Consider the following 114,026-nt stretch of genomic DNA (forward strand, 5'->3'; position numbering starts at 1 on the left):
GCCGAGCGCACATCGCGGACCATATGCGCTCGGCGACGGGATGTGCGCTCGGCCATGGGGCGACGGGCGATGTGCGCGGGATGGCCCGGGCTCGACGAGATGGGATGCGCGGGGTGGGGAATTTGTGGGGGACTTGCGCGACACGCCCACGACGGTCCCCGGTCGCGAGGATGCTCCGCATAACTTCGGTTAAGGAATTGCATACCGGGTAATTCTTTAAACTTCCACCTGAAGTTTAAGGTTCACCCCGGTAGGGACATGGTTCGGGACGAGACGGAGGCCGGCATGAGCCAGAACCAGAACTACCTCGCGGTGATCAAGGTGGTTGGAGTGGGTGGTGGCGGTGTCAACGCCGTCAACCGCATGATCGAACTGGGTCTGCGCGGTGTCGAGTTCATCGCGGTGAACACCGACGCGCAGGCGCTGCTGATGAGCGACGCGGACGTCAAGCTCGACGTCGGACGCGAACTGACACGGGGACTCGGCGCAGGCGCCGACCCCGAGGTCGGTCGCCGCGCCGCCGAGGACCACGCCGAGGAGATCGAGGAGGCGCTCGCGGGCGCCGACATGGTCTTCGTCACGGCGGGTGAGGGCGGCGGAACAGGTACCGGTGCCGCGCCCGTGGTGGCGCGGATCGCGAAGTCGATCGGCGCGCTCACCATCGGCGTCGTGACGAAGCCCTTCTCGTTCGAGGGGCGTCGCCGCCAGAGCCAGGCCGAAGCGGGCGTCGCCAAGCTGAAGGAAGAGGTCGACACCCTCATCGTGGTGCCGAACGACCGCCTTCTGGAGATCAGCGACCGCGGCATCTCGATGATCGAGGCCTTCGCGACCGCCGACCAGGTGCTGCTCGCCGGTGTGCAGGGCATCACCGACCTCATCACGACGCCGGGTCTGATCAACCTCGACTTCGCCGACGTCAAGTCGGTCATGCAGGGGGCGGGTTCCGCCCTCATGGGCATCGGCTCGGCCCGCGGCGCGGACCGGGCGATCAAGGCCGCCGAGCTGGCCGTCGAGTCTCCGCTGCTGGAGGCCTCCATCGAGGGCGCCCACGGCGTGCTCCTGTCGGTGCAGGGCGGGTCGAACCTCGGCATCTTCGAGATCAACGATGCGGCGCAGCTGGTGAAGGAGGCCGCGCACCCCGAGGCCAACATCATCTTCGGTACGGTCATCGACGACACCCTCGGCGACGAGGTGCGCGTGACGGTCATCGCCGCCGGCTTCGACGGCGGAGAGCCGAGCCCGCGGCTCGAGCCCGTGACCATCGCCCGCCCCGCGGTCAACCCGCTCACCACGCCCGAGGCTCCCGCCGCGGCTCGTGAAGAGGAGAGCGCGCCCGCGCCGGTCACCCCCGCTCCGGCGCCGGTCGCCGTGCCGGTCGCCGCCGGGGTCTCCGAGCCGTCGGCGTACGACTCGGCGTTCGGCGACGACGACCTCGACATTCCGGACTTCCTGAAGTAGGACGTCCGCACGCACAATCGCCGATCGGGCGGGTCACGGCAGGATCGTGACCCGCCCGATCTCCACGCCGAGGGGACCGATGGACACCGCGCTGAGCACCCGGTTGCACGACATCGACGCGCGCATCGCGGACGCGGCGCGCGCCGCCGGGCGCGATGCATCCGAGATCACACGGATCGTCGTGACCAAGTTCCATCCGGCGAGCCTCGTCCGCGAACTCCACGACCTCGGCGTGCGGGATGTCGGGGAGAACCGGCAGCAGGAGTTCGCCGCGAAGAGCACGGAGCTCGCGGAGCTGGACGATCTGCGCTGGCACTTCATCGGTCAGGCACAGACCAACAAGGCGCGCAGCATCCGCGCCGCCGCGGCCGTCGTCCACACGGTCGATCGCGACCGCCTCGCCGATGCGCTCGAGCGAGCCGGCACGCCCGAGGCGCCGCCGCTCGACGTGCTGCTGCAGATCAACCTGACCGACGACGCCGGTCGGGGAGGGGTCGCGCCCGAGGGGCTCGCACCGCTCGCCGAGCACGTGCTGACGTCGTGCCCGAGCCTGCGGCTGCGCGGGCTCATGGGCGTCGCGCCCCTCGACGAGGAGCCCGCGTCCGCGTTCGCGCGCCTGGCCGACCATGCGGCGCGGCTGCGCGCCATCGCTCCCGATGCCCGCTGGCTGTCAGCCGGGATGACGGGAGATTTCACCGAGGCGATATCCGCGGGCGCGACACACCTGCGGATCGGCTCGGCAATCACGGGTCCGCGCCCGGTGCGCGGTTAGCCTCGAAGAGACGAGCAAACGGAGGATGCGATGTCGAACCCGCTGAAGAAGACCATGGTGTACCTGGGCCTCGCCGATGAGGAAGAGGTCTACGAGGAGCAGCCCGCTCCGGCCCGCGCGAGCCGCAAGAGTGAGCAGCAGGCCGTCGAGAAGGTCGCGGCTCCCGTCACCCCGCTGCACCGGCCCGCGGTCGTCCGCCAGCCCGCTGTCGGCGCGGTCACGGAGATCCTCACCGTGCACCCCAAGCAGTACCGCGACGCGCAGATCATCGCGGAGAACTTCCGCGACGGCGTCCCGGTGATCATCAACCTCTCGCAGATGAGTGACGCGGATGCGCGACGCCTCATCGACTTCGCGAGCGGCCTGTCGCTGGGCCTGTACGGCCGCATCGAACGCGTCACCAGCAAGGTCTTCCTGCTGTCCCCCGAGAACGTCGCCGTCTCCGGCGATGGTGCGGTGGCGCAGGCAGACCCCGAGGCGACGCCCTTCGCCGCGCAGCAGTAGTCGATCGTGGAGGTCGTCCGCCTCGTCGCGTCGATCGCGAACACCCTGCTGCTGATCTACCTGCTCGTGCTCCTCGCGCGATTGGTGCTGGAGTACATTCCGGTGTTCAATCGCGAGTGGCGCCCGAAAGGCGCGGGTCTGGTCGCCGCGGAACTCGTCTTCACGGTGACAGACCCACCCATCAAGCTGTTTCGTCGTTTTATCCCTCCGCTGCGCGTCGGGCCGGTGGCGATCGACTTCGCCTTCGCTCTGACGATGCTGCTCTGCTTCATCCTGCTATCGGTGACCCGCTCCCTCGCGAGCTGATTCGTCCCCGACTATGCTGTTCTGAAGCGGCCCGCTCCCGGGCATCGTCCCCCTGAAATCGGCAAGCCGCCACGCCCCGAAAGAGGAATCATCATGGCATTGACTCCGGATGACGTCGTCACCAAGCAGTTCCAGCACGTCCGGTTCAAGGAGGGTTTCGACCCGGATGAGGTCGACGACTTCCTGGACGAGATCGTCGTCGAGTGGCGTAAGGCCCTCGCCGAGAACGAAGAACTGAAGGCCAAGCTCGCGGCTCTCGAGTCCGGCGAGAGCGCCCCCGTGGCCGCTGTCGCCGAGCCCGTCACCGAGACGGTCGTCGAGGAGGAAGTGGCAGCTCCGGCTCCCGCCCCCACCCCGGCTCCCGCCGAGGGCGCCGCCGCCACCGCCGGCATCATCGAGCTGGCCCAGCGCCTGCACGACGAGCACGTCGCCGACGGCAAGGCCCAGCGCGACCAGCTCATCGCCGACGCGCAGTCGCAGGCCGCATCCATCGTCGCCGAGGCCGAGGCCAAGGGTCGCGATGAGATCGCTCGCCAGGAGAAGGAGCGCAAGGCTCTGGAGGCGCGTATCACCGAGCTCCGCCAGTTCGAGCGCGACTACCGCTCGGAGCTGCGCAGCTTCATCGAGGGCAAGCTCCGCGACCTCGAGACCAGCCCCGCCGGTACGGGTAGCACCCCGGTTTCGGCCATCGGTCTCTGAGTCGGCCGTTGTCGGTCCGACCACCCTTGCGTAAGGCGGCGGCCGGCATCACCATCGCGATTCTCGCGGTGGTGGTGCTGGCCGCCGACCAGTTTGCGAAGTACCTCGCGATCGAGCTGCTGCCGCCCGAGCAATCGGTTCCGGTGCTCGGCGATTTCCTGCAGTTCTACCTCGTGCGCAACCCCGGCGCCGCATTCTCGCTCGGCGAGGGCGTGACCTGGATCTTCACCATCGCGATGTCGGTCGTCGCCGTGGCGATCGTGGTGATCGCCGGCCGGATCGGTTCGCGTGCGTGGGCCGTGATCCTCGGCCTCCTGCTGGGCGGTGTGCTCGGCAACCTCACCGACCGGCTCTTCCGCGAGCCGGGATTCGCCGTCGGTCACGTGATCGACTACATCTCCACGCCGTGGATGATGCCGGCGATCTACAACATCGCGGACATCTTCATCGTGACGATGATGATCGGCGTCGCCCTGCTCGTGCTGATCGGTCTGCGCTTCGACGGCACGCGAGAGCGCCGCGACACAGCGGGCGCCGACGGCGATGGTGCCGAGACCGACGGTGCCGACACGGCGGGTGCCGACACGGCGCCGCAGGGCACCGGCGAGACCCGCGACGCGCTGTTCCCCGAGGCGGATCCGGAGGCGGGCGCCCCGCCGGCGACCGACCGCCCCCGCGGGAGCTGAGATGGAATCCCGTTCGATGCCCGTTCCCGACGGGCTCGAGGGTGTCCGCGTCGACGCCGCCCTCGCCAAGATGCTCGGCTTCTCGCGCACGTTCGCGGCGGAGATCGCGGATGCGGGTGGCGTCGAGCTCGACGGGCGTGCGCTCGGTCGCTCGGATCGCCTGCGCGCCGGGGGATGGCTGTCGGTGTCGTGGACGCCCAAGCGCGAGCCCGAGATCGTGCCGGTGGCGGTGCCGGATCTCGGCATCGTCTACGACGACGACGACATCGTCGTGGTCGACAAGCCCGCGGGCGTCGCGGCGCACCCGTCGCTCGGATGGGACGGGCCGACCGTGCTCGGCGCCCTCGCCGCCGGCGGCTATCGCATCGCCACCACGGGCGCGGCGGAGCGCCAGGGCGTCGTGCATCGCCTCGACGTCGGCACGAGCGGTCTGATGGTGGTCGCGAAGTCCGAGCACGCCTACGTCTTCCTCAAGCGCGCCTTCAAGGAGCGCGAGGTCGAGAAGATCTACCACACCGTGGTGCAGGGCCACCCCGATCCGCTCGTCGGCACGATCGACGCCCCGATCGGCCGTCACCCGTCGCACTCGTGGAAGTTCGCCGTGCGCCCCGAGGGCAAGGACTCGGTCACGCACTACGAGACGCTCGAGGCGTTCCCGGGGGCATCGCTGCTCGAGGTGCACCTCGAGACCGGACGCACGCATCAGATCCGCGTGCACATGGCGGCGCACCGTCATCCGTGCGTGGGCGACCCGCTCTACGGCGCCGATCCGACGATCGCCGCCCGTCTCGGCCTCACGCGGCAGTGGCTGCACGCGCACCAGCTGTCGTTCGCTCATCCGGCCACGGGGGAGCAGGTCGCGTTCCGCTCCGAGTACGCGCCGGATCTCGCCCATGCCCTGGCGATCCTCCGGGGCGACTGACCCGCACGAGGGCTGGCGGATGTCGGTGGATGCGGGCACGCTCTCCCCATGGACATCGCGGTACGACCGGCAAAGGAGTTCGACGACGTGCGGGCGCTCGTGGGGCCGAAACGCCCGGACGCGAACGTGTGCTGGTGTCTGAGCTACCGCATCCCCGGACGGGAGAACACGACCCTGCGCGGCACGGCGCGCGGTGACAAGGTGCGGGAGCTCCTCGCCCAGGGACCCCCGGGCGTCCTCGCCTATGCCGGCGACGAACCGGTCGGATGGGCGGCGGTCCACCCGCGCGCCGACACCTCGTTCGCCACCGCCCGCAGGATCCCGCACGTCGACGACGCGGCGGTCTGGAGCGTGTGGTGCATCCGCGTGCGTCCCGGCCATCGAGGGCAGGGGATCTCCCACGCGCTCCTCGCCGGTGCCGTCGCGTTCGCGCGCTCCGAGGGCGCGCCCGTCGTGGAGGGGTACCCCGTCGACAACCGCGGCGAGAAGGTCGATCAGACGATGGCGTACGTCGGGACGAAGAAGCTGTTCCTCGACGCCGGTTTCACGCAGGCGGCGACGACGGATTCCGTGCTGAGCGGCTTCCCACGGGTGCTGATGCGGCTCGACCTGCGCTGACGGTCAGCGACCCCCGCCGAACCGGGTCGGACCGTCGTCGAGAGCGGCGGCGATCCGCGCGCGCATCTCGGCGTCGACGTCCGCGAGGTCGGACAGCGCGTACCAGCCGACCTCGGTCATCTCGCCGTCGGCGGGGTAGGGCTCGCCCTCGAGCCAGGAGCAGCGGAAGGTGAGGTCGAGGTAGTCGGCCTGATCCCCGTTGGCGTAGACGATGCGAGGGATCTGGTGCACCCAGGCCAGCCGATCGACCCGGATGCGCACCCCCGCCTCCTCGGCGGCCTCCCGGCGCGCCGCGTCGGCGGGTTCCTCGTGCGGATCGACGATCCCGGTGATCGGCGTGAGCGACCCGTTGTCGGAGCGCCGCCCCAGCAGCACGTCGTCCCCGCGCACGACGACCGCGGTCACACCGGTGAGGGTGAGGGGGTGCGATCCGACCATGCGGCGCAGTTCGAGGATGAAGTCGGGCGTGGCCATGCCTCCACGCTAGCCGTCGGCGACGGTGTCGGCGGGCGAGCTTAGACTCGTCGGGTGGCAGCCGATTCTTTCGTTCATCTTCATGTCCACAGCGAGTACTCGATGCTCGACGGGGCCGCCAAGATCGGGGCGATGACCCAGGCCGCGGCCGACTACGGCATGCCGGCGATCGCGGTGACCGACCACGGCAACACCTTCGCGGCCTTCGAGTTCTACCGTGCGGCCAACGCCGCCGGCGTCAAACCGATCATCGGCCTCGAGGCCTATGTCACGCCCGGCACGCACCGCAGCGACAAGTCCCGCGTCGCGTGGGGCTCGCCCGATCAGAAGCGCGACGACGTGTCGGGTTCCGGCGCGTACACCCACATGACCATGTGGAGCGAGAGCACCGCGGGGATGCACAATCTCTTCCGTTTGAGCTCGCTCTCGAGCATGGAGGGCTACTACTTCAAGCCGCGCATGGACCGCGAGCTGCTGCAGACCTACGGCAAGGGTCTCATCGCGACCACCGGCTGCCCCTCGGGCGAGGTGCAGACCAGGCTGCGGCTCGGGCAGTACGACGCGGCCCGCGCAGCGGCGGCGGAGTTCCAGGACATCTTCGGCAAGGAGAACTACTTCGCCGAGATCATGGATCACGGGCTCTCGATCGAGCGCCGCGTGATGAGCGACCTCATCCGCCTGGCAAAGGATCTCGACATCCCACTCGTGGGGACCAACGACTCGCACTACACCCACCAGCACGAGGCGGATGCGCACGAGGCGCTACTGTGCGTGCAGTCGGGATCGACCCTCGATGACCCCAACCGGTTCAAGTTCGACGGCGACGGCTACTACATCAAGACGGCGCAGGAGATGCGTCAGCTCTTCCGCGACCACCCCGAGGCGTGCGACAACACGCTCCTGATCGCCGAGCGGTGCGAGGTCGAGTTCAACACCTCCGCCAACTACATGCCCCGCTTCCCGGTGCCCGACGGTGAGACCGAGGACAGCTGGCTCATCAAAGAGGTGGAGCAGGGGCTGCAGTACCGCTACCCCCAGGGCATCCCCGACAAGGTACGGAAGCAGGCCGAGTACGAGACCGGCATCATCCTGCAGATGGGGTTCCCCGGCTACTTCCTCGTCGTCGCCGACTTCATCAACTGGGCGAAGGATCACGGGATCCGCGTCGGTCCCGGTCGTGGCTCGGGTGCCGGTTCGATGGTCGCCTACGCGATGAAGATCACCGACCTCGACCCCCTCGAGCACGGCCTCATCTTCGAGCGCTTCCTCAACCCCGACCGCGTCTCGATGCCCGACTTCGACGTCGACTTCGACGATCGTCGCCGCGGCGAGGTCATCGACTACGTCACCCAGAAGTACGGCTCGGAGCGCGTGGCGCAGATCGTCACCTACGGCACGATCAAGTCCAAGCAGGCGCTCAAGGATGCGGGCCGCGTGCTGGGGTTCCCGTTCAGCATGGGCGACCGGCTCACCAAGGCGATGCCGCCGGCCGTCATGGGCAAGGACATGGCGCTCGACGGCATGTTCAACAAGGAGCACCCGCGCTACAAGGAGGCGAGCGAGTTCCGCACGCTCATCGAGACCGACCCCGAAGCGAAGACGGTGTTCGACCGCGCGCTGGGGCTCGAGGGGCTCAAGCGGCAGTGGGGCGTGCACGCCGCCGGTGTGATCATGTCGTCCGAGCCGCTGCTCGACATCATCCCGATCATGCGCCGCGAGCAGGACGGCCAGATCGTCACGCAGTTCGACTACCCGTCGTGCGAGACCCTGGGTCTGATCAAGATGGACTTCCTGGGGCTTCGCAACCTCACGATCATCTCGGACGCGCTCGACAACATCCGGCTCAACCGCGGCGAGGAGCTGGATCTCGAGCACCTCGCGCTCGACGACCGGCCCGCCTACGACCTGCTGACCCGCGGCGACACGCTCGGCGTCTTCCAACTCGACGGCGGCCCGATGCGCTCGCTCCTGCGGCTGCTCAAGCCCGACAACTTCGAGGACATCTCGGCCGTCATCGCGCTCTACCGTCCGGGCCCCATGGGCGCGAACTCCCACACCAACTACGCGCTGCGAAAGAACGGCCTCCAGCCGATCACGCCCATCCACCCCCAGCTCGAAGAGCCGCTGCGGGAGATCCTCGACACGACCTACGGCCTGATCATCTATCAGGAGCAGGTCATGGCGATCGCGCAGAAGGTCGCCGGCTTCAGCCTCGGCCAGGCCGACATCCTGCGCCGCGCGATGGGTAAGAAGAAGAAGTCCGAGCTCGACAAGCAGTACGAGGGCTTCTCGGCCGGCATGCACGAACGCGGCTTCGGCGACGACGCGGTCAAGGCGCTGTGGGACATCCTGCTGCCGTTCTCCGACTACGCCTTCAACAAGGCCCACTCCGCCGCCTACGGCCTGGTCTCGTACTGGACCGCGTACCTCAAGGCGCACTATCCCGCCGAGTACATGGCGGCGCTGCTGACGAGCGTCGGCGACTCCAAAGACAAGATGGCCATCTACCTGAACGAATGCCGCCGCATGGGCATCCGCGTGATGCCGCCGGATGTGGGGGAGTCGATCAACTACTTCGCCGCCGTCGGGGAGGACATCCGCTTCGGCCTCGGTGCGGTGCGCAACGTCGGCACCAACGTGGTCGACGCGATCGTGCAGGCACGTCAGGAGACCCCGTTCGCGTCGTTCCACGACTACCTCGACAAGGTGCCCGTGCACGCGGCCAACAAGCGCACGGTCGAGTCGCTCATCAAGGCGGGGGCGTTCGACTCGATGGGGCACACGCGCCGCGCGCTGCTCGAGATCCACGAGGACGCGGTCGAGGCCGCGGTCGACGTGAAGCGCAAAGAGGCCACCGGAGCGATCGGCTTCGACTTCGACAGCCTGTACGACCAGGCCGAGGAGGTCATGCCGCCCAAGGTGCCGGATCGCCCCGAGTGGACCAAGAAGGACAAGCTGGCGTTCGAGCGCGAGATGCTCGGGCTGTACGTGTCGGACCATCCCTTGGCGGGCCTGGAGATCCCGCTCGCCAAGCACGCGTCGATCGGCATCCACGACCTGCTGGCCTCGGAGGACCTGGGCGACGGCGACCAGGTGACGGTGGCGGGTCTGGTCACGAGCGTGCAGCACCGGGTGGCGAAGGCCAGCGGCAACCCCTACGGCATGATCACCGTCGAGGACTTCAACGGCGAGATCACGGTCATGTTCATGGGCAAGACCTACCTCGAGTTCCAGTCCGTCCTGCAGGCCGACTCGATCCTCGTGGTACGGGGCCGGGTGTCGCGCCGCGACGACGGCATGAACCTGCACGCGCAGAGCTGCTTCAGCCCGGATCTCGGCTCACTCGAGGCCTCGGGCCCGCTCGTGCTGGTCGTGCCCGAACAGCGGGCGACGCAGGCCGTGGTGGAGGATCTGGCGGCCGTGCTGGAGCGTCACCGCGGTGACACCGAGGTGACGCTCAAGCTGCACCGCGACGGCATGGCGAAGGTCTTCGAGATCCCCCATCCGGTCTCGGTGAGCGCCGATCTCTTCGGCGATCTCAAGGGGCTCCTGGGCCCCGCGTGCCTCGGCTGACGCGCCGAACGACTCAAAGGACGCGCCACTATGATGTTGACGATTTCCCTCCCCCCGCGCACGCGTCGAAAGGATGCGGTATGACCGAGGACACGCAGAACCTCACTCCCGACGAGGAGTACGACGTCGATGACGCCTACGACGTCGACGAGTTCGAGGACGAAGAAGAGGATGTTCCGCCGCAGTACGGGGTCTGGCCGTTCTCGATCCGCGAGATCGTGCTCATCGGCATCTGGGTCGTGGCGTTCGTCTTCTCGTTCTTCTCCCTCTACTCGTTCGGCTTCCAGTCGGTGTGGACCGCGGGTCTCACCTGGGTGCTGACGATCGGCGCGCCCACGGTCGCCGTGTTCCTCCTCGTGCTGCGCCGCCTGTCGCCTCAGGGGATCCGCCGCTTCGGCTCGCTCGGCATCGACCAGTTCGCGTCCGTCGCCTTCTCGGTCTCGGCCCTGCTGTGGCTGCAGTTCGTCTGGGACGGGATCGCGGCCGCCGTGGCCCGCGGCGCATACGGCCACAGCTGGGTGCCGTGGGCGGAGCTCGTGCTCATGCTCGGCGGTGTCGTCTTCACCGTCGTCTCCCCCTTCATCCCCACGATCCGTGAGGACTTCGCGTACCGCGAGGAGGTCGTCGCGCACCCGAACGCCAGCCCGATGCGCCCGGTCGCGCCGCGCCCGGCCCCGGAGCCGCGCCCCGCGGCCCCCGTGTCGTACGCCCCCGACGCCGCCTACGGCGCCGCCGTCCAGGCCCCGCAGGGCGCGACCTCGGGCTACCCGGTGGCCGACGCCGGATGGAACGCGCCCTCGCAGGGCGCGGCCGCGCCGGCTGCCGCGACCGACACGGGCGCGTACGGCGACCCCGCCGCGGCGGAGACGACCGACGCCAACGACTCGGGCGTGATCCCCTCGTCCTGGTACGACCAGCAGGCATCGCCCACGGAGGTCTTCGAGACCTCCGGGTACACGGCTGCCGCGGCCGAGCAGGAGTCCGTGGCGCCCGAAGCGGCCGAGCAGCGCGCCACCACCGCCTTCTGGGCACTCGCCCCCGAGGAGCGGGACGTGCTCGATGACAGCGGCGCCCCGTTGTTCCGCATCGGACCCACCGCCTGGGCGCTCGTGATCGAGGATCGGGGCGAGGCGTTCGTCGTGCGTCACGAGGACGGCCGCATCGGCTACCTGCACGACGTCAGCGGGGTCACCCGGGGCTGACCGTCGGGCGCGGTCTCGAGGCTGCCAGCCGGTAGCCTGGAGGGATGCTTCAGACGATCGATCTGCGCGGACGCACGCTGTCCGCCGCGGAGCTGTTGGCCGCTGTTCCCCGCGCCGCGATCGCGCGCGACGCCGCCCTCGCGGCGGGCGCGCAGATCGTGTCCGACGTCGCCGCCGACGGCGAGACGGCGCTGCGCGCGCAGGCCGAGCTCTTCGACGGCGTCACCGATCACGCGATCCGTGTTCCCGCCGCCCACCTCGACGAGGCGATCGCCGGGCTGGACGACGGGGTGCGCGCCGCGCTCGACGAGGCCATCACGCGGGTGCGCGCCGCATCCGCCGCGCAGATCCCCGCGCCCGTCACGACCGAGCTGGCCCCGGGAGCGCGCGTCGTGCAGCGGTGGCAGCCGGTGCGCCGCGTCGGGGTGTACGTGCCCGGCGGCAAGGCGGTGTACCCGTCGAGCGTCGTCATGAACGTCGTCCCGGCCCAGGTCGCGGGCGTGCAGGTCGTCGCCCTGGCGTCTCCGCCGCAGCGGGAGCACGGCGGCCGGGTCCACCCCGTCATCCTGGCCGCGGCGCGCCTGCTCGGCATCGACGAGGTGTACGCCATGGGCGGAGCAGGCGCCATCGGCGCCTTCGCCTACGGCGTCGCCGAGATCGGACTCGATCCGGTCGATGTCGTCACGGGCCCGGGCAACAACTTCGTCGCGGCCGCCAAGCGCGCCGTCGCCGGTCTCGTCGGAACCGACTCCGAGGCGGGGGCGACCGAGATCCTCGTCGTCGCCGACGACACCGCCGACCCGCGCCTCGTGGCCGCCGACCTCATCAGCCAGGCCGAGCACGACGAACAGGCCTCGGCCGTGCTGGTGACCCCGTCGGTCGCGCTCGCGGACGCGGTCCTGGCCGAGCTGGACGCTCGGGCGCCCCGCACCCGTCACGCGGAGCGCGTGAGCGCGGCGCTCGACGGACCGCAGTCCGCCATCGTCCTGGTCGACGACGTGGATCAGGCCATCGCGTTCAGCAACGCCTACGCGCCCGAGCACCTCGAACTGCAGCTGGCCGATCCGCGCGTCGACGATTTCGTCAACGCCGGCGCCGTGTTCGTGGGCGAGAACGCCCCGGTGAGCCTCGGCGACTACCTCGCGGGGAGCAACCACGTGCTGCCGACCGGCGGACAGGCCCGCTACGCGGCCGGACTCTCCGCCGCCACGTTCCTTCGTCCCCAGCAGGTGATCGACTACGACCGCGCCGCCCTGTCGGCGGTGCGCGACGCGATCGTCACCCTCGCGCAGGCGGAGGCGCTGCCCGCGCACGGCGAAGCGGTCGAAGCCCGCTTCGAGGACTAACCTGGCCTGGACATGCATTGCCCGTTCTGCCGCCATCCCGACTCCCGCGTCATCGACTCCCGCACGAGCGATGACGGGCTGAGTATTCGTCGACGCCGCCAGTGCCCCGAGTGCGGCGGTCGTTTCTCGACGCTCGAGACCGCGAGCCTCCACGTCATCAAACGCTCCGGCGTCACCGAGCCGTTCAGCCGCGACAAGGTGATCTCCGGTGTGCGCAAGGCGTGCCAGGGGCGTCCCGTCACCGAGGGCGACCTGGCGCTGCTCGCCCAGCAGGTCGAGGAGTCCATCCGGCAGACCGGCACGTCGCAGATCGACGCGAACGAGATCGGTCTGTCGATCCTCGAGCCGCTGCGCGATCTGGACGAGGTGGCCTACCTGCGCTTCGCCAGCGTCTATCAGGCGTTCGACTCGCTCGAGGACTTCGAATCCTCCATCGCGCGGCTCCGCGCCGACCACGTCGCCCGCGACGCCGACGCCGACATCGACCGCTGACGTCGCGGCGGGCGCACGGTGCCCGTCAGCGATACGCTGGCTGACGATGTATCCGCTGCTGTTCCGCCATGTCCTGTCCCGGATGGACCCTGAAACGGCCCATCACGCTGCGATGCTCGTCATCCGAGCGCTCGGGATCCCGCCCCTCTCCGCCGCGGCGCGCGCGGTGACGCGGCCGGACCCGTCGTTGCGCGTGCGCGCTCTCGGGCTCGAGTTCTCGTCGCCGTTCGGTGTCGCCGCCGGGTTCGACAAGAACGCCCTCGGCGCCGCCGGACTCGGTGCGCTCGGCTTCGGCCACGTCGAGATCGGCACGGTCACCGCGATCGCGCAGGACGGCAACCCGCGGCCGCGGCTGTTCCGCCTGGTTCCGGACCGCGCCGTCATCAACCGGATGGGCTTCAACAACCGCGGCGCGCAGGCTGCCGCGGCGCGCCTGCGCCGGTTGCGGCGCCGGGCGCAGCGTCCCGTGCTCGGCGTCAACATCGGCAAGAGCCGCGTCGTGGATGTCGACAGTGCGACCGCCGACTACGTCACGAGCGCGCGTCTGCTGGCGCCCCTGGCCGACTACCTCGTGGTCAACGTCTCGTCGCCCAACACCCCGGGATTGCGTGGCCTGCAGGCCATCGAGACCCTCCGGCCGCTGCTCGTGGCGGTCCGCGAGGCGTCGGGCGCCACGCCGCTGCTCGTGAAGTTCGCCCCGGACCTTCCGGACGACGAGATCCGGGCAGTCGCGACCCTCGCGGTGGAGCTCGGACTCGACGGGGTGATCGCGACCAACACGACGATCTCCCGCGACGGCCTCCGTACCGCGCCCGACGTCGTCGAGGCGGCCGGCGCCGGCGGGCTCTCCGGCGCACCGCTCGCCGCGCGCGCGCTCGAGGCCCTCCGGCTCGTCCGCGAGGTCGTCCCGCCGGACTTCTGCGTCATCTCGGCGGGCGGGATCGAGACCGCGACGGACGTGCAGGAACGACTGGATGCCGGGGCCACCCTCACCCAGGGCTACACCGCCTTCCTCTACCGCGGTCCTCTCTGGGCGCGCCAGATCAACCGCGCGCTCGTGCGAGCGACGCCCTCGCGCGTGCGCTGACCGCGCCCGCGAACGACGAAGGCCGACCCCGAGGGGTCGGCCTTCGTCATGCGACGGGGGATCAGACGGGGCGCTGACCGCGCTTGACCTGGGGCTTGGGCAGGCGCATGAAGCGCATCTGCACGGTGCGCATCGCGCCGTACCAGCCGAGGCCCTTCTCGATGCGGTCCTCGCCGAACTTCGCCCGCGCGGCCTTCTTGATGCGGATCGAGGTGATGACCATGTCGAGCACCGCGAGCAGGATGAACGCCCACAGCACGATGTACGAGTAGAGCTGGATGAAGGGGACGTTGATGAACATCGTGAGCAGCACGATGACCATCACCGGCATCACGAGCTCCGAGACGTGCCACGTCGCGTCGACCCAGTCGCGCACGAAGCGGCGCTGCGGCCCCTTGTCGCGCACCTGCAGGTAGCGCTCGTCGCCGTTGGCCATCCCGACGCGGGCCTTCTCGCGCTGCACGTTGAGCTCCGCGCGGGCACGCGCCTTCGCCTCCTTGGTGTCGGCGACGAGGGGGCGCTTGCGTGCGGCCTCCTGCTCGGCGCGCGACGGAGTGGCGCGCCCCTTGCCGGTGGTGGGCAGGCTCTCGGCGTCGTGCGGAGCGGAATCGGCGGTCTTTGCCACGGGTCGTCCTCGAGGGTGGGAATGGGGGTGCGACTTAAGATTACTCGCATGACCTCCGAAAACCCCCCGAGCAGCACTCTTTCCGAGGCCGTCGCCACGGGCATCCCCACCGCTCTCGCCGACCTGGGCGCCCTCGTGCGCATCCCGTCCGTCGCGTGGCCCGCGTTCGATCAGACCCAGCTGCAGCGCAGCGCCGAGGCGATCGCCGCCCTCGCCGAGGGCACCGGCGTCTTCGACTCCGTCCAGATCGCCCGCTCCGCGATCCCCGGCACGGACGAGCTCGGCCAGCCCGCCGTCCTCGCCACCCGGGCGGCGCGCGGGGGAGCGCCGACGGTGCTCCTCTACGCGCACCACGACGTGCAGCCGGCCGGCGACGAGGCGCTCTGGGAGACGCCCCCGTTCGAGCCGACCGTCCGCGACGGCCGCCTCTACGGCCGCGGCGCCGCCGATGACAAGGCCGGTGTCATGGTGCACATCGCGGCCCTCCGCGCCCTGCGAGAGGCCCGCGGCGACGATCTCGACCTCGGCGTCGCGCTGTTCATCGAGGGGGAGGAGGAGTACGGCTCCCGCTCCTTCGGGCAGTTCCTCGCCGACCACGCCGACGCGCTCCGCAGCGACGTCATCGTGGTGGCGGATTCGGGCAACTGGGATGCCGAGACGCCCGGACTGACGGTGTCGCTCCGTGGCAACGCGCGCTTCACCCTGACCGTCCGCACGCTCGACCACGCCTCGCACTCCGGCATGTTCGGCGGCGCGGTCCCCGACGCCTTCATGGCCACCGTGCGCCTGCTGGCGACGCTGTGGGACGAGGACGGCGCCGTGGCGGTGGCCGGGCTCGAGGAGCGCGACGCGCCGACCCCCGCCTACTCGGAGCAGACGCTCCGCGACGAGGCGGGGCTCCCCGACGGCGTCGCGCCGATCGGACGCGGCGACATCCTCTCGCGCATCTGGAACAAGCCGTCGATCACGGTGACGGGCATCGACGCCACCAGCGTCGCCGCCGCCTCGAACACCCTCGCGCCGGAGATCACCGTCGTCATCAGCGCGCGCGTCGCGCCGGGACAGCGCGCAGAGGACGCCTACGCGGCGATCGAGGCGCACCTGCGGGCCCACGCGCCCTTCGGCGCCGAGCTGGCGTTCACGGATGTGGACTGCGGCGACGCCTTCCTGGTCGACACGAGCGGCTGGGCCGTCGACCTCGCCCGCACGGCCCTCTCCGAGGGCTACGGCGTCGACCCCGTCGAGGTGGGCGTCGGGGGATCCATCCCGTTCATCGCGGACCTCGTGACGCAGTTCCCGGGCGCCCAGATCCTGGTGACCGGGGTCGAGGATCCGCACACCCGCGCGCACAGCCCCAACGAGTCGCTCCACCTCGACACCTTCCGCCACGCGGTGCTGTCGGAGGCACTGCTGCTCGAGAAGCTCGACGCGCATCGTTGAACACCCGCCCGCCCGGCCGTCGGGCGGCGTAGAATCTGTCTCGACCCGTGGAGCGACGCGGGCCTGCAGCCAAGGAGAGTCATGACCGACACCGCACTGTCGAACGACCAGGACACCCGCGCGCACGGCGTGGGCCTCACCGACGCCGCCGCCGTGAAGGTGAAGAACCTGCTCGAGCAGGAGGGACGCGACGACCTTCGTCTGCGCGTCGCCGTCCAGCCGGGCGGATGCAGCGGCCTCATCTACCAGCTCTACTTCGACGAGCGTTTCCTCGATGGCGACAAGGCCGTCGATTTCGACGGCGTCGAGGTCATCATCGACGACATGAGCGTCCCGTATCTCGATGGCGCGACCATCGATTTCAAGGACACCATCTCGGAGCAGGGCTTCACGATCGACAACCCGAATGCCGCGGGCTCGTGTGCGTGCGGCGACAGTTTCCACTGACATCCCGCTTCCGCGAAACGGCGCGGTCGGACCGGCTTTCACGCCGTCCGGCCGCGCCGACGCGTATGCGCCCGGCTGGGTGCATGGCCTGAATCAGGTGTGAGCTTGCTCTAGACTGAAGGAAGCTTCATCCATGACAAGGAAAGGTGCGTCGTGCCTTCGAAACGTCGAATCCGTTGGGCCGCTCTCCCGGTAGGGATCGCGTCGGCCGCCATCCTCGCAGGATGCAGCCCGACCCAGCTCAACGGCTTCCTCCCGGGATTCGTCGAAGACGGCACCCCCGCCACCAACCACACCGAGATGGTCTCCGGCCTCTGGGTCAACTCGTGGATCGTGCTGCTGGTCGTCGGCATCATCACCTGGGGCCTCATGCTCTGGGCGATGGTCGCGTATCGCCGCCGCAAGGGCCAGACCGGCCTTCCGGTGCAGCTGCGCTACAACATGCCGATCGAGATCTTCTACACGGTCGTGCCGATGATCCTCGTGCTCGGCTTCTTCGCCTTCACGGCGCGCGATCAGATGGTGCTCGAGACGCAGACCGAGGACCCCGACGTCTCGATCGTCGCGATCGGCAAGCAGTGGGCCTGGGACTTCCAGTACGACGGCGAGCAGGAGTCCGGCGATGACGCCGTGTGGTCGATGGGCATCCAGGCCCAGTACGACGGCGCCGGCAACGTCGACGAGGCGCAGCTCCCCACGCTGTACCTGCCCGTCGACAAGTCGGTCAAGATCAAGCTCCAGTCGCGTGACGTGATCCACTCGTTCTGGGTCATCGACTTCCTGTACAAGAAGGACATGTACATCGGGCGCGACAACTACTGGTCGTTCACCCCGACCCGCGAGGGCACGTACGCCGGCAAGTGCGCCGAGCTCTGCGGCGAGTACCACTCCGCCATGCTGTTCAACGTCAAGGTCGTGAGCGAGGCGGAGTACGAGGACTACCTCGAGACGCTGCGCGACAAGGGCCAGACCGGCGACATCCAAGACGCCTACGACCGACTGGGCAACCTGCCGGGCACGGGCGCGACCGTCGAGGGAGGCGAGTGAACATGACGTCGACCGTGCCCCCCGAGGCCCCGTCCCGCCCCACCACCCTGCCGCCGCGTCAGGCCGCTCTGCTGAGCTCCTCGCGCGTCGAGCAAAAGGGCAACATCATCGTCAAGTGGATCACCTCCACTGACCACAAGACCATCGGGTACATGTACCTGATCGCCTCGTTCCTCTTCTTCCTGCTCGGCGGCGTCATGGCGCTGATCATCCGTGCAGAGCTGTTCGAGCCGGGGATGCAGATCGTCCCGACCAAAGAGCAGTACAACCAGCTGTTCACGATGCACGGCACGATCATGCTGCTCATGTTCGCGACGCCGCTGTTCGCCGGCTTCGCCAACGCGATCCTGCCGCTGCAGATCGGTGCGCCCGACGTCGCGTTCCCGCGTCTGAACGCGTTCGCGTTCTGGCTGTTCCTGTTCGGCTCCACGATCGCCGTCGCCGGCTTCCTGACGCCGGCCGGTGCCGCGTCCTTCGGCTGGTTCGCCTATCAACCCCTGGCGAGTGCGACGTTCACCCCAGGCGCCGGAGGAAACCTCTGGATGCTGGGGCTCGGTATCTCCGGGTTCGGAACGATCCTCGGCGCGGTGAACTTCATCACCACGATCATCACCATGCGCGCCCCGGGTATGACGATGTGGCGCATGCCGATCTTCTCGTGGAACACGCTCGTCACGAGCATCCTGATCCTGCTCGCGTTCCCGATCCTCGCCGCGGCCATCTTCGCCGCCGCCGCCGACCGCGTGCTCGGCGCGCACATCTACGACCCGCAGAACGGCGGTGTGCTGCTCTGGCAGCACCTGTTCTGGTTCTTCGGTCACCCCGAGGTGTACATCATCGCGCTGCCGTTCTTCGGCATCGTCTCCGAGATCTTCCCGGTGTTCAGCCGCAAGCCGATCTTCGGGTACAAGACGCTGATCTACGCGACCATCGCCATCGCCGTGCTGTCGGTCGCCGTGTGGGCGCACCACATGTACGTCACCGGCGCCGTGCTGCTGCCGTTCTTCGCCTTCATGACGATGCTCATCGCCGTGCCGACGGGTGTGAAGATCTTCAACTGGATCGGAACGCTCTGGCGAGGCTCCGTGACGTTCGAGACGCCCATGGTCTTCTCGCTCGGCTTCCTCGTGTCGTTCGTCTTCGGTGGTCTCACCGGCGTCATCCTCGCGTCGCCGCCGCTCGACTTCGCGCTGTCGGACTCCTACTTCGTCGTGGCGCACTTCCACTACGTCGTGTTCGGCACGGTCGTGTTCGCGATGTTCGCCGGGTTCTACTTCTGGTGGCCCAAGTGGACCGGTCGCATGCTGAACGAGCGCCTCGGATACATCCACTTCTGGACGCTGTTCATCGGCTTCCACATGACGTTCCTCATCCAGCACTGGCTGGGCGTGGACGGCATGGTGCGTCGTTACGCGGACTACTCCGCGGCCGACGGCTGGACGTGGCAGAACCAGGTCTCGACGATCGGCTCGATGGTCCTCGCGGCCTCGGTCATCCCGTTCCTGCTGAACGTGTGGATCACCGCGCGCAAGGCGCCCAAGGTCACGGTCAACGACCCGTGGGGCTACGGCGGATCGCTCGAATGGGCGACGTCGTGCCCGCCGCCGCGCCACAACTTCACCTCGATCCCGCGCATCCGCAGCGAGCGTCCCGCCTTCGATCTGAACCACCCCGAGGCCGCTGTGCCCGTGGGCGTGGGCCCGGCCAAGGACGCGCCCGACGCGCCGGTCGTGGATGTGGCCGACGGAGAGGTCAAGTAACGTGCGTACCAACATCAACCTGTGGTGGATCCTCGTCGGGTTCTTCCTCTTCATCGACGTGGTCTACACGGGATGGAACATCCTGGCCCACCCCGATCTGCCGTGGCACAACGCCATCGAGTGGGTCGGCTCGATCGCCATGCTGTTCGGTGCGCTGATGGCGCTCATGATCGGCTTCTACACCGATCGCGTCTACAAGGCGCAGGGCGGCGAGCTGCCGGAGGACACCCTCACGGCGGACATCGACGACGGTGACCCCGAGCTCGGCGAGTTCAGCCCCTGGTCGTGGTGGCCGATCGTCCTCGCGGCTTCCGCGGCCGTCGCGGCCATCGGACTCGCGGTCGGTGCCTGGATGCTGCCCATCGGTCTCGCCATCTTCGCCGTCGCCATCGTCGGCTGGGTGTACGAGTACTACCGCGGGTACTTCGCACACTGACCCGTGCCGATCCGGCTTACCGCGGCTGCTGTCTCTGACATCGGCCCGCATCGCACCTCGAACCAGGACGCCGCGTTCACGGCGTCCTGGGGAGCGGCTGTCGCCGACGGCGTCGGCGGTGGCCCCTCGGGCGACCTCGCCTCGGCGGCGCTCGTGCACCGTCTGGTGCCGTCGCCGTTGCGCGCCACGGATGCGGAGGACCTCCTCGTGCGCATCCGCGAGGCGAACTGGGACCTGCGCGCCCATGTCCAGCGCGATCCTTCGCTGCAGGGGATGGCGACGACCTTCACCGGTCTGTTTCTGAGCGCCGCCGGCAACCTGCTCCTGGCCCACACGGGCGACTCGCGGGCCTACCTGCTCCGCCACGCGCAGCTGGAGCGGCAGACGCGCGACGACTCCTACGTCCAGGCCCTCGTCGACAGCGGTCTGCTGGCGCCCGAGGCAGCCGCATCCCACCCGCGCCGGAACATCATCACGGCGTCGCTCGGGGGCGGCGAGGAAGATGTGATCTCGGTCGCCGAGCGGGCGCCGATCATCGGTGACCGCTGGCTCCTGTGCAGCGACGGGGTGAGCGACTACCTCGACGACGAGGAGATCGGTCTCGCGCTGCTGCGCCACCGGACGGTCGAGGAGTCGGCCGCAGCCCTGGTGTCGCTCGCGCTGCAGTACGGGTCACGCGACAACGTGACGGCGGTGGTGTGCGACATCGCCGAGGGTCCCGCGGGGGCCGAGGACGCGGTGTTCGCCGGTTCGGCCCGCGAGCTCTTCCACGAGAGCCTCGACATCACGGCGTGACGGTCGACGCCGCTCCGGCGGTCTCTCGGACGACCATGACGAGCGGATCGAATCGCCGGGGGAGCGCACCGTCGTCGCCGACCACCGGCAGACCCTCGCGCGCCCAATACTCGAACCCTCCGATCATCTCGCGCACGCGGTAGCCGAGCCGCGCGAACTCCCGTGCCCCGCGGGCGCCGCCGTTGCAGCCGGGACTCCAGCAGTAGACGACCACCTCGCGATCCCGCGGGATCTCGAGCGGGGCTCGCGCGGCGATCTCCTGATGCGGCATGTGCACGGCACCGCGCGCACGTCCCTGCCGCCACGCGTCGACACCCCGTACGTCGACGAGGAGGAGGTCGTCGCCGGCGCGTTGCGCCGCGGAGACGTCGGACGGATCGGTCTCGTGGCTCAGCTTGGCATCGAAGTAGGCGAACGCATCGGGCATGGGCCGAGCGTACGGCGTGCCCTCGCCCCATCGCCCGATCGCCCGCCGCCGGCCGGTCGGGGAGCGGCGGATTCCTGCCGATCCCCGCGTCCGTCAGACGAGCAGGCCGCCGATCGTGACGGGGCTGTCGACGATGTTCCCCACGATCCCGCGGATGACGTTCTCGCCGGTCTCCGCGCGCAGGCCGTCGTACCAGGCCTGAGTGACCTCCGGATCGAAGCCGTGGGTCTCCGCGGCGCGCTTTCGGGCGCGCAGCACGAGGTCGGCGGCGCGCTGCGTGCGCGCGGCCTCGTACCGTCGCAGCGCGTCGGGGACGCCGAGGGTCGTCGTGGCGAAGATGAGACCGAGCACGAAGCTGTCCTCGAGCGCGGAGCACGCCCCCTGGCCGATGTCGGGCGCGGTGTTGTGGGCCGAGTCTCCGAGGAGCATCACGCGCCCGCGCGTCCACGTGTGGAAGGGATCCACGTCCCAGATCTCGACACGGTTCAGCGAGGTCTCGGGGTCGATGGCATCGATCAACGCCTCGACACCCGGCGCCCACCCGGCGAAGGCCTCGCGCAGCGGCGTCACGCCGTCCGCGCGGTCGTAGGGGACGCCGCTCGGCTGCGGCACGTCGAAGAAGAAGTAGAAGCGGCCATCCGACACCGGCATGACCGAGACCCGCTTGCCCTCGCCGACGTAGGTCGTCCATTGATCGGCGGGCGCGATGCGGGTGTCGATCGGCACCAGGCCGTTGTAGTTCGTGTAGCCCGAGTACGACCGCTCCGTGACGGTGCCGAGAACGTAGTCCCGCGTCGCGGACCGGGCGCCGTCGGCGCCGATGACCAGGTCGGCGGTGGTGCTCTCTCCGTTCGCGAACGTCACTGTCACGGTGTCGTCGCTCTCGGCGAGGCCCGTCATCTTCATCCCGAGGTGGATGCGGTCGGCTCCCACGGTGTCCATGAGCAGACCCTGCAGGTCGGCGCGGGCGACCGGGTACGGCCGCTGACCCGTCTGGGTCGTGACCGGGTCGAGGCTGAACCGGCACATCGTGTCGCCGGTCAGGCCGTCGGCGTACTCCATCTGCTCCATGCGGCCGCCGAGGCGCTCGACCTGATCGGCGAGGCCCAGCCAGTTCAGCACCTTGACGCCGTTGGGCCAGAGCGAGAGGGCGGCGCCGACGGGTCGGTTCTCGCGGATCTGATCGTAGACGTGCACGTCGTGTCCGAGCCGCTGCAGCGCGATGGCCGCGCTCGTTCCGCCGATACCTGCTCCGATGATGACTATTCGCACATCGCCACGCTAACCAGGCCCTGTTCCGAGAATGTTACAGACACCAACATCGTGCGTGCCGAAACGACGAAGGCCCCCGATCCGAAGATCGGGGGCCTTCTCGACACGACGTCAGCTCTTCGTGTCGTCATCCTTGGGCTTGTTGAGCTCTTCCAGCCCCTTGGGCGAGGGGAGCTCGACCTCTGCCTTGTCGTGCAGGGAGATGGCCGGTCGGCCTTCGGCCGCCGCGCGCTCTGCCGCACCCTCGATCTCGGCGGCTTCCGCCTCGTCGAGGTGGTCCAGCTCGTGGTGCTGGTGCGCGAGCGCAGCCTCGACCTCGGTCTGGGTGATGGGGGAGAGGCGGTCCTCGAAGAACCAGCGCGAGAGCGACGCCCGCAGGTTCTGGTGCCACGGCATCCGACCCTGCGCGTTGGGACGCACGACCAGCGGCTCGCTGATCTCGAAGCCCACGAGCTTCCAGCGCTCGTACTCGTCGACGGGCTGGTGCACCTCGATGTACTCGCCGCCGGGGAGGCGGACGATGCGACCGGACTCGTAGCCGTGCAGGGCGATCTCGCGGTCCTTCTTCTGCAGCGCGATGCACAGCCGCTTCGTGACGAAGTAGGCGATGATCGGGCCCAGGATCAGCAGCGCCTGGAGGGTGTGGATGACCCCCTCCATCGTGACCCAGAAGTGCGTGGCGATGAGGTCGGACGACGCCGCCGCCCACAGGACCGCGTAGAAGGTCACACCGGCGGCGCCGATGGCGGTGCGCGTCGGGGCGTTGCGCGGGCGCTGAGCGATGTGGTGCTCGCGCTTGTCGCCCGTGATCCACGCCTCGATGAAGGGGTAGATCAGCACGAGGACGATGAAGATGCCGATGACCAGCAGCGGGAGCAGGATGTTCCACGACCAGGTGCGGTCGAGGAAGACGAACTCCAGATGCGGCGGCACGAGGCGCAGCGCGCCGTCGGCGAAGCCGATGTACCAGTCGGGCTGGGTACCCGCCGACACCGGTGAGGGGTCGTACGGGCCGTAGTTCCAGATCGGGTTGATCGTGAACAGCGAGGCGATCAGCACGATCACACCGAAGGTGAGGAAGAAGAATCCGCCCATCTTCGACATGTAGACCGGCATCATCGGGTAGCCCACGACGTTGCTGTTCGTGCGGGCGGGGCCGCCGAACTGCGTGTGCTTGTTGATGATCATCAGCACGAGGTGCAGTGCCAGCAGCGCCACCAGGATCGCGGGCAGCAGCAGGATGTGCAGCGTGTAGAGGCGTCCGACGATGTCGGTACCGGGGAACTCGCCGCCGAAGAGCAGGAACGAGATCCACGTGCCGACCACGGGGATGCCCTTGACCATGCCGTCGATGATGCGCAGACCGTTGCCCGAGAGCAGGTCGTCGGGCAGGGAGTAGCCGGTGAAGCCCTCGGCCATCGCGAGGATGAAGAGGATGAAACCGATCACCCAGTTGAGCTCGCGCGGCTTGCGGAACGCGCCCGTGAAGAAGACGCGCAGCATGTGGACGCCGATGCCGGCGACGAAGACGAGAGCCGCCCAGTGGTGGATCTGACGAACGAGGAGACCGCCGCGCACGTCGAACGAGATGTGCAGCGACGACTCGAGCGCAGCCGACATCGCGATGCCGCGCATCGGCTCGTAGGCGCCGTAGTAGTGCGTCTCGACCATGGAGGCCTGGAAGAAGAACGTCAGGAAGGTGCCCGAGAGCAGCACGACGACGAAGGCCCAGAGGGCGATCTCGCCGAGCATGAACGACCAGTGATCGGGGAAGATCTTGCGACCGAGCTCCTTGACGAGCCCGGAGAGGCTCGTGCGCTCGTCGAGGTAGTTCGCTGCGGCGCCGACGAAGCGGCCGCCGAGGGGCTTTCCGTCACGACCGGCGGGAGCCGTCTGCGCGGTGCCCGAAGCGGGCTCCTGCGTGACGTTCTCCGTGGGGTGAGTCGCGGTACTCAATGGCGCTCCCAGAAGCTCGGGCCGACGGGTTCGGTGAAGTCGCTCTGCGCGACGAGGTAGCCCTCGTCATCGACCGCGATGGGCAGCTGAGGCAGCGGACGGGCGGCCGGCCCGAAGATGACCTTGGCGCCCTCGGCGACGTCGAACTGCGACTGGTGGCAGGGGCACAGCAGGTGGTGGGTCTGCTGCTCGTACAGGGCGACGGGGCAGCCGACGTGGGTGCAGACCTTCGAGTACGCGATGATGCCGTCGTACGACCAGGAGGCGCGCTCCTCGGTCTCGATGAGATCCTCCTGCGGCATGCGCATGAGGAGGACGATCGCCTTGGCCTTCTCCTCGAGGTAGCCGTCGTGGTGGCTGAGCGTCGCGAGCTCTTCGGGGATGACGTGGAACGCCGAGCCCATCGTGACGTCGGAGGCCTTGATCGGACGACCGCTGGGGTCGTGCGCCAGACGCATGCCCTTCTTCCACATGGTGTGGCTCAGCAGGTGCACCGGGTCGCCGGCGTACGGGTTCTCGGGGCTCGACTCGGGCGCGAGACCGCGGAAGAGCACGACACCGGGCACGACGGACGCGGCGAGAGCCGCGAACAGCGAGTTGCGGATCATCGTGCGCCGGCCGAAGCCGGACTCCTCGTTCGCCACGGCGAAGGCCTGGACGACGGCCTCACGGGTCGTGTCACGACCGCGCGTCGCGTGACGCGGCTCGATGAACTCGCGGTCCGACATGATCGCCTTGGACCAGTGGATGGCCCCCACACCGATGGCGAGCAGCGCGAAGGCGATACCCAGACCGATGAAGAGGTTGTTGTCCCGGATCGCGGCGATCGAGCCGCTCTCGATCGGGAACACCATGTAGGCGACGACGGCCCAGATGGATGCCGCGACCGACAGGTAGAAGAGGGTGTAGACGGTCCGGACGGCGCGCTTCATCGCGGCCGGATCCGTGTCGGTCACGCGCTCGCGGTGGGGCGGCAGACCGGGGTTGTGCACCGGATCGGACACAACCACGGCGAGACCACTCGAGGGCTTCCAAGAAGCCCTCTCGTGCTCGAGCGGGTCGTCCTCGTGTGCCATGGTGCTCCTCGTACGTTCCGTGTTGTCGATGGGGATGATCAGTTGGACTTCGCGGTGATCCACACCGTGATCGCGATGAGCGTGCCGATACCGAAGATCCAGATGAACAAGCCCTCAGAGACGGGGCCGAGCGAACCGAGCGAGAATCCGCCGGGCGACTCGGTGTTCTGCATGTAGAGCAGGGCGGAGATGACGTCGCGCTTGTCCTCGGGGGTGAGGTTCATGTCGTTGAACACGGGCATGTTCTGCGGCCCGGTGACCATCGCGGCGTAGATGTTGAGAGCGCTCGTGGTGTGCAGAGCGGGGGCGTACTTGCCCTCGGTCAGCGCGCCACCCGCGCCGGCGACGTTGTGGCACATCGCGCAGTTGATGCGGAAGAGCTCGGCTCCCGCGGAGACGTCGCCCTCGCCGTCGAGGATCTCGTCCGACGGGTAGGTCGGGCCGGGGGCGACGGACTGCACGAACTTCGCGATCGCCTCGGTCTGCTCCGGGGTGAACTGCACCGGCTTCTGCGGTGCCTGCGGCGCCTGTGCCTGGAGCGGCATGCGACCGGTCGACACCTGGAAGTGCACCGAGAGCTCGCCGACGCCGTAGAGGGACGGGCCGTTGTCGGTGCCCTGGAGGTTGAGTCCGTGACACGTCGCGCAGTTGGCCTGGAACAGCTTCTCGCCGTCTTCGACGGTGAGCGTGGAGGTGACCGCGGAGTTGTCGGTGGTCGCAGCCATCGCCGCGGACGCACCGGCGTACAGGCCGCCGGTGAGCAGCAGGCCGATGCCGATGAGGGCGGTGGCGGCCAGGGGGCTGCGACGACCGGAGGGGCGCCGCTTCTTCTCTCGTGCCATGAGGGGGTGGTGCTCCGCTTCTAACGCAGGAAGTAGATGACGAGGAACAGGGCGATCCAGACCACGTCCACGAAGTGCCAGTAGTACGACACGACGATCGAGGTGGTCATCTCCTTGCGCCCGAAGTTCTTGACCGCGTAGGCGCGGCCGATGACGAGGAGGAACGCGATGAGGCCACCCGTGACGTGCAGGGCGTGGAAGCCCGTCGTCAGGTAGAAGGCCGACGCGTAGGCGTTCGAGTTAATGGCGACGCCCTCGGTGACGAGCTGGGCGTACTCCCACACCTGACCGGACACGAAGACCGCGCCCAGGAAGAAGGTGAGGAAGAACCACTCGACCATGCCCCACTTCAGGGGGCTGCCGCCGGTGCGGTAGGGCTGGAAGCGCTCAGCCGCGAAGACACCCATCTGGCAGGTCACGGAGGAGAGCACGAGGATGATCGTGTTCACCGTGGCGAAGGGGACGTTCAGCAGCGACGACTCCTGCGCCCACAGCTCGGGAGACGTGCTGCGCAGGGTGAAGTAGATGGCGAACAGACCCGCGAAGAACATGACTTCGCTGCCGAGCCAGACGATGGTGCCGACGGCGACCGGGTCTGGCCGCTTGACCGTACGCATGGCCTGGGAATACGTCGCTGGGGTCGTCACGCTCCCCATTATGACCGATTTTCACGGCACTCTCTTGCACATCCGACCCTCGGCGTACCCTCGTGCGAGCTTAGGGAGACCTAAGTACTGGCCGCGAACTCGCCGAGAACACTGGCGTCGCGCGGAACCGGCCGGGCGGGGTCGGATGCGGCACGCGCGGTCGATAGGATTTTGACCCATGGTGGACGTGCACAGCTGGCCCGAGATCCTGACCGATCTGCTTTCCGGCAACGACATGAGCGTGTCCGCGGCCACCTGGGCGATGCGCGAGGTCATGGCCGGACGGGCGACGCCCTCGCAGCTGGCCGGGTTCCTCATCGCGCTCCGCGCGAAGGGCGAGACGGTCGACGAGATCGTCGGGTTCCGCGACGCGATCCTGGAGGCCGCGCTGCCATTGCCCGTCCCCGCCGCGGTGCTCGACATCGTGGGCACGGGCGGCGACCGGTTCGGCACGGTCAACATCTCCTCGATGTCGGCGATCGTCGCCGCCGCCACGGGCGTCCCCGTGGTCAAGCACGGCAACAAGGCGGCGAGCTCGTCCTCGGGCTCCTCCGACGTGCTCCGCGCGCTCGGTATCGATCTGACCCTGTCGCCCGAGGCGGTCGCGCAGACGCTGGAGCGGGCGGGCATCGCTTTCGCCTTCGCCTCCGCGTTCCACCCCGGGTTCCGCCACGCCGGGCCCACCCGCGCCGAACTGGGCGTGCCGACCGTCTTCAACTTCCTGGGGCCGCTGTGCAACCCCGCACGTGCGGAGGCGAACGCCGTCGGTGTCGCCCACCTCGATCGCGTGCCGCTGATCACCGGCGTGTTCCGCACGCGTGGGGCCACGGCCCTCGTGTTCCGCGGTGACGACGGGCTCGACGAGCTGACGACCACGGGCCACAGCCGCATCTGGGAGATCTCGTTGGGGGACGTGCACGAGCACGACCTGGATCCCCGCGACCTCGGCATCCCCACCGCGCGGATGGCGGACCTCGTCGGCGGCACGCCCGAGCACAATGCCGACGTCGTGCGCCGGGTGCTCGCCGGCGACACCGGGCCGGTGCGCGACATCGTGCTGCTCAACACGGCCGCCGGGCTCGTGTCGTTCCGTCTGTTCCAGGACCCGAGCGAAGTGCAGCGGCCCATCCTCACGCGCCTCGCGGAGGCACGCGACGACGCGGCTGCCGCGATCGACAGCGGAGCCGCCGCCGGGACCCTCGACGCCTGGGTGCGGGCGACGCAGGAACTCGCCGGTTCCTGAGCGGTTCGCCGCCGTCGCGGCGGGCTTCCCGGGCGGTCGGATATTCACGGCGGGCGGCCCCCGGACGGCGTGATCTCCCTCGGTAACGTCAGTGCCAGATCCGGAACGGCAGAACCGATCCGGCACCAATCACCGAGGAGTGACCATGTCCACCGCAGTCGCCACCACCGCCGACACCGTCGAGGCGCCGCTCAAGAAGGTCGGATTCGTCAAGATCGCCGGCATCCTCGGGATGCTGGGCGGCATCGCGCTCATCGTCGTGGGCATCGTCGTGTGGGTGATGGTGTCGTCGCAGCTGCGCGCCGAGAACATCACGGTCCCGGATGACGCCATGGCGTTCCAGGGGCAGGTCGTCGACGGCCCGCTCACGGCCTTCGTCCAGGCCGACATCATTCAGCACCACGCGCTGGCCGCCTCCGACGGCGCGACCTACGCCGAGCTGGGCAAGGACGACCCGGTGCGCGCGACCATGATGAACGCGTCCTTCCTGCGGGCGTCCCTGTTCACGTCGGTCGTGTCGTTCGGCGTCGCCGCCTTCGCGATGGGGATCGGTGTGCTCTCGATCCTCTTCGGCGGAGCGATCTACCGGCTCGCCGGTGTGCCGGTGGTCGTGCGTCGATCAGGCGTCGCCTCGTCCTGATCCCCGCCCCCGCACGACGATCCCGTCCCCTCCCCGGGGGCGGGATCGTCGTGTGTCACGCGGTGGCGTCGGCGATCGCGGCGGATGCCCGGCCGAACGAGGAATCCAGGCCCCAGCGGGCGGTGAACGCGGACACATCCGCCGACGGCGCGACGAGCCGCGCGTCGGCTGCGGGGAGATCGAGGTCCCGCACGACGCGGACGACGGTGGGGGCGACGCGCAGGTAGTCGGCGCCGGCCTCCACCTTGGCGCGCACGCCCGCGCTCATGCCCTCGCCCCGCGCGGCCGCCGCCTGTACGCCCGCGAGGTCGCCGTGCGCGCCGAGGAGCGTCGCCGCGGTCTTGTCGCCGATGCCCGCCACCCCGGGCAGCCCGTCGGACGCATCACCGCGGAGCACGGCGAAGTCGGCGTACTGGTCGGCGTGGACGCCGTACTTCGACAGCACGACCTCATCGGTGACGATCTCGAGATTGCTCATGCCGCGGGCGGTGTAGACGACGCGGACCTCGGCGTCGTCGTTGACGAGCTGGAAGAGGTCGCGATCGCCCGTGACGATGTCCACCGGCATCCCGGCCCCGGTCGCGAGGGTGCCGATCACGTCGTCGGCCTCGTGCTCGGCCGCGCCGACGATCGGGATCCCCAGGAGCCCCAGGGATTCCCGGATCAGCGGGATCTGCGCCTCGAGCGGATCCGGCGTCTCCTCGACGTCGGGGCCCGCCGCCACGACCTCGACGACGCGGTGCGCCTTGTAGGTCGGCAGCAGGTCGACGCGCCACTGCGGGCGCCAGTCGTCGTCCCAACAGGCGACCAGGTGGGTCGGGCGATAGGTGCCGACGAGCTTCGCGATCATGTCGAGGAGTCCCCGCGCGGCGTTGATCGGAGAGCCGTCCGGCGCGGTGACCTTGTCGGGGACGCCGTAGAACGCGCGGAAGTAGAGCGACGCGGTGTCGAGCAGCATCAGGCGGGGCACGCGCTCATCCTGTCACGGCGCCGCTCGGCGCGGCAGACTGGGCGGATGGATGCCGTCGACGCCCTCCGCGAGATCGCGACGCTGCTCGAACGGCAGCGCGCGTCGCGCTACCGATCCCAGGCGTTCCGTGCGGCGGCCGACGCCGTGGCGGCGCTTCCGGCCGCCCAGCGCTCCGACCCCGCGACGTTGCGTCGCACGAAGGGCGTCGGGCAGAGCTCACTCGCTGTCGTCCTCGAGGCACAGGCGGGCCATGTGCCCGGGTACCTCGCCGATCTCCGCGCCCAGGTCGGGGGAGGGCTCGAGAGCTCCCTCCGCCCGCTCCTGCGCGGCGACCTGCACGCGCACTCCGACTGGTCCGACGGGCTGACCCCCATCGCGAGCATGGTCGACGCGGCCCGGGGCCTCGGGCACGAGTATCTGGCCCTCACCGATCATTCGCCACGGCTGCGGGTCGCGCACGGGTTGAGCGCCGAACGCCTCGCCCGACAGCTCGACGAGATCGGCGCGTACTCCGGTGACGGGTTCACGCTGCTCGGCGGGATCGAGGTCGACATCCTCGACGACGGCGCGCTCGACCAGACCCCGGAGATGCTCGCACGCGTCGACGTCGTCGTGGCGAGCGTGCACTCGAAGCTCCGCATGCCGCCGGCCGAGATGTCGGCGCGGATGCTGCAGGCGGTCGCCCACCCGCAGACCGACGTGCTCGGGCACTGCACGGGCCGGCTCGTCGAGGGGGCGCGCGGTACCCGCCCGGCCTCCGAGTTCGACGCCGCGGCGGTCTTCGCGGCCTGCGCCGAGCGCGGCGTCGCGGTCGAGATCAACTCCCGCCCGGAGCGGCAGGACCCGCCGGACGACCTCATCGCGCGGGCACTGGACGCCGGCTGCCTGTTCTCGATCGACAGCGACGCCCACGCGCCGGGCCAGCTGTCCCTTCTCGACCACGGCGCCGTGAGGGCGGAGCGCATGGGGGTCCCGCCGGAGCGGATCGTGACGACCTGGCCGCTCAAGCGCCTGCGCGCCTGGCTCGAGCGCCCGCGATGACGGCGGTGTAACAGCGCCGACACACGAGCAGGTCACGATGACCTCATGCCTCTTGCGTCATCGTTCTCCGCGTCCCTCCCCGCCTGGCTCCTCGCCGATCTGGACGGCCTGCCGCGCGTCCTGCCGACGCTGGAGGAGCGCATGGACCTCGTCAACGCCCTCGCCGACCGCAACTGGCGCGAGGGGAGCGGTGGCCCGTTCGCGGCGATCGTCGTCGACGCGGCGACGGGCGAACTGGTCTCCGCCGGGGTGAACGTCGTCCTGGCGTCCGGACTCAGCTCCGCCCACGCCGAGGTGACGACGCTCAGCCTGGCGCAGTCGGCGCTCGGCCGGTGGGATCTCGGCGCGGCCGGCGCCGACCTGCAGCTCGTGGTCAACTGGCGTCCGTGCGTCATGTGCTACGGCGCCACCATGTGGAGCGGTGTCCGCTCGCTCGTCGTCGCCGGCGAGGGCCCGCTGCTCGAGGAGCTCACCGGCTTCGATGAGGGCCCGGTCGTCGATGACTGGGACGCCCAGTTCGAAGCCCGCGGCATCCGGGTCACCGTCGGCGTCCGCCACGACGAAGCGGTGGCGGTGTTCCGTGCCTACGGCGACAGCGACTCCATCGTCTACAACGCGCGCGGCGCCGTCGACTGACCGCGTTGCCCGATCGTGATCCCGCGGGCTGCTCGCCGCTGGGATACTGACCGGATGAAGCTCTCCAGACTCGTCCTCGGCTCGGCGGCGGTCGCTGCGACCCTCGCGCTCGCGGCCTGCACGGGGCCCGCGACCTCGTCCTCCACCTCGGATGCCACCCCGATCGGCGGCGACATCGTGGCGCCGGTCACCATGGCGGCGAACGATCTGCAGGGCGCCGACGTCGACCTCGTGGTCGGTCAGGTGCTGAACATCACCACGGGCGATCTGGCCGTCGACAGCTACACCGGCGAGGTCGCCGACACGGGGGTCGCGGAGTTCGTCGCGGGGCGCGAGAGCGACGGGGCGACCTTCAATCCCGGTGTCACGGCGCTCGCGCCGGGAACGACGACGGTGACGATGACCAACGCGGACGGCGGCATCCAGCCGCTCGAGTTCACGGTGGTCGTCGCCGCCTCGTGAGAGCGCTCCGGTGAGCGTCGACCCCGGCGCGCGGGCACGGCTCGCCGGCCTCCGTGCCGAGGCCATCGAGCGGCTGGCCGCGCGGACGGACGCGGTGGCCGATGTGCGCGCCGCGCGGTCGGATCCCGCCGGAGCGGACGACGAGCACGACCCCGAGGGGGCGACGCTCTCGGACGAGTGGTCGCGCCGGGAAGGTCTGCGGCGCGAGGCCCGGCGGGAGATCGCGGAGATCGATGCGGCGCTCTCGCGCGTGGATGCGGGCGACTACGGCCGATGCGAACGGTGCGGCGACCCCATCCCCGCCGGCCGGCTCGAGGTACGTCCGACCGCGACCCGGTGCGTGCGGTGCGCCGACCTGCCCTGAGGGCGCGGCGCCGTCACCGCGCGGCGTCGGTGAGGCTCTGGTGGATGCGGGAGAGGTCCTCCAGCAGCGATCCGATGAGGATCCAGTGCGCCCGCGGCGGCGCGGCGATCGCCAGGGGAGTGGTGAGAGCGGGCGGCTCGACCACGGCGACGTCGGCGATCGCGCCCACGTGCTCCACGTCGTGCGCGGCTCGGCGCATCTGCTCGGCGATCGCCTGCACCTGCGGCGCTTCGACGAGATCGGGCGTGTAGTGGTCGTAGACGGCCCGGGTCATGCCGATGATCTGGGTCACGATGGGGGTGAAGAGATCCAGGTCGGCCTGCATCCCCGCGAGATCGGCGCGGTGGGTGCGGCTGCGGGGATTCATGGTGAGCGACTCGGCGCCCGCGATGATCGCGGCGTCCGCGGCGTCGCGCATCGGCCGCAGCAGACGCGCCTCCAGCATCAGCTCCTCCACATCCGCACGGGTGCGCGGCGTCTCGAGCGCGGTGGCGAGCCGTTCCAGGGAGGCCGCGATCTCGCGGCGCAGCGCACCGCTGGCCTGCCGCGCGGGCTCGATGGCCACCGGCGGCACGATCGCGACGTTCACGATGAACCCGATCACGGCGCCCAGGAGCGTCTCGATGATGCGGTCGACGGCGTAGTCGGGGGTCGCGGGCCCGAGGGCGAGCACCAGGATCGCGCTGATGGCGATCTGCGTGGAGGCGCCCGGCGACAGGCGCAGCACCCACGCGGTGAGAAGCCCTGCCGTGGCCGCCGCCAGGATGACCCAGGTGCCGTTGCCGAACGCGAGACCGAGCGCCGAGGCGAGCAGCACGCCGGCGATGACGCCGACGGAGCGTTCGATCGCGCGAGTGAAGGACTGGTTCAGGCTGGGTTGCACGACCAGGACCGCGGCGATCGCGGCGAAGACCGGGGGCGGGCCGGGCACGAGCCAGTCGGCCAGCAGCCAGGCGCCGATCGTCGCGGCGGCGGATTTCGCGACGAGCAGCAGCGGTGTGCGTTTCGCCGCGCGGATCGCAGCGGGGAGCCGGACGCGTGCCATCACGAACTCAGGGATCGAAGCGCCCGTGCCGCCTCGGCGGGCGCGGTGCCGAGCTCCCGCTCGGTGAACGTCAGGTCGTAGCCGCCGCTCGTCGCCCGCGTCTCGCGCAGGCTCTCCCTGGTGGTGCGCGTGCGGGGATTCGCGAGCAGCGCGTCGGTGCGCCGCATCCGGATGCCGAGCTCGCCCCGCGGCGTGGTGCCGATGCGGTCGACATCGGCCCAGGGTGCGCTGCCGATCCGCGCGATGCGGATGCCCTCGTCATCGGCGCGCAGGATGACGCTCTGCCGCAGCTGCCCGACGATCGACGCCCCGCCGCCCAGGCCGAAGACACCGACGACGGCGACTCCCAGGAGCACCGTCAGCGTGTTCTCCGGGTCGAGGACCACGACGGCGACGCCCATCGCGCTGATGATCGCGCACACCGCGGCGAGGACGGCGAGACGGCCGCGCGGAGTGACGAAGCGGACGGACGGTGCGGAGGCGGACACGGCGTCCAGCCTACGTCCGGGGGCCGTCGTCGCGCGGGCCCTGGGTAGGCTGCCGCGTATGCCCCGTGCTCCGATGATCCCCTCCGGCGGATGAGGGCCGCACGCGTCCGCGACCAGGACGCCTGCCCCTGCGGCGGCGGGCGCACGTTCGGCGGCTGCTGCGCGCCGTTCCTCGGCGGCGAGATCCCCACGACGGCCGAGCAGCTCATGCGCTCGCGGTACAGCGCCTTCGTCGTCGGTGACGATGCCTACCTGCGCGACACCTGGCATCCGGGCACCCGGCCGGCCGAGCTCGTCCTCGATCCGCAGCAACGGTGGACCGCCCTCGAGGTCGTCGACACCGCCGCCGGGGCGGAGGGCGATCGGCGCGGCGTCGTGGAGTTCCGCGCCCATTGGCGAGAGGGCGGAGCCCGCGGCGTGCTGCACGAACGCAGCCGCTTCGTGCACCAGAGCGCCCGGTGGTGGTACCTGGACGGCGAGATCCGTCCGGACGCCTGAGGCCCGGGTCAACCCCACGGGGACCTCCTGACCCCGACGCCTACGCTGAAAGAAACGAGAGGAGCCACTCATGGCACGCATTCTCATCCTCGGCGGGCATGGAAAAGTCGCGCTGCGCACCATTCCGGTGCTCGTCGAGCGCGGTGACGACGTCACGGCGGTGATCCGCAATCCCGATCACGCCGACGAACTGCGCTCGATCGGCGCGGAGCCGGTCGTCGCCGACATCGAGCACCTCGACACCGACGGCATCGCCGACCTCCTGCGCGGGCACGACGCGGTCGTCTGGTCGGCGGGCGCCGGCGGGGGAGACGCCGCACGCACCTATGCCGTCGACCGCGACGCGGCGATCCGATCCATGGATGCGGCGGCCCGGGCCGGTGTGGACCGGTACGTCATGGTGTCGTGGGTGGGATCGACTCCCGACCACGGGGTCCACCCGGACAACAGCTTCTTCGCCTACGCCGACGCCAAGCTGGCCGCCGACGAGCACCTCCGGCGCACCGCCTTGGAGTGGACGGTGCTCGGACCGGGCACGCTCACCCTCGACCAGCCGACGGGCAGCATCACGACCGAGCCCGAGGGCAGCGCCGAGGTCTCGCGTGCGGACGTCGGCGCTGTCATCGCGCAGGCCCTCGCGCAGCCGGCCACGATCGGGCGCACCATCCGATTCAGCGCCGGGTCGACGCCGATCGCCGAGGCGCTGATCGACTGACCCGGAATGCCGGCCACGCCCGGTGCGTTCCACCGGGCGTGAGCAGGTTTCCCGACGCGCCGACGATCGTCGACGTCGCGGTCATCGGAGCGGGCCAGGCGGGACTGTCCGCGGGCTACCACCTGGCCCGTCGCGGATACGTGCCGGCCCGCCGCGCCGCATCCGGGCACGACCGCACGTTCCTCATCCTCGATCGCGAGGAGCGCGCCGGCGGCGCGTGGCAGCACCGCTGGCGCTCCCTGCGGATGGGGACGGTCAACGGGATCCACGAGCTTCCGGGCGCCCCGGTGCCCACCTTCGATGCGGCCACCTCCAGCCGCGACGCGCTCCCGCCCTACTTCGCGGACTACGAGGACCGATTCGCGCTCGACGTGCGGCGTCCGGTGACCGTCCGCGCCGTGCGGGATGCGCCGGAGGGACTGCTGCGGGTCGAGACCGACCACGGCGACATCGGCGCGCGGTACCTGATCAACGCGACCGGCACCTGGACCAGGCCCTTCTGGCCGTCGGTGCCGGGAGCCCGGCGCTTCCGCGGTGTGCAGCGTCACGTCCACGACTACGTCGATGCGCAGGAGTTCGCGGGCATGCGCGTGGTCATCGTCGGGGCCGGCATCTCGGCCGTGCAGCTGCTGGAGGAGATCTCGCGGGTCGCCGACACCTTCTGGGTGACGCGGCGGGAACCGCAGTGGATCGAGGAGGACTTCGACGTTCCGGCGCGGGTCGCCGCGCTCGCGGGCGTGAGCGAGCGCGTGCGGCAGGGTCTTCCCGCCGGCAGCGTCATCTCGGTCACCGGGATGCACTGGACGCCGTGGGCGCGCGAGGCGGACCGGCGCGGCGTGCTCGTGCGGCATCCGATGTTCGTCGCCATCGAGGAGGACGGGGTGCGGATGCCCGACGGCACGCTCCAGCCCGCCGACGTCATCCTCTGGGCGACGGGGTTCCGCCCCGCGCTCGACCACCTGGCTCCGCTGCATCTGCGCACGAGCGCGGGCGGCATCCGCGTCGACGATTCGCGCGCTCTCGACGATCCCCGCATCTTCCTCCTCGGATACGGACCCACCCAATCCACGGTCGGCGCCAACCGCGCCGGCCGGGCCGCGGTCGCGCAGATCGTGGCCGATCAGACCCCGATCACGGCGATGTCGCCGGCGGACGATGTAAACGCATCGTTGCGCCATGTGTCGTCGCGGTGATGTCCCCGAAACACGCAGGACGTAGCGTTCAGACATGACTTCCGCCGTGCCCCTCCCCGAGAACTCCTCCGCCGACGAGCCCCTCGCCCCCGAGCGGGCGCTCGGCGCGTCGCTGTCGGCGGACGACTTCAAGGCACTGTTCCGCGGGCACCCGGGCGGCGTCGCCGTCATCACCGCCGAGGGACCGAACGGCCCGGTGGCCCTCACCGCGACCTCCGTCTCCTCCGTCAGCGCGGAGCCGCCGCTGCTCATCTTCTCGGTGTCGGCGCTCTCGTCGGCGACGCCGGCGATCCTCGGCGCCGAGACGATCGTGGTCCACCTGCTCGACAGCGCCGACCTCGACGTGGCCAAGCTCGCCTCCACGAGCGGCATCGACCGCTTCGCGGACACCGAGCGCTGGTCGCGGCTGACCACCGGCGAGCCCGTGTACCACGGGGTGCGCGCGTGGGTCCGCTGCGCGATCATCGAGCGGATGAACGCGGGCGGCTCGACCGTCATCGCCGCTCACGCGCTCCAGTCCGACATCGCCCGCGACGTCGTTCCGGGCGAGAGCGGCGATGCGCTGGTCTACCACAATCGCACGTGGCACCGTCTGGGAGACCACTCACGCGTCGAGTGAGCCGTACCCCGGGCCCTCCCAGCCGCCGACGGTAGGATCTTCGGCGGTGCAACAACCTACTCCAGGAGCAAGGCGGCACGTCCGCTCACGCTCCGGAGGTTTTTCATGGGTTCGGTCGTCGACCGACGCACGCTGATCCAGCACGCCGGTTGGGGATACTTCGTCCTCGCCTTCGTCGCTCGGCTCCCGTTCGCGATGATGGTCGTGGGGCTCCTCACGCTCACGACCTCCGTGACGGGATCGGTCGCGCTCGGCGGTCTCGCCTCGGCAGCGGCCGGGATCGGCGCCGTCATCGCCGGGCCGCTCGTCGGCGACGGCGTCGACCGTCTGGGCCAGCGCCGGATCCTCGTTCCCCTCGGGCTCATGAACGGCGGCATGCTGGCGCTGTTCCCCCTCGTCGTCTCGCTCGGCGGCAGCGCTGCGCCGGGAATGATCGTGCTCGTGTCGGGCCTGATCGGCGCCACCGCTCCGCAGGCCGCGGCCATGAGCCGCAGCCGGATCATCGCGCTGATCCAGCAGCGGCTGCATCCGGAGCTGCGTGATCGCACCTTCACGCGCGCGATGTCGTACGAGTCCGCGGCGGATGAGACGGCGTTCGTCATCGGACCGGTGCTGGTCGGCGTCCTCGCGTCGTTCATCGCACCGTGGGCGCCGATCGCGATCGCCGCCGCCCTCAGCATCGTGTTCGTGAGCGCGTTCGCGTTGCACCCCACCGCGACGGTCACCACCGGAAATCGGGAACGCGGTGCACGTGCTCCGTTCACCGCGCTGCTGAGGCCCCGGATCCTCGTGCTCGTGGGCGGCACGTTCGGCGTCGGTCTGTTCTTCGGTTCCGCGCTCACCTCGCTGACCGCGTTCCTCGAGCGCTCCGGGGAGGGTGCGCAGGCCGGTCTCATCTACGGCCTCATGGGGATCGGATCCGCGGTGCTGGCGCTGGCGGTCGCCGCCTTCCCCGCCCGCTTCACGATGCGGTGGCGGTGGATCGCGTTCTCGGCGACGATGACGGTCACCGCCGGGCTCTACGCGATGGTCGGCACGGTGAGCGCGGCGACGCTGCTCATCGTGCTCATGGGCCTCGGGGTCGGGCCGACCCTCGTGACGATCTTCAGCCTCGCGGGTGCCCGCAGCCCCGAGGGCCGCTCGGCGACCACCATGACGATGCTGGGCTCGGCCCTCACGCTCGCGCAGGCCCTGGCCGCGGCGATCACCGGCGCGGTCGCCGAGAGCGTGTCCGTCGGCGTGGCGATGCTGTTCCCCGCCGCGGCGGCCATGCTGGTCACCGTCTGCGGACTGCTGAACGCGCGGGTCCGGACGGCGGAGGTCGCACTGCCCGAACGCACGAACCCCGCCGTCACGGGGACGAGCGGGGTTCTGCGCTGACGGCGACGCCGTGATCCGGCGTCGCGGACGCCGTTACTCGGCGAGGTGGGCCGAGAGGAACCAGCGGTCCTTCTCGAGACCGGCACGGATGCCGATGACGATGTCCTGGCTGGTCAGGTCGATCTCGTCGAGACCGTCGATCGCGGCCTGGACGTCGACGATCACGGCGTCGATGTCGGCCACGATGTGGCGGATCATGTCGTCCCACTGCGTGAAGCCGGCGGGCACCGACGAGGGCGCGACCTTCGTCGCGATCGTCGAGACGCGGGCGTCGACCGGAAGACCCAGAGCGACGATGCGCTCCGCGGCCTCGTCGGCCCAGCCGTGGGCGTGGTCGACGACCGTGTCGAGGAGTTCGTGGATGGCGATGAAGTTCGCGCCGCGCACGTTCCAGTGGGCCTGCTTGCCGGTGATGGCGAGTGCCTGAAGGCCGAGCGTCACGGGGGTCAGGAACTGCGCGGTGCCGGCGGCCACGGTGGGGTCAGCGGCGGTTGCGGGAATGGTCTGGTTCTTCGACATGGTGATGCCTCCGTCTTCTGCAGTTCGCTTCTGCTTCTCCAACGCTAGTGACGCCCAGAAATTCCGCAAGCAAGATGAGGCTGCGCTTACGACGCGTGACGGGCCGCGCCGCAGCGGGGTTTCGGATGCGGGTCGGGCTAACGTCTTAGGGTGAGCGCGTCAGAACCCGGCGGGGTACCGCAGCACCTCGATGTCCCCGCGCAGACGGTGCGGCGCGAACGACGCGATCGTTCGCCCGAGCACGCCGAGCCGTCGCATTTCCTCCCGCACGTGCAGGGCCTCCGTGCGATCGCCGTGCTGCTGGTCGTGCTCTACCACTTCTGGCCGGGGCGCCTGCCCGGCGGGTACGTCGGCGTCGACGTCTTCTTCGTCATCTCCGGCTTCCTCATCACGGGGCACTTGATGCGGGAGCTCACGGCCACAGGCACCGTGCGCCTGGGGCAGTTCTGGGCGCGGCGCGCGCGCCGCCTCCTGCCGGCGTCGATGCTCGTGCTGCTGGTCTGCGCGCTCGTCGCCGCATCGCCGTACCTCATGCCCATCTCCGGGCTGCAACGCGAGGTCAGCGAGATCGTCGCCTCGACCTTCTACGTCGAGAACTGGTATCTGGCGTTCACGTCGGCCGACTACCTGAACCACGCCGGCGACCCCTCGATGGTGCAGCACTACTGGTCGCTGTCGCTCGAGGAGCAGTTCTACGTCATCTGGCCGCTGCTCATGCTCTTTGCGGCATGGATCGGCGTGCGATTCTTCCGCGGCGCGCGCCGGCGCGCCGTGCTCTGGACGCTGGGTGCGGTCAGCGCCGCCTCCTTCGTCTTCTGCGTCGTCTTCACGATCACCGATCCTGCGCCGGCGTACTTCCACACCTTCGGGCGGATGTGGGAGTTCGGTCTGGGGGCCGCCATCGCGCTCGTACCGGCGCTGCGGGTGCGCAACGCCGTCGGCAGCTTCCTCCTCGGCTGGGCGGGGATCATCGCGCTGGTCTACACCGCGTTCCGCTTCGACGCGACGACGCCGTTCCCCGGGTACGCGGCGCTGCTGCCCGCCCTCGGCGCCGCCGCGGTGATCGCCGCATCCGATGCGCGTCGGTGGTGGTACCCGACACGGGTGCTGTCGATCCGGCCGATGCGGTTCACGGGCGACATCTCGTACTCGCTCTACCTGTGGCACTGGCCGCTGATCATCATCGCGCCGTCGGTGCCGTTCTGGGGACTCACGATCTACCATCGCGTCGCGCTTCTGGTGATCTGCTTCGTCCTGGCCTGGCTCACCAAGCGGTTCGTCGAGGACCCCATGCGCAGCTGGCGGGTGCTGACCCGCCGCCCGGCGCGCACCACCCTCTGGGCTGCGCTCGCGGCGATGCTGCTGGTCGCGGGCACCGCGGGCGGCGCGTGGGCGGTCAACGCTCCCGCCTACCGCGAGGGGGTGCAGCAGCTCGCCGAGCTCCGCGCCGACCCACCCGCCTGCTTCGGCGCGGCCGCGATCCTCGACGCCGACTGCGCCGGGGTCGACACGGGCGACACGATCCTGCCGGCCCCCGGATTCGCCGGCGTCGACCGGCCGCTCGACGAGCAGTGCTTCGTCCAGCTCAACGACGCACGTCCGGTCAGTTGCACGTTCGGGTCCGAGGCCGCAGATGCGCCGACGGTCGCTTTGATCGGCGACAGCCACGCCTTCCAGCTTCTCTCGACGTTCCAGCGCATCGCCGACGACAACGGATGGCGCCTGGTCACCTACTTCAAGGGTGCGTGCCCGTGGAACGACACGGCCTTGGCGACCCCCGGTGCGTTCGGCGACGCGTGCACCGACTGGCGGGATGCGGTGGGCCGGTCACTGGCCGACGACGCGCCCGACGTCGTCTTCACCTCGGCGCTCGCGACCACCCCGTACGCCTCGGCCGGATTCGACTCCTCGTACGACGCGGCCGTCGCCGGATACCGCGCGGCATGGTCGTCGATGACGGACGCGGGGGTTCCCGTGGTCACGGTCGTCGACAACCCCGTGTGGGAGACCGACCCGAACAAGTGCCTGCGCACGCGTGACGCGGCCGCGTGCGACGGGCCGCGCGCCGACGTCCTCGTCGCGAACGACCCGCTGCGGGGAGCGGCCGAGGGGCAGCCCGGCGTCACGCTGCTCGATTTCACCGATGTGTACTGCGACGAGAGCGTGTGCTCTCCCGTCGTGGGCGGGGCCACCGTGTACCGCGATCAGGACCACCTCACCGTCACCTTCGCCGACTCGCTGGCGCCCCAGTACACCGCGGCGCTCCGGGAGGCGCTGGCCTCACGGTGAGCGCACGCGCTCGGTAGGGTCGGCGGCATGACGATCTCACCCGACGCGAGCGTGCTGGCCCTCGGCGACACCCGTCCGACGATCTCCGAGACGGCGTTCGTCGCCGCGGGCGCGCGTCTGATCGGCGCCGTGGTGCTGGGCCCGCACGCGAGCGTCTGGTACAACGCCGTGCTGCGTGCCGACGGCGACACGATCACGATCGGTGCGCGTAGCAATGTGCAGGACTCCGTCAGCATCCACGTCGATCGCGGTCGTCCGGTGACGGTGGGCGAGGACGTGTCGATCGGGCACAACGCCGTCGTGCACGGCTGCCGCATCGGCGACGGCGCGCTCATCGGGATGGGCGCCGTCGTGCTCAACGGCGCGGATGTGGGCGCCGGCAGTCTCATCGCCGGGGGAGCGGTCGTGCTGGAGGGGATGGAGATCCCGCCCGGATCGCTGGTGGCGGGTGTGCCGGCGAAGGTCCGCCGGGCACTGACCGAGGGGGAGCGCGAGGGTCTCGTCCGCAACGCGGCGCACTACCTGTCGCACAGCGCGCGTCACGCCGAGACGCGGGACGTCCGGGAGGGCTGACCCCGGGGCGTGGGCCTGACCGGGGGAGAGGATGGAGGGGCTGACGAGAATCGAACTCGCATCATCTGTTTGGAAGACAGAGGCTTTACCACTAAGCTACAGCCCCGCGAGCGACGGAAACCGTCGCACGAGAGTGTTCAGTTGTCGGGGGATCCGGCACCGCGTCCCCCGGAGGGGAGCGTCTCGGACCTCTCCAGCATAGCCGAGTCCTCGCCCGGTTCCCGACCGCGAGCGCGGACGCTAGACTTCCAGGGGCCGATTATGGGCGCACGCATGCGTGCGCGCCCGCCCGGGGCGTAGCTCAGCTTGGTAGAGCGCCCGCTTTGGGAGCGGGAGGCCGCAGGTTCAAATCCTGTCGCCCCGACATCACGGCCCACAGACCCCAGACCTTCGGCCACTGCGCGCCGGCGTGGGAACAAGAGGAGAACAACAGGCATGGTCACCAGCACCGTCGAGCAGCTCACGCCCACCCGCGTGAAGCTCAACATCACGGTCTCGCCCGAAGAGCTGAAGCCCAGCATCGAGCACGCGTACGAGCACATCGCACAGGACGTCCAGATCCCGGGCTTCCGCAAGGGCAAGGTCCCCGCGCCCATCATCGACCGCCGCGTCGGTCGGGGTGCCGTCATCGAGCACGCCGTCAACGAGGGCCTCGACGGCTTCTACCGTGCCGCCGTCGCCGACCAGGAGCTGCGCGTCCTCGGCCGTCCGGAGGCCGACATCGTCGCCCTCCCCGAGCTCGCCGACTTCTCGGGCGACCTGCAGATCACCGTCGAGGTCGACGTGCGTCCCGATTTCGAGCTCCCCGCCTACGAGGGCCTCGAGATCACGGTCGACGCCGTCGAGGCCGACCAGGCCGCGATCGACACCGAGCTCGACGGCCTGCGCGCGCGCTTCGGCACGCTGATCACGGTCGAGCGTCCCGCATCGACGGGTGACTTCGTCGAGCTCGACCTCGTCGCCACGATCGACGGCGCTGAGATCGACCGCGCCGAGGGCGTCTCGTACGAGGTCGGCTCGGGCGAGCTCCTGCAGGGCATCGACGAGGCCATCGACTCGCTGACCGCGGGCGAGGACACGACGTTCCGCTCGACCCTCGTCGGCGGCGACCACGCCGGCGCCGAGGCCGAGGTGGCCGTCACCGTCAAGGCCGTCAAGGAGCGCGAGCTTCCCGACGCCGACGACGACTTCGCGCAGATGGCGAGCGAGTTCGACACGATCGAGGAGCTGCGCGCCAGCCTCGCCGAGCGTGTCGCACAGCAGTCCACCTTCACCCAGGGTGCCGCCGCGCGCGACAAGCTGATCGAGGTCCTGCTCGAGAAGACCGACATCCCCGTCCCGCCGAAGCTCATCGAGGACGAGGTCCACACGCACCTCGAGGGCGAGAACCGCCTCGAGGACGACGTGCACCGCGCCGAGGTCACCGAGGCGAGCGAGAAGCAGTTCCGCACGCAGATGATCCTCGACAAGGTCGCCGAGCAGGCCGACGTGCAGGTCTCGCAGGACGAGCTCACGCAGTACCTGATCCAGTCCGCCGCCCAGTACGGCATGGCTCCGCAGGACTTCGTCAACGCGCTGCAGCAGGGCAACCAGCTGCCCGCGCTGATCGGTGAGGTCGCCCGCAACAAGGCCCTCGCCGTCGCGCTCGGCCGTGTGACGGTCGTCGACTCCAACGGCAAGCCCGTCGACCTCGCCGGTTTCGTCGCCGTCGAGGACGAGCCGGCCGCCGAGGCGGAGGTCGTCGAGGAGGCGCAGGAGATCGCCGACGCCGCCGCCGACGAGGAGGCAGCCGAGAAGGCTCCCGCCAAGAAGGCGCCCGCGAAGAAGGCTCCGGCCAAGAAGGCGCCCGCCAAGAAGGCCGACAGCGACGAGGCGCCCGCCGAGAAGCCGGCCGCCAAGAAGGCTCCGGCGAAGAAGGCTCCGGCCAAGAAGGCCGACGCCGAGTAAATCGGATCGTCACGCGGGGGCGGATGCTGCGGCATCCGCCCCCGCGTCGTTCCTCCGGGAGGAATCGTGGATAAGGACTGGGATCGACGGGTGGCAGCGGTCTGGGCGGACGCCCTGCTGTCCGACGACGAACGGATCGCGGCGATCGCCGAGCTCGCCGCGGAGCGCCCCGCCGGCGACGCGCGGGCGCTGTTCGAACGCGCCGGCTCGTTCGACTCGGCCGGGCAGGAGTCGGCGGCCGAGCCGCTGTACCGTCAGGCACTCGCCGCGGGACTCGATGACGACCTGCGGGTGCAGGCCGTCATCCAGCTGGCGAGCACCATCCGCAATCTCGGCCGCGTCGACGAGAGCGCGGCGCTGCTCGAGACCGCGTACCGCGAGCGCTCCCGCGACGGGATGCAGGATGCGGCCGCCGCCTTCTACGCGCTGGCGCTGAGCTCGCAGGGCCGCGACCGCGAGGCTCTCGCCATCGTGCTCGACGCGCTGGCGCCCCACCTCCCGCGCTACACGCGGTCGGTCACCGGATACGCCGCCGAACTGCTTCATGCGCCGGAACGTATGCCCACGGCGAACAACGGCGAGGGGCCCGAACAGCGCCGGTAGATTCGATCTCACGATCACCGGAACGGGAGTGAACATGGCCGAACCCCTTGTCGCAACGAGTGTCTTCGACAGGCTGCTCAAGGACCGCATCATCTGGCTGGGATCCGAGGTGCGCGACGAGAACGCCAACGAGATCTGCGCCAAGATCCTGCTGCTGGCAGCCGAGGACTCGCAGAAGGACATCTACCTCTACATCAACTCTCCGGGTGGCTCGATCACGGCCGGTATGGCGATCTACGACACGATGCAGTTCGTGCCCAACGACATCGTCACGGTCGGCATCGGAATGGCCGCCTCCATGGGACAGCTCCTGCTGACGGCGGGCACGAAGGGCAAGCGGTACATCACGCCGAACGCCCGTGTCCTGCTGCACCAGCCGCACGGCGGCTTCGGCGGAACGTCCAGCGACATCCAGACGCAGGCGCAGCTCATCATCTCGATGAAGAACCGCCTGGCGGAGATCACCGCCGCGCAGACGGGCAAGTCCGTCGAGCAGATCAACGAAGACGGTGACCGCGACCGCTGGTTCACCGCGGACGAGGCGCTGGAGTACGGCTTCGTCGACCACATCCGCGAGTCCGCGACCGATGTCATCGGTGGCGGCGGAACCGCGAACTAGGCATTCGTAGGCGAAAGAGAGAACACGAATGAACACCCCCACCTTCGGTGCCCCCCAGGGCCTGCAGATGCCGTCCAGCCGCTACGTCCTCCCGCAGTTCGAGGAGCGCACCGCCTACGGCTACAAGCGCCAGGATCCGTACAACAAGCTGTTCGAGGACCGCGTCATCTTCCTGGGCGTCCAGGTCGACGATGCGTCGGCGGATGACGTGATGGCACAGCTGCTCGTGCTCGAGTCCCAGGACCCCGACCGCGACATCATCATGTACATCAACTCGCCCGGTGGCTCGTTCACCGCCATGACGGCGATCTACGACACGATGCAGTACGTCTCGCCGCAGATCCAGACCGTCGTTCTCGGCCAGGCGGCGTCGGCGGCATCCGTGCTGCTCGCCGCCGGTGCTCCGGGCAAGCGTCTGGCCCTGCCGAACGCCCGCATCCTGATCCACCAGCCCGCCATGGGCGAGGCCGGTCACGGGCAGGCGTCTGACATCGAGATCCAGGCGGCGGAGATCCTCCGGATGCGGACCTGGCTCGAAGAGACCCTGTCGAAGCACTCGAACAAGTCGCCCGCCGAGGTCAACAAGGACATCGACCGCGACAAGATCCTGTCCGCGGCCGACGCCGTGGCCTACGGTCTGGTCGACCAGGTGCTGACCACGCGCAAGCGCACGCCCGCCGCTCTCACGAGCTGACGAGCGATCCCTCGATGCCCCGACCCGTCCGCGTGTCGGGGCATCGTCGTTTCCGGCGCGCGACCCCGCGCGCAATACCCCTGATGTCGCTGTGTGCGGTTAGGCTCGATTCACAGCGGACTGTTCCGGGGGGAGAGAGGCATCATGGCACGCATCGGTGAGAGCGCCGACCTGTTCAAATGCTCCTTCTGCGGCAAGAGCCAGAAGCAGGTGCAACAGCTCATCGCCGGTCCCGGCGTGTACATCTGCGACGAGTGCGTCGAGCTGTGCAACGAGATCATCGAAGAGCGCATGGCCGAGCAGAGCTCCGGCGAGGTCGCCGAGTTCGACCTGCCGAAGCCGCGCGAGATCTTCTCGTTCCTCGAGGACTACGTCGTCGGCCAGGAGCAGGCCAAGCGGGCGCTGTCGGTGGCCGTCTACAACCACTACAAGCGCGTGCGTGCGCAGTCCACGATCATCTCGGCCGAACAGCGCGCCGACGAGATCGAGATCGCCAAGAGCAACATCCTGATGCTCGGGCCCACCGGCTGCGGCAAGACCTATCTGGCGCAGACGCTCGCGAAGCGGCTCAACGTGCCGTTCGCCGTCGCCGATGCCACCGCGCTCACCGAGGCCGGATACGTGGGCGAGGATGTCGAGAACATCCTGCTCAAGCTCCTCCAGGCCGCCGACTTCGACACGAAGCGCGCCGAGACAGGCATCATCTACATCGACGAGGTCGACAAGATCGCCCGTAAGGCCGAGAACCCCTCGATCACCCGCGACGTGTCGGGCGAGGGCGTGCAGCAGGCGCTGCTGAAGATCCTCGAGGGCACGGTCGCCTCGGTGCCCCCGCAGGGCGGCCGCAAGCACCCCCACCAGGAGTTCATCCAGATCGACACGACGAACGTGCTGTTCATCGTGGCGGGGGCCTTCGCCGGCCTCGAAGACATCATCTCGTCCCGCGTGGGCAAGCACGGCGTCGGTTTCGGCGCCCCGCTGCAGCGCAAGGACGAGGGGCCGGACCTGTTCGCCGAGGTGCTGCCGGAAGACCTGCACAAGTTCGGTCTGATCCCCGAGTTCATCGGGCGTCTTCCCGTCATCGCCGCCGTGTCGCCGCTGGACCGCGAGGCGCTGATGGAGATCCTGACCGAGCCGAAGAACGCGCTCGTGAAGCAGTATCAGCGCATGTTCGAGCTCGACGACGTCGAGCTGGACTTCGAGCGCGATGCTCTCGAGGCGATCGCCGAGCTGGCGGTCGCCCGCAAGACCGGTGCGCGGGGGCTCCGGGCCATCCTCGAAGAGGTGCTCGGCCCGATCATGTTCGAGATCCCGTCGAGCGAGGATGTCGCCAAGGTCGTCGTCACCCGCGCCGCGGTCGATGACGGCGCCGCGCCGACGCTGGTGCTGCGCCAGAAGCGCAAGACCGCCTGATCCGACGACGATGGCTGGCGGTGGGCCCTGCGGCCCGCGCGCCCGCCGTCGGCGCACCGCTCAGTCGGTGAGCCCCCGGCGACGCAGCAGCGGGTCGATCTCGGCGTCCCTCCCGCGGAAGTCCCGGTAGGCCTCCAGCGGATCCTTCGAACCGCCCATGCCGAGGAGGCGCCGACGGAACCGTTCGCCGGCGGTGCGGGAGAGCCCGCCGTTCTCGTGGAACCATTCCACCGTGTCGGCGTCGAGGACCTCGCTCCAGATGTACGAGTAGTACCCGGCGCTGTAGCCGCCCGAGAACACGTGCGCGAAGGACGTGGACGAGTAGCGCGGCGGCACCGCCGCGTCGTCCAGCCCGATCTCGGCCAGGGCGGCGGCTTCGAAGACCGCCACGTCCGTCACCGCCGCCGCCTCGGCGGGGCTCAGGGAGTGCCAGCGCTGATCGAGCCACGACGCCGCCAGATACTCGCTCGTCGCGAAACCCTGGTTGAAGGCCGCTGCGGCGACGAGGCGGTCCGCGACCGTGTCGGCCAGCGGCTCGCCGGTCTCGACGTGGCGTGCGTAGTGCGGCAGGACGTCGGGATGCAGCATCCACATCTCGTTCACCTGGCTGGGGAACTCGACGAAGTCACGGAAGACCGCCGTGCCCGCGACGTGCGGGAAGCGCACCCGGGCGAACAGGCCGTGCAACGCGTGTCCGAACTCGTGGAAGAGGGTGGTCGCCTCGTCGAGGGTGAGCAGGGTGGGATCGTCGTCGCCGGGACGCGCCACGTTGAGGTTGTTGACGACGATCGGGTCGCTCCCGCGCAGGTCGGATGCGGTGACGATCGAGTTCATCCATGCACCGCCGCGCTTGGTGTCGCGGGTGTAGAGATCGAGGACGTAGAGCCCCAGGCCCGCCCCGTCCTCCTCGTGCACCTCGAACACCCGGGCGCCGGGGTGGTAGGCGGAGAGATCCGGCCGTTCGGAGAAGGTGACGCCGTACAGCGCGGTGGCCGCGGCGAACACGCCGTCCTGCAGCACGCGTTCTGCCTCGAACCAGGGGCGGAGCGCCGCGGAGTCGAGGTCATATCGTGCCGCGCGCTCCTGCTCGGCGAGGAAGGCCCAGTCGTGTGCGGCGACCTCCCTCCCGGCACGTTCGCGCAACGCCGCCTTCTCGGTCGCGGCGTTGCGCGCGGCGGGCGCGGCGAGTCGGCGGAGCATCGCCGCGACCGCCTCGGGTGTTCCTGCGGTCTGATCCGCCGTGACGGCCGCGGCGTGGGAGGCGACGCCGAGGAGCGCCGCGCGGTCGGCGCGGAGGCGGACGATCTCGAGGAGCACCGCGCGGTTGTCGTGTGCGCCGCCGCGCGTGGCGCGCGACCGGGAGGCGGCCATGATGCGTTCGCGGGTCGTGCGGTCGGTCAGCGTCGCGAGATAGGGATGCCCCGTGAACAGGGGGAGGGTCACGAGGTAGCCCTCGAGCCCCCGGTCGGCCGCGGCCTGCGCGGCTGCCGACAGCTCGCCGGGGGCAAGGCCCCGGAGCTCGGCCGCATCCGTGAACAGCACCGCCAGGTCGTTCGTGTCGGCGAGAAGATTCTTCTCGAAGGTGTGGGTGAGCTGCGACAGCCGCTCGTTGATCGCGCTGAGGCGGGCGCGATCATCCGGGGCGAGGGATGCGCCCGCCAGCGTCATCTCGCGGAAGTAGCGCTCGAGCAGGTAGCGTTCCTCGGCGTCGAGGGTCAGCGCGTCGCGGGCGGCGTGCACCGCGGCGATACGTGCGTACAGCCGTTCGTCGAGCTGCAGGGCGTCGCGGTGCGCGGACAGGACCGGCGCCAGGGCCTCTTCGATCGTCTGGATGTCATCGGTCGCGTGCGCCGAGGCGACGGTGAAGAAGGTGCGGCTCACGCGATCGAGGTCGGCTCCCGCCGTCTCGAGGGCGAGCACGGTGTTCTCGAAGGTCGGTGCCGAAGCATCCGAGGCGATCGCCTCGATCTCGGCCCGATGAGAGGCGAGCGCGGCGTCGAACGCGGGCCGGTAGTGCTCCGGCCGGATCGCGGCGTAGTCCGGCAGGCCGTAGGGCAGGGTGGACGGGGCGAGGACGGGATTCTCGGACACCATCGCGTCAGCCTATCGGCGCGTCACCGGACCGACGCTGCGCTCCGCCGAACGTGGAGCGCAGCGTCGTGACCCCATCCGGGTCAGGCGAACTCGTCGTCCTCGTCGTGACGGACGACCACGGCGCCGGAGGCGTCGAGCGAGACGATGACGCCGGTGTCGAGCTCGGCGATCGGGCGTCCTTCGAGCCAGGTGAGCGTCCACCGGGGAGAGGGCTGCGTGCCGAGATCCGTCTGCGCCAGCAGGTCCTCGACGGCACGGATCTGCGGACGCAGGATCGCGGGCACGGCGGTGGGAGGTTCGGTGTGCGCGCTCCAGCGGGTACCGAGTTGCATGTCAGGCCTCCTGCGGGGCGAGTTCGACCTCGACGACGCCGACCGTGTCGGACTCGGTGAAGGTCAGATCGGCGATACGACCGACGGCCCGGAGGTCGCCCTCGGCGCCGGCGATGGCCGCGATGGTCGCAGCCGGCGCGCCGAGCACGAGCCGCGCCACGGGTGTCTTCTGGGACGCCTTCGCCTCGGTCTTCGCGCGACGGACCACGATGAGTGCCTCGCCGACGGCCGAGAGGACCGCGGGGTCGCCCTCGATCTCGAGGGGCGTGGGCCAGGAGGCCCGGTGCACGGATCCCTCCTGGAACCAGGACCACGCCTCCTCGGCGGCGAACGAGATCACCGGCGCGAAGAGACGCAGCAGGGTGTCGAGAGCCGTGCGCAGGGCCAGGGCGGCCGACGCCTGGCCGACGTCGCTCTGGTCGTACGCGCGTTCCTTGACGAGCTCGAGGTAGTCGTCGCAGAACGTCCAGAAGAACGACTCGGTGACTTCGAGGGCCCGGGCGTGGTCGTACTGCTCGTACGCCGCGGTGGCATCGCGCACGACCTGGTCGAGGGTGGCCAGCATCGCCGCATCGAGCGTGTGCGTGATCTGCGCGTCCTCGGGAACCGGGAACGAGAGCACGAACTTGGCGGCGTTCAGCACCTTGATCGCCAGACGCCGGCCGATCTTGATCTGCGTCGGGTTCTGCGGGTCGAAGGCCGCGTCGGTGCCGAGACGGCTCGACGCCGCCCAGTACCGCACCGCGTCGGACCCGTGCTGGTCGAGGATGGCCGCCGGCGTGACGACGTTGCCCTTCGACTTCGACATCTTCTTGCGGTCGGGGTCGACGATGAAGCCCGAGATGGCCGCATCCGACCAAGGGGTCCTGTCGTCCTCGAGGGTGCTGCGCAGCAGCGTCGAGAAGAGCCACGTGCGGATGATGTCCTGGCCCTGGGGGCGCAGATCGAACGGCGCGACGAGGTTCCAGAGCTCGTCGTCGCGCTGCCAGCCGCCGGCCAGCTGCGGCGTCAGGGACGACGTCGCCCAGGTGTCGAAGATGTCGCGCTCGGCGTCGAATCCGCCGGGGACGCCGCGCTGGTCCTCGTCGTAGCCCGCGGGGACGTCGATCGTGGGGTCGACGGGGAGCTGGCCGAGGTCGGGCACGATGACGCGGGCGTAGTCGCGGTCGCCGTTCTCGTCGAGCCCGTACCAGATCGGGATCGGCACACCGAAGAACCGCTGGCGCGACACGAGCCAGTCGCCGGTCAGGCCGTTGGTCCAGTTCTCGTACCGCACCCGCATGAAGTCGGGGTGCCACCCGATCTCGCGGCCGAGCGTGATGAGGCGCTCCCGCAGTTCCTCGTCGCGTGCGCCGTTGCGCAGGTACCACTGCCGCGTCGACACGATCTCGAGCGGGCGGTCGCCCTTCTCGAAGAACTTCACGGCGTGCGAGAAGGGCTTCGAGACCTCGAGCAGCTCGCCGGACTCCTGCAGGAGCTCCACGACACGCTTCTTGGCGCTGAACACCGTCTTGCCGGCGAGCTCGGCGTAGGCGGCGCGGGCGGCCTCCGTCTCGAGCACGTCGGGTGCATCGGGCAGGATGCGGCCGTCGTGGCCGATGATCGTGCGGTTGGGCAGGTCGAGCTCGCGCCACCAGATGATGTCGGTGACGTCGCCGAACGTGCAGATCATGGCGATGCCCGAGCCCTTGTCGGGCTGGGCGAGCGGGTGGGCGAGCACCGGCACCTCGACGTCGAAGAGCGGCGTGCGCACCGTCGAGCCGAAGAGCGACTGGTAGCGCTCGTCGCCGGGGTTGGCGACCAGCGCGACGCACGCGGCCAGGAGTTCGGGGCGGGTCGTCTCGATGTGGACGTCCCCCGATCCGTCGCTCTTGTGGAAGGCGAGGCGGTGGTAGGAGGCCTGCTGTTCGCGGTCCTCGAGCTCCGCCTGCGCGATCGCGGAGCGGAAGTCGATGTCCCACAGCGTGGGGGCGAGCGACTGGTACGCCTCGCCGCGCTCCAGGTTGCGCAGGAACGCGAGCTGGCTCACGCGGATGGTGTCGTCGGAGATCGTGCGGTAGGTCTGCGACCAGTCGACGCTCAGGCCGAGCTTGCGGAAGAGCTCTTCGAACTGCTTCTCGTCCTCGACGGTGAGGCGCTCGCACAGCTCGATGAAGTTGCGGCGGCTGATCGGGATCTGGTCCGCCGCGCGGGAGGACTTGTTGTCGCCGCCCTCGAAGGGCGGGGTGAAGTCGGCGTCGTAGGGCAGCGACGGGTCGCAGCGCACACCGTAGTAGTTCTGGACGCGGCGCTCGGTGGGCAGGCCGTTGTCGTCCCAGCCCATGGGGTAGAACACGGTCTTGCCGCGCATGCGCTCGAACCGCGCCTTGAGGTCGGTGTGGGTGAACGAGAAGACGTGACCGATGTGCAGCGAGCCGGATGCGGTGGGCGGCGGCGTGTCGATCGAGAACACCCCGGCGCGGCCCGATGCGCGTGCCGCATCCCGGTCGAAGAGATAGGTGCCCTCGGCGGCCCATGCGGCGTCCCAGGTGCGTTCGAGTCCCTCGAGGGCGGGCTTGTCGGGAATCGTGGTCATGGGCGTCTCCTCGATATGGGCGGCACTGTGTGAGCGTGCCTGAGTGTGGGGTGCGCCCAGTCTATCGGCCCCGGTGGGACCCGTTCCGAGGGGGATCGAGTAAGCCGACCGGGTCCAAGAATGCCGTACTGTGTGAGAGCACCCGTCCCGCATCCCGAGGTCACCCATGTCCCGTTCGCTTCTGCGCCGCACCCTGCCCATCGCCGCCGTCACCGTCGTGTCGGCCCTCGCTCTCAGCGCCTGCGCGGGGGGCGGAGGAGGCGGCGACTCCGAGGTCGTGTGGGCCATCGAGGGGGCGAACCTGTCGGCCGGTCACATGGACCCGCAGACGAGCCAGCTCGACGTCTCGGCCATGGTGCAGCGCGCCGCCCTGGACTCGCTGGTCTTCCAGGAGGCGGACGGCTCGTTCTCGCCGTGGCTCGCCACGGACTGGCAGATCGAGGACGAGGGGCGCAGCTACACCTTCGAGCTGCGCGACGACGTCACCTTCCACGACGGCGAGGTCTTCGACGCCGCGGCCGTGAAGGCCAACTTCGACCGCATCGCCGACCCCGACACGGCCTCCGCCCAGGCGGCGAGCATGCTCGGCGGCGAGTTCTACGCCGGCACCGAGGTCGTCGACGACTTCACGGTGCGCGTCGACTTCACGCAGCCCTACGCACCCTTCCTCCAGGCCGCGAGCACCTCGCTCCTGGGCTTCTACTCGCCGGCCGTCCTCGAGGACTCCGCCGACCAGCTGAAGGCGGGAGGCCCGGGCATCACGGTCGGCACCGGTCCGTTCGAGCTGACCGAGTACACGCCCGACCAGGAGATCGTCTACACGCGGAACGCCGACTACGCATGGGGCCCCCACGGCGAGGACGCCCCGGATGTCGAGACGCTGCGCGTCGAGATCCTGCCCGAGGCCTCCGTGCGCGCCGGCGTCGTCTCCAGCGGCGAAGCGGACCTGGCCAGCAACCTCACGCCGAACCTGGTGGCGGACCTGCCCGACACGCTGACGGTGGACTCCATCGCCTACCCGGGCCTGCCGTACTCGCTGTATCTCAACGAGGGATACGGCGTGCTCGCCGACGAGAAGGTGCGCCAGGCGCTCTCGCGCGGGATCGACATCGACTCCGCCGTGGAAGAGATCTTCTTCGGTCAGTACCCCCGCGCGTGGAGCATCCTGGGCGCCACGACCCCGGGCTACGACGCGTCGCTGGAGGGCACCTGGTCGTACGACCCCGCTGCCGCCGGTGCGCTCCTCGACGAGGCCGGCTGGACCGAGCGGGACGCGGAGGGCTACCGCACCAAGGACGGCCAGCGGCTGTCGGTGCGCTGGATCGCTTACACGCCCGTGCCTGATGATCGCACGGCATTGGCCAACGCCATCCAGTCGGATCTGAAGGACATCGGCATCGAGGTGCAGCGCGAGGTGCTCGAGCCGGGCGCCTACAACGAGCAGTACGGCCCGAAGACCTTCGACATCACCGACTGGGGCTTCTCGGGGGTCGACCCCGACCTGCTGCGCAGCCACCTCCACACCGGAGGGTTCCAGAACGCCTCGCAGGTGAGCGACCCCGCCCTCGACGCGCTGCTCGAGAGCGCGATCGCCACGACCGATCTCACCGAGCGGAACGCCCTGTACGCCCAGATCCAGCAGTGGAACGCGCAGCACGCGGCCATCGTGCCGCTGTACAGCCCGTCGCTGATCACGGCGGTCGGCGAGCGCGTGTCGGGTCTCACCTACGATCTGTACGGGCGCCCGCTGTTCTACGACGTCAGCGTCGGCTGATCGGGGCGCCGTCGGGCGCGGAGGAAGCATGACGAACGGCTCCGGTCGGCGTGCGCGCGCGGTCGCGGCCCGTGCGGCGCGGCTCGCGGGCTCCGTCGTGCTCGTGCTGTGGGGGGCGGCGACCGTCGCCTTCCTCGCGCTCCGGATCATCCCGGGCGATCCGGTGGACGTGATGCTCGGCCCGCAGGCCCAGGTCAGCGATGCCGTGAAAGACGCGCTGCGCGCCGAGCTCGGACTCGATCGCCCCCTCATCGAGCAGTACGTCGGGTATCTCGGCCAGCTGCTGCGCGGCGACCTGGGGGAGTCGTATCAGCTGCGGATGCCGGTGGCCGAGGTCATCGGGCGGCCCCTGGGGGCCACCGTGCAGCTGACGGCGACAGCGCTGCTCATCGCGGTGGTGCTCGCGCTCGCCGCCGCCCTCCTGGCGCGCTCACGGCCCGCCCGCGGCACCGTGGCGGCCGTCGAGCTCGTGGTGCTGTCCTCACCGGTCTTCTGGATCGGCCTCATCCTGCTGAGCGTGTTCGCGTTCGGCCTCGGCTGGTTCCCGGTGTCGGGCACACGCAATCCGGCCACGATCGTCCTGCCCGCGGTGACCCTGGCGCTGCCGGTGGCCGCCCTCCTCGGGCAGGTGCTCCGGGACGGCATCGTGCAGGCCGAACGCCAGCCGTTCGCCACGACCGTCCGCGCACGCGGGGCGGGCCCGGTGCGCGTGACGCTGCGCCACACCCTCCGTCACGGTGCCACCGGGGCCGTGACCCTCAGCGCGTACTTCGTCGGGTCGCTCCTGGGCGGCGCGGTGCTGGTGGAGACGGTGTTCGCTCGTCCCGGTCTCGGCCGGGTGACCCTTGCCGCCATCACGGACCGCGACCTGCCCGTCGTCTCCGGGGTGATCCTGCTCAGCGCCCTCGTGTTCGTCGTGGTGAACCTGGTGGTCGAGCTCGTCTATCCGCTGCTCGACCCGCGGCTCCGGCGCCGGAGCGTGGCCGTCCCGGGGAGGATCTCGTGACCGCGTCGCGTCGTGCCCTGCTGGCGATCGCGGTGGGCGTTCTCGCGGTGATCGCGCTCGCCGCGCTCTTCCCGCATCTGCTCGCACCGCTCGATCCGCTGCGCACCGACGTGCGTGCCGCCCTCGAACCGCCCAGCGCTGCCCACTGGTTCGGCACCGATCAGAGCGGACGCGACGTGTACAGCCGCGTCGTGTACGCCGCCGGGCGCTCCGTGGGCATCGGTCTGCTCGCGACCGCGCTCGCCGTCGTCGTGGGACTCGTCGTCGGCGCGTTCTCGGGCGTCGCCCCCGCGCTCGTCGATGCGGGACTCATGCGGGCCACCGACATCCTGATGGCGTTCCCCGAGTTCCTCGTCGCGCTCGTCGTCGTCGCGGTGCTGGGCCCCGGGCCCACCAACGTCGCGATCGCGGTCACGATCGCCGCTGTGCCGGTCTACATCCGGCTCGCGCGCGCCCAGACCCGGGCCCTCCGTCAGGGAGAGCACGTCGAGGCGGCGCGGATCCTGGGCGTCCCCCCGGCACGGGCGTTCGTCCGGCACGTGCTGCCCGGGGTCCTCGGCGCGATCAGCGTCATCGCGACGATCGGGATCGGCTCCAGCATCCTCGCCGCCGCCGGCCTCAGCTTCCTCGGTCTCGGCCCGACCGAGCCCACTCCCGAGTGGGGCCTGATGCTCGCGGGTGGGCGCAACGTGCTCGGCCAGGCCTGGTGGGTGTCGGTCTTCCCGGGAGCGGCCATCACCCTGACGGTGGTCGCGGCCACCGTGGTCGGCCGCATCCTGCGCCGGGGAGGGGACGCATGATCCCCGCCGGCATCCCTGCCGTCGCGGTCGCTGGGCTCCGCGTGCGGTTCGGTGCGACGACGGTCGTCGACGGCGTGGATCTGCGGGTACTCCCGGGGGAGTGCGTGGCGATCATCGGGGAGTCCGGTGCCGGCAAGTCGGTCACCGTCCACGCCCTCCTGGGACTCCTCCCCGAGACCGCGCGCGTCGAGGCCGAGATGCTGTCGGTCGGCGACGTCGACGCGCGCCGGCTCACCGAGCGCCGGTGGCGGGGTCTGCGCGGCGATCGCATCGCGCTGGTCTCGCAGGACGCCCTGGTCTCGCTCGACCCGCTGCGGCGGATCGAGGCCGAGATCGCGGAACCCCTCGACATCCATGCGCCGCGGATGGGGCGTGCCGAGCGTGCGGCGCGCGTGCGCACGGCCCTCGACGACGTCGCCATGCCGGACATCGAGCGGCGACGGCGGCAGTACCCGCACGAGCTGTCCGGCGGTCTTCGTCAGCGCGCGCTCATCGCGTCCGCGCTCGCGGCCCGTCCTGACGCGATCGTCGCCGACGAGCCGACGACGGCGCTCGATGCGACCGTCCAGGCGCGGGTGCTCGACCTCCTCCGCCGCATCGCGGACGACGGGACCGCCGTGGTCCTCGTCAGCCACGACTTCGCGGCCGTGCGCCGCATCGCGGACCGGGTGATCGTCATGCGCGAGGGGCGGATCGTCGAGAGCGGCACCGTCGACGAGGTGTTCCACCGCCCCCAGCAGGCCTACACCCGTGAGCTCGTCGCGGCGGCGCGGCACGTCCCTCGTCCTCCGCGCGCCGCGGAGGCGACGGAGCCGGTCATCCGCGTCACCGGGGTGAGCAAGAGCTTCGACCGCACGGTGCTGCAGCCCACCACCCTGGACGTCGCCCGCGGACGGACCCTCGCCGTGGTGGGGGAGTCGGGGTCGGGCAAGACCACACTCGCGCGCCTCCTCGTGGGCGTCGAGAGACCCGACACCGGCGAGGTGCTCATCGACGGCCTCACCTGGGACGACGATGCGTCGCGCCTGCGCCGCCGCGTGCAGCTCGTGCACCAGAACCCGCGGGGAGCGCTCGATCCGCGCTGGAGCATCGGCCGGTCGCTGCGGGAGGCGCTCGCCGCCGGCGGGGTGCCGCGGGCGCAAAGACCCGCGCGCGTGCGAGCGCTGCTCGCCGAGGTCGACCTCGATCCCGCGCTCGCCGCCCGGCGACCCGGGGGGCTCTCGGGTGGGCAGCGTCAGCGCGTCGCGATCGCGCGCGCGCTGGCCGTCTCGCCCGACGTTCTCGTGCTCGACGAGCCCGTCTCGGCCCTCGACCCGACGGTGCGCGAGCGCATCCTGGCCCTCCTCGACCGACTGCAGCGCGAACGTCGTCTCACGATGGTGTTCATCTCGCACGACCTGGATGTGGTGGCCGCCGTCGCGGACGACGTCGTCGTGATGCAGGACGGCGCCATCGTGGAGCGGGGGAGCGTGGCCGAGGTCTACGCGCGTCCGCAGCACCCGTTCACGCGGGAGCTGCTGGCAGCGGGTGGGGCCGGCCCCCTCGCTCCGCCCACGACGCGCGACTGATCGCGAACCCCAGGTGGGCCGCGCGCGGGCTCGACCGCCCGCCGCGGGGCGCGCTAGAATCAGGGGATCAGCATCGATCCGGCATCACCGGGGAGCTCTCGGAAGAACGGCGTCCGCGCCTACTAGACCCGAGCGGGGCAGGCCCGTCATCGCCGCTGTGAAAGGGGCCGACAGTCGTCGGCAACGCAGGGTGGTACCGCGGTCTCGATGAGGTCGTCCCGGCAGGACACGTTCGAGTTCCTAGCGAGATGACGATGACCTACCCCCAGACCTCCGCCTTCGGGCCCGCCGCCGACGTCACCCCGAGCCCCCGGTTCCCCGACATCGAGCGCGACGTCCTCGCCTTCTGGCAGGACGACGACACGTTCCGCGCCTCGATCGCGCAGCGCGACGGCGCCGCCGAGTGGGTGTTCTACGACGGCCCGCCGTTCGCCAACGGCCTGCCGCACTACGGTCACCTGCTGACGGGGTACGCCAAGGACCTCTTCCCGCGTTTCCAGACGATGCGCGGCAAGAAGGTCGACCGGGTCTTCGGGTGGGACACGCACGGTCTGCCCGCCGAGCTCGAGGCGATGAAGCAGCTCGGGATCACCGAGAAGGACGAGATCGAGCGGATGGGCGTCGCGACGTTCAACGCGAAGGCGCGCGAGTCCGTGCTCGCCTACACCCACGAGTGGGAGGACTACGTCACCCGCCAGGCGCGCTGGGTCGACTTCGAGCGGGGGTACAAGACCCTCGACACGTCCTACATGGAGTCGGTGCTCTGGGCGTTCAAGACCCTGTGGGACAAGGGCCTCGCCTACGAGGGCTACCGCGTGCTGCCCTACTGCTGGCGTGACGAGACGCCGCTGTCGAGCCACGAACTGCGGATGGACGACGACGTCTACAAGATGCGCCAGGACCCGTCGGTCACGGTGACCTTCCCGCTCGTCGGCGCCAAGGCCGAAGCCCTGGGCCTGACGGGTGTGCGCGCCCTGGCCTGGACGACGACGCCCTGGACGCTGCCGACGAACCTCGCGCTCGCCGTCGGTCCCGCCATCTCGTACGTCGTTCTCCCCGCCGGCCCGGCGGGCGCCGCGGATGTGCACCACACGCCCGACGGGGCGCCCGACGACGCGCTCGAGGCGAGCGCGCACCGCTATCTGATCGCCGCCGACCTGCTGGGCGGCTACGCCAAGGACCTCGGCTACGACGGCGTCGAGGCCGCCCGCGACGCGGTCGAGCAGACGGTGACGGGTGCGGATCTGGCCGGCGTCTCGTACGACCGCCTGTTCGACTATTACGCCGATGCCGAGGCCTGGGGCACCCAGGACGCCTGGCGCATCCTCGTCGACGACTACGTCACCACCACGGACGGCACCGGCATCGTCCATCAGGCGCCCGCCTACGGTGAGGACGACAAGCGGCTGGCGGATGCGGCGGGGCTCCCGACCATCGTCAGCGTCGATGACGGCGGCCGGTTCCTGCCGCAGGTGTCGGATGTGGCCGGCGAGCTGTGGCTCGACGCCAACCGACCGCTCATCCGGCTGCTGCGCCAGGGCGGGCGCCTGCTCCGCGAGGCGAGCTACGAGCACTCCTACCCGCACTGCTGGCGCTGCCGGAACCCCCTGATCTACAAGGCCGTCTCCAGCTGGTTCGTGCGCGTCACCGACGTGAAGGATCGTCTCGTCGACCTGAACGAGCAGATCACCTGGGCGCCGGAGAACGTCAAGCACGGTCAGTTCGGCAAGTGGGTCGAAGGTGCCCGAGACTGGTCGATCAGCCGCAACCGGTACTGGGGCTCGCCCATCCCGGTGTGGAAGAGCGACGACCCGGCCCACCCCCGCATCGACGTCTACGGCTCGCTCGAGGAGATCGAACGCGACTTCGGGCGCGTCCCGGTCGATCCTGAGGGCAACGTCGATCTGCACCGTCCGTACATCGACGGCCTCACGCGCCCGAACCCCGACGATCCCACCGGCCGTTCCACGATGCGCCGCATCGAGGACGTCTTCGACGTCTGGTTCGACTCGGGCTCGATGCCCTACGCGCAGGTGCACTACCCGTTCGAGAATCGCGAGTGGTTCGACACCCACGCGCCGGCCGACTTCATCGTCGAGTACATCGGGCAGACGCGCGGCTGGTTCTACGTCATGCACGTGCTCTCGGGTGCGCTCTTCGACCGCCCCGCGTTCACCGGGGTCTCCTGCCACGGGATCGTGCTCGGCAGCGACGGGCAGAAGATGTCGAAGTCGTTGCGCAACTACCCCGACGTGAGCGAGGTGTTCGATCGCGACGGCTCCGACGCGATGCGCTGGTTCCTCATGTCGAGCTCGGTGCTGCGCGGCGGCAACCTCGTGGTGACCGAGGAGGGCATCCGCGCGGGGGTCCGCGAGTTCATGCTCCCGCTCTGGAACACCTGGTACTTCTTCGCGACGTACGCCAACGCGGCGGGCGGTCCGGGCGGTGCCGGGTACACAGCACGCTGGCGCACCGACTCGACCGACGTGCTCGATCGCTACATCCTCGCGCTCACGGGCGAACTCGTGCGCGACGTGGCCGCCGACCTCGAGGCGCTCGACTCGACGACCGCTGCGGCGCGTCTGCGGGACTTCGCCGAGGTGCTGACCAACTGGTACATCCGGCGCTCCCGCGACCGGTTCTGGCAGGGCGTCGGCGCCGACGCGCGCTCGACCGAAGCGTTCGACACGCTCTACACGGTGCTCGAGACGCTCACGCGTGTCGCCGCCCCCCTCATCCCGCTGATCGCCGAGCGCGTCTGGCAGGGCCTGACGGGCGGGCGCAGCGTGCACCTGACCGACTGGCCGGATGCAGCGGCGTTCCCGGATGCGGCCGACATCCGCACCGCGATGGACACCGTCCGCGAGGTGTCGTCGGTGGCGAACGCGCTCCGCAAGCGCGAGGGCAAGCGCGTGCGCCTGCCGCTGCCCCTGCTGACGGTCGTCGTGCCCGACGCCGGCGCGCTCGCCCAGTTCGACGACATCCTGCGCGATGAGCTCAACGTGAAGGCCGTGGAGCTCTCGGATCTCCGCGAAGACACCGCCGCCGCGTTCGGGATCACCCACCGGCTCACCGTCCACGCGCGTGCCGCGGGTCCGCGGCTCGGCAAGCAGGTGCAGCAGGTCATCCAGGCCGCCAAGGCGGGGGACTGGCAGACGCTCGAGGGCACGGTGGTGGCCGGGGGCATCGCGCTCGAGCCCGCCGAGTACGAACTGGCGCTCGAGACGAGCGGACGGCCCGAGGGCGAGGCGCTCTCGACGCTCGCCGGCGGCGGCTTCGTGCTGCTCGCCACCGCCACGACGCCGGAACTCGAGGCCGAGGGACTCGCCCGCGACGTCGTCCGTGCCGTGCAGGAGACGCGCAAGGCGGCGGGCTTCGACGTGAGCGACCGCATCCGGCTAGTGCTGCGCTTCGGCGAGACGGCCGATGCCGATGCCGTCGTGTCGGCGTTCGATCAGGCGGATGTGGCGGGGGAGACCCTCGCCGTCCAGGTCCGGGTGGGCACGGAGGCGGGCGACACGCTGATCGAGCGTGACGCGCCGTCGGAGGACGTCGAGTTCGTCCAGGAGATCGCCGCCGGCGCCTACGCGAACGCGGGCGCGTTCACCGTGGGCGTGGCACGAGTGGGAGCGAGCGCATGAGCACCGAGAACGACCGTCGGCGCGCGGACGCCGTGTACGCGCAGCTGCTGGAACGGCAGGGCGAGCAGTGGGTGGAGCCGCGCATCGAGCGCACCCGCCGCGTGCTGGAGCTGCTCGACGACCCGCAGCGCACCTACCGGGTCGTGCACGTCACCGGCACGAACGGCAAGACCTCCACCAGTCGCATCATCGAGACGCTGCTGCGGTCGATGGGGCTGCGCACCGGACTCTTCACGAGCCCGCACCTCGACCGTTTCACCGAGCGCATCATGATCGACGGCGAGCCGATCGCCGACGACGCCGTCGCCGAGGCCTGGGACGAGATCGCCCCCTTCGTCGACATGGTCGACGCGGATCTCGTCGGCGCGGGGGACGCGCGCCTGACGTTCTTCGAGGTGCTCACGGTGCTCGCCTTCGTCGCGTTCTCGGACGCGCCCGTGGATGTCGCCGTCATCGAGGTCGGCATGGGCGGGGAGTGGGACTCCACCAACACCGCCGACGGCGACGTCGCGGTCATCGCCCCGGTCGGCATGGACCACGCCGACCGGCTCGGTGACACCGTCGAGAAGATCGCACGCGTGAAGGCCGGCATCATCAAGCCCGACGCGGCCGTGGTGTCCGCCGCCCAGCATCCCGCCGTGCTCGCCGTGCTCCGCGAGGTCGCGGCCTCTCGGGGCGCGACGCTCGCCGTCGAGGGGGAGGACTTCGCCCTCCGCTCGGCGATGCTCGCCGTGGGCGGGCAGCAGATCGACGTGGACGGACGGGCGGGTCAGTACCGCGAACTGTATCTTCCGCTGTACGGCGCCCACCAGGCTCGGAACGCGGCCCTGGCGATCGCCGCGGTCGAGTCGCTCGTCGGCGGCGCGGAACAGCCCATCGCTGCCGACGTCCTCCTCGACGGGCTCGGCCACGCCACCTCACCCGGGCGGCTGCAGCTCATCGGTGCGCACCCGACGGTCGTCGTGGACGCCGCCCACAACCCGCACGGCGCCCAGGCGCTCGTCACGGGGCTCGGCGACTCCTTCGACTTCGACGAGTGGGGTGTCGTGCTCGGCGTGCTCGGCGACAAGGATGCACGGGGGATCCTCGCGCAGCTCGCCGGCATCGCGACGCACGTGTTCGCGACCGCACCGGACTCGGAGCGCGCCAACGACGCCGACACGATCGCCGACCTGGCCGAGGAGGCCGATCTGCGGGTCACCGTGCACCGCGACCTGCCCGAGGCCGCTGAGGCGGCGCGGGAGTGGGCCGCGGCATCCGATCGCCGTGCGGTCGTGATCACCGGCTCCGTCGTCCTCGCCGGGGAGGCCATCGTCCTCGCCGACGCCGAGAAGTGGAAGGACGGCTGGGACGCATGAGCGCCCGCACCGCCCGCCCGCGCCGCGCCCGCGGCGCGCAGGAGTCCCTCGCTCAGGTGGTGCTCGCCTTCGAGTCGATCATCGTCTTCCTGGCCGGTCTCGCCGTCTTCGGGCTGCGCGCCCTTCCCGACGGCATCGAGCCGTGGTGGGCGATCGTCGCCGGCGCCGTCTTCGCCGTGGTCATGATGGCCGCGAGCGGCGTGGTGCGCTGGCGGTGGGGGATCGTGCTGGGCTGGGTGCTGCAGGTCTTGCTCGCCCTGTCGGCGTTCCTCGTGCCCTCCATCCTCATCGCCGCGCTCATTTTCGGCGGCATGTGGGCGTATGCGACGATCAAGGGGGCATCGCTGGACCGCCGCAATGCGCGTCTGGCTGCCGCATCCCCGCCTGCGAACGGAGTCTGATACCCCATGGCCACCGAAGAAACACTCGTCCTCGTCAAGCCCGACGGCGTGGCGCGCGGTCTGACCGGCGCGATCCTCGCCCGTATCGAGGCGAAGGGATACGCCCTGGTCGACCTGCGGCTCGTCGAGCCCGACCGCGAGCGCCTCGAGCAGCACTACGCCGAGCACGCCGGAAAGCCGTTCTACGAGCCGCTCGTCGAGTTCATGATGTCGGGCCCGTCCGTCGCCATCCGGCTGGCCGGGGACCGCGTCATCGAGGGCTTCCGTTCGCTCGCCGGCACGACCGACCCGACCACCGCGGCGCCCGGCACGATCCGCGGCGACCTCGGTCGGGACTGGGGCCTGAAGGTCCAGCAGAACCTCGTGCACGGCAGCGACAGCGCCGAGTCCGCGGCCCGCGAACTCGGTATCTGGTTCGGCTGATCGCCTCCGAGGGTCGCCTCCGACACGTCGGAGGCGACCCTCGCCGCGTCGTCACTCGGATGCGGTGAAGACGCTGTGGTCGACGACCTCGCCCGTGAACAGGTCGACGTACGGGGGCGGGGTGCCGTGCTCGGCGAGGTACGCGGCCTCCCACGCCTCGATCGACGCCTGGTACTCCGCGTTGTTGTGCGCATCGATCGGGCTGAGCGGGCCCGGAAGCACCACCTGATGCACGTTGCTGGGCGTGCCGCCGATGACCTGGCCGTCGAGCATCGGCACGACGTCGCTCCCGTGCTGGAACGCGTAGACGGGCACGTTCGGCGGGATGTCGAAGCTGTCGATGGGTGAGCCGTTGGTCACGACGCCCACGGGCGTGTAGGGGAAGGTCGGGTCGGCGGCGAGGTTCGCCGCCATGATGCCGCCCTGGCTGAAGCCGGTGAGCACGACATCCGATCCCGGGGGGATCCCCGCGTCGCTCATCGCCTCGAGCACCGCCCGCTCGTAGACGGTGCGCAGCAGCGGGTTGTCGAGCATCAGGGCGATGTTCGAATCCCGATCGTTGAGCGCCCCGGTGTCGCCGCCGAACTGCCAGTCCTGCGTGGACGGCAGCGACACGACCCAGTGCACCGAGCCGTCCGGGCCGACCACCTTCTTGATGTCGATGACGGAGGCGTCCGCGCCGCCCATCGAGTCGGTCGTACCGTTGACCCCCACCAGATCGGCGAGCGAGCCGAGCTCGGTCACCTGCTGCGATTTCCGCCACGCGGCGAGCTGCTCGGGGGAGAGGTTCGCCGGGTCCAGCTCCTCGACATCGGCGGATCCCTGCAGGAAGTTCTGCGCCGCGCCGCCCAGCAGCAGGCCGATCAGGCCGCCGCCGGCCAGGCCGATTCCCGGCAGCATCTGCGCGATGATCTCCTTCAGCGCGGCCAGACCTTCGGCGATGATCGGCATGAGCTTCTGGATGAGCGACGCGAGGGCGAACAGCGCCTCGAGCAGATCGGTGACCAGACGCCCCGCCGCCTCGACGAGATCGAATGCGGCGTTCGCGAAGTCGCGCACCCGATCCGCCGCCTCGAAGGGGTTGAGCGTGAACGAGAACATCTCGTCGGCGAATCGCGAGAGCTGCACCAGCAGGTCGCAGACGAACGAGCGGGTCGCGTCGACGATGCGCGAGGCGAGCCGCAGGGCCGCCGCCGTCGCCGCCGTCCATTCGGCGGCGTCCGTCGCGGTCTGCGAGAGGTCTTCGTACCGTTCGCGCAGGGCGCGCACGGTACGGCCGTCAAGCTCGGACAGCGCGCTGTGCGCGCGGGCGAGGTCCGGGACGATCTCCTGGAGGCTCCGGGCGCCGTCCTCCCACGTCGCGGCGAAGCCGGCCACCTGCGCCGAGTCGCCGAGCAGCTGATCGAACCATTCGCGCAGCGGCTGGACGTACTGCAGCAGCATGCCGGCGATGCCGGGGATCTGCGCGCAGGAGTCCCCGCCGGGACCGGAGGTGGGAAGGCCCGAGGCCCAGCCGCCGCCGCGCAGTTCGCCGGCGACCGCCGTGCCCGCGCTCACGCCTCGTCCTTCGAGAAGGCGTCGACCGCCTCGTCCTCGAGCGCCGAGAAGGCCTTCAGTGCCGACTCGGCACCCGTCGACATGCGTTCGCTGAGTTCACGTGCGGTGTCGAGGAGTTCGCGCGACCGGCCCGCGAGCCCGGTGACGGCGGGGACCAGGATGCCCTGGCTGAGCACGCCGAACGCGTCGGCCGCGAGCGGGGCGTCGACCGCGCCGGCGACCGAGCCGAAGGTGGCGGATGCGTCGCGCAACGTCGCGACCTGGCGGGACACGACGGTGCCGTCGATGATGATCCGCTGGTTGGCTGCTGCGGTCACGAGCCGTTCCCTCCGATGACCTTCGTCACATCCTCCATGGGCAGGTTGAGGCCGTACTCGTCCGAGTACGTCAGGTCGAGTCCGAGCTCCGACGCGGCCGGCTGCAGATCGATGAAGTCCTCGTCGGGGGCGTACACCGTGAGGGTGAGCCGGTCGGCGCTCATCGTGTTCTGCGCGAGGACGATGTCGATGGTCTGCCGCAGCTGGTCCGCCGTGATCTCCTCGGTGTCGTGGGTCATGCCGACCGCGAGGGCGGTGGTGAAGCCGTCGACGGTACGCTCGGCCCACGCGTCGGACATGCCCAGATCTGCCGCCTCGAGAGCGGAGGGGATCTTCTGCGCGAACGAGGAGTCCGCCGCGGAGGGCGAGGCGAAGCAGCCGGCGAGTGAGACCAGGAGAGCCCCGGCCAGGGCCACGACGGCCGCGGAGCGGCCCCGCCCGGTCATGAGGCCGCTCCGAGGGCGCGCGCGCCCTCGAGATCGACGGTGGAGTACCCCTCCGCCAGTGTCTTGAGCGCGGCGCTGATGGAGGTGACGGCCTGCGTGCGCGTGGTCAGCGCGTCGGCGAGACGATCCTGCGCGCTGGCGAAGGCGACCTGAGCCTCGCCCGTCCACTGGGTGCTGAGCGTGGCGGCGTCGCGGTCGAGCTGTGCGAGCACCTCGTCGATCGTCTTGGCGGCATCCGCGATGTTCTCGGCGGCGCTCGCGAGGCGGGCGGGGGTCACGAGCAGGTGATCGATCACGGCGGTCACCTCAGCTCGGTGCCGGCGCCGAACTGGGCCTGCACCTGCGCGCGGGTCTCGGCGACGACCGGGGAGTTCTCGCCGAGCGAGTCGGACATCCGGCGAAGGGCAGCCTGGGCCGCGGCGCGCTGCGCCTCCCGCACCGTGTCGGTGAGCAGACGCGAGAGCGTCCGCGGATCGAGCTCCAGCGCGGTGGCTGCCACGTCGATGCGTTCGACGGCGCCGCCGGCCCGCGCCGTGACGCTCACCTCGCGGCCCACGGAGCTCACCGTCCCCGTCGCGAGGCGGACGTCATCCGCCATGCGCGTCGCGTCGTGCGCCGCGGTGCGTGCCCGTTCCGTCTGCGTGATCACCCGCATCCGGGCCGCTTCCAGTGCGGCGAGACTGTCGGTTTCCAGAGCCATCCGCGTCCCTCTCTGCGTTGTACGCCTCACTGTAGTGAGAGCGTCGGAGGGGCTCAGGGCGGATGTGGATAAGCGCGACGCGTCAGAAGATCGAGCCGAGGACGTCCAACCGCAGCTGGGCGAGGACCGCGATGACGGCGAAGCTCAGGATCGCCATGAGCGGCACCCAGGCCATGAGCGAGGCGGCGACCCGCTGCACGCGCGGCCCCACCGGGACCACGCCCGAACGCAGCAGGTGCACGGTCACCGCGTAGAACGACGGGATCGTCACGATCCACGTCACCATGCACCACGGGCAGAGCGTGCCGAGTGCGTAGATGCTCTGGCCGATGAGCCAGCACACGAACACGAACGCGAAGGCCAGCCCGGCCCAGAACGCGACCCAGAACCAGCGCGCGAAGCGGGCGCCCGCGAGGATCGCGACACCCACGACGATCGGCGCGACCCATCCGGTGAGTCCGAGGATGGGGTTCGGGAAGCCGAAGACGCTGCCCTGGGCGGACTCCAGATTGGCCGAGCACTGCACCAGCGGGCTGAAGTCGCACGAGGCCGCTGCCGTCGGGTTGAGCAGCAGATGGAATCGCTCCGTGGTGAGGGAGAAGGCCGCGAACCACCCGATGACGCCGGCGATCACCAGCCACACGGCGAGCGCGGTCGGACGCGGTGACGCGGAGGTCGAAGCCATGCGTCGAATTATCGCACCGGGCGTTTAAGGGCGCGCTGTGTGCCGCGCGCCGGGGCCGGATGCGGAACACGGCGGGGTTCGGGTGCGCGGATCGGGCGGGGAGGTGCGATAATGAGACACGATGCCCCGTTCGGCCGCGCTGGGCGGGCATCTACGCAGACTTCGGGGCGACGATCGCCCTCGCAGCATGAGCCGAGTGCCTGCTGCAGACCGAGTGAGTTCGCGGCACCGCTGGTGCGGCGCCGCACGAGATTTCGCCGGGTGACGCGCGGTGTCGCCTGGTGGCAGGAGTACGCCGGTGAAGGCCGATGACGCAGGACAGCAGAACCACGACGATGCGACCGATGGCGAGCAGTCGACGCCCGAGGTAGCCGAGCAGACCCCGGCGGCGCCCGAGGCCGAGGCGGCTTCCGAGCCGACCGCGGCCGCGGAGCCCGACGCGGACACGCCCGAGGCGGCCGAGCCCGCACGCGGCGAGGACGACGCCCCCGCGTCGTCGTCCGACGCCGACGCGCCCGCGGAGGACGCGGCAGACGCTCCCGCGTCGGAGACGGCCGCGTCCGACGCGGAGACGCCGGTCGCGGAGGAGGCCCCCGCCGAGACCGGGCCGGTCACGGCCGTGTCGCTCGGGCTCCTGCCCGAGGTGTTCGTCTCGGCCGTCTCTACCGCGCTGCACTTCTACGCCCCGGCATTCGTGCCCCTCCCCGAGGAGCCGGAAGAGGACGAGCAGGAGGACGCCTCGCCGTCATCCGCCCGTCGTCGCGGACGCCGGCGCGGGGGAGCGAGCGAGCGGTCCGACGTCGCCGAGGCCCCGGAGTCGCCGCGTGCACCGCGTCAGCGTGCCGTCGAGCTCATCACCGAGCCGCAGCGCATCAAGGGCTCGACCCGTCTCGAGGCCAAGAAGCAGCGACGGCGCGACGGCCGCGACGCGGGTCGTCGTCGGCCCGTCGTGACCGAGGCGGAGTTCCTCGCCCGCCGTGAGGCCGTCGACCGCGTGATGGTGGTCCGGTCGAAGAACGGCCGCATCCAGATCGCGGTCCTCGAGGACAACGTGCTCGTGGAGCACTACGTCGCCCGCAACCAGGACGCGTCGCTCATCGGCAACGTGTACCTCGGTCGCGTGCAGAACGTGCTGCCCAGCATGGAGGCGGCGTTCGTCGACATCGGCCGCGGTCGCAACGCCGTCCTGTATTCGGGCGAGGTCGACTGGGATGCCGTCGAGACCGGCAACCAGCCGCGCCGCATCGAACTCGCGCTCAAGAGCGGCGACAAGGTGCTCGTGCAGGTCACCAAGGATCCCGTGGGTCACAAGGGCGCCCGCCTGACGAGCCAGATCTCGCTGCCCGGCCGCTACCTGGTCTACGTGCCGGGCGGTGCCATGAACGGCATTTCGCGCAAGCTCCCCGACACCGAGCGCGCCCGCCTCAAGCGCATCCTCAAGGAGGTGCTGCCGGAGTCCTCGGGCGTCATCGTGCGCACGGCCGCCGAAGGTGCGACCGAGGAGCAGCTGACCCGCGACGTCCAGCGCCTCACCGCGCAGTGGGAGCACGTCAGCAAGCAGGTCGCGAGCATGCAGGCTCCCGCCATGCTGCACTCGGAGCCCGACCTCCTGGTCAAGATCGTCCGTGACGTCTTCAACGAGGACTTCACGCGCATGCTCATCCAGGGCGAAGAGGCGCAGCGCACGATCGAGGGCTACCTCGAGGCCGTGGCTCCCGACCTGCTCGAGCGCGTCCAGCGCTACGACAGCGACGGTGACCCCTTCGACGACCTGCGGATCACGGAGCAGATCGAGAAGGCGCTCGACCGCAAGGTCTGGCTGCCCTCGGGCGGCTCGCTCGTCATCGACCGCACCGAGGCCATGACCGTCGTCGACGTCAACACGGGCAAGTTCGTCGGTTCCGGCGGAAACCTCGAAGAGACCGTCACCAAGAACAACCTGGAAGCGGCCGAGGAGATCGTGCGCCAGCTGCGGCTGCGCGACATCGGCGGCATCATCGTCGTGGACTTCATCGACATGGTGCTCGAGTCGAACCGCGACCTCGTGCTGCGACGGCTCATCGAGTGCCTGAGCCGTGACCGCACCAAGCACCAGGTCGCCGAGGTCACCTCGCTCGGACTCGTGCAGATGACCCGCAAGAAGCTCGGACTGGGGCTCCTCGAGACCTTCAGCGAGGCGTGCGAGGTCTGCGCCGGCCGCGGTGTGATCGTGCACCACGACCCGGTCGTCAAGCACCGCTCGGGCGGCGGCGGAAACGGCAACGGCAACAACGGCGGCAACGGTTCCGGCAACAACAACAACGGCGGACGCCGCGGCGGTCGTCAGACGCCGCCTCCGCCGCCGCAGACCGGCGGTCAGGCCCACGTCATCACGGAGGGCGTGAAGTCTGCCCTGGCGCAGATCGCCGCCTCCACCATCCAGCCGAGCGCAGAGGATGAGGCGACGCTCGAGGTCACCGCGACCGTCGAGGTCGTCGAGACCGTCGAGGAGCGTCCGCGCGCCAAGCGCAAGAAGCCGCGCCAGGAGAAGTCCCCGCGCACCGAGAAGGACCTCCTGCTCGATTCGGTGCTGAGCGCGCTGCCCGAGCCGAAGGCACCGGGTCAGGGGCGTTCGCGCCGTCGCGTGACCACCGCTGCCCTCACCGGCACGCCGGTCGTCCACTCTCCCGAGGGGGAGTGACCCTGCGGATCACCGCCCGCGACGCTCGCGGGCGGTGATCCGCAGACCCGACGCGAGAAGCGCGCGGACCAGGGTGTGACCGTCGACGGCGCGTGCGCCGGCGGCGACGAGACGTGCGTGGGCCTCGTCGGGGACGTCGTAGTGATCGCGGTCGAATCCGCGCCGGGGGATGCCGTTGGCGGCGGCGAAGGCGTGGAGCTCCGCCAGATCGGTGTCGCTGATGAGGTGCGACCAGAGCCGGCCATGCGCGGGCCAGCGGGGATCGTCGATCAGAATCGCCACGGCACGATCCTAGGTCGGCGCTCACCCCGGGCGGCGCGGACCGACACGCGGGGTGGCGGCTTTGCCACCGGGCACGTTCATCGGGTAATGTATCCCTTTGGTGCGTCGTCTCTCAACAGACGCGTGGCCGTGCGTACGCCGGCTCATCGAGTACCAGGAATTCTCCGCTGACTCATGCGGAGTCCCTCTAGACAATCGGAGCCGAGCGCTCCCAGACGAAAACAGGTGTGAAGTGGTTTACGCAGTTGTGCGCGCCGGTGGCCGACAGGAGAAGGTCCAGGTCGGCACGGTCGTCGTTCTCGACCGTCAGAAGGCGAAGGTCGGCGAGACGCTCGAGCTGGCCGCCCTCCTGCTCGTCGACGGCGACGCCGTCACGACCGACGCGGCGAAGCTCGCGAAGGTGACCGTCACCGCCGAGGTTCTCGGCGAAGAGCGCGGCCCCAAGATCGTGATCCAGAAGTTCAAGAACAAGACCGGTTACAAGAAGCGCCAGGGGCACCGTCAGGACCTCACGCGCGTCAAGGTCACCGGCATCAAGTAAGACCGAGGAAGAGGCGAAGAGATGGCACATAAGAAGGGCGCAAGCTCCACCCGCAACGGTCGTGACTCGAACGCTCAGCGCCTCGGCGTGAAGCGCTTCGGCGGCCAGGTCGTCAACGCGGGCGAGATCATCGTCCGCCAGCGCGGCACCCACTTCCACCCCGGCGTCAACGTCGGCCGTGGCGGCGACGACACGCTGTTCGCGCTGTCCGCCGGTGCCGTGCAGTTCGGCGCCAAGGGCGGCCGCAAGGTCGTCAACATCGTGGCCGCTGCGGAGTAATCCGAGCGCACACGCACAATCATCAGCGAGGGGCGGGCTTAGGCCCGCCCCTCGCGTCATCCCCGGGAGGGCGCCCACATGGTCACGTTCGTCGATCGAGTGACGTTGCATCTGCGCGCCGGTAAGGGCGGCAACGGCTGCGTGTCGGTGCGCCGCGAGAAGTTCAAGCCGCTGGCCGGCCCCGACGGCGGAAACGGCGGACACGGCGGCGACGTCGTGCTCGTGGCCGACCCGCAGGTCACCACCCTGCTGTCGTACCACCACTCGCCGCACCGCACCGCCGAGAACGGCGGCTTCGGGATGGGCGATCACCGCTCTGGCGCCGCCGGTGCCGCGATCGAGCTTCCCGTCCCCGTGGGCACGGTCGTCAAGGATGAGGACGGCTCCGTCCTCATCGACATGGTCGAGCCCGGTATCCGTTTCGTCGTCGCCCCCGGCGGCCAGGGCGGTCTCGGCAACGCGGCGCTCTCGTCCCCCAAGCGCAAGGCGCCCGGGTTCGCGCTGCTCGGCACGCCCGGGTGGGAGGGCGACGTCGCTCTCGAACTGAAGACCGTCGCGGACGTCGCGCTCGTCGGTTACCCCTCCGCGGGGAAGTCCAGTCTGATCGCGGCCCTCTCGGCGGCGCGCCCGAAGATCGCCGACTACCCGTTCACGACGCTGCACCCGAACCTCGGCGTGGTGCAGTCGGGCGACATCCGCTACACGGTCGCCGACGTCCCCGGCCTCATCGAAGGCGCCAGCGAGGGTCGGGGCCTCGGCCTCGAGTTCCTCCGTCACGTCGAGCGCTGCACCGCGCTCGTCCACGTCCTCGACTGCGCGACGCTCGAGCCCGGTCGCGACCCGATCTCGGACCTCGACGTCATCCTCGCCGAGCTGGCCGCGTACCCCGTCCCGGAGGGCCAGACGCCGCTGCTCGATCGCCCGCAGGTCATCGCGCTCAACAAGGTCGACGTCCCGGAGGCCCAGGATCTCGCCGATCTCGTGCGCCCCGAGCTCGAAGCGCGCGGCTACCGCGTCTTCGACATCTCGACGGTGAGTCGTTCCGGCCTGCGCGAACTGTCGTTCGCCCTGGCGGACATCATCGCCCGCCACCGCGTGGAGGTGGCCGCCACCCCGGCGCCCGAGCGCATCGTCATCCGCCCGAAGGGCTCCGAGAAGGAGTTCAGCGTGCGCGTCGAGGGCGGCACGTACGGACCGGTGTACCGCATCCTCGGCGAGAAGCCGGTGCGGTGGGTGCAGCAGACCGACTTCCAGAACGAGGAGGCCGTGGGCTTCCTCGCCGACCGACTCGACAAGCTCGGCGTCGAGGACGAGCTCTTCCGGGCCGGCGCGACCGCGGGGGCCACCGTGCTCATCGGAACCGGCGACAGCGTCGTGTTCGACTGGCACCCCACGCTCAGCTCGGCCGCCGAGCTGATGACGGCGCCCCGCGGCACCGACCCGCGTCTCGACCTCAACCCGCGGCGCACCACGTCGCAGCGGCGCGAGCGCTACCACGACCGCATGGACGCGAAGGCCGCCGCCCGCGCCGAGCTCGAATCCGAGCGCATCGCCCGGGACGAGGAGTGACGGCGGCGACCCGCGCGCAGCTCGCGGGCGCCCGACGCATCGTCGTCAAGGTCGGCTCGTCGTCGATCAGCGGCGAGAACGCGACCAAGATCAAGCCCCTCGTCGACGCACTCGCCGAGGCCCACGCGCGTGGTTCCGAGGTCGTGCTGGTGTCCTCCGGCGCCATCGCCACGGGCATGCCCTTCCTAGCGCTCGACACCCGGCCGTCCGACCTCGCCACCCAGCAGGCGGCCGCCGCGGTGGGGCAGAACGTTCTTGTCTACCGCTACCAGGAGGCGCTCCGGCCGTTCGCGATCGTGGCCGGCCAGGTGCTGCTCACCGCGGGCGACCTCGAGAACCCGACGCACCGCTCCAACGCGCGACGCGCGATGGAACGGCTGCTCGGGCTGCGGATCCTGCCGATCGTCAACGAGAACGACACCGTCGCGACCCACGAGATCCGCTTCGGAGACAACGACCGCCTCGGAGCGCTCGTGGCGCAGCTGATCGGCGCGGACGCGCTGGTGCTGCTCAGCGACATCGTGTCGTTGTACACGCGTCCGCCGGACGAGCCGGGCGCCGAGCCCATCCACGACGTGCGCTACGGGGACGACCTCGCGCAGTACCAGTTCGGTTCCGCCGTCGTGAACAGCATCGGCACCGGGGGAGCGGCGACGAAGGTGTCGGCTGCGACGCTGGCCGCCGCGGCCGGGGTCGGCGTGCTCGTCACGAGCATCGACCTCGTCAGCGAGGCGCTGTCGGGGGCGGACGTCGGTACGTGGTTCGAGCCCAACCCCGAACCGGAGGCGCCGGGCGTCACCGGCCCGGTGGGCGTGCGTCGATAGACTGACGCGATGACCGTCACCACTCTCGGCGCGCGGGAGCGGATGCTGCTCGCGCAGCGCGCCTCGCGGCAGATCGCCCGTCTCGACGACGCGGCGAAGACCGCGCTCCTCGGCGCCATCGCGGACGCCATCGATCGCGATTCCGAAGAGATCGTGGCGGCCAACCGCGTCGACCTGGAGCGCGGCGCCGAGAGCGGTCTGAGCGCGTCGCTGCTCGACCGCCTGACGCTGGACGAAGCCCGCGTGGGTGCTCTCGCCGAGGCGGTGCGCGAGGTGGCCGGTCTTCCCGACCCGGTCGCACGCGTGCTCGAGGAGAAGACGCTCCCCAACGGTCTCCACCTGCAGAAGGTGTCGGTGCCGTTCGGTGTCGTGGGATCGATCTACGAGGCTCGACCCAACGTGACCGTCGACATCGCCGCGCTCGCGCTGCGCTCGGGCAACGCGGTCGTGCTCCGCGGCGGCACCGCCGCCGAGCAGACGAACGCCGCTCTCGTGGCCGCCATGCGCTCCGCCCTCACCGAGAACGGGGTGGATGCCGACGCGATCCAGACCCTCGATGCGTTCGGGCGCGACGGTGCGACGGAGCTGATGAACGCCCGCGGCATCGTCGACGTGCTGGTGCCGCGCGGCAGTGCGCAGCTCATCGAGACCGTGGTCACACAGTCCTCGGTGCCGGTCATCGAGACGGGCGCCGGCGTCGTCCACGTGTACCTCGACGAGAGCGCTCCGCTCGAGCGGGCGTCCTCGATCGTCGTGAATGCCAAGGCCCAGCGCCCCAGTGTCTGCAACGCCGCCGAGACGGTGCTCGTGCACGCCGGTGCGGCGGAGCGCATCGTGGCGCCCGTCGTCGCTGCGCTCCACGCCGCCGGGGTCACGGTGCACGGCGATGATGCGGTCGTACGGCTGGCGGACGGCATCGTGCCGGCGACCGAGGAGGACTGGGCGACCGAGTACATGAGCCTGGACATCGCGATGCGCGTCGTCGACGACATGGACGACGCCCTCGATCACATCCGCCGCTACTCGACGCATCACACCGAGTCGATCATCACCGACGACGACGCGGCCGCCGAGCGGTTCCTGGCCGAGGTCGACTCGGCCGTCGTCATGGCCAACGCCTCGACGCGGTTCACGGATGGCGGCGAGTTCGGCTTCGGCGCCGAGGTCGGCATCTCGACGCAGAAGCTGCACGCCCGCGGCCCGATGGGGCTGCGCGAGCTGACGAGCACCAAGTGGGTCGTCCGCGGCTCCGGGCAGGTGCGCGGCTGACCGACTAAGCTGGGAACGCGTGCGCGCGCCCGCCGATCGAACGGAGACCCGATGAGCCTTGCGCTGACCCTCGCCCTCGTAGCCGAGGAAGCCGAGCACCACGGAAACGTGGCGCTCGAGACCGTGGGGTACGGCATCGTCGCGCTTGTCGTGTTCACCGCTCTCGGCCTCGTCACGCTGTCCTACCGCAACGTGGCCAACCGCCACGCGCACAAGGCCGCCGTGTACGCCGAGAAGCACGCCGCCGACCTGCAGCCGCACGGACACGGACACTGACCTCCGCCGACGTGATGACGACCCGTGCGCCCCGGATCGGGGTCATGGGCGGAACGTTCGACCCCATCCACCACGGCCACCTCGTGGCCGCCAGCGAGGTCGCGTCGTCGTTCGGACTCGACGAAGTCGTGTTCGTGCCCACGGGGCGCCCCTGGCAGAAGACGACCGTCTCGCCCAGCGAGGACCGGTATCTGATGACGGTGATCGCGACCGCATCCAACCCGGACTTCAGCGTCAGCCGCGTCGACATGGACCGCACCGGTCCCACCTACACGATCGACACGCTGCGTGATCTGAAGGAGCAGCGGCCCGACGCCGAGCTCTTCTTCATCACCGGTGCCGATGCCGTGGCGCAGATTCTCAGCTGGAGGGACCATGATGAACTCTGGGATCTCGCCCATTTCGTCGCCGTCTCCCGCCCCGGCCACCCCCTGAGTGCCGCGGGACTGCCGACGGAGAACGTGAGTCTGCTCGAGATCCCCGCCCTCGCGATCTCGTCGACGGACTGCAGGAATCGGGTCCGTTCCGGACAACCGGTGTGGTACCTCGTCCCCGATGGTGTCGTCCAGTACATTGCGAAGCACCACCTCTACCGGAGCAAGGCATGAGCAACCCCGATCAGCCCAGCGGGCCGTCACTGACACGGCGACAGCTGCGAGAGATCCGGCACACCGGATCCACCCCCATCGTGACGCCCAACGAAGCCACGGCGGCCGCGAACGACGCCGCTGCGGCGCCCGACGAGCCTGCCGCGCCGCCGGTCACGCCCGCGCCGTTGCCCCGCGCCGCCGCTCCTGCGGTCGTGCCGGCGGCCCCGCGCCCCGACGCCAGCGTCGATCTCGGCGTCTCGCCGCTCACCCGCCGCCAGGCGCGTGAGCAGGAGCGCATCCGCACGGCATCCGTGCCGGTCATTGCGCCCGATGTGCCCGCCGCCGCGGCGGCGACGCCGTCCGAGGCGGAGGAGAAGGCCGCGAAGCCGGAGAAGCCGGCGAAGGGCGACAAGCCCGCGAAGGGCGAGAAGGCGGCGAAGTCCGCCAAGCGCGACGCGCCGACGCTCGCTCCCGCCGACGACGAGCGCCCGGCCGACCAGACGCCGCTGCTCGCCGCCGAAGCGGCCCTCGCCGCGGACGAGCCGGTGGCCACGGTGTCGCCGCAGCTCGGGTCCGCGCTCCTCGACGGACGCGTGGCCGAAGCCCCGGTGCCGCCGTCGTTCGACCACCTGCTGACGCGTGAGAGCGCCAGCACGGGTGCGGTGCTCACCCCGAATGCGCTGATCCTCTCGCAGACGCCGGCCGCGGGACTGACGTCTCCGATCACGGCGACCGGAGAGGTGCTCATCACGGGCACCTTCGCGCTTCCCGAGGGCCTGGGCTCGCGCGGGCACGGACCGGGCACCACCGACGGCAAGGACGCGGACGCCGTCCTCATCGACGGGGAGCTCCCCGCCGCATCCTCCCCGACCCCCATCGCGGCAAGCGCCGCGATTTCCACCGTGAAGCGCGCGGACGAGATCATCCGTCCGCCGGCGCCCGAGAAGGGGAGCAGGCTCATGGTGCTGCTGGCGATCACCGCCGGCGCGCTGGCCCTCGCCCTCGTCGGGGTGCTCGTCTTCGCCGTAACGACAGGACTTGTCTCATGACAGCCACCGACGCAGGCGTTCAGGCGCTGCAGATCGCCGCACGTGCGGCCGACGCGAAGGGCGGCGAGGATCTCGTCGCGCTGGACGTGTCGGACCCGCTTCCGCTCGTCGACATCTTCCTTCTGGTCACCGGCCGCAACGAGCGCAACGTCGCCGCGATCGCCGATGAGATCGAAGAGCAGCTGCTCGCCAGCGGCGTCAAGCGCGTGCGCCGTGAGGGACGCGCGGAGTCCCGCTGGGTGCTTCTCGACTTCGGCGACCTCGTCGTGCACGTCTTCCACGAGGAGGAGCGCACGTTCTACGGGCTCGAGCGCCTGTGGAAGGACTGCCCGACCGTGCCGATCGAGCTCCCGGAGCCGGCGCGCGCCGAGGACTGACAGCGGGCTCGATTTCGTCGCAGCGCGGCGGATGTAGTAAGCTGTACGAGTTGCCCGAACGGGTGACGGAGGGCCTGTGGCGCAGCTGGTAGCGCACCTGCATGGCATGCAGGGGGTCAGGGGTTCGAGTCCCCTCAGGTCCACCGAATGAGATGAAAGCCCCGGTTTCACCGGGGCTTTCGTCGTTTCTCCGAGAGTTCGATCGCGCCCCGTCGCACCGGGGGCTACGGTGAGCAGCATGCGGGAGAGTGAACTCGACGTCGAGGATGTGCCTCAGGCTGCGGCGACGGGCGAGGTGCCCGAGACGGCGCGCATCGACGACCTCCTTGCGGCGGCGCACGACCGTGCTCGTGTGCACACCGAGGGCACGGTCGCGGACTACATCCCGATCCTCGCGGAAGCGGATCCGGAGGCCTTCGGGGTGTGCGTCGCGGATGTCGACGGCGGACTCCACGAGGTGGGTCAGACGCGCCGGACGTTCTCCATCCAGTCGATCTCGAAGGCATTCGTCTACGCGCTCGTGTGCGGGCAGCTCGGACACCAAGAGGTCTTCGACACGGTCGGCGTGAACAACACCGGACTGCCCTTCAACTCGGTCATCGCCGTCGAACTCAACGACGGTCATCCGATGAACCCGATGGTCAACGCCGGCGCGATCGCGACGACCGCCCTGGTTCCCGGCGCAACGGCCACCGAGCGGTGGGAGTTCATCCGGGCCGGTCTCTCGCGCTTCGCCGGACGTGACCTGACGATCGATGACGAGGTCTACCGCTCCGAGATGGCGACGAACGGGCGCAACACGGCGATCGCCGAGCTGCTGGCCAGCTACGGGCGGATCCGCAGCGACCCGGATGAGGCCGTGGACATCTACACCCGGCAGTGCGCGGTGTCGATCGATGCGCGGGACCTCGCGGTGATGGGGGCGACGCTGGCCGACGGCGGGGTGAACCCGGTCACCGGCGTGCGCGTGGTCTCGGCGACGGTGTGCCGCGACACCCTGGCCGTGCTCGCGGCGAGCGGTCTCTACGAGCGTTCGGGGGAGTGGCTGTTCGAGATCGGCCTGCCCGGCAAGTCCGGTGTGAGCGGGGGCCTCGTGACGGTCGCGCCCGGCAAGGTCGGCATCGGCGCCTACGCGCCCCGGCTCGACTCGGCAGGCAACAGCGTGCGAGGGCAGATCGCGACCGCGTACCTGTCGCGGGCGCTCGGACTCAACATCTTCGCCTCCGCACCCCACACGAACCAGGAGAACCCGGGATGAACGACGCAGCGCGCACGACCGAGGCCCCTCGCGCCTCCTGGGTGCCCATGGCGGGTCTGTTCCTCGCCCAGATCCTGATGTCGTACAACGTCTCGGCTCTCCCTGTGTCGCTCGGCGGGATGGTGGAGAGCTTCGACGTCGCCCCCACGGACGTGAGCACGGCGATCGTCACCTACGGCCTGGTCGTGGCGGCGCTCGTGATGGTGGGCGCGAAGATCGGCCAGCGGGTCGGCTGGGTGATCATGTTCCGCATCGTCATCGCCCTCTTCGCCGCCTCGGCCGTCCTCATGATCACCGCGCCGGGCGTCGCGTGGGTCATCGCGGCGCAGGCGATGGCCGGGGCCGCCGCCGCGATCATCGTGCCCTCGCTCGTGGCCCTCATCGCCGAGAACTACCGAGGGAGCCAGCAGGAGACCGCGATCGGTTCGCTCGGATCCGCGCGCGCCCTCGCGGGCGTGAGCGCCTTCCTGATCGGCGGCACGCTCGCGACCCTCGTCGGCTGGCGCCAGGTCTTCGTGGTCGTGCTCCTGCTCGCGATCGCGGTCTTCCTGCTGAGCTTCCGGCTGCGCAGCGCGCCCGGCAACCGCGCCATCCGCATCGATGTCGTCGCCGCGGTGCTCATCGGCGCAGGTATCGTCTCGCTCACCCTCGGCGTCAACAATCTGAACGGCTGGGGTCTGCTGACCGCCGACCCCCAAGCCCCGTTCGACATCCTCGGACTCTCGCCCGCGCCCGTGCTGATCGTGGTCGGGCTGGTGCTGGTGCAGTCGTTCTTCGTCTGGACGCGGCGGCGCACGGCAGCCGGCAAGGTGCCGCTCGTGAGCGTGTCGGTGTTCGCGTCCTCGCGTGAGCGCGCCGCGGTGTACGCGATGTTCATCGTGGTGGGCCTGGAGGCCGCGCTCAATTTCACGATCCCGCTCTACATCCAGATCGTGCAGGGGCGCACGCCGTTCGACACCTCGTTGGCGATGCTGCCCTTCAACCTGACGGTCTTCTTCACCGCCATGGTGGTCGTGCGGTTCTACCGCCGCTTCCCGCCCCGGACGATCGCCGTCTTCTCGTTCGGCCTGACGACGGCGGCGCTGCTCTGGCTGGCGTTCGTGGTCACGAACAACTGGGAGACGCTTCCCACGATCCTGGGTCTGGTCGTCTTCGGCATCGGGCAGGGGGCGCTGGTGACCCTGGTCTTCAACGTGCTGGTGACCGCATCGCCCAAGGAGCTGGCCGGTGACGTCGGGTCCGTGCGGGGAACGACGCAGAACCTCGCCTCGGCCGTCGGCACTGCCGTTGCGGGCGCTCTGCTCGTCGGCATCCTGAGCGCGAACATCACGGCGGCCCTGGCCGCCGACCCGGAGCTGCCCGATGAACTCGTCTCGCAGGTCGATCTCGACAGTGTCACCTTCGTCAGCAACGATCGGCTGGGCGCCGTGCTGGCGGCGACCGATGCGACACCGGCGCAGGTGGATGCGGCGGTCGCGCTCAACGAGGACGCGCGTCTGCGCGCCCTCAAGATCGGGCTGCTGGTGCTGGCGGGGGTCAGCGCCCTGGCGATCGTCCCGGCCACGCGCCTGCCCGGCTACCGAGCGGGTGAGGTGCCCGAGGCCGTGGCGACCGGCGACACGCCCGCCGAGGTTCCCACCGAGGAGGACGCACGATGACCGCCCCCGTTCCTCCGTCCGGGCAGCGCTGGCTCGCCGCCACCCCGCCGACGCCGCGCCCGCCCGCATCCGCCACCCTGTCGTACGTGACGTTGGGGCTGGGAGTCGCGAGTCCCGTGCTCACGATCCTCGGATTCGTCCTCAACAACGCGCTCGTCCTGGCCTACGACAGCCCCGTGCGCGCGCTCGTCGGGCTGCTGCCGTGGCTGTCGGGCATCGCCGCGATCGTCGTCGGGATCGTCGCTCTCGTCCGGCGCGCCCGGGCGAGGACGGCGGCGATCATCGGCATGATCGTGCCGGCGGCGGGGCACCTGCTGCTGCTCGCCGCGTGGGTCGTGATCTTCGTCGGCGTCATGACCGTGGTCGGCGTCGGCTCCGGTGGCTGATCCGCGCGGCGCCCGGGGCGCGTCCCCGTCGGGGATGCGTCGGGTGAGCCGATGGGGGCGACAGTTCATGCGGTGAAAGCGACAGATTCTCCGTGTGCGCCGGAGAGCCCGCGGACCGCGGGTGGAATGGCTTCTGGCACCGCTGCGCCGAGGCACGGTGCCGGCCTCCACCGACGGAGGTCTGCACACAGAGGAGAACACAGTGAGTTCCACGACGGCTAAGCGGCCGATGTCGAACAAGAAGTTCCTGGCGATCTGGATCCCGATTGTTGCAGTGGTGGCCGTGGTGGCCATCGGTGCGAACATCGCGATCGGGATGTTCCGTGGAGCTATCGAGTCGTACATGGGCGCCGGTACCTACGAGATCAGCAACACCGCTGAAGGGGCCGAGCTCGACACCGCGTACTACACCGCCGACTACGCGACGCAGGACGAGGCGAAGGCTGCCTCCTCCACGATCGTCGAAGAGATCGCGCAGGAGGGCATGACCCTCGTCAAGAACAACGGAACCCTGCCCCTCGCGACCGGCAGCATCACGCTGCTGGGCCGTGGCGCCGCAGACCCCGTCTACGGCGGCTCCGGCTCCGGCACGGCCGACACCCGCACCGCGGTCAACATCCGCGCCGGTGTCGAGAACGGCGGCTTCACCGTCAACGGCACCGTCTACGACCAGCTCGCGGCCTTCGCCGAGGCGAACCCCGCGGCCGAGGGCGGCCGGACGAACATCGTCATGGACAAGCCCGAGGAGTCCAACTACAACATCGGTGAGATGCCGGTCGCGGACTACTCCGCGGCATCGCTCGACAGCTTCGCCGAGTTCGGGGACGCGGCGGTCATCGTCATCGGACGCGGCGGCGGCGAAGGCGGCGACCTGGCCACGAACATGGAGGCCTGGGACGAGAACGCCGAGGCCGGCCAGCACCAGCTCGAGCTCAACAAGGACGAGAAGGACCTGATCGAGCTCGCCAAGGCGAACTTCGAGAACGTCGTCGTGGTGGTCAACGCATCCACGTCGATGGAGCTCGGCCCGCTGCAGGACGACGAGGGAATCGACGGCGTGATCCTGGCCGGCTCGCCCGGTGTGAACGGCTTCAACGCGCTCGGCCCCATCCTGAGCGGTGAGATCAACCCCTCGGGCCGCACGGTCGACATCTTCTCGCGCGACTTCACCGCCGACCCGACGTTCGTCAACTTCGGCGACTATGCGTACACCAACGTCGACGACGCCTACTTCGTGGACTACGAAGAGGGCATCTACGTCGGCTACCGCTACTACGAGACCGCCGCGGTCGAGGGCTTCCTCGACTACGACCAGGCCGTCGTCTACCCGTTCGGCTACGGCCTGAGCTACACGGACTTCTCCTACGAGGTGACCGGACAGCAGCTCGGCGCCGTCGACGGCGAGATCTCGGTCGACGTCGAGGTGACCAACACCGGCGACGTGGCGGGCAAGGACGTCGTGCAGCTGTACTACACCGCTCCCTACACGCCCGGCGGCATCGAGAAGTCCTCGGTCGTGCTCGGCGACTTCGCCAAGACCGGACTGCTCGAGGCCGGTGCCTCCGAGACGCTGACGCTCAGCATCCCGGTCGAGGAGATGGCCTCGTACGACAGCACCGGTGAGGGCGCGTACACGCTCGACGCCGGCACCTATCAGATCAAGGTGCAGACCGACTCCCACACCGTGGCCGCCGGCACCGCGCCGATCGACTACACCGTCGCGGAGACGGTCGTCTACAGCGACGGCCGTGCGAGCGACGAGACCCCGGCCACGAACCAGTTCGCGGACGTCACGGCCGAGTTCACCGACGGGGCGGTGACCGAGTTCTCTCGCGCCGACTTCGCCGGGACCTTCCCGACGGCTCCCGAGGGTGCCGACTTCGAGGCGAGCGAGGCCACGATCGCGGCCTTCGCCCCGTACGACGCGGCCGCAGCGGCTGCCGAGAACCCGGATGTCGAGGCCCCGACCTGGGGCGCCGACGGCGACCTGTCGCTGATCGACCTGCGCGGTCTCGCCTGGGACGACCCGGCGTGGGACGACCTGCTGAACCAGCTCGAGCTGGACGAGGTGGTCGACATGCTCACCTCCGGCGCGTACAACACGGCCGGCCTGCCGGAGATCGGCAAGATCCGCACGAACGACCTCGACGGCCCCGCCGGCTTCAGCTCGTTCATCAACCCGGACCTCTGGACCGGCACCGCCTTCCCGTCCGAGTACCTGCTCGGGCAGACGTGGAACGCGGAGCTGGCCGAGAAGATGGGCGTCGCGATCGGCAACGAGGCACTCACGATGGGTGCCAACGGCTGGTACGCCCCCGCGGCGAACCTGCACCGCTCGCCCTTCGCGGGTCGCAACTTCGAGTACTACTCGGAGGACCCGGTGCTCTCGGGCGTGCTCGCCACGGCAGCCGTGGACGGGGCCCTCACCAAGGGCGTCTACTCGTTCACCAAGCACTTCGCGATGAACGACCAGGAGACCAACCGCGTCAACGGCAACGGCATCGCCACGTGGGCGACCGAGCAGACGATCCGCGAGGTGTACCTCAAGCCCTTCGAGATGATCGTGAAGGACGCCTCGGGTGAGCTGACGACCTACGACGAGAACGGCGAACTCCAGACCACCGAGATCGGTGCGACGGCCATGATGAGCTCGTTCAACCGCATCGGGGCCGTCTGGGCCGGTGGGTCGGCGGCGCTGATGCACGACGTGCTGCGGGAGGAGTGGGGCTTCACCGGCTTCGCGATCACCGACTTCAACCTGTACCCGTACCTGTACGTGGACCAGGCCTGGGCGGCACGCGGCACGGATCACATGCTGACCTTCGCCGGCACGAAGACCGTCGAGGACATCGACAGCGCGTACGCGCAGTCGAACATCCGCTACGCGGCGCACAACGTGCTGTACACGGTGGCGAACTCGAACGCGGTCAACGGCATGGCGCCCGGCGCGACGCTGGCCTACCAGCCCGCCGCGTGGGAGGTCTGGGTCACCGTCGTCACGGTCGTCCTCGCCCTGCTGCTCGCCGCGGCCGTGGTGTGGATCGTGGTGCGGTTCCGCCGTCACCGCAACCGCCCCGCAGTGATCACGGATGAGGCGACCCCCGCCTGATCCGGAACGACAACCGGACGGGGCCGGGAGACACGCTCTCCCGGCCCCGAACAGAAAGACCTGATCGTGACTGACGCGAACGACGCCGTCGCGGCGCTGACCCTCCTCGAGAAGGCGGCGCTGCTCAGCGGTGCGAACACCTGGCAGACCCGTGAGATCCCCGGCCTCGGCATCGCGCCGATCTGGATGGCGGACGGCCCCCACGGGGTGCGCAAGCAGGTCGGCTCCGCCGACCACCTGGGCATCAACGGCTCGGAGCCGGCGACCTGCTTCCCGACGGCGGCCACGGTCGCCAACAGCTGGGACGAGGAGCTGGCGGGCGAGATCGGCGCCGCCCTCGGCCGGGAAGCATCCGAGCAGAGCGTGCACGTGCTCCTCGGCCCGGGCCTGAACATCAAGCGCAGCCCGCTCGGCGGGCGCAACTTCGAGTACTTCTCCGAGGACCCCGAGCTCTCCGGGCGCCTCGCGGCCGCGTACGTGCGCGGCATCCAGTCGGAGGGCGTCGCCGCGACCCCCAAGCACTTCGCCGTCAACAGCCAGGAGCTCCGCCGGATGGTGAGCGACTCGGTGGTCGATGAGCGCACGCTCCGCGAGCTCTACCTGACCGCCTTCGAGATCGTGGTGCGCGAGGCGAAGCCGTGGGCGATCATGAGCTCGTACAACCTGATCAACGGCGCCTACGCCCACGAGAACGCCCACCTGCTCACCGACATCCTCCGCGAGGAGTGGGGCTTCGACGGCGCCGTGATCTCGGACTGGGGCGGCGGGAACGACGCCGCCGCGGCCGTCCGCGCCGGCGGCACCCTGGAGATGCCGTCGCCGGGCTTCGATTCGGCACGGGACATCGTCGCAGCCGTCCGTGCCGGCACGCTGGACGAAGCCGACCTCGACGCGCGCGTGCGGGAGGTGCTCGACCTGGTCGAGCGCGTCACCGCGCGTGCCGTGCGCGCCACGGTCGACGTCGAGGCGCACCAGGCGCTCGCGCGTCGCGCCGCGGCCGAATCCGCCGTGCTGCTGCGCAACGAGGACGCCATCCTTCCTCTCGCGCCCGCCACACGCGTCGCTCTCATCGGCGACTTCGTGACGGAACCGCGGTACCAGGGTGCCGGATCGTCGCTCGTCAACGCGCGCCGGGTCTCGACGCTCGCCGATGCGCTCGAGGAGAGCGTCCTCGATGTCGTCGGCCGCGCGCAGGGCTTCCGCCGCGACGGCGTGCAGCAGCGCGACCTGATCGCCGAGGCGACGCGCTTGGCCGCGTCCGCCGACGTCGCCGTCCTCGCCCTGGGCCTGCCCGAGACCGCAGAGTCCGAGGGGATGGACCGCACGACCCTCGCGCTGCCCGCCGACCAGGTGGCGCTGCTGCACGCCGTCGCCGCGGTCAACCCCCGCGTGGTGGTCGTGCTGAGCGCCGGCGGCGTCGTCGAGATGCCCTGGCTGTCCGACACGACGGCCCTCATCCACGCCTACCTCGGCGGCGAGGCGGGGGCCTCGGGCATCGCCGACGTGCTCACCGGCATCGTCGCCCCGGGCGGTCGTCTGGCGGAGTCGATCCCGCGCAGCGGAGCCGACGCGTCGACGGCGGGCGTGTTCCCGAGCACGCAGCGCACCGCGGAGTACCGCGAGGGGCTCTTCGTCGGCTACCGCTGGTACGACGCCACGGACGCCGACGTCGCTTTCCCGTTCGGGTTCGGCCTCGGGTACACGACGTTCGCCTACTCCGATCTGCGCCTCGTGGACGGCGTCGCCACCGTGACCGTCACCAACACCGGTGAGCGCGCCGGCACGGACGTCGTGCAGCTGTACGTCGGCCGTGTGGGCGAGAGCGGCGTGCACCGTCCGCAGCGCGAGCTCAAGGGCTTCGTCAAGGTGCGTCTGGACGCGGGCGCCTCGGAGGAGGTCACCATCGCCCTCGGCGACCGCGCGTTCCGCTACTTCGACGTGGCGGGCGGTGAGTGGCGGGTCGAGCCCGGCGAGTACCGGGTGTCGGTTGGCCACAGCTGCGTCGACCTGGCACTCAGCACGACCCTCGCCGTCGACGGCACCGCGGCGGAGACGAGCGCTCCGGTCGAACCGGACGCCTACCGGCGGGCGGACGTGCGTCACGTCACCGATGCCGACTTCGCCGCGTTGCTCGGACGCCCCGTGCCGAGCGCCGAATGGGGATCGGGTCCGCTGGGCTACAACGATCCGATCGACCGCATCAGCACGGCGCGCAGCAGGACGGCGCGTTTCGCGTTCGGGATCGTCGACCGTCGCCGGCGGAAAGCCGATGCGTCGGGACACCCCGACCTCAACATCCTCTTCATGTTCAACGCGCCGTTCCGGGTGCTGTCGAAGATGAGCGGCGGTCTCGCGACGCGCCGGCTCACCGACGCCGTCCTGACGCTCGTGAACGGGCGGACGTTCCGCGGCATGGGGGCGGTCCTCATCGCCTACCTGCGCGGGCGCCGCCTCGAGAAGCACACCCGAGAGACATTCCGCGCCGCTGCCTCCGTCAGCCGGCGCGCAGGAAGGAGCCGGTGATGTTCACCGCGATCAAGACCCGCTGGACGAGGTTCGTGGAGCGGCACCCCGAGTGGTCGAAGTTCCTGATGTTCCTCATCCTCTCCAACGGCGTCACCGTGCTGCAGCTGGGCATGATGCCCGTCGCGCGCTGGGTGCTCGACTCGTTCACGAACCTGATGAACGTGTCGTTCCAGGTGCTGCCGGTGGGGTCCAACGTCGACGGCAGTCAGTACTACATGTTCGACTACGCCGCGGGCCCCCTGCCCGAGGGCGGCGGCGGACTGTCGTACTTCCTCGCCGTGCAGATCACCCTGCTGATCGCGCAGGTGCTGAACTTCTTCCTGCAGCGCAACATCACGTTCAAGTCGAACACGTCGATCTGGGTCGCGGCCGCCTGGTACGCCCTCGCGTACGTGGTCATCACGTTCATCGCCGCCGCGGCGCAGGGCTTCTACAAGGCGCCCATCTACGATCTCCTTATGAACACATGGGGATGGGGCGCCACCGGCGCCGTGGCAGCGGACGTCCTCACGATGATCATCAATGCGGCGATCTCATTCTGGGTGTTCTACCCGATCTTCAAGGTCATCTTCCGTCAGAAGGTGCAGGAGCCGACGCTCACGAGCGGCACCCCGGCATGACGAGCGGCCCCGCGCCGCTGCTGAGCGTCGTCGTCCCCGCCTACAACACGGCGCAGTACCTCCGTCGTGCGCTCGATCCGTTGACGCGTGCGCGCGCCGACGTCGAGGTGGTGGTGGTCGACGACGGCTCGACAGACGCGACGGGGCCCCTCGCCGACATCTACGCGGCGCGTCATCCCGACCGCATCCGCGTCGTCCATCAGGACAACGGCGGCCACGGCGCGGCGATCGAGGCCGGCATCGCGCACGCGCGCGGTCGCTACCTCAAGGTGCTCGACGCCGACGACTGGCTCGATGACTCGGCGCTGGCCGCGGTGCTCGATACGCTCACCGCGCTCGAGCCCGCGGGCGGCGTCGACGCTCTGTTCACGGACTTCGTGCACGACCGGGTGGGCAAGAACAACCGCACCTCGCGCTTCGACTCGGTCTTCCCGGCGATGCGCGTCTTCGGCTGGGAGCACACCGAGCGCTTCGGCAAGCGGCAGTACCTGATGATGCACGCGATCATCTACCGCACGTCGCTGCTGCGCGCCGCGGGGCTCTCGCTGCCGCGCCACACGTTCTACGTCGACAACCTGTACGTGGTGCGTCCGCTCGCGCACGTCCGCACGATGTACTATCTGCCCGTCTCGCTCTACCACTACTTCATCGGGCGCCCGGGGCAGTCCGTCGACATGGACGTGATGGTCGCGCGCGTCGATCAGCAGCTGCTCGTCAACAAGCTCGCCCTCCACGGCCTGCCCTCCCCGGAACGCGTGGCGGCGGGCGAGGTGCCTGTGCAGCTGTACGCGGCGCTCCTGCACTACATCGAAGGACTCTGCGCCATCACCTCCGCCACCCTCGCCCGGGGAGGCACCGCCGCGCACCTGGCCCAGCGCGACGAGTTCTGGGGGCACGTCAAGCGCGAGAACCCCTGGGTGTACACGCGGATGCGGCGCAGTTTCATCGGCACCAGCAGCAACCTGCCGGGCCAGGCGGGGCGCCGGGTGACGTCGCTGGCGTACCAGGTGGCGCGACGGGTGGTTGGATTCAGTTAGGACGAGGATGGCGGGGGAGAGGAGCACGGGATGATCCGGATCGGCGTCGTCGAGGACGACCCGGCGAGCATCGACCGTCTGCTGTCGCACCTCGACCGCTTCCAGCGCGAGCACGGCGAGCGTTTCCACATCGGTGCGTTCCGCGACGGGCGCGACATCATCGAGGACTACCGCCCCGACTGGGACATCCTGCTGCTGGACATCCAGATGGAGCGGGTCGACGGCATGACGGCGGCGCGCCGCATCCGCGAGGTCGACAGCGAGGTGCTGATCCTCTTCGTCACCAGCTCGCCGCAGTTCGCGATCAGCGGCTACGAGGTCGACGCGCTCAGCTACTTGCTGAAGCCGGTGACCTACCCGGTGTTCGACCAGGAGCTCGCCCGCTGCCTGGTGCGTCTGCGCCGCCGCGAGCGTCGTCACATCCTGTTCTCGTCGTCGGACGGCGACCGCCACCGCATCGACGTCGCAGACGTGCTGTATCTCGAGAGCGCGAAGCACCACGTCATCATCCACACCCTCGACGGCGACCACGTCGTCGTGACGACCCTGAAGTCGATGGAGGCGGAGCTCGCCGACGAGGACTTCTTCCGCTGCAACAGCGGATATCTGGTGAACCTCCGTCACGTCACGGGCGTCGAGGGCAACGACTGCCGCGTACGCGGCGGCGTTCGTCTGCAGGTGAGCCGGCCCCGCAAGAAGGAGTTCCTCGCCGCCCTCGCCGCCTACATCGGGTCCAAGGGCATCACGGCGTGAACGGTGTCGCCGACGCGGTCGCCGACATCCCGCGCACCTACACAGCCCTGGCCGAATGGGGAGCCTGTCTCGTCTTCGTGCTGATCGTGGCGCGACGGATGCGGTGGCTGCCGACCGTGCTGACCGTGCTGGGGGGACTCGCGCTGCTGCTCGGCGTCCAGTGGGCGGCCGGAGCGGTGTCGGTGACCCTCTGGATCCCGGGGATGCTGGTGGCGGTGGCGGCGATGTTCGCGCTGCTGTTCGCGGTGCTGCGCGTGTCGGCGGTCACCGCCGGCTACCTCACCGCGCGCGCCTTCGTGCTGGCCGAGCTCACCGCATCCATCCACTGGCAGCTGGATCGCTTCTACGCGGACGCCGAGCCGCTCGTGAAGAGCGCGCTCCTCGTGCTCGTCTACGCGGTCGTCCTGACGCTGGCGTGGCTCGTGGAGCAACGCCACATGCCGCGGGGGTCCCACGTGGAGGTGGGAAGGACCGACCTCGTCGGCGCGCTCGCGATCGCCGCGGCGACGTTCGGCATCTCCAACCTGAGCTTCGTGAACTCGTCCACGCCGTTCAGTGGCCGGCTCGGGTTCGAGATCCTCTACATCCGCACCCTCGTCGACCTGTGCGGGTACATCGCCCTGTACGTGCAGCACGAGGTGCGTCGGAACCTGCAATCGCGCAGCGAGGCCGAGGCCATGGCGCGGCTGCTGACGAGCCAGCACGACCAGTACGAGATCTCGCGCCGCGCGATCGACGAGGTCAATCGCAAGTACCACGACATGAAGCACCACCTCGACGCGATCCGCGCCGAGCAGGACCCGCAGTCGCGCTCGCGCATCCTGGACGATCTGGAGACGTCCCTGCGCGACTACGGCGCGCGCGTGCGCACCGGCAACGCGGTGCTCGACGCGGTGCTGACCGGCAAGCAGATGTACGCCCGCGAGCACGACATCCCGATGGCGGTCGTCGCCGACGGACGCCTGCTCGACTTCCTGCCGCCGCTGGATGTGACGACCATCGTGGGCAACGCGCTCGACAACGCGTTCGAGGCGACGGCGCGGGTCGCCGAACGCGAGCGACGCACCGTGAAGTTCTCGCTGTTCGCGCACGACGACTTCGTGATGCTGCGCGTCGAGAACACCTACGACGGCACGCTCCGCCGACGGGACGGGCGGATCGTCACGCGCAAGGACGGCGAGGGGCACGGCTACGGACTGCGCAACATCGAGGCCGCGGTGGAGAAGCACGGCGGCTCGGTCTCGCTCGGGCACGAGGGCGAGTGGTTCTCGCTGCGTGTGCTGCTGCCGCGCGCAGAAGCCCCCGCGGGCGGTGTCGCCGGCTGACGGCGGTGCGAGGCGCGGCGCCGCCTACGCGACCGGAGTCGCCGCGGTCTCGACGTGCAGGGTGGCCAGCGCGTCGTCGGCGATCCCTCGCAGGCGCGCACGGATCGGGCCCGACCGCTCGGTGAAGGCGCGCTGCGCGCGGCCGTACGCGCTCTTGCCGGCAGCGGTCTCGATCTCGACGGGCTCGTACCCCCACGCGCGCAGGTCGTAGGGCGACGCCCGCATGTCGAGCTCGCGGATGTCGCGGGCCAGGGTGAAGGCGTCGAGCAGCAGGTCGCCGGGCACGAGTGGTCCCAGCTTCATCGCCCACTTGTACAGGTCCATGCCGGCGTGCAGGCACCCCGGCTGTTCGCGGGCGTGCTGCGACGCCCGGTCGAGCGACGTGCTGTTGCGGGGCACAGCGTCGGGGGTGAAGAACCGGAAGGCGTCGAAGTGGGTGCATCGCAGGTCGTGCTTCTCGACGACCGCGTCGGTCCCGGCGGCCCCCAGCCGCAGCGGAACCGTGTGGCGGGGGTCGGGGGAGCGGTAGACCATCGCCCACTCGTGCAGCCCGAAGCATCCGAACTGCGCGGTGCGCTGGGCCGTGCTCCGCAGCAGCAACGAGATCCCCCGCAGCAGCGCGTCCTTCTCGCGGGCGATCGTCGGCGCATCGACGCGCACGCCGTCGGCCGCGCCGCTGTCGGCGGTGTAGCCGCGCCATCCCCGGCGCTCGGGTGCGTCGGCCAGGACGACGCCCGCCCCCGGGTGCCACCGCCGCAGGAGGCCGGGCTTGTAGGAGTAGTAGGTGAAGAGGAAGTCGTCGACCGGGTGCGTCTCGCCGCGCGCGGCGCGGTGGCGGCGCCCGGCGGTGAGGGCATCGGCGCGCTCGGCGTGGGCGCCCTCGAGAGCGCGCCACTGGTCGGCGGGGAGCACGCGGTCGTTCACCGACGGCACCGGATCCGGCTCGGAACCCTCACGAGGCGAGCGGTCGGATGAGGTCGGGCGAGTCGTTGCGCACATTGCCGACGGCGGCGTCGACCGGGAACGCGTCGAGCGACCGGGCCACATCGGGGGCGGCGTCGATGGCGGCATCCAGGACATCGCCGACGTTCTCGGTGTCAGTGTCGAGCCAGGCGTCCGCGAAATCGGCATCCAGGAAGAGCGGCATCCGGTCGTGGATCGAGCCGAGGTCACCGATCGCGTCGCGCGTGAGGACGGTGAACGAGAGCACCCAGCGCGCGGGATCGTCGTCGGCACGGGCGGGATCCTTCCACCACTCGTAGAGCCCCGCGAGGAAGAGCGGGCTGCCGTCGGCGGGGTGGATGAAGTGGGGCGTCTTCGTGTCGCCCTCGTGCTTCCACTCGTAGTACCCCGTGGCGGGAACCACGGCGCGCCGCTTGATGAGGGCGGCGCGGAACATCGGTTTGTCCTCGAGCTCCTCCGCGCGGGCGTTGAAGGCGCGCGCGCCGATCTTCGGGTCTTTGGCCCAGCCGGGGACGAGCCCCCACCGGGCGGGTTCGAGGCGCCGCGTCGGCGGATCGGTCTTCGCCGAATCGAGCACGATCGCCGCCGTCGCCATCGGCGCCACGTTGTACGAGGGCGCCGGCAGGTCGGGGCTCGTCACATCGACGCGCAACACGCCCACGAGCTCGGACGCGACATTCGCAACGACGAACCGACCGCACATGCGTTCAGCCTACGCGTGGGTTCCCCCACGCAGCACGCCGACCTCGGCGAGGCGGTCGAGGAGCGCCGCGCCGTCGTCGCCGCTCACCCAGGGCACGGAGGCCGCGGAGTGATCGTCGACGACCGTGCGACCACCGGCGAGGACGGCTTCGGCGGGCGTCAGCCGGCGGATCGCCACAGCGGCCACCTGGTCGGGGTGCTCGCCCGCGAACGCCGTGTAGAGGGCGTCGTCGTGCTGCCCGTCGTCGCCGATGAGCAACCAGGTGATGGCGGGGAACTCCCTGGCGAGCCGGTCGAGGTTCGTCCGCTTGTGCTCCTGGCCGGACCGGAACCACCGATCGTGGGTGGGGCCCCAGTCGGTCAGCAGCATCGCACCGGGCGGGAAGAGGTGTCGGCGGAGGAACCGCGAGAGCGTGGGAGCGATGTTCCAGGCTCCGGTGGAGAGGTAGATGACGGGGGCGCTCGGGTTCTCCTGCGTGACGCGCTCGAGGAGCACCGACATCCCGGGCACGGGCTGCCGGGCGTGCTCGTTGAGCACGAAGGAGTTCCACGCGGCGAGGAACGGGCGCGGCAGTGCCGTGACCATGACCGTGTCGTCGACGTCCGACACGACCCCGAAGCGGGCGTCGTCGGACACCACGAGGATGCGCAGGGTCGCGGACGGGCCGCCTTCGACCGACGCGGTGATCGTCTGCCAGCCGGGTGCCAGCCGGGCCGGGAGCACCGTGTCGACGACGCCGCCCCGGTCGGCGATGACGCGATGAGAGGTGTCGCCGATCTGGACGGTGACCTCGGCCGAGGCCACCGGCACGGCGGCGAAGCTGCGCCAGCCCCGCACGCCGGCGTACTCGCCCTTGTCGCGTCCGACCGGCGGGATCACCACCCGCCCGAGCACACGCACCCAGCGCTCCGACCCGTACCCGGGGAAGGCGGTGAGAGCGGGGGTCCGGCCGCGCCGACGGGCGCCGCGTTCACGCCAGGCGTGGAAGCGGCGCTCCAGACGAGCGAACCAGAGGATCTTGTCGGGACGGGTCGGACGAGGGGATTCGGCCACGGCCTCAGTCTTCCACGTTCGCCGCGCCGCCCTCTCGGGGTTGCGGTTCCTCGGTCATGTGACGACGCTCCACGCGCTCGATGATCTTCTTGCCGATGACGACCAGCACGAGGAACAGCACGATGACGCCGACGAAGATGTAGCCGGCGTAATGGATGCGGTCGGCGAGCTCCCGGTAGGTGCCCGCCGCGGCCGCGGCCACGCTGATGTACAGCGTCGCCCAGATCAGGCAGGCCGGCGCCGTCCACGCCAGGAAGCGGCGGTAGGAGTAGCCGGCCATCCCCACGGTGAGGGGCACCAACGAGTGCAGGACGGGAAGGAAGCGGGAGATGAAGATCGCCGGTCCGCCGCGCCGCTCCAGGTAGCGCTCCGAGCGCGCCCAGTTCTCCTCGCCGATGCGGCGCCCGAGGCGCGATCGGCGCAGCCACGGCCCGAGGTAGCGGCCCAGCACGTAGCCGAGCGTCTCGCCGAGGAGCGATCCCACCACGACGGCGATTCCGAGGAAGAGACCCTGCAGGGGGCCGTCCACCGCGGTGCCGGCCACGATGACGATCGTGTCGCCCGGCACGATGAGCCCGATGAGCACGCTCGTCTCGAGCATGATCGCGATGCCGGCGATGAACACGCGCAGTACCGGGTCGACATCACGAACGGCGTCGAGGATCCCGGTGAGCAGTTCGTTCACCCGTCCGAGCCTAGAGGGGGCGCGGGTGACTAGCCTGGGAGTGTGCCCGCCCCCGCCCCCGTGCCGCTCGCGCGCTGGATCGACCCGGAGCTCGTCCACCCGCTGTTCGCAGACGAGGCGTACGCGTTCTGGCTCGATGCCGGACCCGACGCCGGCTCGGGCTGGAGCTGGGTCGGTCGCGGGGTACCGGCCACCCTCGACGAGGTGCGCGCGGTGCCCGTGGCCCGTCACGCCGCACCCGACCACCCGGCAGGGCCCCTGCGGGAGGGGTGGATCGGCTGGATGTCGTACGAAGCGGGCGCTCGCGCGGCCGGGGCTCCCGTCGCCGCCGCCGCGGTGCCGGACCCGCAGTGGATGCGGATCACCGAGCTGGTGGCGTTCGATCACGCCCGGCGTCGGGTCTGGGCGGGCGGCGACGACCCGCGCGCTCTCGCGCACCGTCTCGAGGACGCACCGCCCCCGCGCCCGGCGGTGCCCCTCGGCGACCGCGGCATCCGCGCCCGTGCCCGTGTCTCGGCGGCCACCTATGCCGACCGCATCCGCTCCTGCATCGAGGCGATCGGCCGGGGTGACGCGTATCTGCTCTGCCTCACGACGCGGTTCGACGTGGACGGCGACGTCGATCCCGCCGCCGTCCACGCCGGGCTGCGCGCCGCGTCGCCCTCGCACCACGGCGCTCTCATCCGCACCGGCGACACGTCTCTGGTGAGCGCCAGTCCGGAGCGGTTCCTGCACGGCGCCGACGGCCGCGTGCGGACGCATCCGATCAAGGGCACGCGGCCCCGTGGCACCACGGCGGAGGAGGACGAGCGGCTGGCGCGCGAGCTGGCGGCCGACCCGAAGGAGCGAGCCGAGAACGTCATGATCGTCGACCTCATGCGCAACGACCTCGCGCGGGTGTGCGATCCGGCGTCGGTGAGCGTCGATCGGCTGCTGGAGGTCGAGACCTATCCGGCCGTGCACCAGCTCGTGAGCACGGTCAGCGGTCGCGCGAACGAGGGCGCCACCCTCGGCGACCTCTGGGACGCGGCGTTCCCCGCCGGGAGCATGACCGGCGCGCCCAAGCTCTCGGCGATGACCCTCCTCCACGCCGAGGAGCAGCTGCCCCGCGGCGCCTTCTCGGGCTGCTTCGGGTGGGTCGGCGCTGATGGGTGCTTCGACCTCGCCATGACCATCCGCACGGTCGTGACGCATCCCGGCGGCGCCTCGGTCAGCGCCGGCGGCGGCATCACGTGGTCGTCGCGCGTGGCGGCCGAGGTCGCCGAGGTGGCGTTGAAGGCCTCGGCTCCGCTGCGTGCACTCGGTGCGTCGCTGCCCGCCGACTGGTGACGCCGGGGGTCGGGTAACCTGAAAGATGCGCATCGCGCACCTTCCCGACACCCCACTGATTGGTCTTCCTGTGTCTTCGATCACCACCGACACCGCAGGCCCCTCCTCCGAGGGCGGCTTCGACGCGCACGCGATCCAGGAGAAGTGGCAGCAGCGCTGGGCCGAGCTCGACCCGTTCCGCGCGGGGGGCGAGGACGACACGCGTCCGCGCAAGTACGTGCTGGCGATGTTCCCCTACCCGTCCGGCGACCTGCACATGGGGCACGCCGAGAACTACCTCTACTCCGACATCGTGGCCCGGTTCTGGCGTCACCGCGGCTACAACGTGCTGCACCCGATCGGCTGGGACTCGTTCGGCCTGCCCGCCGAGAACGCCGCCATCAAGCGCGGCGCCAACCCCGTCACGTGGACGTACGACAACATCGCGCAGCAGAAGACGAGCCTGAAGGCCTACGGCGTCTCGTTCGACTGGAGCCGTGTCCTGCACACGAGCGACCCCGACTACTACCGCTGGAACCAGTGGCTGTTCCAGCAGCTCTACGAGCGCGGTCTCGCGTACCGCAAGGAGAGCCCGGTCAACTGGTGCACCCACGACCAGACGGTGCTCGCCAACGAGCAGGTCGTCGACGGGCACTGCGAGCGCTGCGGCGCCGTGGTGATCAAGAAGAAGCTGACCCAGTGGTACTTCCGGATCACCGACTACGCCGACCGGCTGCTCGACGACCTGAACCAGCTCGAGGGCTTCTGGCCGCACAAGGTGCTGCAGATGCAGCGCAACTGGATCGGACGCTCCGTCGGCGCCGACATCGACTTCGAGATCGAGGGCCGCGACGAGAAGGTCACCGTCTTCTCGACCCGCCCCGACACGCTGCACGGCGCCACGTTCATGGTGGTCGCCCCCGATTCCGACCTCGCCGCGGAGCTCGCGGCCGGGGCCGGCGACGCGGCGCGCGAGCGGTTCGAGACGTACCTGCGCACCGTGCAGCAGTCGACGGATGTCGAGCGTCAGAACACGGACCGGCCCAAGACCGGTGTGTTCCTCGAGCGTTACGCGATCAATCCCATCAACGGCGCGCGTCTGCCCATCTGGGCCGCCGACTACGTCCTGGCCGACTACGGTCACGGCGCGGTCATGGCGGTTCCCGCACACGACCAGCGCGACCTCGACTTCGCCCGCGCGTTCGATCTGCCGGTCACCGTCGTGGTCGACACCACCGCGCCCATCACCGGCGCCATCCCGGTCATCGAACTCGACGAGGACGGTGCCCCGATCGATCCGCTCGACGGCGCGTCCGCGCTCGAAGAGATCGACCCGGCGCGCACCGGCGTCGCGCTCACCGGCGAGGGCCGGATGATCAACTCCGGCTCGCTCGACGGGCTGAGCAAGCGCACCGCGATCGCCCGCGTCGTCGAGGAGCTGAACGCCGCCGGCACCGGGCGCGCCTCCAAGACCTACCGCCTGCGGGACTGGCTGATCTCGCGCCAGCGCTTCTGGGGCACCCCGATCCCGATGGTGCACACCGAGGACGGACGCATCACCCCGGTGCCCGACGACCAGCTGCCGGTGCGGCTGCCCGACCCGGAGGGACTCGACCTGCTGCCGCAGGGCACGTCGCCGCTCGGCGGCGCGGAGGAGTGGGTCACCACCGTCGACCCCGAGACGGGGGAGCCGGCGCGCCGCGACCCCGACACGATGGACACCTTCGTCGACAGCTCGTGGTACTTCCTGCGCTTCCTGTCCCCGGGCGACCCGAGCCAGGCGTTCTCCGGCCGCGAGGCGCTCAAGTGGGCACCGGTCGACTTCTACATCGGCGGCGTCGAGCACGCCATCCTGCACCTGCTGTACGCGCGTTTCATCACGAAGGCGCTGTACGACATGGGGCACCTCGACTTCACCGAGCCGTTCTCGAGCCTGATCAACCAGGGCATGGTGATCCTCGACGGCGCCAAGATGTCCAAGAGCAAGGGCAACCTCGTGCTCTTCCAGGAGGAGCTCGACGCGCACGGCGCCGATGCGCTCCGCGTGGGACTGGCGTTCGCCGGCCCCGTCGAGGACGACAAGGACTGGAAGGACGTGTCGACGACCGGCGCGACCAAGTTCCTGGCCCGCGCGCTGCGCGTCGCCGGAGACGTCACGAGCCCCACGGATGTCGTGTGGGCCGAGGGTGACACGGCGCTGCGCCGCGTGACCCACCGTCTGTGGGCCGATGCGCCGTCGCTCATCGAGCAGACGAAGTTCAACGTCGTCGTCGCACGTCTCATGGAGCTCGTCAACGCCATCCGCAAGACGATCGACAGCGGAGCGGGCCCCGCCGACCCGGCCGTCCGCGAGGCCGCCGAGGCGACCGCGATGATCCTCGACCTGTTCGCGCCGCACACGGCGGAGGAGATGTGGTCGATCCTCGGCTACCAGCCCTCGGTGGGGCTCGCGACCTGGCGTCAGGCGGATTCCACGCTTCTCGTCGAGGAGTCCGTCACCGCGATCGTGCAGATCGACGGCAAGGTGCGGGCCACGTTCGAGGTGTCCGCACGGATCGACGGCGCCGAGCTCGAGCGGCTCGCCCGCGCCGACGATCGCGTGCAGCGGGCGCTCGGCGACCGCGAGATCACGCGCGCCATCGTGCGCGCGCCGAAGGTCGTCAGCTTCAGCACGCACTGACCTCGCGCAGACGAAGGACCCTCGCGATGACGCATCGCGGGGGTCCTTCGTCGCGACGGCATCGATACGCTGACACGATGGCGACGAGAGGACGGTGGCGCGCTCTCGCGGCGATCGTGCTGGCCGGGGCGCTGATCCTCACCGGCTGCAGCGGGGATGGGGCGCGCGAGGACTTCGCGGCGACCTTCGGCGACGATGCGACGATCGCCGGCATCGAGCTCAGCACGGCGGACAACATGCCCTTCACCGGCGGCGTGAGCGCCGAGGTGCGGGCGCAGGCGGGAGCCACCGACGCGCAGCTGCGTGCGCTGACCGACCGGCTCAGCGCGTTCGCGCACGACCGAGCCGACACCGACGTGCGCATCACCCTGGTGGCGGATGAGGCGACCGTTCCGGTCTTCGCCGACGCGGGGCTCAGCGCGCGGGTGCTCGCCCGCGCCCAGAGCCTGCGCGCGGACGAGCGGGTCGCATCCGTCGCCCTCACCTCCCGTCCGGGTGAGGACCGGGTGAGCGGGGTGAGCGTGGGGCTCACCGGTGATGATGGCGCCGAGGCCTTCGCGCTCGCGCGGAGCCTGCCCGAGGTGCTCGCCGACGTGACGCGCAGCGGCCGGCTGCACCTCACGGTCCGCGGCGCCGATGAGGCGGTGCGGATCCAGGGCGACGCGGGCGCGTGGATCGACGACGCCGAGAGGGCATGGACGGCGGTCGCGGGCGCCGTTCCCACGACCGGCCTCCATGCCGAGCCGGAGCGGCTCGAGGTCACGCTCGCACGCGAGGTCGATGTCGCCGCCGCGGCGGCCGCCGCATCCGCCGCCCCGGGCGCGCCGGCCGTGGTGTTCGCGAGTCCGCTCGTCGATCTCGGCGCGGGCGCCTCGGGCGACGCGGCCCGAGCGTTGCTTGCCGCGCTCGACGACGCCCGCCTCTCCGAGGTGCGCACGCTCTGGACCGACGACGGCAGCATCGATCTCACCGTCGATTCGCCGGCACGGGCGGCGTCGCTCGCCCAGGCCGTGTCGGCGCGCCCCGAGGCGTCGGCCTTCGCCGCGATCACGGTGACGGCGGGCGCCGCCGACGACGTCGCGCTGCGCGTCACGGCCGCTCCGCCGCTGATCGGCGACCGCGTCGCGGCGGCCGCCGCCGCGCTGCGCGACACGGGGGCGGTCTCCCTCGTGAGCGCACCCCGCGCGGTCACGCTCACGGTCGCCGGTGACGCGAGCGACGAGATGCTCGAGGAAGACCTGGCCGTTCTCCGCGGCCTCCAGGACGACGGAGCCCGCCTCTGCGCGAACCGCGCCGACGGCACCGGGGTGTGCGTCGCCGGCGCCCCTCCCACCTGATCTCCCCACCGCTCCGGCAGGCGCGATACGCCCACACCGTGCCGCGCGACGCGCGTCCCGCCTCCGCGTGCCTCCTAGCGTGAGCGGGTGATCTCACCGCCGCCCGACCGGCCTCGGCGCGTCCGCTGGGGCGTCGGGGCGATCGTCGTGGTCGGGCTCGGGATCGTCGCCGTCACGGTGGCGGTGGGCCTCATCCGCTCGGCGGCGATCACGCCAGAGCCGGTGCCGGCGGCATCCGTCGTCGCCGGGGTGGATGCGGCGGAGACCGGCGTGTACGTGCATGTGGCGGGCGCGGTCGCCATGCCCGGCCTCTATCTGCTCCCGACCGGCGCGCGCGTGTTCGACGCGGTATCGGCGGCGGGAGGGCTGAGCGACACGGCGGATGCGGCCGCGGTGAACCTCGCGCGGCCGGTGACCGACGGCGAGCAGCTGCACGTGCCGGCGATCGGCGAGACGGCGGCGGCGCCGCCGGGCGAGCGCACGGACGGCAAGATCGACCTGAACGCCGCCGACCTCGCGCAGCTCGACGAACTGCCCCGGATCGGACCGGCCATCGCGCAGCGCATCATCGACTGGCGCGAGCAGAACGGGCGCTTCACGAGCGTCGACGACCTCCTGGCGGTACCCGGCATCGGCGAGAAGCTCATCGCCGGGTTGCGCGACCTGGTCACGGTGTGAGGTGGACCCGCGCGCGTGGCGGCTCGTCCCCGCCGCCCTCGGCACCGGGGCGACGGCGATCGCGCTGACGATCGTGCCCTCGCTCGCCGCGGGCGCGGCCTGGCTGCTGGGCGGCGCGGCGCTCGTGTGCGCGGTGCTGACCTTCGGCACCCGCGCGTCCCGCCTCCTCGTCCTTGCCGCGGTCGCGCTGCTGTTCGCGACGGTCGCCGCCGCCACCGTCGCGGGTGAGCAGCCGGTACGGGCGATGACGGCGTCGGCGGCGGATGGTCGAGCGCTCACGCTGGAGGTGCGGGTGACCGGCAAGGCGGAGCCCACCGTGCGGGGCGCGCGGGTCGATGCGGTCGTCGAGACGCTCCGGGTCGGCGATGACGCACTGCCGGGCGGCGCACCCGTGACCCTGCTGCTCGAGACGGTGCCGCCGCAGGCCGCGCCGGGCGCGCGCTGGGGGTTCATCGCTACGGCGTTCCCCGCGGATGCGGGGGAGCGCGCGGTCCTCGTGGTGCGCCCCGCCGGCGACATCGCCGTCCTCGCCGCGCCGACCGGTGTCGAAGCGGCATCCGCGTGGCTGCGCGAGCGTCTCGCGGCCGCGACGGACGGGCTGCCGCAACCCGGGGCAGGACTCGTGCCCGGACTCGCCGTCGGCGACACCGCGGCGGTCGACGCCGACCTGGACGCCGCCATGCGCACCTCCGGTCTCACGCACCTGACCGCGGTGTCGGGGGCGAACTGCGCCATCGTCGTCGGCCTGGCCTTCCTCGGCGCCGCGGCCGTCGGCGCCGGGCGTGCGCTCCGGGTGGCCGCGGGGCTCGCGGCGCTGGTGGGCTTCGTCGTGCTGGTCACGCCGGAGCCCAGCGTCATCCGCGCGGCCACCATGTCGGCCGTCGCGATGCTGGCGCTCCTGCTGGGCCGTCGCGGCGCGGGGCTCTCGGTGCTCTCGCTCGCCGTCGCGCTGCTCCTGGCGCTCGATCCGTGGCTCGCCCTCTCGCTCGGCTTCGCGCTGTCGGTGGCGGCGACCGGTGCGCTGCTGGTGCTCGCGCCGCCGCTCGCGCGCGGATTGGCGCGGGCGATGCCGCATCCGCTCGCGGTGATGCTCGCCGTGCCGCTGTCTGCGCAGCTGGTGTGCGGGCCGCTCATCGTGCTTGTCAGCCCCGGCGTCGCGGTCTACGGGGTCGTCGCGAACCTGCTGGCGGCGCCCGCCGCGCCGGCCGCCACCGTGCTGGGCCTTGCCGCCTGCCTCCTCGCGCCGGTGCCGCTGCTGCAGGCCGGGCTCGTCGGACTCGCGTGGATTCCCGCGGCCTGGATCGCCGCCACCGCCCATGCCACCGCGGCGCTGCCCGGCAGCACGCTGCCGTGGGTCGAGGGCTGGGGCGGCGTCGTCGCGCTGGCCGCCGCGGGCGCGGTGCTCGTCGTGCTGCTCGTCTCCACCGGGCGTGGGCGCCGGAGCCGCGCGCTTCGGTGGGCCGCGGGGATCGCCTCTGGCATCGGCGGAGCGCTGGCGATCGGCACCCTGCTGGTCTCGTCCGTCGTCGTGCCGCTCACCACGCCCCGAGAGTGGCGGATCGCGCTGTGCGACGTCGGGCAGGGGGACGCGGTCCTACTGCGCTCGGCCGGCGCCGTCATGCTGATCGACACCGGACCGTCGCCGGAGCCGGTCGCCGCGTGCCTGGCTCGACTCGGGATCGACCGGATCGACGTGCTCGTTCTCACCCACTTCGATCTCGACCACGTGGGCGGCGTCGGGGCGATCGCGGGGCGGGTGGGCGTGCTGCTCCACGGGCCCGCCGATGAGGACGGCACCCGCCGCATCCGGCAGGTGAGTGCCGAGCAGACGCATCAGGTGGCCGCGGGCGCCTCGGGTCGGCTGGGCGACGCGCGGTGGCGCGTGGTGTGGCCGGCGCCGGAGGACACCGTCGCGGGCAACGATGCGAGTGTGGTGATCGAGGTCTCGGGCGGCGGGGTGCCGCGCAGCATCCTGCTCGGCGACCTCGGAGCCGAGGCGCAGCAGCGGCTCCGCGCCGGCGGCATGGTGCGTGGTCCGTACGACGTGGTGAAGTTCGCCCATCACGGTTCGGCCGATCAGGATCCGGGCCTCTACCGGCTCATCGCCGCGCGACTGGCCCTCATCCCGGTCGGCGAGGACAACGACTACGGGCATCCGCGTGCCGACGCGCTCGCGCTGCTGGGCGCGGGCGGCACGCAGGTGGCGCGCAGCGACCAGGACGGGCTGATCCTGGTGGGTCTGGATGCCGGTGTGCCGACGCTCTGGCGCGAGCGCGCCCCGCCCGAGGGTCGCCGGCGACGCGCGCGCCCGTGTCGTCCGCGCTGGATAGGCTGAGACGGTGGCAGCCCGACGTCCTTCCGCACCCCGCAGTGCGATCCCGCAGCAGTCCTGGCGTACGCCGACGCCCGCGCCGATCGTTCTCGTCTCGGGGCCGGAGGAGGTCTGTGCCGAGCGCGCCACCGCGCGGCTGCGCGAGTACCTGCGTGCCGAGGACCCGAGTCTCGAGATCTCCGACATCGACGCCTCGGACTACGCGGCGGGCACGCTGCTCGCGGTGAGCGCCCCCTCGCTCTTCGGCGAACCGCGTCTGGTGCGCATCCGCAGCGTGGAGAAGTGCTCCGATGCGTTCCTCGCGGAGGCCCTCTCCTACCTGCAGGCTCCGCAGGAGGGAGCGACCGTGGTGCTGCGGCACACCGGCGCCAGCGTGCGGGGTAAGAAGCTCCTCGAAGCGATCCGCGCCGGGCAGGGCGGGGGAGCCGAGGTCGCCTGCCCCGCCATCAAGCGCGACTCCGACCGCTACGACTTCGCGGCGGGCGAGTTCCGTGAGGCGCAGCGACGCATCGTGCCGGGGGCGCTGCGCGCGCTCGTCGGCGCGTTCGCCGATGACCTCACCGAGCTCGCCGCCGCCTGTCAGCAGCTGATCTCGGATGTCGAGGGCGACATCACCGAGCCCATCGTCGAGCGCTACTACGGCGGTCGGGTCGAGACGTCCGCGTTCACGGTCGCCGACACGGCGATCGCCGGTCGGTACGGCGACGCCCTGCTCACCCTCCGCCAGGCGCTCGCCTCGGGCGCCGACCCGGTGCCCATGGTCGCGGCGTTCGCGATGAAGCTGCGCACCATGGCGCGCGTGGCGGGAAGCCGCGGCGAGTCATCGGCGGCCGTCGCCTCGCGCCTGGGCATGAAGGACTGGCAGGTCGACCGTGCCCGCCGCGATCTCGCCGGCGGCTGGACGCAGGACTCGCTGGGGCTCGCGATCCAGGCGACGGCGCGTGCCGACGCCGACGTCAAGGGCGGCTCGCGCGACGCGGTCTTCGCGCTCGAGCGCCTCGTGACCGTCATCTCGACCCGCGCCCCCTACGGCGCCTGACGCGCTCGCGCCACAGCCCCGCCTCCCCGCATCCCCCGCCCGTCACGTCCTCCCGGCGCCCGACATCGCGCCGAGTGCACGACCTAGCGCCGAGTGCACGGCGTAGCACCGAGTGCACGGCCTAGCGTCGCGCGGAAGTCGTGCACTCGGCGGTAAGCCGTGCTCTCGGCATCCGGCCTTGCGCGGCGGTGTGGGCCTCGTGGTGCACCTCGTGCGGCCTGTCGTATCCGCCGAGTGCACGACATCGCGCCGAGTGCACGACCTAGCTACGCGCGGAAGCCGTGCGATCGACGGTAAGTCGTGCGCTCGGCATCCGGGATTGGCGTTCCACCGAGGTGCGCACCTGGTTGTGCGCCGCATGCGGCCTGTCGTATCCGCCGAGTGCACGACATCGCGCCGAGTGCACGACGTCGTGTCGCGCGGAGCCCGTGCACTCGGCGGTAAGCCGTGCACTCGGCATCCCGCGTTCCGCCGCGGTGTGCGCCTCGTGGTTGCACCTCGTGCGGCCTGTCGTATCCGCCGAGCGCACGACATCGCGCCGAGTGCACGACGTCGCGTCGCGCGGAGCCCGTGCGCCCGGCGGTAACCCGTGCGCTCGGCATCCCGCGTTCCACCTAGGTATGGGCCCCGGTTGTGCGCTGCGTGCGGCCTGTCGTATCCGCCGAGTGCACGACATCGCGCCGAGTGCACGACCTAGCTACGCGCGGAAGTCGTGCGCTCGGCGGTAAGCCGTGCACTCGCGAAGGGGGCTGCGGGGCGGAGCCTGGGGGATGAGGGACGCCCCCGCAACGACGCCCCGCAACGACGCCCTCGGGATACCCCGCAAACGACGAAGCCCCCGTCGAGAACGACGGGGGCTTCGGACGTGAGGACTGCTCAGAGAGCGGCGACCTGCTTGGCGATGGCCGACTTGCGGTTCGCTGCCTGGTTCTTGTGGATGACGCCCTTGCTGACGGCCTTGTCGAGCTTCTTGGTCGCGAGGACTAGGGCCTTCTCGGCGTTCGCCTTGTCACCCGAGACCGCAGCCTCGCGGGCGCGACGCACAGCGGTACGCAGCTCGCTCTTCACGGCCTTGTTGCGCTCGTGCGCCTTGTCGTTGGTCTTGTTGCGCTTGATCTGCGACTTGATGTTTGCCACGTGTCGTATGACTTTCGTTTCGGAGTCTGCTCGGATAGTGCCGGTCGGCGGTAGAGGGGCGCGTTCCGGCGGTCGTGCGGGACGGGAAAATCCCACACGCGCAAGCCAAACACTGAGCCTACCAGACGGGCCGGGGCGCGTCCGCCTCGAGTGTGGCGATCGCGAGCGCGATGACGGCGTCGAACACCTCGGGGCGCATCGCCGAGACGAGGTGACTCGTGCGGGGGAAGACGATCAGCTCGGCGTGCGGTGCGATCCGCAGGAACGTCCTCTCTCCGACGCGCAGCTGGTCGAACTGCCCGTTGACGAACCACAGCGGCACGTGGATGCGGGCGAGCGCTGTCAGTACGTCGATCCCGGCCAGCTGGGCGAGGGCGCCGTCCTGTGCGTCGAGCGCATAGCCGCCCGCGCCGAAATCCTCGCGCGTGTGCTCGGGGAGGGTGCGGGCGAGCACCTGCTTCGTCATCCACATGCCGCGATCCGGCAGCGCGTCGAAGCCGCGCGCCAGGGTGCGGTACATCGCCAGGCCCGCGCCGCGCGGGACGGCCGTGCACGACGCGGCGATGAACCCGGCGACCGGGGGAGCGTCCGTGCGGCCGACGTACTCGGTGCACAGGAGCCCGCCCATGGAGTGCCCGACGAGGAGCACGGGACCGCGCTCGGCGGCGGAGCGCACCGCGCGATCGATCGTCGCGAAGGCCTCCTCGAGGGTGAAGGGCTCGGACATCCGCGTGCCGTGCCCCGGCAGATCGACGGCCTCGACGGGCACTCCGCGCTCGGCGAGGGTCACGCATTGCGCGCGCCACATGCTCGCCGATGTGCGGATACCGTGCACCAACACCACCTGCACCGTCATGGTCCCAGGGTAGGCGGGCGGTGCGCGGGCTCGCCTCCCCGTAGAATCAAGGGGACATGTCACCGCGCGCCCTACAGCCACTGCAGCCGAGTGCGACCCCGCCCGAGCTGATCCGCAACTTCTGCATCATCGCCCACATCGACCACGGCAAGTCGACGCTGGCCGATCGCATGCTGCAGATCACCGGCGTCGTCGCCGACCGCGACATGCGCGCGCAGTATCTCGACCGCATGGACATCGAGCGCGAGCGCGGCATCACGATCAAGAGCCAGGCCGTGCGGATGCCGTGGGGCGGGGCCGACGGCGCCTACGCCCTGAACATGATCGACACGCCCGGTCACGTGGACTTCACCTACGAGGTGAGCCGCTCGCTCGCCGCCTGCGAGGGCGCGATCCTCCTCGTCGACGCCGCGCAGGGCATCGAGGCCCAGACGCTGGCCAACCTGTACCTCGCGCTCGAGAACGATCTGCACATCATCCCGGTGCTCAACAAGATCGACCTCCCGGCGGCCGACCCGGAGAAGTTCGCCGCCGAGCTCGCCGGCCTCATCGGCGGCTCGCCCGATGATGTGCTGCGCGTCAGCGGCAAGACCGGCCAGGGCGTCGAGGAGCTGCTCGACCGGATCGTCGAGCAGATCCCCGCGCCGCGGGGCGACGCCGACGCGCCGGCGCGCGCGATGATCTTCGACTCCGTCTACGACGCGTACCGCGGCGTCGTCACCTACGTCCGCATGGTCGACGGAAAGCTGGAGCCGCGCGAGCGCATCCAGATGATGTCGACCAAGGCCACGCACGAACTGCTCGAGATCGGCGTGTCGAGCCCGGAGCCGACGCCGACCAAGGGCCTCGGCGTCGGCGAGGTGGGCTACCTGATCACCGGTGTGAAGGACGTGCGCCAGTCCAAGGTCGGCGACACCATCACCAACGCCCGCAAGCCCGCCACGGACGCCCTCGCCGGCTACACCGACCCGAAGCCCATGGTCTTCTCGGGGATCTACCCGATCGACGGCAGCGACTACGGCGACCTGCGCGAAGCGCTCGACAAGCTCAAGCTGTCGGATGCGTCGCTGCAGTACGAGCCCGAGACGTCCGTCGCGCTCGGCTTCGGCTTCCGATGCGGATTCCTGGGGCTGCTGCACCTCGAGATCATCACCGAGCGCCTCTCGCGCGAGTTCGATCTCGACCTGATCACGACCGCGCCGAGCGTGATCTACGAGGTCACGACGGATGTGGGCGAGACCGTCACCGTCACCAACCCCAGCGAGTACCCGGACGGCCGGGTCGCCTCGGTCGCCGAGCCCATGGTGAAGGCCGCGATCCTGACGCCTAAGGACTACGTCGGCACCGTCATGGAGCTGTGCCAGTCGCGACGAGGGTCGCTGATCGGCATGGAGTACTTCAGCGAGGACCGCGTCGAGATCCGCTACAACATGCCGCTGGGTGAGATCGTCTTCGACTTCTTCGATCAGCTGAAGAGCCGCACGCAGGGCTACGCCAGCCTCGACTACGAGCCCTCCGGCCAGCAGGTGTCGGATCTCGTGAAGGTCGACATCCTGTTGCAGGGCGAGAAGGTCGACGCGTTCAGCGCGATCGTCCACCGCGACAAGGCCTACGCCTACGGCACCCTCATGACCGAGCGGCTGCGCAAGCTCATCCCGCGCCAGCAGTTCGAGGTGCCCATCCAGGCCGCGATCGGTGCGCGCATCATCGCGCGCGAGAGCATCCGCGCGATCCGCAAGGACGTGCTCGCCAAGTGCTACGGCGGTGACATCACCCGCAAGCGCAAGCTCCTCGAGAAGCAGAAAGAGGGCAAGAAGCGCATGAAGATGGTGGGACGCGTCGAGGTGCCGCAGGAGGCGTTCATCGCCGCCCTGTCGGGCGACGTGGAGACCAAAGACAAGAAGTGATGATCGCCGCGGGCGATCCACCGGCTGGACGGCAGCTGGGTGGTCGGCGGCGGCACGACGGTTAGGGTGGGCACATGCGCCGCGGAACCTTCCGGGACGAGACCGTCGATTACGCCGCCGTCGGTGCGACACAGGCCCCGGACCTCATGCAGTACCCGCCCGAGCGGAGTATCCCCGCTCAGGAGTCATGGAAGCTCGGCAGCGGCGAAGAGCGATTCCGCTCCGCCGGTGCCGACCTCCTGGCCTGGCGTGCGCTGCGCGACGGCGGCCTGTCGATGGGCGAGGTGCGTCCCGCATCCGATCCCGGGTATTCCGGGGTCAGCTTCGACGAGGAGGGGCAGCCGATCGCGCCGAGCCGCCTCGACGCCGACCAGCGTTTCGACGCGGACGGCACGCCGTACGTCGGCGCCGGATCCACCGTCCGCATCCACGGCCGCGTGTCGGGTCTGCGTGTGGACGCCGAGCTGCGCGTGATCTTCGTCGTGGAGGAGAAGCGACGGATCGGGTTCGCGCTCGGGACGGTCGGTGAGTCGGTCGTGAGCGGCGAGGAGTCGTTCATCATCGAGTGGCGCGCCGACGATGAGGTCTGGTTCACGGTGCGCGCGTTCGACCGCCCGGTGGCCCTGCTCTACCGGATGCTGCCCGTGCTCGTGCGGCGCCGGCGCCGCGAGCTGTTCGGCCGCTACCTGCGGGCGATCTCCCCGATGTACCTGTCGTCCACCTGATGTCGCCCTCCGTGCTGCCCGACGGCGACCCGGTGCCGGCGGACGGCGCTCTGCCCGCGGGGATCGTGCCGGCGGCCGACCGTGATTTCGGCGTCTACATCCACGTGCCCTACTGCCGCGTGCGGTGCGGCTACTGCGACTTCAACACCTACACCGCCGACGAGCTGCGCGGTCACCGACGCGACGACTATCCGGATGCCGTCGCGCAGGAGATCGCGCTCGCGCAGCGCGTGCTCGAGGCCGCACCGCGCCCCGCCCAGACGGTGTTCTTCGGCGGCGGGACGCCGACCCTCCTGTCGACCGATGCGCTCGGCGGGATGCTGTCGGCCGTCCGTGACACGTTCGGCATCGCCCCGGGCGCCGAGGTGACCGTGGAGGCGAACCCGGATTCGGTGACGCCCGAGTCGCTCGCACGGCTGGCCGCGGCGGGGGTCACCCGCGTCTCGATCGGCATGCAGTCCGTCGTGCCGCACGTGCTGGCCGCGCTCGATCGCACGCACGACCCGGCGAACGTCGCCACCGCGGTCGCCGGTGCGCGCGCGGCGGGACTGGATGTGAGCGTCGACCTCATCTACGGCGCCCCGGGGGAGTCGCTCGAGGACTGGCGGGCGTCGGTGACGGCCGCGCTCGCTCTCGAACCCGATCACCTCTCGGCGTACGCGCTGATCATCGAGGACGGCACGAAGCTGGCGCGCCGCATCCGCGCGGGCGAGGTCGCGGCCCCCGATGACGATCTGCAGGCCGAGATGTACGAGCTCGTCGACGATCTGACGGCGGCGGCGGGGTACGACTGGTACGAGGTGTCCAACTGGTCGCGCGGCGGCGCACACCGCTCGCGGCACAACCTCGCCTACTGGCGGGGCACGGACTGGTGGGGGTTCGGTCCGGGCGCCCACAGCCACGTCGGCGGCGTGCGGTGGTGGAACGTGAAGCATCCCGCCGCGTACGCGCAGCGACTTTCGCAGGGGATCTCGCCCGCGGCCGCACGCGAGATCCCGGATGAGGAGGCGCGTCTGCTGGAGCGCATCCTGCTGGAGTCGCGCATCCGTGAGGGCCTGCCCCTCGACGCCGTCCCGGCGCGTCAGCGGGGAGCGGCGGCGGGACTCATCGCGGACGGGTTGATCGAGGGGGCGGATGCCGTGCGCGGCCGGGTCGTACTGACCCGTCGCGGGCGCCTGCTGGCCGATGCGGTGGTGCGCGCCCTCACCGAGTGAGCGGGTTGAGGGTCGCGAGAGCCGCCGCGCGGGGCAGCGCGACGTCGTCCGTGACCACGTCGTAGCGACGCACGAGGCCGTCGTCGCGGAACGACGGCCAGGGAGCGCGGCCGTCGCGCGCGAACGCGACCCAGTCGGCGTGCATCCGCGCCGCGAGGGCGGCGGGCGCCGTGGGACCGGCCATCGCATCGGCGGCGTCGTCGCCCAACCCGTCGAACACGAAGCCGATCTCGAGCGCGTGCGCGGCGCGAAGATCGCGGACGGGGCTCGGCCAGGCGAACTCGTAGACGTGCGTTGCCGCCGCGCGGTGTCGCGCGAGCTCGACGGCGGGGGCGCGCAGGATGTTGTCGGTCAGGACCTGGCCCAGCAGCTCGCCCGCTCCGCCGTCCGGGACGTCGGCGCGGTAGGCGCGCCAGAGCCCGCGGGGCAGCCGCATCCCCACCGACGCCACGCTGAAGGTCAGACGCGAGATCTTGGCCAGCTGCTCGGGGGTGTACCAGAGGCGGTACTCGTCGGTGTTCGTGCCGATGATCAGCGGGATGCCGAGGTCGCGCAGCCCGGTGCGCGGCGAGGCCGGCAGTTGCGCGCCGTCGACCGACATCGTGTAGCCGGGGGAGCTGCGCAGCAGCGTGCCGCCCGCGGCGAGCGTGTCGCGCGCGGCGACGAGCTCCGCCGGAGGCACGCGGCGGAAGGCTGCGGCCGTGGGCGAGATCCGCAGTTCCCGTGCGACGGCGCGCGTCACCCGGCCGGCTCGCTCGGGAGTGGTGGCATCGAGCGGTCCCGACTGCACGATGCCGCCGGCGACGACCGCACGGATGTCGGGACGGGTGAGGAGGGCGGCGACGAGCGCGCCGCCCGCCGACTCGCCGAACAGGGTCACGCGGGCGGGGTCGCCACCGAACGCGGCGATGTTCTCGTGCACCCAATGCACGGCCGCCGCCGCGTCGGCCAGACCGACGTTCTGCGGCGCGTCCTCGAAGACCGAGAACCCTTCGGCACCCAGGCGGTAGTTGATCGAGACGAAGACGACGCCGTCCCGCGCGAACGACGAACCGTCGTACGCCGCGAGGGCGGACGCGCCGCGTTCGAGCGCTCCGCCGTGGATCCAGACCATCACGGGGGCGTCCTGGGCGTCGACCGGCGTCCACACGTTGAGCGTGAGGACGTCGTCGCCGTCGATGCGGATGGAGGGGAGGAGGCGCCCGATCGCCGCGGGGTAGGGCGACTGCGCGGCGGTCGCACCGAACGCCGTCGCCTCGCGCACACCGGACCAGGGCTCTGCCGGCTCCGGCAGCGCGAAACGGCGCGCCCCCACGGGAGCCGCGGCGTACGGGATCCCCAGGAAGCGCCGTGCCGTCGCGTCGGCGGAGCCCGCGAGGACCCCGGCGCGGGTCTCGATGGTGGTGTTCGTCATGGTGGGCCTCCCGGATCCGATCCTAGGTTCCCGCTCCCGACGACCGGTCGGGCGAGCGCGCTAGAATTGGCACTCACGGATCCGGAGTGCCAGAGGGGAGTGCGCATGGTCAGCGAGCGCGGACTGGACGTCCTGCGGGCGATCGTCGAGGACTACGTCGCGACGCGCGAGCCCGTCGGCAGCAAGTCGATCGTCGAGAAGCACTCGTTCGGCGTCTCGGCGGCGACGATCCGCAACGACATGGCGATGCTCGAGGACGAAGAGCTGATCGCCGCGCCGCACACCTCGTCCGGTCGCGTCCCGACCGACAAGGGCTACCGGGTCTTCGTGAACCACCTGGCGGAGCTCCGACCGCTGACCGGGGCGCAGCGCAGCGCGATCGGCACGTTCCTGGCGGGCCCGGCCGACCTCGACGACCTGTTGGCACGCACCGTGCGCGCCCTCACCCAGCTCACCGGCCAGGTCGCCCTGGTGCAGTACCCCTCGTTCGAGCGCGCCAACATCACCCACGTCGAACTCGTGCACCTGGGCGGGGCACGCCTCGTGGTGATCCTCGTGACCGACACCGGCCGGGTCTCGCAGCGCTTGGCGTTCGCGCCCGAAGAGCTGAACGACGCGGATGTGGTGCAGTTGCGCGCGCGGGTGTCGGCGCTGGTCACCGGGCAGTCGGTGCGCGAGGGCAGCAAGCGCGTCGGCGAGGCGCTCGCGGATCCTCCCGCCGAGCCGCGATCGGCCGCCGCCCACCAGGCGATCCTGCGCGCGGTCGGCGAGGAGCTCGACGAGTTCCGCCAGGACCGGCTGGTCATGGCGGGCACCGCGACGCTCGCCCGCGCCGAAGGCGACTTCCGCGGGAGCATCTACCCGCTGCTCGAGGCGATCGAGGAGCAGGTGACGCTGCTGCGGTTGATGGGCGAGATGGTGACCGATGAGCAGGGGCTCTCGGCATCCATCGGACGCGAGAACGAGCCGTTCGGCCTGATCGAGGCATCGGTTCTGGCCAGCGACTACGAGACCACAGGGGGGCAGGCGCGCGTGGGCGTGCTCGGCCCCACTCGAATGGACTATTCGAGCAACCTGACCGCGGTACGCGCCGTCGCGCGCTACCTCAGCCGGTTGCTCGATGAGGACGACCGGGCGCGCTGAGCGCGTCCGACACGATCTCCGCGATTCGCGGACGGGAAGGCGAAAGTGGCTGACCACTACGAAGTACTCGGCGTGTCGCGCGACGCGTCGCAGGACGACATCAAGAAGGCGTACCGCCGGCTGGCGCGCCAGCTCCACCCGGACGTCAACCCCGGTGACGACGCGGCCGAGCGGTTCAAGCTCGTCACCCACGCCTACGACGTGCTGAGCGACGCCGAGCAGCGCCGCCGCTACGACATGGGCGATTCGGGCGGCTTCGGCGGCGGGGGAGCCGCGGGTTTCGGCGGCTTCGGCGACATCTTCGACACCTTCTTCGGCGGCGGCGGGGGAGGCGGGGCGCGCACGCGTCCGCGCTCCCGCGCCGAACGCGGGCAGGACGCGCTCGTGCGCGTCACGCTCGACCTCGGCGAGGTCGTCTTCGGGGCGCACCGCGACCTCGAGGTCGACACGGCCGTCATCTGCGAGACGTGCGAGGGCGGATGCTGCCAGCCCGGCACGTCGCCTGTGACGTGCGACATCTGCCACGGGTCCGGCCACGTGCAGCGCACGGTGCGCAGCCTCATCGGCAACGTCGTCACCAACCAGCCGTGCGCCACCTGCCAGGGTCACGGCACCACCATCCCCTACCCCTGCGCCACGTGCCAGGGCCAGGGGCGCGTGCGCGCGCGTCGCACGGTCTCGGTCGACATCCCCGCCGGCGTCGAGACGGGGCTGCGGCTGCAGCTCCCGGGTTCCGGCGAGGTCGGACCCGCCGGCGGCCCCAACGGCGACCTGTACCTCGAGGTCACCGTCGAACCGCACGACATCTTCAGCCGCGACGGCGACGACCTGCTCGCGACGCTCGACGTGTCGATGACGGACGCCATCCTCGGCACGACCACGACGATCGACGCCCTCGACGGCCCGGTCGATCTGGAGCTGCGCGCCGGGGTGCAGGCGGGCGACGTCCTGACCATCAAGGGCCGCGGCATCACGCCGCTGCGCGGTCACCAGCGCGGCGACCTCCGCGTCGGCGTGCACGTCGTCACCCCGACGCGCCTCGACCACAAGGAGCGGGCGCTGATCGAGGAGTTCGCCAAGAAGACGAAGGCCCCCGCGCCCCATCTCGCCGAGTTCCAGCAGGGCCTGTTCGCGAAGCTCCGCGACCGCTTCCGGAACGGATGATCCGTGGCGCTGCACTTCCTCCTCGACGACGCCGCTGACGCGGTGCCCGGCGGGCTCGTCGTCCTCACCGGCGCCGAGGCCCACCACGCGGCGACGGTGCGCCGCGTGCGCGTGGGCGAGGACGTCACGGTCGGCGACGGCCGTGGGGTGTGGGCGCGCGGCGTCTGCGAGACCGTCGCGCCGCGCGAGGTGACGGTGCGGATCGCCGAACGCGACGACGTGCCGCCCGCCTCGCCCCGTGTCGTGCTGGCGCAGGCGCTGGCCAAGGGCGATCGCGACGAGCTCGCCGTCCAGGCGGCGACGGAGCTCGGCGTCGCCGCCGTCATCCCCTGGCAGGCGACGCGGAGCGTGTCGCGGTGGGATGCGGCGAAGACCGCGAAGGGGCGCGCCCGGTGGGCGGGCATCGTGCGGGAGGCCGCCAAGCAGGCCCACCGCGCCTGGGTGCCGGATGTCGAGGACGCGCTCAGCACAGCGGCGCTCGCCCGGCGGATCGATGGCGTCGCGGCCCTCGTGCTCGAGCCGACGGCGCAGGAGCGGCTCACCGCCCGCGTCCGCGAGCTCGCCGCCGCGGGCGCGACCGAGATCGTGCTGATCGTGGGCCCCGAGGGCGGCATCGACCCGGCCGAGATCGCGACGCTCGTCGCCGCCGGTGCCCGCGCGGTCCGGATGGGCGACAGCGTGCTGCGCACCTCCACCGCCGGCCCCGCCGCGATCGCCGCCCTCGACGTGGCACTCGGACGGTGGTGACGGGGCGCGGATAGACTGGGGGGATGAGTGAGCCCTCCGTTTTCACGCGCATCCTGAACGGCGAGATCCCCGCCGAGATCGTCGCGCAGACCGACAGGGCCTTCGTCATCCGCGACATCGCGCCGCAGGCCCCGGTGCACCTGCTCGTCATCCCGAAGACGGCCGACTACCGCGACGTCGTCGAGCTCGCCGCCGGCGACCCGGGACTCCTGGCCGAGATCGTCGAGCTCGCGGGGGCCGTCGCCGCCGAGCACGCCGACGGCGACTTCCGCCTCGTCTTCAACACCGGCGCCGACGCGGGGCAGACCGTCTTCCACGTGCACGCGCACGTCCTGGCCGGCGGCCTCACCGAAGGGACGACACATGGCTGAGCCGCAGGACGACCAGGCCGTCGAGACGCTGCTCGCCGACGGCATCGCGATGGTGCAGCTGCTGGGTCCGCAGGACCGGCTGCTGCGCGTCGTCGAGAAGGAGCACCCGGACGTCGACGTGCACGTCCGCGGCAACGAGATCACCCTCTCCGGCGGTGCCGCCGAGGTGGCCGCCGCCAAGCGGCTCGTCGAAGAGCTGCTGGTCATGACGCGCCGCGGCCAGGACCTCGCCCCGACCGATGTGAGCGCCTCCCGCCGCATCCTCGACACCGCGACGGGACTGACCCCTTCGGAAGTCATGGGGGAGGCGATCCTGTCGTCGCGCGGCAAGGTCATCCGCCCCAAGACGCTCGGGCAGAAGGCCTATGTCGACGCGATCGACGAGAACACGATCGTCTTCGGCATCGGTCCCGCCGGTACCGGCAAGACGTACCTCGCGATGGCCAAGGCCGTGCAGGCGCTCCAGCGCAAAGAGGTCAGCCGCATCATCCTGAGCCGCCCGGCGATCGAGGCGGGAGAGCGACTGGGGTTCCTGCCCGGGTCGCTGACCGACAAGATCGATCCCTACCTGCGCCCGCTCTACGACGCGCTCAACGAGATGCTGGACCCCGAGCTCGTGCCCAAGCTCATGGCGAGCGGCACGATCGAGGTGGCCCCGCTCGCGTACATGCGCGGACGCACCCTCAACGACTCGTTCGTCGTGCTCGACGAGGCCCAGAACACCACGCCCGAGCAGATGAAGATGTTCCTCACGCGCCTGGGGTTCGGCACGCGCATGGTCGTCACGGGCGACATCACGCAGATCGACCTCCCCCAGGGAGCCTCTGGCCTGCGCCTGGTCACCCGCGTGCTGAAGGACATCGACGACATCCACTTCTCCACGCTGACGAGCGACGACGTGGTGCGCCACACGCTCGTGGGCCGCATCGTCGACGCGTACACCGAGTTCGACGAGCGGCGGCTGGCGGGGCGGCGCGAGCGCGACGAAGCCACCGAGTTCGCGAATCGCGCCGAGCGGCGCGGCGGAGCGCGGGATCACCTACCGAAGCGAGGGCGGCCATGACGATCGAGATCAGCAACGAGTCGGGCGTCGATATCGACGAGACCGTCCTGCTGCGGCTCATGGAGAGCAACTTCGCCGAGCTGCACGTGAGCCCCGACGCCGACGTGGCGATCCTGCTCGTCGACGAGGGCGCCATGGAGGCGCTGCACGTGCAGTGGATGGATGAGCCCGGTCCCACCGACGTGCTGAGCTTCCCGATGGACGAGCTGCGCCCCGGCACCGAGGACGTCCCGACGCCTCCCGGGCTGCTCGGCGACATCGTGCTCTGCCCGCAGGTCGCCGAGACCCAGGCCCGTGAGGCGACGCCGCCGCACTCGACGCGCGACGAGCTCGTCATGCTCACCACCCACGGTCTGCTGCACCTGCTCGGCTTCGATCACGCCGAGCCCGAGGATGCCGCCGAGATGTTCGGTCTCCAGCGGGATCTGGTCGTGTCGTTCGCCGTCGCCGAGCGGCGCCGGTCCCGCGGATGACCGCCGCGCTCCTTCTTCTCGCCGCGGTCCTGCTGATCGCGTTCGGCGCCCTGATGGCGGCCATCGACGCCGCCTTCGGCGTCACGTCC

109 protein-coding genes and 3 tRNA genes (1 of these 112 running past the window's edge) are annotated in these 114,026 nt (G+C 70.6%); 82 read left to right on the forward strand and 30 right to left on the reverse strand.

Annotated features, from left to right (window positions below):
- Nucleotides 1–285 precede the first annotated feature (285 nt).
- The 8 genes from ftsZ (at nt 286) to AB0N73_RS00040 (ending at nt 5,965) form a co-directional block, all read left to right on the forward strand.
- Nucleotides 286–1,458 (forward strand): cell division protein FtsZ, encoded by a 1,173-nt coding sequence (gene ftsZ, locus AB0N73_RS00005; protein WP_363559053.1) that lies wholly within the window; start codon nt 286–288, stop codon nt 1,456–1,458.
- Nucleotides 1,459–1,537: 79 nt separating this feature from the next.
- Nucleotides 1,538–2,230, forward strand: coding sequence for a YggS family pyridoxal phosphate-dependent enzyme (locus AB0N73_RS00010; RefSeq protein ID WP_363559055.1), 693 nt, complete (start codon nt 1,538–1,540; stop codon nt 2,228–2,230).
- Between the two features lie 30 nt (nt 2,231–2,260).
- The gene (sepF, locus tag AB0N73_RS00015; protein ID WP_363559057.1) at nt 2,261–2,734 is read left to right on the forward strand and encodes a cell division protein SepF; all 474 of its coding nucleotides are present in this window, start codon (nt 2,261–2,263) and stop codon (nt 2,732–2,734) included.
- A gap of 6 nt (nt 2,735–2,740) precedes the next feature.
- Nucleotides 2,741–3,040: a YggT family protein gene (locus AB0N73_RS00020; RefSeq protein ID WP_363559059.1), complete on the forward strand. Its 300-nt coding sequence runs from the start codon at nt 2,741–2,743 to the stop codon at nt 3,038–3,040.
- A gap of 93 nt (nt 3,041–3,133) precedes the next feature.
- Nucleotides 3,134–3,739, forward strand: coding sequence for a DivIVA domain-containing protein (locus AB0N73_RS00025; protein WP_363559061.1), 606 nt, complete (start codon nt 3,134–3,136; stop codon nt 3,737–3,739).
- 26 nt (nt 3,740–3,765) lie between these two features.
- Nucleotides 3,766–4,425 (forward strand): signal peptidase II, encoded by a 660-nt coding sequence (lspA, locus tag AB0N73_RS00030; RefSeq protein WP_363559063.1) that lies wholly within the window; start codon nt 3,766–3,768, stop codon nt 4,423–4,425.
- Between the two features lies 1 nt (nt 4,426).
- Nucleotides 4,427–5,347: an RluA family pseudouridine synthase gene (locus tag AB0N73_RS00035; protein ID WP_363559065.1), complete on the forward strand. Its 921-nt coding sequence runs from the start codon at nt 4,427–4,429 to the stop codon at nt 5,345–5,347.
- Between the two features lie 48 nt (nt 5,348–5,395).
- Nucleotides 5,396–5,965 (forward strand): GNAT family N-acetyltransferase, encoded by a 570-nt coding sequence (locus tag AB0N73_RS00040; protein WP_363559067.1) that lies wholly within the window; start codon nt 5,396–5,398, stop codon nt 5,963–5,965.
- A gap of 3 nt (nt 5,966–5,968) precedes the next feature.
- On the opposite strand, the gene AB0N73_RS00045 is transcribed toward AB0N73_RS00040, so the two are convergent.
- Nucleotides 5,969–6,439: an NUDIX domain-containing protein gene (locus AB0N73_RS00045; RefSeq protein WP_363559069.1), complete on the reverse strand. Its 471-nt coding sequence runs from the start codon at nt 6,437–6,439 to the stop codon at nt 5,969–5,971.
- Nucleotides 6,440–6,493: 54 nt separating this feature from the next.
- On the opposite strand from AB0N73_RS00045, the gene dnaE reads away from it, so the two are divergent.
- The 5 genes from dnaE (at nt 6,494) to AB0N73_RS00070 (ending at nt 14,139) form a co-directional block, all read left to right on the forward strand.
- A complete protein-coding gene (gene dnaE / locus AB0N73_RS00050) occupies nt 6,494–10,012 on the forward strand; it encodes a DNA polymerase III subunit alpha (RefSeq protein WP_363559071.1) in 3,519 nt (1,172 codons plus the stop codon).
- A gap of 80 nt (nt 10,013–10,092) precedes the next feature.
- Entirely contained in the window at nt 10,093–11,214 is a 1,122-nt protein-coding gene (locus AB0N73_RS00055) for a hypothetical protein (protein WP_363559073.1), read from the forward strand.
- Between the two features lie 44 nt (nt 11,215–11,258).
- Nucleotides 11,259–12,560, forward strand: a complete 1,302-nt coding sequence (gene hisD, locus AB0N73_RS00060; RefSeq protein ID WP_363559075.1) for a histidinol dehydrogenase — start codon at nt 11,259–11,261, stop codon at nt 12,558–12,560.
- Nucleotides 12,561–12,572: 12 nt separating this feature from the next.
- Nucleotides 12,573–13,052 carry a transcriptional regulator NrdR gene (nrdR, locus tag AB0N73_RS00065; RefSeq protein WP_363559077.1) on the forward strand — a complete coding sequence of 160 codons (480 nt, stop codon included), beginning with the start codon at nt 12,573–12,575 and terminating at the stop codon, nt 13,050–13,052.
- Between the two features lie 46 nt (nt 13,053–13,098).
- Nucleotides 13,099–14,139, forward strand: a complete 1,041-nt coding sequence (locus AB0N73_RS00070; RefSeq protein ID WP_363559079.1) for a quinone-dependent dihydroorotate dehydrogenase — start codon at nt 13,099–13,101, stop codon at nt 14,137–14,139.
- A gap of 61 nt (nt 14,140–14,200) precedes the next feature.
- Here AB0N73_RS00070 and AB0N73_RS00075 read toward each other — a convergent pair whose 3' ends face one another.
- Nucleotides 14,201–14,764 (reverse strand): DUF3043 domain-containing protein, encoded by a 564-nt coding sequence (locus tag AB0N73_RS00075; RefSeq protein WP_363559081.1) that lies wholly within the window; start codon nt 14,762–14,764, stop codon nt 14,201–14,203.
- 48 nt (nt 14,765–14,812) lie between these two features.
- Here AB0N73_RS00075 and AB0N73_RS00080 point away from each other — a divergent pair, with 48 nt between their 5' ends.
- The 6 genes from AB0N73_RS00080 (at nt 14,813) to AB0N73_RS00105 (ending at nt 20,689) form a co-directional block, all read left to right on the forward strand.
- Nucleotides 14,813–16,204, forward strand: coding sequence for a dipeptidase (locus AB0N73_RS00080; RefSeq protein ID WP_363559083.1), 1,392 nt, complete (start codon nt 14,813–14,815; stop codon nt 16,202–16,204).
- A gap of 81 nt (nt 16,205–16,285) precedes the next feature.
- On the forward strand, nt 16,286–16,651 hold the full coding sequence (gene erpA, locus AB0N73_RS00085) for an iron-sulfur cluster insertion protein ErpA (protein ID WP_363559085.1): 366 nt from the start codon (nt 16,286–16,288) through the stop codon (nt 16,649–16,651).
- Between the two features lie 153 nt (nt 16,652–16,804).
- Nucleotides 16,805–17,698 carry a cytochrome c oxidase subunit II gene (gene coxB, locus AB0N73_RS00090; RefSeq protein ID WP_363559087.1) on the forward strand — a complete coding sequence of 298 codons (894 nt, stop codon included), beginning with the start codon at nt 16,805–16,807 and terminating at the stop codon, nt 17,696–17,698.
- 2 nt (nt 17,699–17,700) lie between these two features.
- A complete protein-coding gene (gene ctaD, locus AB0N73_RS00095; protein ID WP_363559089.1) occupies nt 17,701–19,458 on the forward strand; it encodes a cytochrome c oxidase subunit I in 1,758 nt (585 codons plus the stop codon).
- A 1-nt stretch (nt 19,459) separates the two neighbouring features.
- Nucleotides 19,460–19,894, forward strand: a complete 435-nt coding sequence (locus tag AB0N73_RS00100) for a cytochrome c oxidase subunit 4 (RefSeq protein ID WP_363559091.1) — start codon at nt 19,460–19,462, stop codon at nt 19,892–19,894.
- 3 nt (nt 19,895–19,897) lie between these two features.
- Nucleotides 19,898–20,689 carry a protein phosphatase 2C domain-containing protein gene (locus AB0N73_RS00105; RefSeq protein ID WP_363559093.1) on the forward strand — a complete coding sequence of 264 codons (792 nt, stop codon included), beginning with the start codon at nt 19,898–19,900 and terminating at the stop codon, nt 20,687–20,689.
- Here the strand turns inward: AB0N73_RS00105 and AB0N73_RS00110 are convergent.
- The 6 genes from AB0N73_RS00110 to AB0N73_RS00135 all read right to left on the reverse strand — a co-directional run bounded on the left by AB0N73_RS00110 (nt 20,679) and on the right by AB0N73_RS00135 (nt 26,918).
- On the reverse strand, nt 20,679–21,116 hold the full coding sequence (locus AB0N73_RS00110; protein WP_363559095.1) for a rhodanese-like domain-containing protein: 438 nt from the start codon (nt 21,114–21,116) through the stop codon (nt 20,679–20,681). The genes AB0N73_RS00105 and AB0N73_RS00110 overlap by 11 nt on opposite strands.
- Nucleotides 21,117–21,209: 93 nt before the next feature.
- On the reverse strand, nt 21,210–22,388 hold the full coding sequence (hpxO, locus tag AB0N73_RS00115) for an FAD-dependent urate hydroxylase HpxO (protein WP_363559097.1): 1,179 nt from the start codon (nt 22,386–22,388) through the stop codon (nt 21,210–21,212).
- Nucleotides 22,389–22,499: 111 nt separating this feature from the next.
- Nucleotides 22,500–24,344, reverse strand: coding sequence for a cytochrome bc complex cytochrome b subunit (locus AB0N73_RS00120; RefSeq protein ID WP_363559099.1), 1,845 nt, complete (start codon nt 24,342–24,344; stop codon nt 22,500–22,502).
- Nucleotides 24,341–25,420 (reverse strand): Rieske 2Fe-2S domain-containing protein, encoded by a 1,080-nt coding sequence (locus AB0N73_RS00125; protein WP_363559101.1) that lies wholly within the window; start codon nt 25,418–25,420, stop codon nt 24,341–24,343. The genes AB0N73_RS00120 and AB0N73_RS00125 overlap by 4 nt, the downstream gene beginning before the upstream one ends.
- A 38-nt stretch (nt 25,421–25,458) precedes the next feature.
- A complete protein-coding gene (locus AB0N73_RS00130; RefSeq protein WP_363559103.1) occupies nt 25,459–26,262 on the reverse strand; it encodes a cytochrome c in 804 nt (267 codons plus the stop codon).
- A 20-nt stretch (nt 26,263–26,282) separates the two neighbouring features.
- Nucleotides 26,283–26,918 (reverse strand): heme-copper oxidase subunit III, encoded by a 636-nt coding sequence (locus tag AB0N73_RS00135; RefSeq protein WP_363559105.1) that lies wholly within the window; start codon nt 26,916–26,918, stop codon nt 26,283–26,285.
- A 169-nt stretch (nt 26,919–27,087) separates the two neighbouring features.
- On the opposite strand from AB0N73_RS00135, the gene trpD reads away from it, so the two are divergent.
- Nucleotides 27,088–28,152 carry an anthranilate phosphoribosyltransferase gene (gene trpD / locus AB0N73_RS00140; RefSeq protein ID WP_363559107.1) on the forward strand — a complete coding sequence of 355 codons (1,065 nt, stop codon included), beginning with the start codon at nt 27,088–27,090 and terminating at the stop codon, nt 28,150–28,152.
- A 145-nt stretch (nt 28,153–28,297) separates the two neighbouring features.
- Nucleotides 28,298–28,792, forward strand: coding sequence for an aromatic ring-opening dioxygenase LigA (locus AB0N73_RS00145; RefSeq protein ID WP_363559109.1), 495 nt, complete (start codon nt 28,298–28,300; stop codon nt 28,790–28,792).
- A 55-nt stretch (nt 28,793–28,847) separates the two neighbouring features.
- Here the strand turns inward: AB0N73_RS00145 and AB0N73_RS00150 are convergent, their stop codons facing one another.
- Nucleotides 28,848–29,750, reverse strand: a complete 903-nt coding sequence (locus AB0N73_RS00150) for a 5'-3' exonuclease (RefSeq protein WP_363559480.1) — start codon at nt 29,748–29,750, stop codon at nt 28,848–28,850.
- A gap of 57 nt (nt 29,751–29,807) precedes the next feature.
- Between AB0N73_RS00150 and AB0N73_RS00155 the strand changes: the two genes are divergently transcribed.
- From AB0N73_RS00155 to AB0N73_RS00170, 4 genes are read left to right on the forward strand one after another with little or no spacing between them, the layout of a single operon-like run.
- Nucleotides 29,808–30,803, forward strand: a complete 996-nt coding sequence (locus tag AB0N73_RS00155) for a PHP domain-containing protein (protein WP_363559111.1) — start codon at nt 29,808–29,810, stop codon at nt 30,801–30,803.
- A 45-nt stretch (nt 30,804–30,848) separates the two neighbouring features.
- Complete coding sequence (locus AB0N73_RS00160; RefSeq protein ID WP_363559113.1) at nt 30,849–31,439, forward strand: nucleoside deaminase; 591 nt, start codon at nt 30,849–30,851, stop codon at nt 31,437–31,439.
- Nucleotides 31,440–31,493: 54 nt separating this feature from the next.
- A complete protein-coding gene (locus tag AB0N73_RS00165; protein WP_363559115.1) occupies nt 31,494–31,901 on the forward strand; it encodes a hypothetical protein in 408 nt (135 codons plus the stop codon).
- A gap of 10 nt (nt 31,902–31,911) precedes the next feature.
- Nucleotides 31,912–32,265 carry a TraR/DksA C4-type zinc finger protein gene (locus AB0N73_RS00170; protein ID WP_363559117.1) on the forward strand — a complete coding sequence of 118 codons (354 nt, stop codon included), beginning with the start codon at nt 31,912–31,914 and terminating at the stop codon, nt 32,263–32,265.
- A gap of 13 nt (nt 32,266–32,278) precedes the next feature.
- On the opposite strand, the gene AB0N73_RS00175 is transcribed toward AB0N73_RS00170, so the two are convergent.
- Together AB0N73_RS00175 and AB0N73_RS00180 are read right to left on the reverse strand one after the other, a co-directional pair.
- Nucleotides 32,279–33,310: an FUSC family protein gene (locus tag AB0N73_RS00175; RefSeq protein WP_363559119.1), complete on the reverse strand. Its 1,032-nt coding sequence runs from the start codon at nt 33,308–33,310 to the stop codon at nt 32,279–32,281.
- Complete coding sequence (locus tag AB0N73_RS00180) at nt 33,310–33,798, reverse strand: hypothetical protein (protein ID WP_363559121.1); 489 nt, start codon at nt 33,796–33,798, stop codon at nt 33,310–33,312. The genes AB0N73_RS00175 and AB0N73_RS00180 overlap by 1 nt, the downstream gene beginning before the upstream one ends.
- A gap of 90 nt (nt 33,799–33,888) precedes the next feature.
- Between AB0N73_RS00180 and AB0N73_RS00185 the strand changes: the two genes are divergently transcribed.
- The 5 genes from AB0N73_RS00185 to AB0N73_RS00205 all read left to right on the forward strand — a co-directional run bounded on the left by AB0N73_RS00185 (nt 33,889) and on the right by AB0N73_RS00205 (nt 38,203).
- Nucleotides 33,889–34,296: a YchJ family metal-binding protein gene (locus tag AB0N73_RS00185; RefSeq protein ID WP_363559123.1), complete on the forward strand. Its 408-nt coding sequence runs from the start codon at nt 33,889–33,891 to the stop codon at nt 34,294–34,296.
- 70 nt (nt 34,297–34,366) lie between these two features.
- Nucleotides 34,367–35,011, forward strand: a complete 645-nt coding sequence (locus tag AB0N73_RS00190) for an SDR family oxidoreductase (protein WP_363559125.1) — start codon at nt 34,367–34,369, stop codon at nt 35,009–35,011.
- A 38-nt stretch (nt 35,012–35,049) separates the two neighbouring features.
- The gene (locus AB0N73_RS00195) at nt 35,050–36,204 is read left to right on the forward strand and encodes an NAD(P)-binding domain-containing protein (protein ID WP_363559127.1); all 1,155 of its coding nucleotides are present in this window, start codon (nt 35,050–35,052) and stop codon (nt 36,202–36,204) included.
- 34 nt (nt 36,205–36,238) lie between these two features.
- Nucleotides 36,239–36,823: a flavin reductase family protein gene (locus AB0N73_RS00200; protein ID WP_363559129.1), complete on the forward strand. Its 585-nt coding sequence runs from the start codon at nt 36,239–36,241 to the stop codon at nt 36,821–36,823.
- 105 nt (nt 36,824–36,928) lie between these two features.
- On the forward strand, nt 36,929–38,203 hold the full coding sequence (locus tag AB0N73_RS00205; RefSeq protein ID WP_363559131.1) for an MFS transporter: 1,275 nt from the start codon (nt 36,929–36,931) through the stop codon (nt 38,201–38,203).
- A 33-nt stretch (nt 38,204–38,236) separates the two neighbouring features.
- Here AB0N73_RS00205 and AB0N73_RS00210 read toward each other — a convergent pair whose 3' ends face one another.
- A complete protein-coding gene (locus tag AB0N73_RS00210) occupies nt 38,237–38,722 on the reverse strand; it encodes a DNA starvation/stationary phase protection protein (protein ID WP_363559133.1) in 486 nt (161 codons plus the stop codon).
- Nucleotides 38,723–38,872: 150 nt separating this feature from the next.
- Between AB0N73_RS00210 and AB0N73_RS00215 the strand changes: the two genes are divergently transcribed.
- On the forward strand, nt 38,873–41,011 hold the full coding sequence (locus AB0N73_RS00215; protein WP_363559135.1) for an acyltransferase family protein: 2,139 nt from the start codon (nt 38,873–38,875) through the stop codon (nt 41,009–41,011).
- A 27-nt stretch (nt 41,012–41,038) separates the two neighbouring features.
- Nucleotides 41,039–41,584, forward strand: coding sequence for a gamma carbonic anhydrase family protein (locus AB0N73_RS00220; protein WP_363559137.1), 546 nt, complete (start codon nt 41,039–41,041; stop codon nt 41,582–41,584).
- Nucleotides 41,585–41,616: 32 nt separating this feature from the next.
- Here AB0N73_RS00220 and AB0N73_RS00225 read toward each other — a convergent pair.
- Nucleotides 41,617–41,690 (reverse strand) — tRNA-Gly (locus AB0N73_RS00225).
- 184 nt (nt 41,691–41,874) lie between these two features.
- Between AB0N73_RS00225 and AB0N73_RS00230 the strand changes: the two genes are divergently transcribed.
- The 6 genes from AB0N73_RS00230 to clpX all read left to right on the forward strand — a co-directional run bounded on the left by AB0N73_RS00230 (nt 41,875) and on the right by clpX (nt 46,860).
- Nucleotides 41,875–41,948 (forward strand) — tRNA-Pro (locus tag AB0N73_RS00230).
- A 71-nt stretch (nt 41,949–42,019) separates the two neighbouring features.
- Nucleotides 42,020–43,531, forward strand: a complete 1,512-nt coding sequence (gene tig, locus AB0N73_RS00235; RefSeq protein ID WP_363559139.1) for a trigger factor — start codon at nt 42,020–42,022, stop codon at nt 43,529–43,531.
- 90 nt (nt 43,532–43,621) lie between these two features.
- On the forward strand, nt 43,622–44,134 hold the full coding sequence (locus tag AB0N73_RS00240) for a tetratricopeptide repeat protein (protein WP_363559141.1): 513 nt from the start codon (nt 43,622–43,624) through the stop codon (nt 44,132–44,134).
- Between the two features lie 34 nt (nt 44,135–44,168).
- Nucleotides 44,169–44,753: an ATP-dependent Clp protease proteolytic subunit gene (locus tag AB0N73_RS00245; RefSeq protein WP_363559143.1), complete on the forward strand. Its 585-nt coding sequence runs from the start codon at nt 44,169–44,171 to the stop codon at nt 44,751–44,753.
- 28 nt (nt 44,754–44,781) lie between these two features.
- Nucleotides 44,782–45,447, forward strand: a complete 666-nt coding sequence (locus AB0N73_RS00250) for an ATP-dependent Clp protease proteolytic subunit (protein WP_363559145.1) — start codon at nt 44,782–44,784, stop codon at nt 45,445–45,447.
- Between the two features lie 144 nt (nt 45,448–45,591).
- Complete coding sequence (gene clpX, locus AB0N73_RS00255; protein WP_363559147.1) at nt 45,592–46,860, forward strand: ATP-dependent Clp protease ATP-binding subunit ClpX; 1,269 nt, start codon at nt 45,592–45,594, stop codon at nt 46,858–46,860.
- A 60-nt stretch (nt 46,861–46,920) separates the two neighbouring features.
- Here clpX and AB0N73_RS00260 read toward each other — a convergent pair whose 3' ends face one another.
- The 3 genes from AB0N73_RS00260 to valS form a co-directional block, all read right to left on the reverse strand.
- Nucleotides 46,921–48,954, reverse strand: coding sequence for a M3 family metallopeptidase (locus AB0N73_RS00260; RefSeq protein ID WP_363559149.1), 2,034 nt, complete (start codon nt 48,952–48,954; stop codon nt 46,921–46,923).
- Between the two features lie 80 nt (nt 48,955–49,034).
- A complete protein-coding gene (locus AB0N73_RS00265) occupies nt 49,035–49,286 on the reverse strand; it encodes a hypothetical protein (protein ID WP_363559151.1) in 252 nt (83 codons plus the stop codon).
- A 1-nt stretch (nt 49,287) separates the two neighbouring features.
- The gene (gene valS, locus AB0N73_RS00270) at nt 49,288–51,861 is read right to left on the reverse strand and encodes a valine--tRNA ligase (RefSeq protein ID WP_363559153.1); all 2,574 of its coding nucleotides are present in this window, start codon (nt 51,859–51,861) and stop codon (nt 49,288–49,290) included.
- Between the two features lie 166 nt (nt 51,862–52,027).
- Here valS and AB0N73_RS00275 point away from each other — a divergent pair, with 166 nt between their 5' ends.
- The 8 genes from AB0N73_RS00275 to ndk all read left to right on the forward strand — a co-directional run bounded on the left by AB0N73_RS00275 (nt 52,028) and on the right by ndk (nt 62,832).
- On the forward strand, nt 52,028–53,635 hold the full coding sequence (locus AB0N73_RS00275; RefSeq protein WP_363559155.1) for an ABC transporter substrate-binding protein: 1,608 nt from the start codon (nt 52,028–52,030) through the stop codon (nt 53,633–53,635).
- 28 nt (nt 53,636–53,663) lie between these two features.
- The gene (locus AB0N73_RS00280; protein WP_363559157.1) at nt 53,664–54,641 is read left to right on the forward strand and encodes an ABC transporter permease; all 978 of its coding nucleotides are present in this window, start codon (nt 53,664–53,666) and stop codon (nt 54,639–54,641) included.
- The gene (locus AB0N73_RS00285; RefSeq protein ID WP_363559159.1) at nt 54,638–55,441 is read left to right on the forward strand and encodes an ABC transporter permease; all 804 of its coding nucleotides are present in this window, start codon (nt 54,638–54,640) and stop codon (nt 55,439–55,441) included. Before AB0N73_RS00280 ends, AB0N73_RS00285 begins: the two co-directional genes overlap by 4 nt.
- Nucleotides 55,438–57,009, forward strand: a complete 1,572-nt coding sequence (locus AB0N73_RS00290) for an ABC transporter ATP-binding protein (RefSeq protein WP_363559161.1) — start codon at nt 55,438–55,440, stop codon at nt 57,007–57,009. The genes AB0N73_RS00285 and AB0N73_RS00290 overlap by 4 nt, the downstream gene beginning before the upstream one ends.
- Before the next feature lie 254 nt (nt 57,010–57,263).
- Complete coding sequence (gene ileS, locus AB0N73_RS00295) at nt 57,264–60,650, forward strand: isoleucine--tRNA ligase (RefSeq protein ID WP_363559163.1); 3,387 nt, start codon at nt 57,264–57,266, stop codon at nt 60,648–60,650.
- Nucleotides 60,647–62,008: a folylpolyglutamate synthase/dihydrofolate synthase family protein gene (locus tag AB0N73_RS00300; RefSeq protein WP_363559165.1), complete on the forward strand. Its 1,362-nt coding sequence runs from the start codon at nt 60,647–60,649 to the stop codon at nt 62,006–62,008. Before ileS ends, AB0N73_RS00300 begins: the two co-directional genes overlap by 4 nt.
- Nucleotides 62,005–62,409 carry a DUF4233 domain-containing protein gene (locus tag AB0N73_RS00305; protein ID WP_363559167.1) on the forward strand — a complete coding sequence of 135 codons (405 nt, stop codon included), beginning with the start codon at nt 62,005–62,007 and terminating at the stop codon, nt 62,407–62,409. Before AB0N73_RS00300 ends, AB0N73_RS00305 begins: the two co-directional genes overlap by 4 nt.
- A 6-nt stretch (nt 62,410–62,415) precedes the next feature.
- The gene (gene ndk / locus AB0N73_RS00310) at nt 62,416–62,832 is read left to right on the forward strand and encodes a nucleoside-diphosphate kinase (protein WP_363559169.1); all 417 of its coding nucleotides are present in this window, start codon (nt 62,416–62,418) and stop codon (nt 62,830–62,832) included.
- A gap of 51 nt (nt 62,833–62,883) precedes the next feature.
- Here ndk and AB0N73_RS00315 read toward each other — a convergent pair whose 3' ends face one another.
- The 6 genes from AB0N73_RS00315 to AB0N73_RS00340 all read right to left on the reverse strand — a co-directional run bounded on the left by AB0N73_RS00315 (nt 62,884) and on the right by AB0N73_RS00340 (nt 66,537).
- Nucleotides 62,884–64,389, reverse strand: a complete 1,506-nt coding sequence (locus AB0N73_RS00315) for a hypothetical protein (protein WP_363559171.1) — start codon at nt 64,387–64,389, stop codon at nt 62,884–62,886.
- On the reverse strand, nt 64,386–64,706 hold the full coding sequence (locus AB0N73_RS00320; RefSeq protein WP_363559173.1) for a hypothetical protein: 321 nt from the start codon (nt 64,704–64,706) through the stop codon (nt 64,386–64,388). Before AB0N73_RS00320 ends, AB0N73_RS00315 begins: the two co-directional genes overlap by 4 nt.
- Nucleotides 64,703–65,152, reverse strand: a complete 450-nt coding sequence (locus AB0N73_RS00325) for a hypothetical protein (protein ID WP_363559175.1) — start codon at nt 65,150–65,152, stop codon at nt 64,703–64,705. The genes AB0N73_RS00320 and AB0N73_RS00325 overlap by 4 nt, the downstream gene beginning before the upstream one ends.
- Nucleotides 65,149–65,457 carry a WXG100 family type VII secretion target gene (locus tag AB0N73_RS00330; RefSeq protein WP_363559177.1) on the reverse strand — a complete coding sequence of 103 codons (309 nt, stop codon included), beginning with the start codon at nt 65,455–65,457 and terminating at the stop codon, nt 65,149–65,151. The genes AB0N73_RS00325 and AB0N73_RS00330 overlap by 4 nt, the downstream gene beginning before the upstream one ends.
- Nucleotides 65,454–65,852, reverse strand: coding sequence for a YbaB/EbfC family nucleoid-associated protein (locus AB0N73_RS00335; RefSeq protein WP_363559179.1), 399 nt, complete (start codon nt 65,850–65,852; stop codon nt 65,454–65,456). Before AB0N73_RS00335 ends, AB0N73_RS00330 begins: the two co-directional genes overlap by 4 nt.
- Before the next feature lie 82 nt (nt 65,853–65,934).
- The gene (locus tag AB0N73_RS00340; RefSeq protein ID WP_363559181.1) at nt 65,935–66,537 is read right to left on the reverse strand and encodes a vitamin K epoxide reductase family protein; all 603 of its coding nucleotides are present in this window, start codon (nt 66,535–66,537) and stop codon (nt 65,935–65,937) included.
- Nucleotides 66,538–66,835: 298 nt separating this feature from the next.
- Between AB0N73_RS00340 and AB0N73_RS00345 the strand changes: the two genes are divergently transcribed.
- Nucleotides 66,836–69,217, forward strand: a complete 2,382-nt coding sequence (locus AB0N73_RS00345; protein ID WP_363559183.1) for an Rne/Rng family ribonuclease — start codon at nt 66,836–66,838, stop codon at nt 69,215–69,217.
- A 9-nt stretch (nt 69,218–69,226) separates the two neighbouring features.
- Here AB0N73_RS00345 and AB0N73_RS00350 read toward each other — a convergent pair whose 3' ends face one another.
- Entirely contained in the window at nt 69,227–69,499 is a 273-nt protein-coding gene (locus tag AB0N73_RS00350; protein ID WP_363559185.1) for a DUF4031 domain-containing protein, read from the reverse strand.
- Between the two features lie 232 nt (nt 69,500–69,731).
- Here AB0N73_RS00350 and rplU point away from each other — a divergent pair, with 232 nt between their 5' ends.
- From rplU to AB0N73_RS00445, 19 genes are all read left to right on the forward strand, one after another.
- Nucleotides 69,732–70,040: a 50S ribosomal protein L21 gene (gene rplU, locus AB0N73_RS00355; RefSeq protein ID WP_363559187.1), complete on the forward strand. Its 309-nt coding sequence runs from the start codon at nt 69,732–69,734 to the stop codon at nt 70,038–70,040.
- A 21-nt stretch (nt 70,041–70,061) separates the two neighbouring features.
- Complete coding sequence (rpmA, locus tag AB0N73_RS00360; RefSeq protein WP_363559189.1) at nt 70,062–70,319, forward strand: 50S ribosomal protein L27; 258 nt, start codon at nt 70,062–70,064, stop codon at nt 70,317–70,319.
- A gap of 78 nt (nt 70,320–70,397) precedes the next feature.
- On the forward strand, nt 70,398–71,888 hold the full coding sequence (obgE, locus tag AB0N73_RS00365; protein ID WP_363559191.1) for a GTPase ObgE: 1,491 nt from the start codon (nt 70,398–70,400) through the stop codon (nt 71,886–71,888).
- A complete protein-coding gene (gene proB / locus AB0N73_RS00370) occupies nt 71,885–72,712 on the forward strand; it encodes a glutamate 5-kinase (RefSeq protein WP_363559193.1) in 828 nt (275 codons plus the stop codon). Before obgE ends, proB begins: the two co-directional genes overlap by 4 nt.
- Nucleotides 72,713–72,721: 9 nt before the next feature.
- Nucleotides 72,722–73,981: a glutamate-5-semialdehyde dehydrogenase gene (locus AB0N73_RS00375; protein WP_363559195.1), complete on the forward strand. Its 1,260-nt coding sequence runs from the start codon at nt 72,722–72,724 to the stop codon at nt 73,979–73,981.
- A 51-nt stretch (nt 73,982–74,032) separates the two neighbouring features.
- Nucleotides 74,033–74,257 carry a hypothetical protein gene (locus AB0N73_RS00380; RefSeq protein WP_363559197.1) on the forward strand — a complete coding sequence of 75 codons (225 nt, stop codon included), beginning with the start codon at nt 74,033–74,035 and terminating at the stop codon, nt 74,255–74,257.
- Nucleotides 74,258–74,271: 14 nt separating this feature from the next.
- Nucleotides 74,272–74,865: a nicotinate-nucleotide adenylyltransferase gene (nadD, locus tag AB0N73_RS00385; RefSeq protein WP_363559482.1), complete on the forward strand. Its 594-nt coding sequence runs from the start codon at nt 74,272–74,274 to the stop codon at nt 74,863–74,865.
- Nucleotides 74,862–75,896, forward strand: coding sequence for a hypothetical protein (locus tag AB0N73_RS00390; RefSeq protein WP_363559199.1), 1,035 nt, complete (start codon nt 74,862–74,864; stop codon nt 75,894–75,896). The genes nadD and AB0N73_RS00390 overlap by 4 nt, the downstream gene beginning before the upstream one ends.
- Nucleotides 75,893–76,273, forward strand: a complete 381-nt coding sequence (rsfS, locus tag AB0N73_RS00395; RefSeq protein ID WP_363559201.1) for a ribosome silencing factor — start codon at nt 75,893–75,895, stop codon at nt 76,271–76,273. The genes AB0N73_RS00390 and rsfS overlap by 4 nt, the downstream gene beginning before the upstream one ends.
- A 70-nt stretch (nt 76,274–76,343) precedes the next feature.
- Nucleotides 76,344–76,416 (forward strand) — tRNA-Ala (locus AB0N73_RS00400).
- Between the two features lie 95 nt (nt 76,417–76,511).
- Nucleotides 76,512–77,531 (forward strand): glutaminase A, encoded by a 1,020-nt coding sequence (glsA, locus tag AB0N73_RS00405; protein ID WP_363559203.1) that lies wholly within the window; start codon nt 76,512–76,514, stop codon nt 77,529–77,531.
- Nucleotides 77,528–79,189, forward strand: a complete 1,662-nt coding sequence (locus AB0N73_RS00410) for an MFS transporter (protein ID WP_363559205.1) — start codon at nt 77,528–77,530, stop codon at nt 79,187–79,189. The genes glsA and AB0N73_RS00410 overlap by 4 nt, the downstream gene beginning before the upstream one ends.
- Nucleotides 79,186–79,575, forward strand: coding sequence for a hypothetical protein (locus tag AB0N73_RS00415; protein ID WP_363559207.1), 390 nt, complete (start codon nt 79,186–79,188; stop codon nt 79,573–79,575). Before AB0N73_RS00410 ends, AB0N73_RS00415 begins: the two co-directional genes overlap by 4 nt.
- Nucleotides 79,576–79,777: 202 nt before the next feature.
- Entirely contained in the window at nt 79,778–82,684 is a 2,907-nt protein-coding gene (locus tag AB0N73_RS00420; RefSeq protein WP_363559209.1) for a glycoside hydrolase family 3 N-terminal domain-containing protein, read from the forward strand.
- 66 nt (nt 82,685–82,750) lie between these two features.
- Complete coding sequence (locus AB0N73_RS00425; protein ID WP_363559211.1) at nt 82,751–85,207, forward strand: glycoside hydrolase family 3 C-terminal domain-containing protein; 2,457 nt, start codon at nt 82,751–82,753, stop codon at nt 85,205–85,207.
- Nucleotides 85,207–85,830 (forward strand): hypothetical protein, encoded by a 624-nt coding sequence (locus tag AB0N73_RS00430; protein ID WP_363559213.1) that lies wholly within the window; start codon nt 85,207–85,209, stop codon nt 85,828–85,830. The genes AB0N73_RS00425 and AB0N73_RS00430 overlap by 1 nt, the downstream gene beginning before the upstream one ends.
- Nucleotides 85,827–86,867, forward strand: coding sequence for a glycosyltransferase family A protein (locus AB0N73_RS00435; protein WP_363559215.1), 1,041 nt, complete (start codon nt 85,827–85,829; stop codon nt 86,865–86,867). The genes AB0N73_RS00430 and AB0N73_RS00435 overlap by 4 nt, the downstream gene beginning before the upstream one ends.
- Before the next feature lie 30 nt (nt 86,868–86,897).
- Nucleotides 86,898–87,620 (forward strand): LytTR family DNA-binding domain-containing protein, encoded by a 723-nt coding sequence (locus tag AB0N73_RS00440; RefSeq protein ID WP_363559217.1) that lies wholly within the window; start codon nt 86,898–86,900, stop codon nt 87,618–87,620.
- Nucleotides 87,617–88,945, forward strand: coding sequence for an ATP-binding protein (locus AB0N73_RS00445; protein WP_363559219.1), 1,329 nt, complete (start codon nt 87,617–87,619; stop codon nt 88,943–88,945). Before AB0N73_RS00440 ends, AB0N73_RS00445 begins: the two co-directional genes overlap by 4 nt.
- Nucleotides 88,946–88,969: 24 nt before the next feature.
- Here the strand turns inward: AB0N73_RS00445 and AB0N73_RS00450 are convergent, their stop codons facing one another.
- Genes AB0N73_RS00450 through AB0N73_RS00465 form a run of 4 tightly spaced genes read right to left on the reverse strand, consistent with a single transcriptional unit; the run spans nt 88,970 to nt 92,349 of the window.
- Complete coding sequence (locus AB0N73_RS00450) at nt 88,970–89,869, reverse strand: 3-methyladenine DNA glycosylase (protein WP_363559221.1); 900 nt, start codon at nt 89,867–89,869, stop codon at nt 88,970–88,972.
- A 28-nt stretch (nt 89,870–89,897) separates the two neighbouring features.
- Complete coding sequence (locus tag AB0N73_RS00455; RefSeq protein WP_363559223.1) at nt 89,898–90,611, reverse strand: SOS response-associated peptidase; 714 nt, start codon at nt 90,609–90,611, stop codon at nt 89,898–89,900.
- Between the two features lie 9 nt (nt 90,612–90,620).
- Nucleotides 90,621–91,664 (reverse strand): phosphatase domain-containing protein, encoded by a 1,044-nt coding sequence (locus tag AB0N73_RS00460; RefSeq protein ID WP_363559225.1) that lies wholly within the window; start codon nt 91,662–91,664, stop codon nt 90,621–90,623.
- A gap of 4 nt (nt 91,665–91,668) precedes the next feature.
- On the reverse strand, nt 91,669–92,349 hold the full coding sequence (locus AB0N73_RS00465; protein WP_363559227.1) for a DedA family protein: 681 nt from the start codon (nt 92,347–92,349) through the stop codon (nt 91,669–91,671).
- A gap of 42 nt (nt 92,350–92,391) precedes the next feature.
- On the opposite strand from AB0N73_RS00465, the gene AB0N73_RS00470 reads away from it, so the two are divergent.
- The 6 genes from AB0N73_RS00470 to holA all read left to right on the forward strand — a co-directional run bounded on the left by AB0N73_RS00470 (nt 92,392) and on the right by holA (nt 101,723).
- Nucleotides 92,392–93,678, forward strand: a complete 1,287-nt coding sequence (locus tag AB0N73_RS00470) for an anthranilate synthase component I family protein (RefSeq protein WP_363559229.1) — start codon at nt 92,392–92,394, stop codon at nt 93,676–93,678.
- A 25-nt stretch (nt 93,679–93,703) separates the two neighbouring features.
- Nucleotides 93,704–96,337, forward strand: a complete 2,634-nt coding sequence (gene leuS, locus AB0N73_RS00475) for a leucine--tRNA ligase (RefSeq protein ID WP_363559231.1) — start codon at nt 93,704–93,706, stop codon at nt 96,335–96,337.
- A gap of 77 nt (nt 96,338–96,414) precedes the next feature.
- The gene (locus tag AB0N73_RS00480; protein WP_363559233.1) at nt 96,415–97,674 is read left to right on the forward strand and encodes a hypothetical protein; all 1,260 of its coding nucleotides are present in this window, start codon (nt 96,415–96,417) and stop codon (nt 97,672–97,674) included.
- A gap of 87 nt (nt 97,675–97,761) precedes the next feature.
- Nucleotides 97,762–98,352, forward strand: coding sequence for a helix-hairpin-helix domain-containing protein (locus AB0N73_RS00485; protein WP_363559235.1), 591 nt, complete (start codon nt 97,762–97,764; stop codon nt 98,350–98,352).
- A gap of 1 nt (nt 98,353) precedes the next feature.
- Nucleotides 98,354–100,687, forward strand: coding sequence for a ComEC/Rec2 family competence protein (locus AB0N73_RS00490; RefSeq protein ID WP_363559237.1), 2,334 nt, complete (start codon nt 98,354–98,356; stop codon nt 100,685–100,687).
- A gap of 4 nt (nt 100,688–100,691) precedes the next feature.
- Nucleotides 100,692–101,723, forward strand: a complete 1,032-nt coding sequence (gene holA / locus AB0N73_RS00495) for a DNA polymerase III subunit delta (RefSeq protein ID WP_363559239.1) — start codon at nt 100,692–100,694, stop codon at nt 101,721–101,723.
- Between the two features lie 876 nt (nt 101,724–102,599).
- Here the strand turns inward: holA and rpsT are convergent.
- Complete coding sequence (gene rpsT / locus AB0N73_RS00500) at nt 102,600–102,860, reverse strand: 30S ribosomal protein S20 (protein ID WP_363559241.1); 261 nt, start codon at nt 102,858–102,860, stop codon at nt 102,600–102,602.
- Nucleotides 102,861–102,978: 118 nt separating this feature from the next.
- Nucleotides 102,979–103,716 carry an alpha/beta hydrolase gene (locus AB0N73_RS00505; RefSeq protein WP_363559243.1) on the reverse strand — a complete coding sequence of 246 codons (738 nt, stop codon included), beginning with the start codon at nt 103,714–103,716 and terminating at the stop codon, nt 102,979–102,981.
- Nucleotides 103,717–103,772: 56 nt separating this feature from the next.
- On the opposite strand from AB0N73_RS00505, the gene lepA reads away from it, so the two are divergent.
- The 3 genes from lepA (at nt 103,773) to hemW (ending at nt 107,562) form a co-directional block, all read left to right on the forward strand.
- A complete protein-coding gene (gene lepA / locus AB0N73_RS00510; RefSeq protein WP_363559245.1) occupies nt 103,773–105,623 on the forward strand; it encodes a translation elongation factor 4 in 1,851 nt (616 codons plus the stop codon).
- Between the two features lie 74 nt (nt 105,624–105,697).
- Entirely contained in the window at nt 105,698–106,348 is a 651-nt protein-coding gene (locus AB0N73_RS00515) for a DUF1990 family protein (RefSeq protein ID WP_363559247.1), read from the forward strand.
- Nucleotides 106,348–107,562: a radical SAM family heme chaperone HemW gene (gene hemW, locus AB0N73_RS00520; protein WP_363559249.1), complete on the forward strand. Its 1,215-nt coding sequence runs from the start codon at nt 106,348–106,350 to the stop codon at nt 107,560–107,562. The genes AB0N73_RS00515 and hemW overlap by 1 nt, the downstream gene beginning before the upstream one ends.
- Here the strand turns inward: hemW and AB0N73_RS00525 are convergent.
- Nucleotides 107,552–108,976, reverse strand: a complete 1,425-nt coding sequence (locus AB0N73_RS00525) for a carboxylesterase family protein (protein ID WP_363559251.1) — start codon at nt 108,974–108,976, stop codon at nt 107,552–107,554. The two genes, hemW and AB0N73_RS00525, sit on opposite strands and share 11 nt — an antisense overlap.
- Before the next feature lie 105 nt (nt 108,977–109,081).
- Between AB0N73_RS00525 and hrcA the strand changes: the two genes are divergently transcribed.
- The 7 genes in view from hrcA to AB0N73_RS00560 are tightly spaced (at most 45 nt apart) and all read left to right on the forward strand, a layout consistent with a single transcriptional unit that may run on beyond the window.
- Nucleotides 109,082–110,119, forward strand: coding sequence for a heat-inducible transcriptional repressor HrcA (gene hrcA / locus AB0N73_RS00530; RefSeq protein WP_363559253.1), 1,038 nt, complete (start codon nt 109,082–109,084; stop codon nt 110,117–110,119).
- A 45-nt stretch (nt 110,120–110,164) separates the two neighbouring features.
- The gene (dnaJ, locus tag AB0N73_RS00535; RefSeq protein ID WP_363559255.1) at nt 110,165–111,283 is read left to right on the forward strand and encodes a molecular chaperone DnaJ; all 1,119 of its coding nucleotides are present in this window, start codon (nt 110,165–110,167) and stop codon (nt 111,281–111,283) included.
- A gap of 3 nt (nt 111,284–111,286) precedes the next feature.
- A complete protein-coding gene (locus tag AB0N73_RS00540) occupies nt 111,287–112,030 on the forward strand; it encodes a 16S rRNA (uracil(1498)-N(3))-methyltransferase (protein ID WP_363559257.1) in 744 nt (247 codons plus the stop codon).
- Nucleotides 112,031–112,053: 23 nt separating this feature from the next.
- A complete protein-coding gene (locus AB0N73_RS00545; protein ID WP_363559259.1) occupies nt 112,054–112,401 on the forward strand; it encodes an HIT domain-containing protein in 348 nt (115 codons plus the stop codon).
- A complete protein-coding gene (locus tag AB0N73_RS00550) occupies nt 112,394–113,464 on the forward strand; it encodes a PhoH family protein (protein ID WP_363559261.1) in 1,071 nt (356 codons plus the stop codon). The genes AB0N73_RS00545 and AB0N73_RS00550 overlap by 8 nt, the downstream gene beginning before the upstream one ends.
- Nucleotides 113,461–113,937, forward strand: a complete 477-nt coding sequence (gene ybeY, locus AB0N73_RS00555; protein WP_363559263.1) for an rRNA maturation RNase YbeY — start codon at nt 113,461–113,463, stop codon at nt 113,935–113,937. The genes AB0N73_RS00550 and ybeY overlap by 4 nt, the downstream gene beginning before the upstream one ends.
- Nucleotides 113,934–114,026, forward strand: partial view of a hemolysin family protein gene (locus tag AB0N73_RS00560; RefSeq protein ID WP_363559265.1) — the beginning only. The gene runs 1,224 nt beyond the window's last position; the window shows 93 of its 1,317 coding nt (coding positions 1–93); it begins with the start codon at nt 113,934–113,936; its stop codon lies beyond the right edge, outside the window. Before ybeY ends, AB0N73_RS00560 begins: the two co-directional genes overlap by 4 nt.

It is taken from the genome of Microbacterium sp. NPDC089189, assembly GCF_040685095.1.
Lineage (GTDB): Bacteria > Actinomycetota > Actinomycetes > Actinomycetales > Microbacteriaceae > Microbacterium.

Bases quoted from the DNA above. Each gene is read 5' to 3' on its own strand.
- ftsZ (WP_363559053.1), top strand. From the start codon at position 286: ATGAGCCAGAACCAGAACTACCTCGCGGTGATCAAGGTGGTTGGAGTG.
- AB0N73_RS00010 (WP_363559055.1), top strand. From the start codon at position 1,538: ATGGACACCGCGCTGAGCACCCGGTTGCACGACATCGACGCGCGCATC.
- sepF (WP_363559057.1), top strand. From the start codon at position 2,261: ATGTCGAACCCGCTGAAGAAGACCATGGTGTACCTGGGCCTCGCCGAT.
- AB0N73_RS00025 (WP_363559061.1), top strand. From the start codon at position 3,134: ATGGCATTGACTCCGGATGACGTCGTCACCAAGCAGTTCCAGCACGTC.
- AB0N73_RS00035 (WP_363559065.1), top strand. From the start codon at position 4,427: ATGGAATCCCGTTCGATGCCCGTTCCCGACGGGCTCGAGGGTGTCCGC.
- AB0N73_RS00040 (WP_363559067.1), top strand. From the start codon at position 5,396: ATGGACATCGCGGTACGACCGGCAAAGGAGTTCGACGACGTGCGGGCG.
- AB0N73_RS00045 (WP_363559069.1), bottom strand. From the start codon at position 6,439: ATGGCCACGCCCGACTTCATCCTCGAACTGCGCCGCATGGTCGGATCG.
- AB0N73_RS00055 (WP_363559073.1), top strand. From the start codon at position 10,093: ATGACCGAGGACACGCAGAACCTCACTCCCGACGAGGAGTACGACGTC.
- hisD (WP_363559075.1), top strand. From the start codon at position 11,259: ATGCTTCAGACGATCGATCTGCGCGGACGCACGCTGTCCGCCGCGGAG.
- nrdR (WP_363559077.1), top strand. From the start codon at position 12,573: ATGCATTGCCCGTTCTGCCGCCATCCCGACTCCCGCGTCATCGACTCC.
- AB0N73_RS00070 (WP_363559079.1), top strand. From the start codon at position 13,099: ATGTATCCGCTGCTGTTCCGCCATGTCCTGTCCCGGATGGACCCTGAA.
- AB0N73_RS00080 (WP_363559083.1), top strand. From the start codon at position 14,813: ATGACCTCCGAAAACCCCCCGAGCAGCACTCTTTCCGAGGCCGTCGCC.
- erpA (WP_363559085.1), top strand. From the start codon at position 16,286: ATGACCGACACCGCACTGTCGAACGACCAGGACACCCGCGCGCACGGC.
- ctaD (WP_363559089.1), top strand. From the start codon at position 17,701: ATGACGTCGACCGTGCCCCCCGAGGCCCCGTCCCGCCCCACCACCCTG.
- AB0N73_RS00110 (WP_363559095.1), bottom strand. From the start codon at position 21,116: ATGCCCGATGCGTTCGCCTACTTCGATGCCAAGCTGAGCCACGAGACC.
- AB0N73_RS00125 (WP_363559101.1), bottom strand. From the start codon at position 25,420: ATGGCACACGAGGACGACCCGCTCGAGCACGAGAGGGCTTCTTGGAAG.
- AB0N73_RS00130 (WP_363559103.1), bottom strand. From the start codon at position 26,262: ATGGCACGAGAGAAGAAGCGGCGCCCCTCCGGTCGTCGCAGCCCCCTG.
- AB0N73_RS00135 (WP_363559105.1), bottom strand. From the start codon at position 26,918: ATGGGGAGCGTGACGACCCCAGCGACGTATTCCCAGGCCATGCGTACG.
- trpD (WP_363559107.1), top strand. From the start codon at position 27,088: ATGGTGGACGTGCACAGCTGGCCCGAGATCCTGACCGATCTGCTTTCC.
- AB0N73_RS00145 (WP_363559109.1), top strand. From the start codon at position 28,298: ATGTCCACCGCAGTCGCCACCACCGCCGACACCGTCGAGGCGCCGCTC.
- AB0N73_RS00150 (WP_363559480.1), bottom strand. From the start codon at position 29,750: ATGCTGCTCGACACCGCGTCGCTCTACTTCCGCGCGTTCTACGGCGTC.
- AB0N73_RS00155 (WP_363559111.1), top strand. From the start codon at position 29,808: ATGGATGCCGTCGACGCCCTCCGCGAGATCGCGACGCTGCTCGAACGG.
- AB0N73_RS00160 (WP_363559113.1), top strand. From the start codon at position 30,849: ATGCCTCTTGCGTCATCGTTCTCCGCGTCCCTCCCCGCCTGGCTCCTC.
- AB0N73_RS00165 (WP_363559115.1), top strand. From the start codon at position 31,494: ATGAAGCTCTCCAGACTCGTCCTCGGCTCGGCGGCGGTCGCTGCGACC.
- AB0N73_RS00175 (WP_363559119.1), bottom strand. From the start codon at position 33,310: ATGGCACGCGTCCGGCTCCCCGCTGCGATCCGCGCGGCGAAACGCACA.
- AB0N73_RS00185 (WP_363559123.1), top strand. From the start codon at position 33,889: ATGAGGGCCGCACGCGTCCGCGACCAGGACGCCTGCCCCTGCGGCGGC.
- AB0N73_RS00190 (WP_363559125.1), top strand. From the start codon at position 34,367: ATGGCACGCATTCTCATCCTCGGCGGGCATGGAAAAGTCGCGCTGCGC.
- AB0N73_RS00200 (WP_363559129.1), top strand. From the start codon at position 36,239: ATGACTTCCGCCGTGCCCCTCCCCGAGAACTCCTCCGCCGACGAGCCC.
- AB0N73_RS00205 (WP_363559131.1), top strand. From the start codon at position 36,929: ATGGGTTCGGTCGTCGACCGACGCACGCTGATCCAGCACGCCGGTTGG.
- AB0N73_RS00210 (WP_363559133.1), bottom strand. From the start codon at position 38,722: ATGTCGAAGAACCAGACCATTCCCGCAACCGCCGCTGACCCCACCGTG.
- AB0N73_RS00220 (WP_363559137.1), top strand. From the start codon at position 41,039: ATGACGATCTCACCCGACGCGAGCGTGCTGGCCCTCGGCGACACCCGT.
- tig (WP_363559139.1), top strand. From the start codon at position 42,020: ATGGTCACCAGCACCGTCGAGCAGCTCACGCCCACCCGCGTGAAGCTC.
- AB0N73_RS00245 (WP_363559143.1), top strand. From the start codon at position 44,169: ATGGCCGAACCCCTTGTCGCAACGAGTGTCTTCGACAGGCTGCTCAAG.
- AB0N73_RS00250 (WP_363559145.1), top strand. From the start codon at position 44,782: ATGAACACCCCCACCTTCGGTGCCCCCCAGGGCCTGCAGATGCCGTCC.
- clpX (WP_363559147.1), top strand. From the start codon at position 45,592: ATGGCACGCATCGGTGAGAGCGCCGACCTGTTCAAATGCTCCTTCTGC.
- AB0N73_RS00260 (WP_363559149.1), bottom strand. From the start codon at position 48,954: ATGGTGTCCGAGAATCCCGTCCTCGCCCCGTCCACCCTGCCCTACGGC.
- AB0N73_RS00265 (WP_363559151.1), bottom strand. From the start codon at position 49,286: ATGCAACTCGGTACCCGCTGGAGCGCGCACACCGAACCTCCCACCGCC.
- valS (WP_363559153.1), bottom strand. From the start codon at position 51,861: ATGACCACGATTCCCGACAAGCCCGCCCTCGAGGGACTCGAACGCACC.
- AB0N73_RS00275 (WP_363559155.1), top strand. From the start codon at position 52,028: ATGTCCCGTTCGCTTCTGCGCCGCACCCTGCCCATCGCCGCCGTCACC.
- AB0N73_RS00280 (WP_363559157.1), top strand. From the start codon at position 53,664: ATGACGAACGGCTCCGGTCGGCGTGCGCGCGCGGTCGCGGCCCGTGCG.
- AB0N73_RS00290 (WP_363559161.1), top strand. From the start codon at position 55,438: ATGATCCCCGCCGGCATCCCTGCCGTCGCGGTCGCTGGGCTCCGCGTG.
- ileS (WP_363559163.1), top strand. From the start codon at position 57,264: ATGACCTACCCCCAGACCTCCGCCTTCGGGCCCGCCGCCGACGTCACC.
- AB0N73_RS00300 (WP_363559165.1), top strand. From the start codon at position 60,647: ATGAGCACCGAGAACGACCGTCGGCGCGCGGACGCCGTGTACGCGCAG.
- AB0N73_RS00305 (WP_363559167.1), top strand. From the start codon at position 62,005: ATGAGCGCCCGCACCGCCCGCCCGCGCCGCGCCCGCGGCGCGCAGGAG.
- ndk (WP_363559169.1), top strand. From the start codon at position 62,416: ATGGCCACCGAAGAAACACTCGTCCTCGTCAAGCCCGACGGCGTGGCG.
- AB0N73_RS00325 (WP_363559175.1), bottom strand. From the start codon at position 65,152: ATGACCGGGCGGGGCCGCTCCGCGGCCGTCGTGGCCCTGGCCGGGGCT.
- AB0N73_RS00335 (WP_363559179.1), bottom strand. From the start codon at position 65,852: ATGGCTCTGGAAACCGACAGTCTCGCCGCACTGGAAGCGGCCCGGATG.
- AB0N73_RS00340 (WP_363559181.1), bottom strand. From the start codon at position 66,537: ATGGCTTCGACCTCCGCGTCACCGCGTCCGACCGCGCTCGCCGTGTGG.
- rpmA (WP_363559189.1), top strand. From the start codon at position 70,062: ATGGCACATAAGAAGGGCGCAAGCTCCACCCGCAACGGTCGTGACTCG.
- obgE (WP_363559191.1), top strand. From the start codon at position 70,398: ATGGTCACGTTCGTCGATCGAGTGACGTTGCATCTGCGCGCCGGTAAG.
- AB0N73_RS00375 (WP_363559195.1), top strand. From the start codon at position 72,722: ATGACCGTCACCACTCTCGGCGCGCGGGAGCGGATGCTGCTCGCGCAG.
- AB0N73_RS00380 (WP_363559197.1), top strand. From the start codon at position 74,033: ATGAGCCTTGCGCTGACCCTCGCCCTCGTAGCCGAGGAAGCCGAGCAC.
- nadD (WP_363559482.1), top strand. From the start codon at position 74,272: ATGACGACCCGTGCGCCCCGGATCGGGGTCATGGGCGGAACGTTCGAC.
- AB0N73_RS00390 (WP_363559199.1), top strand. From the start codon at position 74,862: ATGAGCAACCCCGATCAGCCCAGCGGGCCGTCACTGACACGGCGACAG.
- rsfS (WP_363559201.1), top strand. From the start codon at position 75,893: ATGACAGCCACCGACGCAGGCGTTCAGGCGCTGCAGATCGCCGCACGT.
- glsA (WP_363559203.1), top strand. From the start codon at position 76,512: ATGCGGGAGAGTGAACTCGACGTCGAGGATGTGCCTCAGGCTGCGGCG.
- AB0N73_RS00410 (WP_363559205.1), top strand. From the start codon at position 77,528: ATGAACGACGCAGCGCGCACGACCGAGGCCCCTCGCGCCTCCTGGGTG.
- AB0N73_RS00415 (WP_363559207.1), top strand. From the start codon at position 79,186: ATGACCGCCCCCGTTCCTCCGTCCGGGCAGCGCTGGCTCGCCGCCACC.
- AB0N73_RS00430 (WP_363559213.1), top strand. From the start codon at position 85,207: ATGTTCACCGCGATCAAGACCCGCTGGACGAGGTTCGTGGAGCGGCAC.
- AB0N73_RS00435 (WP_363559215.1), top strand. From the start codon at position 85,827: ATGACGAGCGGCCCCGCGCCGCTGCTGAGCGTCGTCGTCCCCGCCTAC.
- AB0N73_RS00440 (WP_363559217.1), top strand. From the start codon at position 86,898: ATGATCCGGATCGGCGTCGTCGAGGACGACCCGGCGAGCATCGACCGT.
- AB0N73_RS00455 (WP_363559223.1), bottom strand. From the start codon at position 90,611: ATGTGCGGTCGGTTCGTCGTTGCGAATGTCGCGTCCGAGCTCGTGGGC.
- leuS (WP_363559231.1), top strand. From the start codon at position 93,704: ATGCGCATCGCGCACCTTCCCGACACCCCACTGATTGGTCTTCCTGTG.
- AB0N73_RS00480 (WP_363559233.1), top strand. From the start codon at position 96,415: ATGGCGACGAGAGGACGGTGGCGCGCTCTCGCGGCGATCGTGCTGGCC.
- AB0N73_RS00505 (WP_363559243.1), bottom strand. From the start codon at position 103,716: ATGACGGTGCAGGTGGTGTTGGTGCACGGTATCCGCACATCGGCGAGC.
- lepA (WP_363559245.1), top strand. From the start codon at position 103,773: ATGTCACCGCGCGCCCTACAGCCACTGCAGCCGAGTGCGACCCCGCCC.
- AB0N73_RS00515 (WP_363559247.1), top strand. From the start codon at position 105,698: ATGCGCCGCGGAACCTTCCGGGACGAGACCGTCGATTACGCCGCCGTC.
- hemW (WP_363559249.1), top strand. From the start codon at position 106,348: ATGTCGCCCTCCGTGCTGCCCGACGGCGACCCGGTGCCGGCGGACGGC.
- AB0N73_RS00525 (WP_363559251.1), bottom strand. From the start codon at position 108,976: ATGACGAACACCACCATCGAGACCCGCGCCGGGGTCCTCGCGGGCTCC.
- hrcA (WP_363559253.1), top strand. From the start codon at position 109,082: ATGGTCAGCGAGCGCGGACTGGACGTCCTGCGGGCGATCGTCGAGGAC.
- AB0N73_RS00545 (WP_363559259.1), top strand. From the start codon at position 112,054: ATGAGTGAGCCCTCCGTTTTCACGCGCATCCTGAACGGCGAGATCCCC.
- AB0N73_RS00550 (WP_363559261.1), top strand. From the start codon at position 112,394: ATGGCTGAGCCGCAGGACGACCAGGCCGTCGAGACGCTGCTCGCCGAC.
- ybeY (WP_363559263.1), top strand. From the start codon at position 113,461: ATGACGATCGAGATCAGCAACGAGTCGGGCGTCGATATCGACGAGACC.